Consider the following 114,714-nt stretch of genomic DNA (forward strand, 5'->3'; position numbering starts at 1 on the left):
ACCCGGATTCCAGGTCAGGCGCGGATCAGCAACTCCCCGTGCAGCACGCAGAACCAGCCGTCCTCCGCCTCGCCCCACTCCCGCCAGGCCGCCGCGATCCGCTCCAGGTCCCCGGTGGTCGCGTGCCCGCCGTCGACAGCGATCTTCGCGTACGAGGAGGCCGTCGTGCGGTCCGCCCACAGGCCGCTCCACCAGGCGCGCTCATCGGGCGTGGAGTACGTCCAAGTGGCGGAGCTCGCGGTGAGGTCCGTGCAACCGGCCTGCAGCGCCCAGGACTTGAGGCGGCGGCCGGCGTCGGGCTCTCCGCCGTTCGCCCGTGCCACCCGTCGGTACAGGGTCAGCCAGTCGTCCAGGACGGGCGAGGTCGGATACCAGGTCATGGCCGCGTAGTCCGAATCGCGGACCGCGACGATCCCGCCGGGCCGGGTCACGCGGCGCATCTCGCGCAGCGCCTGTACCGGGTCGCCCACATGCTGGAGCACCTGATGGGCGTGCACGACATCGAAGCTGTCGTCGGCGTACCGCAGCCGGTGCACGTCGGCGGTCTCGAACTCCGTGTTGGTCAGTCCGCGTTCGGCGGCCACCGCCCGCGCCTGGTCGAGGACGCCGGCCGCCAGCTCGACTCCCGTCACGCGGCCCTGCGGGACCTGCGCCGCCAGATCGGCGGTGATGGTGCCAGGACCGCACCCCACGTCCAGGATCCGCTGGTCGGGCTTGATCTCGGGGAGCAGGTACGCGGCCGAGTTGGCGGCGGTCCGCCAGGTGTGCGAGCGCAGCACGGACTCGTGGTGTCCGTGTGTGTAGACGGCGGTCTCTTCGGCCATGACCGGTACCCCTTCCGGCAAAGCCCCGGGCGCCTTCGCCCGGGGCGTTGTGGAAGACCGTATGCGCTCGTGCCGGATAATGAGATCCCCATCTTGCTATGCGAGATGCCCATTGGGGACTCCGTGCGACAGCACGAGGGTTCTCAGAAGGGCTCCGGCCGGTAGACCGTCAGCGCTTCCGGGAGCTTGTCGAGCTGCAACTCGCCTCCGGCGGAGACCACTTCGCCGTCGTACGCGAGCGGAGTGCCGGGCGCGAGCCTCATGACACGCAGCCTGCGCACCCGTACCGCCGCATGCGCGGGGGAGCGGCTGAGCGGGCCGGCGAACGCGGCCGCGAGCAGCCGGAGGCCGGGCCTGCGGCCGCCGTGTGCCACCCGCACATCGAGCAGGCCGTCGGCCAGGTCATGGCGGCGCGCGGGGGCCAGGCCCATGCGGTGATACGTCCCGTTGCCGGCGAACAGGAGCCACAACGCCCGCCGCTTGCCGCCCATCTCGACCTCGAGGGGCCGCTCGGACCCCAGCACGTCACCGGCCGCGAGCACCCCGGCCGGCCAGCCGCCGATCCGTCGTGACCAGCGGTCCCGGTGGCGTACCAGCTCCGGGTACACACCGATGCTGAACGTGTTGAGGAACAGGCCCGTGGTGTCCCCGACCCGGAAGCGGCCCACATCCACCGCCACCGCCTCGCCGCGGGTCAGGGCGCGGGCGAGGTCGCGTTCGCCCTCCACGCCGAGGTCGTACGCGAAGTGGTTGAGCGTGCCGCCCGGCAGGACCGCGAGCGGCAGTCCGTGGCGCAGGGCCACCTGGGCGGCCGCGTTCACCGAGCCGTCGCCGCCGCACACGCCGAGCACCCGCGCCCGCTTCGCCGCCTTCTCCAACTCGTCGACGAAATGCTCCGGTTCGCATTCCACGAGCTTGGTGCCGGGCAGCGCGGTCAGCAGCATCCTTGCCCGGTCGGCCGTCCTGGCACCGGAGTTGACCACCATCACCAGCCCCTCGCCGTCCGGCAGCACCGGCGCCTCGGCATGCGGCCGGCCGGGGGAGCGGCGCTGGTCGCGGGTGGGTACGAGGCCCCGTACGGCGAAAGCGGCGCCCATGCCGAGCGCCGCACCCGCCAGCACATCGGCCGGATAGTGCACGCCGGTGTAGACCCGCGACAGCGCGACGGCCCCGGCGACCGGGGCCACGACCGCGCCCCAGCGCCGTGACTCCAGGGCCACGCCCGTCGCGAAGGCGGCCGCGGAGGCGGAGTGGCCGGAGGGGAACGAGGTCGTGATCGGCTGGTGCTTGAGCTGGCGGATCAGCGGCACGTCGTCCCGCAGCGGTCGCGCCCGGCGGACCGCGCGCTTGCCGAAGGTGTTCACGGTGCCCGAGGCCAGCGCGAGCGAGGCGAGCCCGCGGGCGGCGGCCCGGCGGGCCCGCGGCGAGCGGGTCAGGGCCAGGGCGGCGGCCGAGGCGAACCAGAGCACGCCGTGGTTGGCGCTGCGGCTCAGCCAGGGCAGCAGCGGATCGGCGCCCGGCCAGTGCCGCCTGGCCACGCCGTCGAAGATCTTGAGATCGAGCGCGACAAGCCGCGACCGTCCGGCGGACACGACCGCCACGGGCCCTTTCACGTGCGGATCCGCGAACACGTCGACCCGCTGCTGAGGAAACTCATCACGATTACCCATCGTCCCCGGGTACCCGCAACCCGCAAGGTCACATCCGCCCGGGGCTGGGGCGAAGCCCTCAGTTTCGGGGCGGGCGGCGGGGGCAACGCGGTCCGCCACGGGAAGTACGGGCCCCGGGCCGGCCGCCGCGGGCTGGGGAAACCGGTTTGCCCCGGGCCGGGGCCGACCCGCAGAATCCGCCCCATGGGACATCTGGAAGCAGCGCACCTCGAGTACTACCTGCCCGACGGACGGGCGCTGCTCGGCGATGTGTCGTTCAGGGTCGGCGAAGGCGCCGTCGTCGCCCTCGTGGGGCCGAACGGGGCCGGCAAGACCACCCTGCTGCGGCTGCTCTCCGGTGAGCTGCAGCCGCACGGCGGCACCGTCACGATCAGCGGCGGGCTCGGCGTGATGCCGCAGTTCATCGGCTCCGTACGCGATGACACCACGGTCCGTGACCTGCTCGTCTCCGTCGCCACCCCCCGTATCCGGGAAGCGGCGAAGGCCGTGGACGTCGCCGAACACCTGATCATGACGGTGGACGACGAGGCCGCCCAGCTGCAGTACGCCCAGGCACTCTCCGACTGGGCCGAGGCGCGCGGCTACGAGGCCGAGACGCTCTGGGACATGTGCACCATGGCGGCGCTCGGCGTGCCGTACGAGCGGGCCCAGTTCCGCGAGGTCTCCACCCTCAGCGGCGGCGAGCAGAAGCGCCTCGTCCTGGAGTCGCTGCTGCGCGGCACCGACGAGGTCCTGCTCCTCGACGAGCCGGACAACTACCTCGACGTACCCGGCAAGCGCTGGCTCGAGGAGCGCCTGAACGAGACCCGTAAGACCGTCCTGTTCGTCTCGCACGACCGTGAGCTCCTGGCCCGTGCCGCCCAGAAGATCATCAGCGTCGAGCCGGGTCCTGCCGGTGCGGACGCCTGGGTGCACGGCGGCGGCTTCGGCACCTTCCACGAGGCCCGCAAGGAACGCTTCGCGCGCTTCGAGGAGCTGCGCCGCCGCTGGGACGAGAAGCACGCCCAGCTCAAGAAGCTGGTGCTCAATCTGCGCCAGGCCGCCGCGGTCAGCCACGAGATGGCATCGCGTTACGCCGCCGCACAGACCAGGCTCCGCAAGTTCGAGGAGGCCGGACCTCCGCCCGAGCCGCCGCGCGACCAGGACATCACCATGCGCCTGCACGGCGGACGCACCGGCGTACGTGCGGTGACCTGCAAGAACCTCGAGCTCACCGGCCTGATGAAACCCTTCGACCTGGAGATCTTCTTCGGCGAACGGGTCGCCGTCCTCGGCTCCAACGGCTCCGGTAAATCGCACTTCCTGCGGCTGCTCGCCGGCGACGAGGTGCAGCACACCGGCGACTGGAAGCTCGGTGCGCGCGTCGTGCCCGGGCACTTCGCGCAGACCCACGCACACCCGGAGCTGTTCGGCCGCACCCTGCTCGACATCCTGTGGCGCGAGCACGCCAAGGACCGCGGCGCGGCCAGTTCGATGCTCCGCCGTTACGAGCTGACCGCCCAGGCCGAGCAGGCCTTCGACCGTCTCTCCGGCGGCCAGCAGGCCCGCTTCCAGATCCTGCTGCTCGAACTCCAGGGCTGTACGGCCCTGCTGCTCGACGAGCCGACGGACAACCTGGACCTGGAGAGCGCCGAGGCCCTCCAGGAGGGCCTCGAGTCCTTCGAGGGCACGGTGCTCGCGGTGACCCACGACCGCTGGTTCGCGAAGTCCTTCGACCGCTATCTGGTGTTCGGATCGGACGGCAAGGTCCGCGAGTCGACCGAGCCGGTCTGGGACGAGCGTCGGGTGGAGCGGGCCCGCTGAGGCCTCCTGTACCTGGCACTCCTGCATTCCGGCCCCTGTAGCGGGACACTGGACCCATGGCTGTCGCAAGCGTGCTCACCCACCACCGCGATGCCCTGGCCGAGTTCGCCGACCGGGTGCACCGCATCACCGACGACCAGTGGACCGCCGCCACGCCCTGTACGGAGTGGAACGTCCGGGACCTGATCAACCATCTGGTCGCCGAGCAGCTCTGGGCCGTCCCGCTGGTACGGGACGGGGCGAGGATCGCCGAGGTCGGGGGCGCCTACGACGGGGATGTGCTCGGAGACGACCCCGTCGGCGTCTGGGACCGCACCTCACGCGCCGCCCACGAGGCCTTCGCCGCGCCCGGGGCCCTGGAGCGCACGGTGCACCTCTCGTACGGGGACACCCCGGCCGCCGCGTACTGCGCGCAGATGACCACCGATCTCGTGGTGCACACCTGGGATCTTTCGCGCGCGATCGGCGCCGACGAGCGGCTGCCGCAGACTCTGATCGACGCGGCGGTACGGGAAGTCGCGCCGTACGCGGCCGACTTGGACAAGAGCGGTGTGTTCGGGCCCGCGGTCGAACCGCCGCCGGGCGCCGACGCCCAGACGAAACTGCTGTGTCTGCTGGGGCGCAATCCCTGAGCTGCTGTCTCCGCTGGGGCGCAATCCCTGAGCTGCTGTCTCCGCCGGGCCGCAATCCCTGACGTCCGCGGGGAGCCAACCGGTGACGTCAGCCCGGCCAGCTGTCCGGTTCCGTGCCGCTGATCTGCGCCAGCGTCGACGTCGGGTCGAGTGCGACGGCCAGATCGCCCAGGCTGACCATCCCCACGGGGTGGCCGTCCTCGATGACCGGCAGCCGGCGCACCGCGTACTGGCGCATGAGCGCGACAGCCGCCGTCACCGAGTCGTCCGGCGAGACCGCGACCGGATGCGGTGTGCACACGGCCTGGGCGCTCACGGTCAGCGGATCCGCCCCGTCGGCCACGGCGCGCAGCGTGATGTCGCGGTCGGTCAGCACCCCGAGCACCGTGCCCTCGGCGGCCACGAGCACCCCGCCGATGTCCTGGGCACGCATCAACTGCGCGGCCTCGACCAGCGAGGCATCAGGGCGCACCGCCACGACACCCGGAGTCATCACGTCCCTCACGATGTCGGCCATGACGGGCCCTTTCCTGCGATTCCCCCGCTACAGGGGAGACGGGTGACCCCGGTCGCAGTACCCGCATCGAGCCCGGGCATTCCTGCGGCGGTGTCACAGCGTGGGCAACTCCCGGCCGATCGCGCCCTCTTCGGTCTCGTCGGCGGACGGCAGCAGGAGTTCCTCGTAACGGCCGAGCGCGAGAACCACACCCAGCATGACCAGGGGTGTCAACACAGCGAACAGTGCCATGATCGGGCCCTTCCCCGACGGGATGTCGCAGACCGGGTCTCCCTGTCAAGGCCGGGCAAACACCGCATGAAGGGGCGGATCCGCTGTACGCCGAGCAAACCGTGGCCCGAAGTCGGCCCCTGGGCCAACCGGCCCGGCATCGAGGGCGTTTGAGCTTCCGAAGCCCGGGCATGCGCAACACGTGCTTCGGATCGGAGGCACATCCGCGGGAGCAGTCGCGCCCGTCCGGATGGGCCTTCGCCTGTATCCGTTCCGGCCGCGTTCTGACTCCCCGGTGTCCGTCGCCAACAGCGAGCACCTCTTTGGGAGTTGCAGCCCCCATGCGTACCTCCGCAGGAGTCAAACGCCATCCGCACGACGACGCCCCCGACACAGCCGCCGCCTTCCGCAGGCTGGCCGCGCTGCCGGACGGGCCTCAGAAGGACGCACTGCGCCAGGAACTGGTCTGCGCCTGGCTGCCCATGGCCGACCGCCTCGCCGGCCGCTTCCGCGGCCGCGGCGAATCCCTCGAGGACCTGCGCCAGGTCGCGGCCCTCGGCCTCGTCAAGGCCGTCGACCGCTACGACCCCGACCGCAGCCACGCCTTCGAGAGCTACGCCGTGCCGACCGTGACCGGCGAGATCAAACGCCATTTCCGCGACCACATGTGGACCCTCCACGTGCCCCGCCGCGTCCAGGACCTGCGCAACCGCGTACGGTTCGCGTCCCAGGACCTCGCGCAGACCATCCCGGGCCGCGCGCCGACGCTCGAGGAGATCGCGGACCGCGCGGGCATGAGCGTGGAGGACGCCAAAACCGGTCTCGAGGCACTCGACAGCTTCACCGCCCTGTCCCTGGACGCCGAACTCCCCGGCAGCGACGACGGCTACGCGCTGCGGGACGCGCTCGGCGCACCCGACCCCGCGATCGACATCGTCGTCGACCGCGAAGCGATCAAGCCACAGCTGCGCGCCCTGCCGGAACGCGAACGCGCCATCCTGTACATGCGCTTCTTCGGCGACATGACGCAGAGCCGGATCGCCGAACAGCTCGGCATCTCGCAGATGCACGTGTCCCGGCTGATCAGCCGCTGCTGCGCGTCGATGCGCGCCGAGGTCATGCACGACGAGAGCGCGGGAGACGAGGAGCTGTCCGAGGCGGCGTGAGTCACCGCGCCTTGCGCAGGGCCAGCGCCACATGCCGTGACATCACATCCACGGCCTGCGCCTCCGCCAGCGAGAACGCGAGCCGCGCCCCGCAGCGGAACAGCGTGACCACCCCCTCGACCGGACCCCCCTCCGGGCCGGCGAGGGGGACGCACAGCAGCGAGGACACATCGGCGCGTACCAGGACCGGGACGTCGCCCGCGTCACGCCCGAACGCGTCCGGATCCTCCGGGCGCACCTGAAGCGCCGTGGTACCGCCGCGTGCCGCCTCCACCACGAGAGGGCACGCGGCGGGATCCTGGCGCGCGACGGCCTCGACCGCGTCGCTTTCCTGCTGGGGTCCGAGCACCTGCGTCCGTACGGGCTGCCGCGCGCCCAGATCGGCGACCACCCAGTCCGCGAAACGGCCGTGCAGCACCGCCGCCGCCCGGCGCAGCAGCGCCGCGCGGTCCCCGGCAGGTGCCGAGAGCAGCTCGGTGGTCATCGTGTCGAGCAGATCGAGCAGCGCCGCGTTGCGGGTCGCCTCCACGAGATCGGGCTCGGGGCCGTACGGCCGCTCATGGCGCTCCGGCCGAGGCAGCCGACGGGACGCGCCGGGCTGCAGGACCACCAGGACCACCGGGTGGGGTTCGGCGCCCGGACGCAACGCGGTCAGTGTCGCCCGTATGTCGTCCGCGGGGCGCTGCTGAAGATGCAGGGTCAGACTGCGGTCGCCCTCACCGCGCGCCACCGCCGCCGTCTGCGAACGCAGCGCCGCACGGTCGGCATGCGCGAACATTCCCGCGAACGGGCGGCCCGTGGCGTACCCGGCGCGTACACCCGTGAGGCCGGATGCGGCGAAGTTCATCCGCCGTACGACGGTGTCGCGGTCCATCAGGACGACGGGAAGCGGCAGTCGTTGGAACACGGCACGCAGCAGCTGCTCCTCCTGGCGGACCGCGAACTGGCCGCTCGCCGCGGCGAGTTGTTCGAAGCGGGGCCACAGCTGCTCGGCCACATGGTCGAGTTCGAACAGGGCCGTGTCGAGGACGGAGCGCAGATCACCGTCCGGAATCGTCCGTGCCGCTCTCAACTCCCCTACGCGGCGCAGGAAATCCGCGAGATCCTCACCGAACTCATCCGCTTGCGCCATGGAGCGAAAGTTAGCGGCTGCGCGCCTGTTCGCGCAGGGTGGCGGGGTGACCCGCGGAAGATTCCGCGGCCCGCCCCGGAGTTTCCGCAGGACGCCCGAGGGCACCCGCACCAAGAGAGGAGGAACCTCCTATGCCGGAACCGGCGTGGTGCAGCCCCTCCACCGTCCCGCCCGGACGTCATCTCTCCGAGCTCGCCGAGCAGGCCGTGCGCTGCACGGCCGGCTGCTGCGGAGCCGACGCCACCGTGACCGAACCGGGTGCGGACGGGGTCCGCGCCGGACGCGCGGGACCCGTCGCGGTCACCCACCCCGATCTCGCCTCCGTCGTCACGGCCCAGCTGCGCTCCGGCGCGGGACCCATCCCGGAAGCGATCGTCACCGGGGAGCCGGTGGGCGCTGACGATCTGCTGCACGAGCAGCGCTGGCCCGAGTTCCGCGCCCACGCCCTGGACTCCGGCGTGCGCGCGGCCGTCACCCTGCCGTTCCCACGGGCCGGCCTGACCGTGGTGCTCAGTCTCTACAGCTTCCGCAGCGGCACCATCACGCCCGCCGCCTGCGGCCCGGCCCGCGCCCTCGGTGAGCTCGCGTCGACCTGCCTCGTCCGCGACGAGCGCTACCGCGCGGCCCTCGCCGAGATCGACCAGCTGGGCGCCGCGCTGCGCACCCGCCCCGTGGTCGACCAGGCCAGCGGCATCGTGATGCACGTCCTCGGCTGCGACGCGGACGACGCCTTCGCGATCCTGCGCCGTATCTCCCAGCACTCCAACGAGAAGCTCGCGGACGTCGCGGCGGAGCTCGTACGCCGCCGGGGCCGCGGCCTGGAGAAGGAGTTGTCGACGCTGGCGACCTGACCGCCGACTCCCGGGCCTCACCCAACCGGCCCCAGCTGTCGCGCGAATGGCCCGTCGGCGGGGCGGGTGACTGGGGGTCAGGTTTCCATGGGTGCGCGGCACGAAGTGCGTGCCGATGCCTGAGGCGTCGAAGGAGCCCGCACCCATGCGTATCGCCCGAGTGTTCGCAGCCGCCGCGCTCGCCACGGCCGCCGTGGCCGGCGCCGCACCCGGCGCGTACGCGGCCGACACCGCCGCCGAAGTCAGCCCGCGCACCGTCGCCCCCGGCGGGATGGTGACGATCTCGGTCTCCTGCCCGTACGCCGACCGCGGCTGGTACCCGGAGTCCATCACGGCGAACTCCCAGGCGTTCTCGGGCGGCTCCGTGCGGCTCCACAAGGTGGAGAACGCCGCGATCCCCGGCGTCGGCCCCGCCTACAACGGCACCGCCCGGGTCGCCGCCGACGCCAACTTCTCCTCCGGCGGCCCCAACGCGGTCGGCAACTCCTCCCAGTGGGGCGTCGACGGCACCTGCCCCGGCGGCGCCCAGTGGTACGCGAGCTTCCACGTCGACCGGGGCGCCCCCCTGCACTACGGCGTACGCGGCGGCATCGGCGGCAGCTTCACCGACTCCACGCAGACGATGCTCACGGGCGCGGTCCTGGTCCTCGGCGCGCTCGGCGCCACGTACTACGTCATCCGCCGCCGCCAGAGCGACACGGAGAGCTGACCGCAGGTGGGATCCGGTGCCCCGGCCGGGGCCTGTTCGCCGGTTCCCGCCCGTATCCCGAGCCCCGCAGCCGGGCAGGGATACGGGCGGCGGCACGTCCACCCGCACCCCAGTCGGCGGCAGAACACGGAGGCAGGCATGGAGCGGACGCTCCCCGAAGGCCACGGCCCGGTCCGCTACGGGCCACTCGCCCCCGACCCCGGACTGCCGGTGCTGCCCGAACTCGCCGCGGTCCTCGCGGCGTCCGCCGGGCGCGCCCACAGCGAGCCCGTCGGCGGGAGCCCCGCGCTCCTGGACGCGGCCGCCGGCTACCTGCGGCGGCGCGGCATGCCCGCCGAACGGACCCAGCTCGCCGCGGCCCCCGGCGCCGCACCGCTGCTGTGCGCGCTGATCGCCGCGACGGGCGGCGACGTCCTGCTGCCCCGGCCGTGCACGGCCTGGTGGGCGCCGCAGGTCCGGCTCCTGGGCCGGCAGGCCTTCCATGTGCCCACGCCGCCCGAGTGCGGGGGAGTGCCCGATCCGTACGCGCTCATGGAGACCGTACGAAGAGTGCGCGCCGAAGGGGGTGACCCGCGGCTCCTCGTGCTCTCCGTCGCCGACGACCCCACCGCGACCGTGCCCCCGCCGGAGGTGCTGCACGAAACCGTCGAGGCAGCGCTGCGCGAAGGGCTGCACATCGTCTCCGACGAGACCTGGCGCGACACCCTGCACCACCCCGAGGAGACGGTCCTCATCGGACCGGCCGAGATGGCTCCGCACCATGTCACCGTCCTCGCCGATCTCGCCGGCGCCTTCCTGCCGCCCGACTGGCCGGCCGCCGTCGCGCGCTTCCCCGCCACCGACGAAGGCACGGCGCTCAGAGCCCGGGCCCTCGACGTACTGACCGTGCTCGGCTCCTCCGTGGCGGCGCCCGTCGCCGCGGCCGCCGCCTACGCACTGGGTGAACCGGCCGAGGTGAGCGACCGCCTGACCGCCGCCGTACGGCTGCACGCCAAGGTCGCCGAGGCCGTGCACCGCACCGTCCTCGCCGCGGGCGCGCTCGGCCGGGCGCCCGTGGCCGGACGGCATCTCTATGTCGACTTCAGCCCGTTGGGTGACGCCCTCGCGGCCCGCTCGGTCACCGACGCGATGGAGCTCGAGGACCATCTCACCGAGCGGTTCGGGATGCCCGTGCCCGGCGGCCACCGCTTCGGCGACGGCCTCGGTGCGCTGCGCGCCCGTATCTCGGTGGCCCCGCTGCTCGGCACGGACACCGAGCAGCGCCTGGCCGCCCTCACCGCACCCGACCCCCTGGAACTCCCGCATGTGGAACGGGCGCTCACGGCTCTGGCCGGCGCTCTCGACGACCTGCGTGCCGATGCCCAGAGAACGGAGCCGCCTCGATGACCCAGGAGACACAGCAGCCCCTCACGCCGACGCCGGACCTCGCCACCCCGAAGACCTCCCTGCGTCAGCTGGCCGAACGCCGCACCTGGCCCCGCTCCTTCGCCGACCGCCTGACCGCGCCCCTGCCCGGAGTGAAGGCGCTGGCCCGGTTCGCCCGCGAAGGCGCCGTACGGCCGGACCGCTCCTGTCTGGAGGAGATCCCCCAACTGCCTTTCGCGCCGGGCCCGCTGCCACGGACGGACGAGGACACCGTGGCCGTCACCTGGGTCGGGCACGCCAGCTGGGTGCTGCGGATCGGCGGTCTGACGGTGCTCACCGACCCCGTGTGGTCCCGAAAGATCCTCGGCACCCCGGCCCGGGTCACCCCCGCCGGTGTCGCCTGGGACGCGCTGCCTCCCGTCGACGCCGTCGTCATCAGTCACAACCACTACGACCACCTCGACGCGCCCACCCTCAAACGGCTGCCGCGGGAGACACCGGTGTTCGTACCGGCCGGTCTCGGACGCTGGTTCCGCCGCCGGCGCTTCGTACGCGTCACCGAACTCGACTGGTGGGAGGCGGCCGAACTGCGGGGCGTGCGTTTCGACTTCGTGCCCGCGCACCACTGGTCCAAGCGCGGCCTCACCGACACCTGCCGCACCCTGTGGGGCGGCTGGGTGCTCACCGACCGGCAGGACCAGAAGGTCTACTTCGCCGGCGACACGGGCTACGGCCACTGGTTCGAGCAGATCGGCGCCCGCCACCGGGGAATCGACCTCGCCCTGCTGCCCATCGGCGCGTACGAGCCCCGCTGGTGGCTGCGCGATGTGCACTGCGACCCCGAAGAGGCCGTCCGTGCGATGGACGACCTGGGCGCACGGCGGATGGCACCCATGCACTGGGCGACCTTCCTGCTGTCGGCCGAACCGGTCCTCGAACCCCTGCACCGCGTCCGTGAGGCCTGGCGCGCGGCGGGCCGGGCCCGCGCGGACCTGTGGGATCTGGCGGTCGGGGCGTCCAAGGTCATCGAACGTACGGCGGACGGGCGTGCCGCGGACGGACTCAGCCCGGGCTGAGCCGCGCCCGCACCCTCCGCCACAGCATCGGCGCCGCGCTGATCAAGAGGGTCAGGCCGATCGCGGCGGCCACGCCCTCCCACGGCTCGGGGAACAGCGATCCGCCCAGGATCCCGATGAGTTGGTACGTCACCGCCCAGGCGAGGCACGCCGGCAGATTGCCCCGGGCGAACCTCCGCAGCGGCCACTTGGCGAGCAGGCACGCGAGCATGACGGGGATACGTCCCGCGGGCACGAGCCGCGACAGGACGAGGACGCTCACGTTGTGCTCGTGCAGCTTGCTCTGCGCCTGCTCCAGACGCTCCTGCGGGGCGCGGTCGCGAATCGCCTTCAGCCAGCGCGAACCGTTCTTCGACCGCATACCGCGCGCACCGAGCCAGTACAGGATCGTGTCCCCGATGAACGCGGCGAGCGCGGCGACCGCGAACACGTACAGCTGCGACTGCGGCGCCGAATGATGAAACGCGAGCGCGGCGGCCGAGCTGACCAGGGCGCCCGTCGGCACCACGGGCACCAGCGCACCGAGCACCACGAGCAGGAACAGCGACGGATATCCGACGGCCTGCGGGGTCGAGTCCGAGGTCACGGACTCGGCGATCGCGAGCAGGCTCACTTGGCGACCTCCGGCCGCACGCCCTCGCCCTGGGCCAGCAGGTGAACGGCCACGTCCGGCGCCTGGAGCGCCGCCTGCCGTACGAACTCCTCGCCGGGGGTGTGGAATTCATGCGGCCGCACGGCGTCCATGCCGATCGGCCAGTACGTGCCGAAGTGCACCGGCACGGCGCTGCGCGGCGCGAGACGGGCCAGCGCCTCGGCGGCCCGGGCGGCGTCAAGGTGCCCGTGCCCGAGGAACGGACCCCAGCCGCCCACCGGAAGCAGGGCCACATCGACGGCACCGACCACGTCGGCCATCTCGTCGAAGAGGCCGGTGTCCCCGGCGAAATAGGTCCGCGCGGCTCCCTCGACCACGAACCCGAGCGCGGGCGACCGGTGCGGCCCGACCGGCAGCCGGCGTCCGTCGTGCCGCGCGGGCACGACCCGCACGCTCACCTCGCCGACCCGCACCTCGTCACCCGGGGCGACCTCGACGAACCGCAGATGCCTCAGCCTGCGCAGCCCGGGCACCGCGGCGCGGGCACCGCGCGGGAGCACGACCTGCGTGCCGTCCGCAAGCCTCGCCAGGGAGGGCACATGCAGATGGTCGGCGTGCAGATGCGAGACGAGCGCGGCGTCCGCCTCGGTGGCCCGCGACGGCGGTAGGTCACCGCGGCGCCGGCGCAGATGCGCCAGTCTGCGGGCGAACAGCGGATCCGTGAGCACCCGGGTCCCCGAGTCCTCGACCGTGCAGGTGGCATGCCCCCACCAGGTGATTTCCACCGGCACCGAGCTGTTCCTTCCACTGGTCTGTTCTGCGTCTGTTCGCCTCATGTACCTCCTATGACCATACGGTGCGCAGTAGGGTCGGCGCGGAAACGCGGGAGACCACTCGCCTCAGGGGGACGGCCGATGGCACAGCTGCGGATCGCGGCCATCGCCAGCCTGGTTCCGCTGGAGGAACTGGACCGCGAACCGTTCCTGGTGGACAGCCGCAGCCAGCACGCGATGTGCGCGAAATGGGCGGCGGACCGCGGCCATGTCGTCACTCGGGAGCTGCTCCTACACGGCCTGCGCCCCGACCACGCGGCCCTGTGGCGCGATGTCGACGCGGACGAGGTGGACGTCTTCCTCGCGCCGAGCGGGCGGGTCCTCGAGCGCGCGGTGCTCTCGGTACGGGAGTTCGCCGCCGAGTGCGCCCGCCGGGGCGTGCCCCTGGAGACGGTGAGCGCTCCCGAGCCCGCGTACGACGCGGAGATGAAGGCCAGGGTGCACCGCCGCCTGTCGATGCCGACCGCGGGCTACAACGGCTGCTGACCCGGCGCAGACCGCGGGCTGCAACGGCTGCTGATCCAGCGCAGACCGCGGGCTGCAACGGCTGCTGACCGGCCGTGGGACGACGGCTCGGGACAACGGACCCGCACCGCCACAAACCACCCCCGCCCGTATGAAACCCTGGGGGCCGGGCCGCAAGGCGCCCGGAAGGACGAGGTGGACGTGGCCGAAGGACGATGGCGGCGAACCGGCGGTGTGCTGTGGCGGATGGTCGCCGTCTGGGCGGCGAGCACGCTCACGATGCTGATCCTCGCCGGCCTCCTGCCCGACTTCCGCCTCCAGGCGGACTCGGGCGACAGCGCCACCCGGATCGGCATCACCGCGGGCATCGGAGCGGCCGTCTTCGGTGTGCTCAGCGCCCTCGTGTGGCCCTTCGTCGTCCGCGCCCTGCTCCTGGTCCCCGCGCTGGTCCTCGGCCTGCTCGTCTTCTTCCTCAACGGCTCGCTCCTGCTGATCGCCCTGAGCCTCATCCCCGACGACAGAGGCGAGGCCGCCCCCGAGACCGCCGTGGTCGTCGCCGCGGTGATGTCCGCCGTCGCCTCCGCGACCGCCGCGGCACTGGCCGTACGCGACGACGACGCGTACCGCCGCAGGCTCTACCGGCTCGCGGACCGCAGACGGCGCAAGCAGGCCGCGGCCCGCGGCCCGCGCGTCCCCGGCACGGTCTTCGTGCAGCTCGACGGCGTCGGCCACGACGTGCTGCAACGGGCCGTCGACGACGGGCGTATGCCCACCGTCGCCGCCTGGCTGAAGGACACCCACCGCCTCACCCCGTGGCGCACCGACTGGTCGAGCCAGACCGGCGCGAGCCAGCTCGGCATCCTGCACGGCGACAACCACGACATCCCCGCCTTCCGCTGGTACGAGAAGGACACCGGCGAAGTCATGGTCTGCAACCGTCCCGCGAGCGCCGTCGAGCTCCAGCGCCGCGCCATCGAGCGCACCGGCGACGGCGGACTGCTCACGGTGGACGGCGCGAGCCGCGGCAACCTGTTCAGCGGGGGCGCCGACCAGGTGGCCCTCGTCCTGTCGATCGCGGCGCGGCGCGGCAAGGAGAACCGTTCGCGCGCCGGGTACTTCGCGTACTTCTCGGACCCCGCCAACGCCGTACGTACCGCGATGTCCTTCGTCGCCGAAGTGGGCCGGGAGATCGGGCAGTCCACGCGCGGGCGGCTCAGGAAGACCCGGCCGCGGGTCAAGCGCGGCGGGCTCTACCCGTTCATCCGCGCCTTCGCGACCGTGGTCGAACGCGATGTCGTGGTCGCCGCGGTGATAGGGGACATGCTGGTCGGCCGTACCGCCGTCTACGCGGATCTGGTCGCGTACGACGAAGTGGCCCATCACTCCGGGCCCGGCAGCAGGGACGCCGCCCTGGTCCTCGAGCGGCTCGACCGCTCGATCGCGCTGATCGCGAAGGTCGCCGAGCACGCGCCGCGCCCGTACCGCATCGTGCTGCTCTCCGACCACGGTCAGAGCCCGGGGGAGACCTTCCGGCACCGCTACGGACTCACGCTCGCCGATCTGGTGCGCGCCGGCTGCGGACTGCCCGTGCCACGCAAGGCGCGCCGTACCCACAGCGGCGCCGAGGCCCGGTCCGCGGTACGGGCCGCGATGCACCGCCCGGTCGAGGAGGGCGAGAACGAGCACCGTCCGCCGGCCGGCAAGGACCCCGTCGTGCTCGCCTCCGGCAACCTCGGCCTGGTCTCGTTCCCTGACGTGCCCGAGCGGATGACCAGGGAGCAGATCGACGCACGGCACCCCGCGCTGCTGCCCACGCTGGCCAACCACCCGGGCGTCGGCTTCCTTCTCGTACGGTCCGAGCGCGGCGGCGGCGTGATCCTCGGCGCGCGCGGGGCCGAGGTGTACCTGGACGAACTGGTGGACGGCGCTCAGGACTTGGGCCCGCTCCAGGATTTCGGCCCGGGCGCCCTGGCCGCCGTACGCCGCACGGACTCCTTCCCGCACACCGCCGACATCATGGTCAACTCGGCCGTCGAGGAGGGCGAAGTGCTCGCCTTCGAGGAGCAGATCGGCTCGCACGGCGGGCTCGGCGGCGAACAGAGCCACGCGTTCCTGCTCTCCCCGCGCGCGCTGTCCGCCCCGGTGGCCGAGGGGTGCGAACTGGTCGGCGCCGAGCGGGTCCACCGCGTGCTGCGGCGCTGGCTGCGCGAGGCGGACGGTCCGCAGGTGCCGGTCCCCGAGCCGGACCCCGCGGAGTTCGAGGCACCGATGCGGCCGCCCGGTGATGTTGCGGCCATCGACCGCGCCGTACCGGACAAAACCGCTTGAAGTGGTGCAGCGTGTCCGCATGGAGCACCCCACCCCCGCACCCCCGCTGACGGACGAGCCCGACGAGCTCAGCAAGCACGCCCGGCGCTTCGGACTGCCCATCGCCACCTGCCTGGTGATGGGCAATATCGTCGGCGGCGGCATCTTCCTGCTGCCCAGTTCGGTGGCCCCCTACGGCACCATCGCCCTGGTCGCCTTCGCCGTGCTCACGCTCGGCGCGCTGGCCCTTGCGCTGGTGTTCGGCCGGCTCGCGCAGCGCGATCCGCGCACCGGCGGCCCGTACGTCTACGCCCGCGAAGCCTTCGGTGACTTCGCGGGATTCCTGGCTGCCTGGTCGTACTGGATCACCGCCTGGGTCTCCAACGCCGCGCTCGCCGTGATCGCGGTCGGCTATCTCGGGGTGCTGTTCCCCGGCATCGTCGAGCACAAGTGGTCCATGTGTCTGGCGGCGCTCGTCGTGCAGTGGCTGCCGGGCTTCGCCAACTTCGCCGGTACGCGTTATGTGGGCGCGGTCCAACTCGTCGCCACCGTACTGAAGTTCGCACCGCTGCTGCTCGTCGCGATCGGCGGGCTCTTCTTCTTCGACTCCGACAACCTCGGGCCGTTCCTCGCCGACGGCGAGAGCCCGCTCGGGGCGATCTCGGCGGCCGCGGCGATCCTGCTCTTCTCGTATCTCGGCGTCGAGTCCGCCGCGATGAGCGCGGGCGAGGTGCGCAATCCACGGCGCAACGTCGGCCTCGCCACGATCCTCGGCGTCCTGTGCGCGGCCGTGGTCTATCTGCTCGGCACGCTCGCGGTGTTCGGGATGCTGCCGCACGAGCAGGTGGTGGGCTCGACGGCGCCGTTCTCGGACGCGGTCGACGTGATGTTCGGTGGAACCTGGGGCGGCACCCTCGTCGCCTGGGCCGCGGTGATCTCCATCCTCGGCGCGCTCAACGGCTGGACCCTGCTCAGCGCCCAGGCTCCCTACGCCGCGGCGAAGGACGGCCTGTTCCCGCAGATCTTCACGCACAAGGAGCGCGGCGTCCCGACGGTCGGCGTCGGCATCACGGTCGTCCTGGCCTCGCTCCTGACGATCTATCAGTACGCAGCGGGGTCGGAGGGAGTCTTCACGCTCCTGGTCACCGTGACCACCTTCATGGCGACCGTGCCCTACCTGCTGGCCGCCGCCGCCCAGATCTTCCACCTGCTCTGCGGCCGCGGCGACCTCGTCAACCGCGGCCGCCTCGTGACCGACTCGGTGGTCGCGGTGGCCGCCTTCGCCTTCGCGATGTGGCTGGTGGCAGGGGCCGGCTACCAACCCGTCTACCAGGGCGTGCTGTTCCTCTTCGCGGGCGTGCTCGTCTACGCGTGGATGTCGGCGCGGAAGGTGCGCGCGGCCACCGGAACGGCACCCGTGGCCTGAGCGCCGAGCGGAAAATGAGCTGCGGCCGGCCGCGCACCCGCCCACACTGTCCGTACCGGACCAGCCCGTGGGTGCGCGGCGGCAGAGCCGCGCCGGGGCGTCCTCACCTCCCTCATTTCCCGCAAGGAGCCCTCGTTTGCAGTCCGCCGTAGCCGTCACTCCCGCCCGCGTCCCCGAGCTGCTGCTCGGCCTCGCCACGGTGCGGCCCGTGTTCCTGTGGGGTGCGCCCGGCATCGGGAAGTCCTCGCTGGTACGGGCGTTCGCGGACTCGCTCGGCCTGGAGTGCGTGAGCCTCCTCGGGACGCAGCTCGCCCCGGAGGACCTGATCGGGGTGCCGCAGATCCGTGACGGCCGCTCGGTGTTCTGCCCGCCCGAGGCCATCGCCCGCGACGAGCCGTACTGCCTCTTCCTCGACGAGCTCAACGCGGCGACCCCCGACGTCCAGAAGGCCTTCTACTCGCTGATCCTCGACCGCCGCATCGGCAGTTACGAACTGCCGGAGGGCTCCATCGTCATCGGCGCCGGCAACCGCTCCACGGACAACGCGCTCGCCCGCCCCATCGCCTCCGCGCTGGTCAACCGCCTCACCCATGTCCACCTCCAGGCCTCGTCCGAGGACTGGCTGATCTGGGCGCACAGCAACGGGATCCACCCCTGGATCCTCGACCACCTCACCGACCGGCCCGACCACCTGTGGTCCAAGCCGCCGAAGACCGAGCAGCCCTTCTCGACGCCCCGCTCGTGGCACATGCTCTCCGACGCCCTGCACTCCTTCGGCCCGGCGCTCGACGAGGAGACCCTCAAGGTCATCGCGCACGGCTGCCTCACGCCCGCCCACGCCGTCTCCTTCTGCGGATACGTCAAGATCGTGCGCCATGCGTACGGGATCGAGGCGATCATCAAGGGCGAGGCGTCCTGGCCCCGGCGGATCGAGGACCGGGACCTCCTGTACTTCCTCGCCGAGGCGTTCCGTGCCCGGCTGCGCAAGGAACTGCCCGCGTCCAAGGAGCATGTCAACGCGCACGGCCGCCAACTCGCGTACCGGGCCAAGGCGTTGCTGGTGCAGCTCGCGGAGATCTCCGTCGAGGTCGCGCAGACCGTCATCGCGGACGATGCCGACGACCAGCCGGTGCTTCCGGCCTGGTTCCTGATCGAGGCGGCCCGGGACATGCCGCGGCTCGTGGAGGCGCGTCGATGAACCGCGTACGCGGGACAGCCGGCCGTACGCGGGCGCAAGTCCCCGCGCGATGAGCCGGGCCCGCAAGCAGGACTCCGAGGTCAGGCCGGACCCGGCCACGAAGGCCTTCGTGGCCGGGCTCCAGCAGGTGTTCGCCAACCCCGCCCTCAACTCCGTGCAGGCGAAGATCTGCCGGGAGCAGGAGTGCCGGAGCGCACCGGAGGGCGGTCTGGCGACCGTCACCTCCAACGGCACCGTGCACGCGCACCGCACGAAGCACGCCGACCCCGCGACCTGGGCCTGGTCGCTCGCGCACTGCATCATCCACCTCGGCTTCGGCCACGTACCCGCCGCCAAGGGGGAGCGGGAACAGCCCGACCGCTACGACCTCGCCGCGCGCTGCGCCGTGGTCAACCGCTTCCTCCTGACGTTCCCCGTCGGCCGCGCCCCCGACGACCTGCCCGCCTCCTACCCGGGCGGCGACGAGGAGCAGATGGCGGCCGGCTGGCGCAGGGACGGCGCCATCCCCGCGGCGTACCGGAACTGCGGTACGGCCGGCGGCCAGGCCGACCAGATCCTGCGGCCCTGGCACGACCCGTGGAACGACCCGCCGGACTGGCAGGAGGCCTTCGCGCGCGCCCTGACCGGCACCATGTCCAAGGCCATGGACATGGCGGGCGGTCTGCGCGACGCCCTCGACGGACGGCCGACCCGGCGTGCGCCGTGGGATCACGCGCTCAACTGGTTCGTCTCCTCGTACCCGCTGCTCGGCGCCATCGCCGCGGGCGTGACGCTCGTCGCCGACGCCGAACTCGCCCGCGCCCACCACATCTCCGTCGCCGCGGTGAACGCCGCCGCGGCCGAGATCTACATCAACCCGCTGGTGCGTCTCGGCGACGAGGAGTGGCGCTTCGTCCTCGCGCACGAGATGCTGCACGCCGCCCTGCGGCACGCCGACCGCTGCGGCGCCCGGGACCCGTATCTCTTCAACGTGGCCGCCGATTACGTCATCAACGCCTGGCTGCGCGAGATGGACGTCGGCGTCATGCCTCAAGGCGCCCTGTTCGACCCGCAGTTGAGCGGTCTGTCCACCGAGGAGGTCTACGACCGGATCGCCGGCGACCTGCGCCGGATCCGCCGCCTCGCCACACTGCGCGGCAAGGGGCTCGGCGATGTGCTGGGCGAGCCGATCACCGGGCCCGCGCACCATGTCGACCTCGACGAGTACTACCGGCGCGGGCTCGCGCAGGGCTTCGATCTGCACCAGGCGCGGGAACGCGGCACGCTCCCCGCGGGCCTGGTCGAGGAGATCAAGGCGCTGTCCCAGCCTCCGCTCGCCTGGGACGCCCAACTGGCCCAGTGGTTCGACGAGTTCGTGCCCCGGCCGGAGCCGGTCCGCAGCTATGCGCGGCCCGCGCGCCGTCAGGCCTCCACACCGGACATCCCGCGTGCCGGCCGGTACTTCCCGCCGGAGGAGATCAGGCGCTGCACCTTCGGGGTCGTCCTCGACACCTCCGCCTCGATGAGCCGCACCCTGCTCGGCAAGGGCCTCGGCGTCATCGCCTCGTTCGCGACGGCGCGCGATGTACCGGCCGCGCGGGTCGTGTTCTGCGACGCGGCAGCGCACGACGCGGGCTATCTGCCGGTCACCGACATCGCCGAGAAGGTACGCGTACGAGGGCGCGGCGGCACCGAACTGCAGCCCGGCATCGACCTGCTGCACCGGGCCGAGGACTTCCCGCCGGACGCACCGGTCCTGGTGATCACCGACGGCGGCTGCGATGTTCTGCGGATCCGGCGGGAGCACGCCTTTCTGCTGCGTGCAGGCGGATCGCTTCCGTTCACTCCGAAAGGTCCCGTTTTCCGGGTGACCTGATCGCGGACGGGGGCACGGATGTGGTCGGATGGGGATGGACGTCACCCCAACCGTCCACCGACGTCCCGCAGAGGAAGGAATTGTCGTGGCCACCACGCGCAGCGCACACACCGTCTGGGAAGGCAGCCTCACGGAGGGCTCCGGAACGGTCACCTTCGACTCGTCCGGCATCGGCGAGCAGGCCGTGTCCTGGCCGTCCCGTGCCGAGCAGGCGAACGGCAAGACCAGCCCGGAGGAGCTGATCGCGGCCGCCCACTCCAGCTGCTTCTCGATGGCGCTCTCGCACGGTCTGACCGGTGCGGGCACCCCGCCCACCAAGCTCAGGACCTCCGCCGACGTCACGTTCCAGCCGGGCACCGGGATCACCGGTATCCACCTCACCGTCGAGGGCGAGGTGCCCGGGCTCGACGACGCGGCCTTCCAGGCCGCCGCGGAGAACGCCAAGGCCAACTGCCCGGTCAGCCAGGCGCTCACCGGCACCACGATCACGCTGGACGCCAAGCTCGCCTGAGCCCGTACGGCCGTGAGCGCACGCCCCGGACCTGCGAGGTCCGGGGCGTCGTGCCGTCTCAGGCCCTGTTGCGGACGCTGCCTCAGGCGTTGCCGAAATCGGGCAGCGTGAGCGACCCGTCCTCGGCCAGCGGGAACCCGGGATTGTGCGCGACCTCCCACAGATGGCCCTCCGGATCGGCGAACGCCCCGGAGTAGAAGCCGACGGGATTCGTCGCGGCCGGCTTGGTCACCTTCCCACCGGCCCGCTCCGCCGCGGCCAGCAGCTCGTCGACCTCCTTGTCGGACCGGACGTTGTGCGCGAGCACGATGCCGCCGAATCCGCCCGCCGTCCCGGCCTCGACGCCGGAGTCCGCCGCGAGCTTCTCCCGGCCCCACAGGACGAGGCCCAGACCGCCCGCCTGGTAGAAGACCGTCTCCTCGACCTCCTGCCCCTGCCAGCCCAGCGCCTCGTAGAAGCGTTTGGCCCGGGCCAGATCGGTAACTCCCAGAGTGATCAGGGTGATGCGCTGCTCCATGCCCCCGACGGTACAACCGCAGGAGCCGGGGGCAACCGGACGCGACGAGTGCCACCGGACCGACCGTCCGGGGCATTGACAAGAGCCCGCTCAAGTTTTGTGCTGGAGATCCGGGAGTGGGGCTGTCGGAAGGGGACTGACATGGCACGCGCGGTCGGCATCGATCTCGGTACGACGAACTCTGTGGTCGCGGTCCTCGAAGGCGGCGAACCCACCGTGGTCGCCAACGCCGAAGGAGCACGCACCACGCCGTCCGTCGTCGCCTTCGCCAAGAACGGCGAAGTCCTCGTCGGCGAGGTCGCCAAACGGCAGGCGGTGACCAACATCGAGCGCACCGCACGCTCCGTCAAGCGCCATATGGGAGACACCGGTTGGCGCTTCCCCGACGAAGGCACCATCGACGGCAGCCGGCTGCGCGCCCAGGAGCTGTCCGCGCGCGTGCTGCAGAAACTCAAGCGGGACACCGAGGCGTATCTGGGCGAGACGGTCACGGACGCCGTGATCACCGTGCCCGCGTACTTCGACGACACCCAGCGTCAGGCCACCAAGGAGGCCGGTGAGATCGCGGGCCTCAAGGTGCTGCGGATCATCAACGAGCCTACGGCCGCCGCTCTCGCGTACGGACTCGACCGCGGCGACGAGCAGACGGTCCTCGTCTTCGACCTGGGCGGCGGCACCTTCGACGTGTCGCTCCTGGAGATCGGTGACGGGGTCATCGAGGTCAAGGCCACCAACGGCGATACGAAGCTGGGCGGCGACGACTGGGACCAGCGGGTCGTCGAGCATCTCGTCAAGCAGTTCAAGAACGGGCACGGGGTCGACCTCGCCAAGGACAAGATGGCCGTGCAGCGGCTGCGTGAAGCCGCCGAGAAGGCGAAGATCGAGCTGTCCTCGGCCAACGAGACCACGGTCAACCTGCCGTACATCACGGCCAGTTCGGCCGGGCCGCTGCATCTGGAGGAGAGGCTCACCCGGGCCCAGTTCCAGGAGCTCACCAAGGATCTGCTCGACCGCTGCAAGGAGCCCTTCCACCAGGCCGTCAAGGACGCCGGCATCAAGCTCTCCGCCGTGGACCACGTGATCCTCGTCGGCGGCTCGACCCGGATGCCCGCCGTCACCGACCTGGTCAAGCAGCTCACCGGCAAGGACCCGCACAAGGGCGTCAACCCGGACGAGGTCGTGGCAGTGGGCGCTGCCCTCCAAGCCGGCGTCATCCGCGGCGATGTGAAGGACGTGCTGCTCCTCGACGTCACCCCGCTCTCCCTCGGCATCGAGACCAAGGGCGGCATCATGACGAAGCTGATCGAGCGCAACACGACCATCCCCACCCGCCGTTCGGAGGTCTTCACGACCGCGACCGACAACCAGCCCTCCGTAGGCATCCAGGTCTTCCAGGGCGAGCGGGAGATCGCCGCGTACAACAAGAAGCTCGGCGTCTTCGACCTCACCGGACTGCCGCCCGCACCTCGCGGCGTTCCGCAGATCGAGGTGACCTTCGACATCGACGCCAACGGGATCATGCACGTATCGGCGAAGGACCTCGCGACGGGCCGCGAGCAGAAGATGACCGTCACCGGGGGATCGGCACTCCCGAAGGACGACATCGACCGGATGATGCGCGAGGCCGAGCAGTACGCGGACGAGGACCGCAAACGCCGCGAGGCCGCCGAGACCCGCAACGGCGCCGAGCAACTCGCCTACCAGACCGAGCGGTTCCTCGCCGACAACGCCGAGCGGATCCCCGCCGACACCAAGACGGAGGTCGAGGACGCCCTGACCGAGCTCAAGCGGGTGATCGGCCAGTCGGGCGCCGACACCGAGGAACTGCGCGGCGCCACCGAGAAGCTGGCCACCGTCAGCCAGCGCATGGGCCAGGCGATGTACGCCCAGGCGGCCCAGGGGCCGAGCGACCAGCCCCAGGACGCCGGGGCCGAGGACGCCCCGCCCGCGGACGACGTGGTCGACGCGGAGATCGTCGACGACGAGCGCGACACTCCGCCCGGCGACCGGGACGCCAAGGGGGGTGCGGCGTAGGGCGGGGCTCCTGGGTGCGCCGCGGGAGGTCAGGTGCTGATTCCCGCAGCCCACTTGCGCCGCTTGAGCACATACGGACTGAACAGGTGCGCGCACCGCTCGTAGAGCGCCGCCACCTCCGCGTCCCCGCGGGGCAGTCCGACCGGCGGTTCCCAGCGCTGGACGGACTGCCCCGCCCAGCGCCGCAGCTTCGGATCCGGGTCGTCCAGGAGGCTTGCGGCGGCCCGGAGTTGAGGAAGGCCGCCCTGCCGGTCGAGCAGCCGGAAAGCGGCGACCCGCACGTGCCGGGGGCGGTCGGAGGCAAGGCGGTCGAGCAGCCACTCGGCGGGAAGCGCAACCGGCGCCGCGGCGAGCGTGGCGGCGACCTCGCGGGTCACACCGGCCGCCGCATCGTCCAGGAGCGGCAGGATGCGGTCCGCGCTCGCGGAGTGCACGGCGTCGAGTGCGCGCAGCCCCGCCACCGCACTCGCCCTGACCCGGGCGACGGGGTGTCCGGTCAGCGCCCAGAGCACGTCGGCGTCCACACGTTCACCGCATTCGGCCAGACCGATCGGCGCGCCGGACGGCACCTCGTCGGTGCCCGTGCACCAGGCGAGGAGGTGCGGACGGGGTTCGACGCCGAGCTGCCTTACGACGTAACGGGCACAGGCGCGCACCGCAGGCGCCCGGTCGGCGAGGAACGGGACGGCACGCTCGGCCTTCCCGGCCCGGCGCAGCGCGGTCACCCCGGCCGCTCGCACGCGCGGGTTGCGGGCTTCGAGCAGCGGATCGAGTGCCGCGTCGTACGTGTCGGCGGGTACGGCCGCGAGGGCCGCGTCCGCGCACGCGATCTGTACGACGACGTCGGTGTCGCGCAAGGCGGCGCGGGCCAGGTCGCCGGGCGAGAGACGCTGCTCGGCGATGGCGAAGCGATACGCGAGGCGCCGTACGTCACGGTCCGGGTGCGCGAGCAGCGGCCCGAGCCAGTCCTGCGGTGCCTCGCGCAGGGTGCGGCGCAGCAACTCCACGCCGTAGTCCGCACGTTCGCGCCCTCCGACTCGCAGCACCACGGGAGCGAGCCTCGCGAGCTCCCCGCCGTCGAGGCGGGGGAGTGCGTCCCGCAGCACGGCCCGCGCCCGCTCGCGTACCGGTGCGGCCCAGTCAGTGGCGCGTACGACGATCAGCGGCAGGAGCTGCGGGCGTGCCGCGGCCTTGTCCAGCGCGGCTTCCCGCAACCGGCCGTCCGGGTGGCATAGCGCCAAGGCGAGTCGGGCGTCGTCGGGCTCCCTGGTGCGCAAGCGCACGGTCGGCAGCGTCGCCTCCGGCTCCCACCTGATGCGCCGCCCTGCGAGCTCCGCCCGGGTGGGCAGCAACTGCCTTTGTGGACACCGGAGTTCGCGCACGCCGACGTCGAGGCAGACCCAGGCGTCGGGACCCGCAGTGTCCAGCGCCTGGTCCAGGGGTACGCCTTCCACGAGGCGTAGCGCCGCCGCGACCCCGTCAGTGCTGTGAGCACGCATGTGCATTCCACCCCTTCCTGCGCCTTGCTGTCTCTGACCTGCGGCAAGAGTAGGGCGACGGGGTCTGCGCGGGCATCCGGATTACGCCCCGCCCCGGGAGGCCCGGCCCTCCGCCCCAGCGACCAGGTCCTCCGCGATCCGCGTACGCGCGTACAACACCACGCGGCCCGCGCGGTGGGCGGAGACCAGGCCGGATCCCCGTAGCGCGGACAGGTGTTGGGAGACGCCACCCGGAGTGAGGCCCGTGCGCTGGGCCAGGTCGGTGGTGGAGGTGGGGGACGTGAGCTCCGTGAGGAGGCGGGCGCGGGACGCTCCGAGGACCTTGGCAAGCGCGGCGGACTCGGGGTCGGGACGCGGCGACCACAGCTCTCCGACGCCGCGCGGCGGATAACGCAGCGTCGGCTGGTCCACCAGGTCCGTCGTCCAGAACACCCGGGGCCAGACGAACGCCGACGGCCCGAGCAGCAGCCCCCGGCCGTCGAGCCGTCGGACCCCGCGCAGGAACCGGTGTCTGACGTGCAGGGTGCCCGAATCCCAGGACAACTGGGGATCCAGGTCGTCGAAGAGGCGCCGTGTGCCGCCCTCGGCGAAGCGCCGCGCCCGGTACTGGATGTCGGCTTCCAGGAGGCCGAGGATGCGGGGCCAGTACGGCGCCATCGCCAGTTCCCAGTACGCGGAGATCAGGTCGGCCAGTCTGCCCAGGCCGCGCTCCGGGTCCGCGCGCAGCGCCCGCACTCCGGGCTGCGCTTGCGAGGGTCCGGCGCGCAGCCGTTGCGGCGGAGTGGCGCGCAGCGTGGCGAGTTCGACGTCGAGGGAGGGGCCGGGGGTGGTCGGCGGCGGGGTCAGGAAGCCGGGGACGGAGCTCGTGCCCGGCGGCATGAGCACCGCGAGCGGTGTGAGGTCCAGGCGCGCGGCCGCGATCCGGGAGCGCACCTGCGCGGTCCAGGTCCGGTGCAGACGCTGTTCGTCGGCGCCGAGCAGGATCCGTACGCCGGCGACCACCTCCCAGAGCGGGGAGATCGAGAAGCGGGTGCGGGCCACGTCCTCGGCCGAGAACTCGATCTCCAGCATGCGCCCGCCCTCCGGGGACCTGTCGCCGGCCCCGCTTGGATTAAGCTCAGACTAAAACATTGGCACAGGCCTGCGACGTCCGGGCACCGTGCTGCTCATGCCCAACCCTTCCCCGTGGCGGATACGCGACTTCCGCACGCTGTTCTCCGCCTCCGCGCTGAGCGTGCTCGGCATGAACGTCACCTACGTCGCCGTCCCCCTGCTCGCCCTGCTGGCACTGGACGCGAGCGCGGGCCAGGTCGGCCTCCTCGCCGCCCTCGGCACGCTGGCGTTCCTGGTGATCGGACTGCCCGCGGGCGCGTGGGTCGACCGGCTCGCGCACCGTAAGGTCCTGGTCGTCGCGGCCCTGTGCAGGGGCACATTGCTGGTGTCCGTACCGCTGGCGTGGTGGCTCGATGTGCTCACGTTCGGGCAGCTGTGCGCGGTTGTCCTGCTCGACGGGGTCTGCACGGTCTTCTTCGACGTGACCGCGCAGAGCACCCTGCCCCGCGTCGTCGGCCCCGACGCCCTCGTGCCGGCCAACGCGGTGCTCGTCAGTCTGCAAGCGGCCGGCAGCATCACGGGACGGGGCGCCGGCGGTGGTCTCGTGCAGTTCCTCAGCGCGCCGGTGGCGCTGGCCTGCGCGGCCGTGGGCTATCTGATCGCGGGCGTCCGGCTGATGCGGCTCAAGCGCACGGACGACGGGCCCGTACGGAAGGCCGGACCCGAGCCCGCCACTCGCCTGCGTGCCCAGATCGCCGAAGGCCTGCGGCATGTCCTGGGTGACGCCGAACTGCGTGCCCTGGCGCTCACCGGCACCCTCAGCAACCTCGGCGGTGTCATGATCAACACCATGCTGCCGGTGCTCTTCGCCCGCGAACTCCACCTGTCAGCAGGTCTGTTGGGCGTGTACTGGGCCATCGGCGGAGTCGGGATCTTCCTCGGCGCCTGGTGCGCCCGCCCGCTCGCCGCCCGTTTCGGCTTCGGCCGCTGTCTCGCGCTGGTGAACCTCTGCGTGGCTCCGGTGGGGCTCCTCGTCCCCCTGATCGACCGTGGCCCGTGGCTGTGGGTGGCATCGGCGGCGTGGCTCCTGTTCACCCTCACGACCGGCCTGGGCAACGTGCTCGGCGTCAGCCTGCGCCAACGCCTGACCCCCGCGCCGCTGCTCGGCCGGATGAACGCCACCTTCCGCTTCATGCTGATGGGTGCGATGGCCGTCGCGGCGGCCCTGTCCGGTCTCATCGGCGAATACGTCTCGCTGCGCGCGGCCCTGCGGACCGGCGCCGTCTGCCTCTGCCTGAGCGGACTGCCCCTGATCCTGTCCCCGGTCAGGCACCGCCGCGAGCTTCCGGGCGAGACCCGGCCGCCCGTACGGGGGCAGTTCAACCAGTCCGCGCGGACGCCCCGTTGACGAAAGGCCACGACTTCGTCCGCTCCCACCCGGGCCGCTCCTTGCGCGACCCCGGCTCGGCCGACGCGCCTCACGCCAACCGCACAGGATGCCGCACGTACTCGCTCTCCGGCGGACCGAAATCGAGGCCGTTCTCGTCGAGGGCGTTGTGTACCGTCACCCGTCCGTGGGCGAAGACGAAGCCGACCGCGACCATGCCGAGGGCGGCGTCCCGGCCCCGCCACTCCAGGAGCTCGATCTCTTCGAGGCGCCGGCCCCGCAGTGCGGTCAGCTCGGGCACGGCATCGTCACGCCACCGCAGGTCGAATTCGGCCCAGACGAACGGACCGCCGACCGTGACCGCGTTCCAGGTGAGCGACAGGTCGTCGAACTTGAGGTGCTGGATCTCCAGTTGCTCGCCCTCGAAGTCGAGGAGTACCGGAGCGTCGGCGAACCACTCGTCGTCCTCGACGTCCCACAGCAGCCAGGCGCGGGTGAGCGTCCGTCCGGTGAGCGCCGCAAGACGGGTGCCATGCGTGGCGCTGATCGAGGACAGGCCGTTCTGCGCTGCGGGCTCGTAGTTCTCGATGCCGTAGTAGTCCGGCATGGCTCCCTCGGGTCCGGGTGAAAGGACGCAGGACCGGAGCCTACGACTTCGTCCGCTCCCACCCCGGGCGCTCCTTGCGCGACCCCAGCTGCGTCTCGTCCCGGCTGCGGTAGACCACGTACGGGCGGAAGAGGTACTGCACGGGCGCGCTGAACATGTGCACCAGGCGCGTGAAGGGGATCAGGGCGAAGAGGAGCAGGCCGATGACGGCGTGGATCTGGTACGTGAGCGGGACGCCCACCATCTTGTCGATGTCGGGCTGCAGCGTGAACAGGGAGCGGGCCCAGGGGGCGATCGTGAGGCGGTAGTCGTAGCCGTGCGAGGGGCTGGAGTTGGTGAGCTTGGCCCACATGCCCATCACGATCGCGGCGAGCAGCACCAGGTACATGAGCTTGTCGTTGGCCGTGGTCGCCTTGAAGACAGGGGTGTTCGTGCGGCGCCGGTAGAGCAGCAGCGCGATACCGAGCACCGCGAGCACACCCGCCGCCGTACCGCCGTACAGCGACAGCTGGTGGTACAGGTGCTCGTCCATGCCGACCTTGTCCGTCCAGGACTCCGGGATGAACAGGCCCATCAGATGGCCGACGAGCACGAAGAGCAGCCCGTAGTGGAACATCGGCGAGGCGATGTTGAGCAGCTTCGACTCGTAGACCTGCGAGGAGCGGGTGGTCCAGCCGAACTTGTCGTATTTGAACCGCCAGAACGTGCCGGCGATCAGGAGCGCGACGGCGACGTACGGCAGGACCCCCCAAAGGAGCGTGTTCATGAGGGCTCTCCCACGAGCGTGAAGGGTTCGAGGCCGACGGTTTCCATCGGCGGACCGCACTTGGCCATCGCCAGCGCGGCCGCCTTGTCCTTGGGGGACGGGCCGGGCAGCGTGCGGCAGACGGCATCCAGCACGCTCGCGTAGGGCGTGCCGTGATCGGTGAGGGCCAGGCGCAACAGCTCCAGGCCCGGGCGGAATTCGAGGAGCAGCCGGGTGTCGACCCGCGCCGAGAATTCGAGCACCGCCGGCAGGAAGTCCGGCAGCTCCTCGTCCGAGAACTCCAGACCGTGTTCGCGGTACACCTGCTTGAAGCCGACAAGGGTCATGCCGCGCCGCCGGGTGTCACCGTCGCGCCACCAGCTCAGATACAGGCTGTGCCGGTTCTTGAAGTCGAAGACCTTGACGTAGTGCGAGGCGAGTTCGGTGGGGTCCGTCCCGTCGGCGAAGTCGAGGAACTCCCGCAGCTGCGGGGCGGCTTCACGCAGCAGGGGCAGGCGTGCGCGGAACTCGTCGTCCGGGTACGCGAGGCAGAAGGAGGCTGCCTGATAGAGCACCGCGTTCTGCACTGCTGACTTCACTGCTGCTCCCTGACATCGGCCGGTTCTTCGTCGGAGGTCTGGCGCTTTCGGGCCGCGTGGAAGTTCTCGATCGAGACCAGCGGCAGCTGCTTCTTGCCGGAGCCCGAGTCCGCGCCGAAAGGCCCGTCGCCGCCCATGCCCGGACCACCCTCGTGGTCCAGCGAGCAGGTGTCGGGTACGGCGGACTCCTCGAGTGCCTTCGCGTCGCCGACGGCCGCGGTCGGAATCACATAACGGTCCTCGTACTTGGCGATCGCGAGCAGCCGGTACATCTCCTCGATCTCCTGGGCACTCATGCCCACCGAATCGGCGATCGAGTGGTCGGGCACGTCACCGAGGTTGATGGCCCGCATATGCGAGCGCATCGCCGCCAGCTTGTTCAGGGACGACCGGACGGGGGCGACATCGCCGGCCGTGAAGATCTCCGCGAGGTATTCGAGCGGGATACGGAGGGTGTCGATCGCGCCGAACAGGTTCCCCGCGTCCTCACCGTCGTGGCCCGTCTCGGTGAGCGCGTCGACGACGGGGGAGAGCGGCGGGATGTACCAGACCATCGGCATGGTGCGGTACTCCGGGTGCAGCGGAAGCGCCACCTTGTACTTGCTGATCAGCGCGCGCACGGGTGAGCGGCGGGCCGCCTCCATCCAGTCGTACGGGATGTCCGCGGCCTCGGCGGCCCGTTGGACCTCGGGGTCGTCCGGGTCGAGGAACACGCCCAACTGGGCCTCGTACAGCGCCTTGTCGTCCTTGGTCGAAGCCGCCTCGGTCACCTTGTCGGCGTCGTACAGGATGACGCCGAGATAGCGCAGCCGGCCGACGCAGGTCTCGGAGCAGACCGTGGGCAGACCGACCTCGACGCGCGGGTAGCACATCGTGCACTTCTCGGCCTTGCCGGTGGAGTGGTTGAAGTAGACCTTCTTGTACGGGCAGCCCGTCACGCACTGCCGCCAGCCGCGGCAGCGGTCCTGGTCGACGAGGACGATGCCGTCCTCGTTGCGCTTGTACATCGCGCCCGAGGGGCAGGAGGCCACGCAGGCCGGGTTGAGGCAGTGCTCGCAGATCCGCGGCAGATAGAACATGAAGGTCTGCTCGAACGAGAACTTGACCTTCTCCGCGGCCTGTTCGCGGACCTTCTCGACCATCGGGTCCTGCGGCCCGTGCTCGACCGCGCCCGCCAGGTTGTCGTCCCAGTTCGAGGACCACTCGATCTTCATCGGCTTGCCGGTGATCAGCGAACGGGGCTCCGCCACCGGGAAGTCGTCGCCGAGCGGGGCGTCGGTGAGGTTCTTGTAGTCGTACGTCCAGGGCTCGTAGTAGTCCTTGATCTCCGGCAGCTTCGGGTTCGAGAAGATGTGGGCGAGCTTCTTGAACCGGCCGCCGTTCTTGAGCTTGAGCGCACCGCGCTTGTTGAGGACCCAGCCGCCCTGCCACTTCTCCTGGTCCTCGTACCGCCGCGGGTAGCCCTGACCGGGCCGGGTCTCGACGTTGTTGAACCAGACGTACTCCATGCCGGTGCGGTTGGTCCACGCCTGCTTGCAGGTGACCGAGCAGGTGTGGCACCCGATGCACTTGTCGAGGTTCATGACCATCGCGACTTGAGCCATGACGCGCATGTCAGTACTCCATGCTTTTAGTAGGACACAGTCTGCGAGCGGCGACGGATGACCGTGACCTCGTCGCGTTGGTTGCCCGTCGGGCCGAGGTAGTTGAAGGCCCAGGAGAGCTGGGCGTAGCCGCCGATGAGATGGCTCGGCTTCATCAGGACCCGGGTGAGCGAGTTGTGGATACCGCCGCGCTTGCCGGTGGTCTCCGTCTTCGGGACGCCCACCGTGCGCTCCTGCGCGTGGTGCATGTAGACCGTGCCCTGCGGCATCCGGTGCGAGACGATCGCGCGGGCCACGACCACACCGTTGCGGTTGACCGCCTCGATCCAGTCGTTGTCCTTCACGCCGATCGCGTCCGCGTCCTGCGGCGCCATCCAGATGTTCTGGCCGCCGCGCGAGAGCGACAGCATGAACAGGTTGTCCTGGTACTCGGAGTGGATGGACCACTTGTTGTGCGGGGTGAGGTAGCGGACGGTGACTTCCTTGGTGCCGTCGGCGCCGAGCCTTGGTTCGCCGAACAGGCGGTGCATGTCAAGCGGCGGCTTGTAGACGATCAGCGCCTCGCCGAGCTCGTGCATCCAGTCGTGGTCGAGGAAGAAGTGCTGGCGTCCGGTGAGCGTGTGCCAGGGCTTCAAGTGCTCGGTGTTGAGCGTGAAGGCGGTGTAGCGACGGCCGCCCGACTCGCTGCCGGACCACTCGGGCGAGGTGATCACCGGTACGGGGGCGGCCTGCGTGTCCGCGTACGTGATGCGTTTGCCCTCGGCCTCGGCGGCGAGGTGCGCCATCTCCTGTCCGGTGCGCTTCTCCAGGGTGTGGAAGCCCTGGGTGGCGAGCCGCCCGTTGGTCGTGCCGGACAGCGCGAGGATCGTGTTGGCCGCCTTGATCGCGGTGTCGAGGAGCGGGCGTCCGTCCGCCGGGCCGCCGCGTACCGTGCCGTTGCGCTGCTTGAGCTCCTCGACCTCCTGGTCGGGGTGGAGCGCGATGCCCTTCGCGGGCAGACCCAGCTTCTCCACGAGCGGTCCGAGCGCCGCGAACTTCTCGCCGATCGCGGTGTAGTCCCGCTCGACGACCGTCAGGTTCGGCATGGTCTTGCCGGGCACCGGCTCGCACTCGCCGCGTTTCCAGTCGAGTACCACGCCGCCGGGCTGGGCGATCTCGCCGGGGGTGTCGTGCTGCAGCGCGGTCGCCACCAGGTCCTTACGGGTGCCGAGGTGGGGGCGGGCCAGCTCGCTGAACTTACGCGCGAGCCCGAGGAAGGTGTCGAAGTCGGTGCGGGCCTGCCACGGCGGGTTCACGGCCGGCGTGAACGAGTGCACGTAGGGGTGCATGTCCGTGGTGGACAGGTCGTGCTTCTCGTACCAGGTGGCTGCGGGCAGGACGACATCGCTCAGGAGTGTCGATGAGGTCTGCCGGAAGTCCAGCGACAGCAGGAGGTCGAGCTTTCCCTCGGGGGCGTCCTCGTGCCACTTCACATCCCGCGGCCGTACGTCCGGACCGGCCTCCTCGGCCCGCAGCGAGGAGTGCGTGCCGAGCAGGTGCTTGGTGAAGTACTCGGCGCCCTTCGCGGACGAACCCAGAAGGTTGGCCCGCCACAGCGTGACGACCCGTGGCCAGTTCTCCTCCGCGTCGGGATCCTCGCAGGCGAACTTCAGCGTTCCGGCCTTCAGTTCCGCGACCGTGTCCGCCACCGGGTCCGCGGACTCGGCGAGGTCGAGGGGGTTGCGGTTGAAGGTCGGATACGAGGGCATCCACCCCGAACGCGCCGACAGGGCAAGGCAGTCCGCGCCCGTCATCCCCTCGAAACGGCCCTCGCCGAGCGGCGAGGCGAGGACGTCGGCCTGGAACTTGTCGTAGCGCCACTGGTCGGTGTTGAGGAACCAGTACGCCGCGCCGATCATCTGCCGCGGCGGCCGTGACCAGTCACCGGCTCCGGCGAGCGTGGCCCAGCCCGTCACCGGACGGCACTTCTCCTGGCCGACATAGTGCGCCCAGCCACCGCCGTTGCGGCCCTGGCAGCCGGTGAGCTGCAGCAGGGCGAGGAAGGAGCGGTAGATCTGCTCCGAGTGGAACCAGTGGTTCGTACCGGCGCCCATCAGGATCATGCAGCGGCCGCGGGACTTCTCGGCCGTCTGTGCGAACTCCCGGGCGATTTTCACGGCCTGCGCGGCGGGTACGGAGGTGTGCGCCTCCTGCCAGGCCGGGGTGCCGGGGGTCTCCGCGTCGTCGTACGAGGCGGGCCACCGGCCGGGCAGGCCCTCGCGTGCGACGCCGTACTGCGCGAGCTGGAGGTCGAAGACCGTGGTGACGAGCGGACCGTCCTGGCCGCCGAGGCGCGTGGCCGGGACACCGCGGCTGAGGATCTCACCGCGGCCCTGGCCGTGTTCACCGCCCTCGTTGTCGAACCGGGGGAGGAGCACCTCCACTCCGGTCGCGAACTCCGTGCCGTGCAGGGAGAGTTGCGGGGTGATGCTGCCGAGCTGAAGGTTCCACTTGCCCATGCCGGACTCGGTCCAGCGGAAGCCCAGCGAGCCGTTGGGGACGGCCGGCTGACCCGTGGTCTCGTCCAGGACGACCGTCTTCCACTCGGCGGCCTCGCTGTCCTGCCCGATGTCGCTGGCGCGCAGGAACTTCGAGGGGACGTACGCGCCGTCCTTCTCGACGAGCGTCACCAGGAACGGCAGGTCGGTGTACTTGCGGACGTAGTCGTCGAAGAACTCGGTCTTCTTGTCGACGAAGAACTCCTTGAGGATCACGTGACCCATGGAGATCGCGAGCGCGGCGTCCGTGCCGGGGTGCGGGTGCAGCCACTCGTCGGCGAACTTCGCGTTGTCCGCGTAGTCCGGCGCGACCACGACCACCTTCTGGCCGCGGTAGCGGGCCTCGGCCATCCAGTGCGCGTCGGGGGTGCGGGTGACGGGGACGTTGGAGCCCCACATCATCAGATACGCGGCGTCCCACCAGTCGCCCGACTCCGGCACGTCCGTCTGGTCGCCGAAGACCTGCGGCGAGGCGACGGGGAGGTCCGCGTACCAGTCGTAGAAGGAGAGCATCGGGGCGCCGATGAGCGACATGAACCGGGCGCCCGCCGCGTGCGAGACCATCGACATCGCGGGGATGGGCGAGAAGCCGGCCACGCGGTCGGGGCCGTACTGCTTGATGGTGTGCACGTGGGCCGCGGCCACGATCTCCAGGGACTCGTCCCACGTGGCGCGCACCAACCCGCCTTTGCCGCGCGCCTGTTGGTACTTCCTGCGCCGCTCCGGATCGCCCTGGATGTCGGCCCACGCCTGCACGGGATCACCGAGCCGGGCCTTCGCCTCGCGGTACATCTCCAGGAGGACACCGCGGATGTACGGGTAGCGCACGCGCGTCGGCGAGTACGTGTACCAGGAGAACGCGGCACCACGGGGGCAGCCGCGCGGCTCGTACTCGGGGCGGTCCGGGCCCACCGACGGATAGTCCGTCTGCTGGGTCTCCCACGTGATGATGCCGTCCTTGACGTATACCTTCCAGCGGCAGGAACCGGTGCAGTTCACGCCGTGCGTGGAGTTCACGACCTTGTCATGGCTCCAGCGGTCCCGGTAGAAGGTGTCGGCCTGCCGACCGCCCTTGAGCTGCACGCTGTGCATATCGGGGGCGGCCTCGCCGCGCCGGAAGAACTTCCCGGCGCGCAACAGCGCGGCGCCCGGCTCGGTCACTTGGTCGGTCACCGCTCGGCTCCCTCGGTCGGCGCGTGCGGACACGTATGAGGCGACGGTAGGTCTGCCGGTCGGGCCCCACATGTTGGCGGGGGCCGTCCGGGGCGGGCGGCTACCAGGAGTGACCGGCCGGCGGTGGTGTAGCCCGCTACACCACGTATCGGCCAGTGGGCACCGTCGTCGCGGCCCCGGGGCGCTTGCCAGGATGGATCACGTCAAGCACCGCCCGCCCACCACCTCGGAGTCCGTCATGAAGCCCCTGCTGTGGCTGCTGCTCGTCGTCGCCCTGATCGTCAACGTCTCCACCAGCTTCATGTGGGACGGCCTGACCCAGGTCGCCGTGTCCATCCCCACCGGCGTGGTCTTCATCGGTTCCGCCGTCGGCCTGTGGCTGATGCGCGACAAGCAGCAGCAGGCTTAGGGTCCGGCCCGGCACATAGCCTGATCACCATGGACGCGGCGATACACAGAGCATGGCTCGCCACCCGGCACCTGCTGATCGGTGCCGCGGTGAGCCTCGCCTGCTATCTGATGCTCGGTCTGCTGCTGCTCGGTCTGGCGGCGACCCTGCTGATCGTCGGCGCCGGCATCCTGCCCGAGACCGTGCAGACCGTACGGCGCTTCGCGTCCTTCGAGCGGCGCCGGGTCGGAGCGCGTACCGGCGAGGGCGTGCCGCAGGCGTATCTGCCGCTGACCGGCCCGGTCGCCGAACGGCTCCGGCACGCGACCACCGACCCGGCCACCTACCGTGACCTGCGCTGGGTGATCGCGCAGCTGGTCTACGGCCTGGTGCTCTGCTACCTCTCCCTGATCCTGTGGGTGCCCGCGATCATCGTCGACGGCATCTGGTGCGGGGTGCTCGGCCGGCGGCCCGTGGTGCTGCCCGTCTTCGACGCCCTCGCCGATCTGTCCTGCTCCTGGTCGCGCGGGCTGCTCCAGCCGCCGCCCGGCGCGGACCTCGCCCAGCGCGTCGAGCAGCTCACCGAGACCCGCGCCGGAGCGGTCGCCGCGCACGGCGCCGAACTGCGCCGGATCGAACGCGATCTGCACGACGGCGCGCAGGCCAGGCTCGTCTCGCTGTCGATGCGGATCGGTCTCGCCAAGCGTGCGTACGACCGTGATCCCGCAGCGGCCCGCAAACTCCTGGACGACGCCCAGGACCAGGCCGAACAGGCCCTCGCGGAACTGCGTCACGTCGTACGGGGCATCCACCCGCCCGTGCTCACGGACCGTGGCCTCGACGGGGCGGTCCGGGCGCTCGCGGCCTCCAGCGGGCTGACCGTGGAGGTGGCGGCCGACGGAGTGGCCGACGGTCCTCGCGCACCGGCGGCCGTCGAGGCCGCCGCGTACTTCGTGGTCGCGGAGGCACTCACGAATGCGGCCAAGCACAGCGGCGCCACCCGCGCCGAGATCGCGCTGGTACGCACCCCGGGGATGCTCCGGGTGCGCGTACGCGACCACGGACGCGGGGGAGCGGACGAGTCGGCCGGCAGCGGACTGATCGGGGTGCGGCGCCGTGTCGCCGCGCTGGATGGCACCGTGTCCCTGACGAGCCCCGTCGGAGGGCCGACCGAGATCGAAGTGGAGCTGCCGTGCGCGTGGTGATCGCCGAGGACAACGCCCTGCTGCGCGAGGGGCTCGTGCTGCTCCTGCAGTCGGCCGGGCACGAGGTGGCGGGCGTCGCGTCGACCGGTCCGGAGATCCTCCCGCTGCTGCTCGAACACCGCCCGGACGCCGCGGTGTTGGACGTACGGATGCCGCCCGGCTTCCGGGACGAGGGGCTGCGCGCGGCGCTCGCGGCCCGTGAGTCGCTGCCGGACCTGCCGGTTCTCGTCCTGTCCCAGTACGTCGAGGAGACGTATGCCGCCGAGCTGCTCGGCGGTGGCGCGCGGGGGGTCGGTTATCTCCTGAAGGACAGGGTCGGGCGGGTCGACGAGTTCCTCGACGCGCTGGAGCGGGTGGCGTCCGGCGGTACGGCGCTCGACCCCGAGGTCGTCACCGAGCTGCTCTCGCGCCGGCGCCAGGGCTCCCCGCTGGAGTCGCTCACCGCGCGGGAGCGCGAGGTGCTGCAGCTCATGGCCGAGGGCCACGACAACGCGACGATCGCCAAGTCCCTGGTGATCACCGAGCGTTCGGTCCACAAGCACATCGGCAACGTCTTCACGAAACTGGAACTCCCGCCGACGGAGGGCGGACACCGTCGGGTGCGGGCGGTTCTGGCTTACCTGAACGGGTAGGTATTTCGGCCCCTGCGGCGATTGAGCAGATCTTTTCAGCCCCTCCGGCGCTCGAGGAGATCCGAACGAAGTTCGGATGCGGGGTCCGGAGCGGAGCCCCGGTTTCGGGAAAGGGCGGGGTGGGGAAACCCCTTGCCTTCGCGTGCACTTCAACAGACAGAGTCCCTCTCAACACCCCGCACTCCGCGGGCACGTTGAGGAGGACCCCCATGCGTTACCGCACCCTTGGCACCAACCCCGCCACCCGCCGCGAGGTCAGCGTCCTCAGCCTCGGCGCCATGCTCTTCGGCACCCGCACCGACGAGGCCACCGCCTTCGCCATCCTCGACCGCTTCGTCGAGGCGGGCGGCACCTTCATCGACACGTCCAACAACTACGCGTTCTGGAACACGGGCAGCCAGGGCGGCGAGAGCGAGACGGTCATCGGCAACTGGCGCCGCAGCCGGGGCATCGGCGACGAGATCGTCATCGCCACCAAGCTCGGCGCCCGCCCCCTCGCCCCCGGCACCAGCTACACCGACAACGCCGAGGGGCTGAGCGCCGAGGTGATCCGCGAGTCCGCGGAGGCCAGCCGCGAGCGCCTCGGCGTGGAGAAGCTCGATCTCCTGTACGCGCACATCGAGGACCCCGGCACCGGCCTCACCGAGACCGTGGAGGGCTTCGCCGCGCTCGTCGAGGAAGGCACCGTCGGCCTCCTCGGCGTCAGCAACCACTGGGCCTGGAAGGTCGAGCGCGCCCGCGCCATCGCGGCCGCGGCGGGGCTGCCCGGCTACGAGGTGCTGCAGTACCACCACACGTATCTGCGCCGCCGCACCGACATCCCCGGCCAGCTGTCGCAGGACGGCGACATCGGGGTGTTCTCGGGGGAGCTGCAGAACTACGTGCGCAACAACCCCGCGCTCACCCTCGTCGCGTACAGCCCGCTGCTCACCGGCGCCTACACCCGTACCGACAAGGCCATCGACTATCCCCTCGAGCACGCCGGCACTCCCGCGCGCCGTGCCGTGCTCGACGAGGTGGTGAAGGAGACAGGGGCGAGTGCCAACCAGGTCGTCCTGTCCTGGCTGATCGACAGCGACATCCCCACCATCCCGCTCGCGGGCGCGTCCTCGCTCGCCCAGCTGGACGAGAACCTGGCCGCGGCCGACCTGGTGCTCAGCGAGGACCAGCGGGCCAGGCTCGACGCGGTCCACTGAGCCTCACCGCGTACGGAGCTCACGGCGTACGGGGGTCACCGCGTACGGAACTCACCGCGTACGGAACTCACCGCGAGGCTCCGCGGGCCGGCAGCAGCGTGCCCACGAAGGCCGTCGTCGTCACTGCTGCGGCGATCAAAGCGGCCTGGGTGAGGGGGAGATACGGCAGCGCCCGGGCCGTGGCGAAGCTGAACGCGAGCAGCGGCACCGCGGCCACCGCCGTCCCCACGGCCAGCCCCGTCATCGCCACGACGGCCGCCTCGGTGCGCAGCATCCCGCGCACCTGGGCCCGCCCGGCACCGACCCGGCGCAGCAGCCGCAGCGCCGGGCGGCGGCCCACGGAGATCAGAGTGAGCGTGCTCAGCACGGCGATCATGGTGAAGCCGCCGATCGCCGCGATGCCGATCCGGCCGAGCCGGTCGTTCAACGCCTGGTCGGGGAGCGTGAGACGGAGGGGGCGGGCAGCGGTCACCTCGGCGTCCGGGACCTTGCCCAGTTCGGCCCGCACCAGCGCTGCGTCGTCCGTCGCGACCAGGACCTCCGCAGTGTCCGGGGAGGTCATATGGCGGCTCAGCTCCTCGCGCGAGAACAGCAACTCGCCGAGCGCCAGACCGCGTTGATGGACGGCCACCACCTTCAACGTGCGCTCCACACCGTCGCCGAAACGCACCCGCAGCTGAGAACCGACGTGCAGGCCCTGCCCGCGGGCGCGGTCACTGCCGACCGAGACCGTGCCCGGGCGCAGCTCGTCCAGCGATCCCTGCACCGGCCCCGGGTCCAGGGTGTGCGCCAGGCCCTCGGGCGTGACACCCAGCACCGGAAGCCGGTCGAGCTTCGGCGCACCGGCCTCCTTGCCGGCCACGACGACGGTGCTGCGGACGAGCCCCGTGGCGGCCGCGACCCCCGGCATACGGCGGATCTCCTCGGGCGATCCGCCGCCGGTGACCCGCAGTTCGGCGTGCAGGGCCGCGGCGGCCTGGCGCTCACCGGAGCGCTGCAACGTCGCGCCCGCGCCGAGCTGCACCACCACGAACGCCGTCACCAGCACGATCGGAGTGATCGCCGCCCCGAAGCGTGCCGTGTTAGCCGCCAACTCCCAGGCTGCCAGCCTGCCTTGAGGTCCGCGCCGCCGCAGGAACCGCCCGAGGACGGACAGCGCGCCACGGGCGATCCACGGTCCGAGCGCCGCACAGCCGATCACCATCGTGAGGGCGGCCGTACTCGCCGCCATCGCGGCCGCGGCCCCGCTCTGGGCCACGGATACGCCCGCCGAGCTGACGCCGAGGCCGAGAAGGACCAGACCGGCGATACGGCGCCCCTGGCCCGGATCTTGGGACGCGCCCCGCGCCTCGCCCAGGGCCTGGGCCGGCCGGACACGTGCGGCACGCGCGCAGCCGAGCAGGGCGGTCAGCCGTGCGGCCCCGATCGTCAGCCCCGCCGTCAGCAGGGGAACCGCGAACAGCCAGACAGGTGTGGGCAGTTCGAGCCCGGCGGGCAGTGCGCCACCGGAGCGCAGGAGGTGGAGCAGCCCGAAGAAGGCCGGTACGGAGGCGAGAGCGCCGAGCAGCGCGGGACGTACCGCCACTCGCAGAACCTCGCGTCCCACGGAAGCACGCAGCTGCCGGGGCGACGCCCCCACCGCACGCAACAGGGCCAGCTCGGCGGCTCGTTGACGCAGCGCCTGCGCAACCAGGGAGGAGATCACGAGGAGGGCGACCAGGACCACGGTGGCCGCGATGGCGCCGAGCAGCTCCAGCGCGCCCGTCCTGGCCGCGGGAGCCTCCAGCCGCTCGGCGAGTCCCCGGCCGTCGCCGGTGAGCACCCGAAGGGGCCGGGCATCGTCCTTCGCCCGGTGCGGCGCGCTCACATCACGGGCGCCCGCCTCGTCGAGAGCGGTACGCGTCCGCTCGTACAACTGGGCCCGGCTGACCCCGGGTTCGGGCAGCAGCCCGATGACATCGACGGACCCGGGGTGACCGGCGAGCGCGCGGGCCTGTGCCTGCGTGAAGTAGACGGAGCCCTCGCCCTGTGCGACGCCCACGATCTCGTACGTCCGCGCAGTGCCCCGTGCGCTCAGGCCGATCCGCTCGCCGGGCGAGCGCCCCTCGTCCGCCGAGACGACGATCTCGCCGCGCTCGGCCGGTGCGCGTCCCTCCAGAAGCTTGTACGGGGCCAGCCGGGCCACGTCCCAAGGGTGCCCGTACAGGAGCCGGCCGCGGGAGGACAGAGGGACGGACACGTCGGGCACGACCGCCCGTACTCCCGCCACGTCCCGCAGCACATCGAGCGCCGCGTCCGGCACGCGTACCCGCTCGGTGAGCGCGGCCGTCGCCGTCTTGGGCTCGGAACCCCACGGCTTCGCCGTATAGCGGGTGGTCTGGTCACCGGCCACCACGACCGGCGCACCGGCGTACCGCTCCACGCGTGCGTGGCCCAAGGCGGTCGACGCGATCGTGAGCGCGAAGGAGCCGAGCAGGGTGGAGGTCAGCAGCAGCGCCGCCGCCACCGCCCACCAGGCCCGGCGGTGGACACGGTGGGCCCGGGCGGCGAGAAGGGCTTGAGGGCTGCTCATGACCGGCTCCGGTCCCACTGACCGCTGCCTGGCCTGCCGCCCAACTCCCGCAGCACATCGCGCACATCATCTGCTCCCGGCCGCTCGACACGACCCGCGAGCCGCCCCTCGTGCAGGAACACCGCCTCGTCCGCCCACTGCGCCGCCGCCGGATCGTGCGTCACCATCACGACCGTGCGTCCACCGTGGTCCACCGCGTTCCGCAGCAGCGCGAGCACCTCCGCCGCGGTGACCGGGTCCAGGGCGCCGGTCGGTTCGTCGGCGAAGACCACCGCGGGCTCGGTGACCAGGGCGCGGGCGATCGCCACCCGCTGCTGCTGCCCGCCCGAGAGCCGGGCGGGGGAGTCCTCGGCACGGCCGGCGAGCCCGACCGCGGTCAGGGCCCGCAGCGCCTCGTCCTCCCAGGCGCCCTCCTGGCCCGCGAGGAGCAGCGGCAGACCGGCGTTCTCCAGGACGGTGAGCGACGGCACCAGATTGAGCGCCTGGAACACGAAGCCCACACTGTCGCGCCGTACGCGTGTCAGCGTGGCCTCGTTCAGCCCGGAGAGGTCCCGGCCGCCGATCCGCACCGTCCCCGACGTCGGGCGGTCAAGGCCCGCAGCGCACTGCAGCAGCGTCGACTTCCCGGACCCGGAACGGCCCATGACCGCGACGAACCGTCCCACGGGGATTCGCAGCGTGACGTCCTCGAGAGCGCGCACACCCTCGCCGAACGCGCGGCTCACCCCGTCCAGTTCCAGGGCCGCGACCGGCTCGGCCACCGCCGTCCCGCCCTCGAGCCCGCCCGTACGCCGCCTGAACATGCCGTCCGCCTTCCTGAGCCGAATCGTTCAGGAAAACCGTCGCAATCCACGGGCCCTCGGCACGAGACAGCAGCCTCCCCGGCTGGGGGTGTAGCCGTCTCCACCATTGCCTCGGACGTCAGCGGGTCTTGCTGGAGCATCACGGTGCAGTCCGGGTGAGTGACCGACTGGATCCAGCTGAGGCGCGCGGCCGACACGGCTCCCCGCGCGGCGTCCAGCGGTTCACTCGGGCCACGTCAGTGCCGGGCACCGGCGATCAGCTGTCCGCGGGGTGGTCGTCGGCAAGGGCCTCGCCGAAGAGGCGTCCGGCGAGTTCCACGCAGCGCATCCGGGCCGGCGAGAAGTCGTAGGGCATCTTGGTGATCGCTGCAGCGGCACTCATCCCTGCGCCCTCCTCACCCTTCAGGCCGGCGTCGTAGATCTCGAAGATCTCCTCCTCGGCCGCATCGAGGCCGGCTGCCTCGATGGCCTGATTCAGGGCCAGTTGGTGAGCGCATCGCTGCACGGCGAGCTCTTCGACGCGCGGGTCGTCGGGTTCGACGCCGTCGTCGAGGGCGGCCTCGGCCGCCTCGAGACGGTCCTCCTCGGCCCGCAGGCCGGGGTGGGTGGCCAGCACGACGAACGCGTCGGCCTGGACGGCGGCACCCAGCGGCCCGAAGATCCGTTCCGTGACCAGCAGGGCGTCCAGATCGGAAGGCCGCAACGCGCCCGGGGGCAGGTGGCCGAGCCGGTCCGTGACCAGCTCGGAGAGCAGCCCCAGCGGGCTGCCCACCGCCTGAAGGCGCTGGACAGCCGCGCGCCGACGTTTGATGACGGCCTCCTGCGCCGCCAAGGCTTCCTCCAGCCTGCCCAGGACCGACTCGATATCCGGGCCTTGGTCCAGCGCTACGTCACCGCCTTCGTCCCGGGCCTCACCGAACGCGGACCGCATGTCGTCCAGGCTGATACCGGCATCGGCCATCTTGCGGATCCACAGCAGACGGATCATGTCGTCATAGCCGTAGCGGCGGCGGCCGTCCCCACCACGCTCGGGCTCCGGCAGCAGACCGATCGCGTGGTAGTGGCGGATGGCGCGTGGGGTGGTCCCGGCGAACGCAGCGGCATCACCGATCTTGACCTGCCGGGGAGGCGTGAGGGAGGGGTACATCGCAGACAGAACCTTTCGCACTGTGACACCCCGACCCCACCACATGCCGCTACGGCATGTGCAACAACCCCATCCAGGTGCACCCCACCCTCGCCGCCTTCGACGAGCAGACCCGCCGCCAGACGCGCACGCTCGACTCGCTGTCGTTCCGATGCAACCGCAGCTCGAGAGCGGCACGGTGAAGGAATTCTTCGGCCGAGTGACCTCAGCATTACCTCCCACGTAATCGACCACCCCACCCCCCGCCCGGCATGGTGATGTCACCGGCCACCGGGGCGGCGCACTCCGATCCCGGCGGCCGGCCCACCCACCCATCCGTTTCGCGTCGGAGGTATCCCATGTCTGCATCGTCGATGACCCCCATCGCCGGCCCCCTGCGCACCCGCGAACCCCGCGCCGCGCTCCGGCTCTTCCTCGGGCTCGATGCCGTCGTCACCGGGGCCAACGGCCTCGCCTACGCCGTCGCCTCCGGGCCGCTCGGGCGGTTCCTCGGCATCGACTCCGGGCTGCTGCTCGCGCTCGGGCTCGGGCTCATCGCGTACGCGGCCGGGGTCGCTCTGATCGCCGCACGTCGGGAACCGCCCGTGCTGCCCGTGCGCGCCGTCGTCGAGATCAACCTGGTCTGGGCGGTGATGAGTCTCGTCGCCCTCGTGCTCTGGTTCAGCCCCAGTACCGCCGGCACGGTGTGGATCCCGATGCAGGCCCTGACCGTGGCAGGTTTCGCGGCGCTCCAGTACACCGCCCTGCGGGCGATGACGAAGCGCTGAACGGCAGGCTCAAGGAAGCATCGACTGAAGGTACTTGACCGTCGCAGGGTCGGCCGGGAGCAATGTCTCGATGGCCAGCTCGGCGACGGTCACGTCCATGGGCGTGTTGAACGTCGAGATCGACGACACGAAGGACAGCGTCCGCCCGTCGTGCTCCACCCGCAGCGGCAACGCCACATAGGGGACAGGGGAGTTGTCGACCGCGCTCTCGCCCGGATCGTCCACCGGGTACGCCGCGACCTCCTCGTACAGCGCACGCAGCCCGTCCGAACGGTGCAGGGCGATCTGCCGCTCCATCTGGTGCAGCAGATGCCCGCGCCACTCGGCGAGGTTGCGGATCTTCGGCGCGAGACCACGCGGATGCAGCGTCAGGCGCATCGCGTTGAGGGGTGTCGTGAGCACCTCCTCGGACATGCCGTCCATCAGCATCGCGATCCCGCGGTTCGCGGCGATCACGTTGTACGTGGCGTCCACGATCAGCGCCGGATAAGGCTCGTACCCCTGAAGGAGCTGTTCGAGGCCCTCGCGCAGCGTGCCCAGCTCGTCCAGCGGGGTCTCCGGGTAGTGCGGGGCGTAACCGGCCGCGAGCAACAGGGCGTTGCGCTCCCGCACCGGGACGTCCAGATGCTCGGCGATCCGCAGCAGGAAATCCTCGCTGGGGCGCGAACGCCCGGTCTCCACAAAGCTGATGTGCCGCGCGGAGGAGTCGGCGCGCAGAGCCAGCTCCAGCTGACTGATCCGACGCTGCTCCCGCCAGGCACGCAGCAGCGGTCCCGCACCCTTGGTCATATGTACGATCGTAGAGCATCCGTCGTCGCAGGTCTGTGGCAGGCTGAAAGTGGCCGGACGCGTGATCGGCGCGTCTCTCCAGTGCGTATCTGAGGAGTACGTCATGCCTGTGGAACCGCTGTCGCAGAAGGACATCGAGGAACGCCTGCGCGAGCTGCCCGGGTGGTCCGTGGCGGACGGCCGTCTGGAGCGTTCGTACCGTCTCGGTTCGCATTTCGCCGCCACCGCGATGGTGGTGCACATCGCCCAGGTCCAGGAGGAGTTGGACCATCACTCGGATCTCGCGCTCGGCTACAACACGGTGGGCCTGTCCGTGAACACGCACAGCGCGGGCGGCGCCGTCACCGAGCTGGACTTCGCGCTCGCCGAGCGCGTGGAGGCGCTGGCCGCCGGACATGGAGCGAGCTGAGTGCTGGACTACACCGCCGAGGCGGCCGTCTATGACCGTACGCGCGGCGGGGTGCCGCGGGCGGAAGCCGCTGCCGCGGCGGTAAGGGAGCTGCTGCCGCCGGACGCCGGGCGGCTGCTCGACGTGGCCTGCGGTACGGGGATCGTGACGGAGCGCCTCGGGGCGCCCGGGCTGCGCGTCGTGGGTGTGGACGCGGCGTTCGGGATGGCGGCACGGGCCGTGGAGCGGCTGCCGGGGGCCGTCGTCCTCGGCGACGGGTGCCGGCTGCCGTTCGCGTCCGGCAGTTTCGACGCGGTCAGCCTGATCTGGCTGCTGCATCTGGTGCCGGATGCGGAGCCGGTGATCGCCGAGTGCGCGCGGGTGCTGCGGCCCGGCGGGGTGCTCCTGGCGACGGTGGACAAGGACGCGGGGCACGAGGTGGGCTCGGACATCGACGCGGTGCTGGCGCCGCATCGGCGCCCGCAGGCGTCGGACGAGGCCGGTCTCATCTTCTCGCTGGCCGGTGAGCATGGGCTGCGCCTCCTGGCACAGACATGGTTCACCGGTCATGGCCAGGGGCGCTCGCCGCGGAGGGTCGCCGAGGTGCTGCGTGCGGGGTGGTACGCGTCGAGGGTGTCGGCGCGGGGTGCGGACCTGGAGGCGCTGGCCACCGCCGTGGAGGCGCTGCCGGATCCGGATGAGCCTCGGGGCGAGCCGCGGTTCCGGTTGGTCGCGCTGCAACGCGAGTCGACCTGCGCCTGAGGTCAGCTGTTTGCCGGAACCGCAACATAACTTGCCACGCCCACCCCATGCGTCGACGCTGGAGACGACCACAAGACGCATGAGGCCGGGAGACGGACATGGCACACGACGGGCACGGCAACGGCACCCACGACGGGCACGAGGGCCACGGGCACGGAAGCGGCCACGGCAGCCACGGGCACGGAAACAGCCACGGGCACGGAAACAGCCACGCCCACGCCCACGCGAGCAAGGACCTTGACTGGGGCGCGATGGCCGAGTACCTCGAACAGCGCGCCACCGTGTTCGCCCCCCAGTACACCGGCATCATCGCGGACCTCAAGGCCGACCTGCGCGACCGGGGCCACACCCCCGCCCGCATCATCGACGCGGGCGCGGGCCCCGGGATCCTCACCTGCCGTCTCGCCGAGGCCTTCCCCGAGGCCGAGGCATACGCGGTGGATGCGGCCCGTCCGCTGCTCGAACGTGCGCAGGAGCGGGCGAAGAGCAAGGGTCTCGACGGCCGCGTACGCACGCACGAGGCCGAGCTTCCCGAAGGCCTCGACGGCATCGGTCCCGCCGACGTCATCTGGCTCGGTCAGTCCCTGCACCACATGGGCGACCAGCAGGCCGCGCTCACCCGCCTCGCCGATGCCCTGGCTCCCGGCGGTGTGCTGGTCCTGCTCGAGGGCGGTCTGTCCACGCGTTTCCTGCCCAGGGACTTCGGGTTCGGGCGGCCGGGCCTCGAGAACCGTATCGAGGCCGTCCGCGACAACTGGTTCAACGAGATGCGGGAATCCCTCGACGGCGCCAAGCGCGAGACCGAGCACTGGCCGGCGATGCTGGCCGCGGCGGGCCTGCGCCCCGCGGCCACCCGCAGCTACCTCGTCGACCGGCCCGCCCCGCCCGCGCCCGAGGCCCGCGCGCACATCCTGGACACCTTCACGCGCAGCCGCGAGATGATGGGCGAGCACCTGGACGCGGAGGACCGCGCCGCCCTGGACCGCCTCCTCGACCCCGCGGACGAGCTGAGCCTGCACCGCCGTGACGACGTCTTCGTCCTCGGTGCGCAGACGGTCCACTTCGCGGTGAAGTAGTCGCCCGCCCTCCTGAAGCAGTCGCGCCGACCTCGCGCGGCGGTCGCTCTGCCCTCGGCGAATCTGCCGAGGGCAAAGATCCCTTACGCCGGTGCTCCCGGGCGCCGATGGTGGAGTCACAGCAAGCCGGCACCCACCACGCAAGGAGGAGCGATGATCCCGTACGCAAACGACGGCGACACCGCGCCCAGCCGTTACGACGACCACCTCGCCGCCCAACTCCTCAGCCAGCGCATCGTGTTCCTCGGCACCCAGGTCGACGAGGTGTCCGCGAACCGGGTCTGCGCCCAGCTACTGCTGCTGAGCGCGGAGGACGCCCGCACCGACATCAGCCTGTACATCAACAGCCCCGGCGGCTCCGTGCACGCCGGGCTCGCGATCTACGACACGATGCGCCTGATCCCCAACGATGTCTCGACCCTCGCGATGGGATTCGCCGCGAGCATGGGGCAGTTCCTGCTCAGCGTCGGCGCCGCGGGCAAGCGCTATGCGCTTCCCAATGCGCGGATCATGATGCACCAGCCGTCGGCCGGTATCGGCGGGCAGACCGCGGACATCGCGATCCAGGCGGAGAACCTGGAGTTCATGAAGCAGTCCATCGAGCGGATCACGGCCGAGCACACGGGGCAGACCCCGGAGGTCATCGCCCGCGACGGCGACCGCGACCGCTGGTTCACGGCCGAACAGGCCAAGGAGTACGGGATGGTCGACCATGTGCTGGCCTCCCTCGACGACGTACGGCCGAAGAGCACGAAGCCGCGTATCGGACTGGGGGTCTGACGATGGGTCAGTACACGATTCCGAGTGTCATCGAGCGCACCTCGCGGGGTGAGCGGGTCTCCGACATCTACAGCAGGCTGCTCTCGGAGCGGATCATCTTCCTCGGTACCGAGATCGACGACGGCGTGGCCAACGTCGTCATCGCGCAGTTGCTCCACCTGGAGTCCTCGGCGCCCGAGCAGGAGGTCATGATCTACCTCAACTCTCCGGGGGGCTCGTTCACTTCGCTGATGGCGATCTACGACACGATGTCGTACATCAACGCCCCGATCGCCACGTTCTGCGTGGGACAGGCGGCCTCCACCGCGGCCGTGCTCCTTGCCGGCGGCGATCCGGGGCGGCGCTTCATCCTCGAGCACGCGCGGGTGCTCCTCGGGCAGCCCGCGGCGGGCGGCTCGCAGGGCACCGTGTCCGATCTCGCCCTGCAGGCCAAGGAGATGGTGCGGATCCGCTCCCAGGTGGAGGAGGTCCTCGCGCGGCATACGCACCACGACGCCAAGACGCTGCGCGCCGACATGGACCGCGACAAGGTGTTCACCGCCGAGGAGGCGGTGGCGTACGGCCTGGCGGACGAGGTCCTGAGCCGCCGGCTTGTGCGGGCGGCCTGAACCGCCCGCACCCCCGGGCAGGGCGAGGTCAGGCCGCGAGCCGGACCTCGCCCCGCCTCAGCGAGGAGGAGCCGGCCGAGGCCCGCGCGGGCGCGAACGAGGAGACGCTCGTCGAGGCCTGCGCCGGTGCTGCCGAGGTGAGGGCGGCGACCTTGATGATCTCGCCCTGTACGCGACCGAGCAGCTCGGCGAGGGTGAGTCCGAGGGCGCGGGCCGCGGCGGCGAGCACCTCGGACGAGGCCTCCTTGCGACCGCGTTCGACCTCGGAGAGGTACGGCATCGAGATCCGTGCCTCGTCCGCGACGTCCTTCAACGTCCGCTCCTGCGCGAGCCGTTCGCTGCGCAGGACATCGCCGACCAGGTCGCGCCAGAGCGGCTCCCTGGCCGGTGCGGCCTGCGGCGCGGGGCGCCGGCCGGGCCTCAGCTGGATGACACGGGCGTCGTCGGTCGCGTTCTCGTGGCTGCTCACCACTCCAGCGTAGGAGGGAAGCGCGGCGCAGGTGTGCCGGAACGTTCTGCTGTCGGCAGAGCGGCCCCCCAGAAGGGGGCGTATCGCCCTATCGGTTCGCCTGCTCCGGATGCTGGGTGCGCTCCTCGTCGTGCTGGGCCAGGATGGCCAGGAGCGTGGCCACCGTCACCCCGGCCTCGGCCGGGTGCCGCAGCGAGATGTCGGACTCGATCCGGTACGTGTTGGTGCGCCCCTGGCGGGTGTGGGAGAGGTATCCCCCCGCTTCGAGGTCGGCGATGATCCGCTGGACGGCGCGCTCCGTGAGCCTGCAGTGTGCGGCGATGTCACGGATGCGGGCGGAGGGATCGCCTGCGATCACGGCAAGCACCCGGGCGTGGTTGGTGAGGAAGGTCCAGCCCGTGTGCGGTTCAGGTACAGCTCCCATCTTCACAGCATAGGACGTTGCTTTCGCGTATTCCAACAGGCGTAACCAGATTGGCGAATTGAGATAGGCGAAATCTGTTTCGTGCATCGCTTGACGGGTGAAGCTGTGACGGCGAGGCTTGGACCGGAGTGGAAAGCACCTGTGCGCAGGAAGAGCACCAGGGAGTCAACGTCATGCCAGAGCAGGCGACTTCGTTACCCGGCAGCACCCGGCCGCTGGAGCTCGGGGTGCACGCCGTCGGCGACCGCTGGCTGGTCGTGGTCGGCGGGGACATCGATGTGCACGCCGCCCCCCTGCTGCACGGAACGCTGCGCGAGGCCCTCGGCCGTACGCGCGACGGCATCGAACTCGACCTGAGCAAGGTGGAGTTCTGCGACTGTTCGGGGCTCAACGCCTTGCTGCGGATGCGTCAGCAGGCGTTGGACAGCGGCAAGACCATCTCCGTACGAGCCGTGAGCACGGCCGTGGGGCGGCTGCTGGACGTCACGCACACCCGGCCGCTGTTCATGTCCACCGACGGGGAGCTGCCGGCGGGCGAGGAGACGAGTGCCGGGCAGGACGGACCGCCAGGGGGCCTGCCGGTGGACGCGGCGCAGGACCTGTTCCTCGAAGTGGTCCAGCTCCGGCGGGCGATGGAGACACGGCCGGCCATCGACATGGCCCGCGGCGTCCTGATGGCGTCCTTCGCGCTGACCCCGGAGGACGCGTGGAGCGTGCTCGTCGAGGTCTCGCAGCGCAGCAACACCAAACTGCACCGCCTGGCCCAGGACTTGGTGGACTCCGTCACGGGCGGCGCGCTGCCCCCGGACGTACGGCAGCTGCTGGCCGCGGCGGTCGCGGGTCACACCGCCGGGCACTCGGCCTGAGCCGCCGCCCGTACTCGACGGGCGACGGCTCGGGCCGGGCGGGCAGGGGCGGGCTCAGGCCACGTCGAAGACTGCCGGGTCCGGGCCCAGGCGCTTGCCCTCGTCGAGGGCCGCGAGCGCGGTGAGGTCCTCGGCGTCGAGCTCGAAGTCGAAGACATCGATGTTCTCGGCGATACGCGAGGGGGTGACCGACTTCGGGATCACCACGTTGCCGACCTGAAGGTGCCAGCGCAGGACGATCTGCGCCGGGGTGCGGCCGTGCTTCTGGGCGATCGCGACGATCGTCGGGACTTCGAGCAGCCCCTTGCCCGAGCCGAGCGGCGACCAGGCCTCGGTGGCGATGGCGTGCTCGGCGTGCAGGGCGCGCAGCTCGGCCTGCTGCAGCTGCGGGTGCAGCTCGATCTGGTTGATCACCGGCACGACGGAGGTCTCGCCGAGCAGGCGCTCCATGGTCTCGACGGTGAAGTTCGAGACGCCGATGGCCTTGGCGCGGCCGGACTCGTAGATCTTCTCGAAGGCCTTGTACGTGTCCACGTACAGGTCCTTCGAGGGCAGCGGCCAGTGGATGAGGTACAGGTCGACGTAGTCGAGGCCCAGCTTGGCCAGCGAGGTGTCGAACGCGCGCAGCGTGGAGTCGTAGCCCTGCTCGGAGTTCCAGAGCTTGGTGGTGACGAAGAGCTCCTCGCGGGCGATCCCGGAGGCGGTGAGGGCCTTGCCGGTGCCCTCCTCGTTGCCGTAGATGGCGGCGGTGTCGATGCTGCGGTACCCGGCCTCCAGGGCGGTGGCGACGGCCTGGGTGGCCTCGTCGTCCGGCACCTGCCAGACGCCGAAACCGAGCTGCGGCATCGCGACGCCGTTGTTGAGGGTGATGGTGGGGACCTTGCTCACGAGCTCTCGATCCTTACGTGGTGGGGTGGTACGTCCCGCTTCAACGGGGGCGGGGCGTGATCCATTCCGTCGGCGGTCGAATTTGTTCACCTTCGACCCTAACGGTCGGAGCGGTTGACCGCGTCCGGTCAGGGAGGGGTGCGGGCGGGTTGTCGGGTGTGGGCTGGTGCGGTCCGGTTGTCGGGTGTGGGCGGGTGGGGGCCGGGTGGGGGTGCGGGCCGTTGCGCCTGCGGCGGGCCCTTCTCCCCACCCCGCCCCTTCCCGAAACCGGGGGCTTCGCCCCCGGGCCCCCGCATCCGAACTTCGTTCGGATCTGCTCAATCGCCGCAGGGGCTGAAGTTCACCTCAAGCGCCGGAGGGGCTGTAGCCCAGATACGCCTCTCGTACCTTCGGGTCCGCGCGGACCTCCGCCGCCGGGCCCTCCGCCAGGACCGAGCCCAGGTCGAGGACGACCACGCGGGCGCAGAGTTCCATGACGAAGGCCACGTTGTGTTCGACCAGGAGGACCGCGCAGCCCTCCTCGGTCGCCAAGTGGCGGATCACGGCCGACAGTTGGGCGCGTTCCTCGGCCGTCATGCCCGAGGCCGGCTCGTCCAGGAGCAGGACGCTCGGCGGGTCGGCCAGCGCGCGGGCCAGTTCGACCATGCGCGCGCGGCCGACGGGCAGGGCGCCCGCGTAGTCCTCGGCGAGATGCTCCAGGCCGCAGGAGCGCAGGACCTCCGCGGCCCGCGCCCGGCGTGCTCTCTCGTGGGTGCGGCGGGTCGGCGCGGACAGCAGGTCGGCGGCGAGGCCGCCTCCGCCGCCGCGCCACTCCTGGGCCACCACCAGGTTGTCCGCCACCGTGAGCTGGCCGAAGAGCTGCTGGCGTTGGAACGTGCGGCGCATCCCGTGCCGCGCCCGCCAGACCGGGGAGCGGCGCGTGATGTCCGTACCGTCCAGGAGCACCCGGCCCCTGTCGGGCCTGCGGATGCCGGAGACCACGTCGAACAACGTGGTCTTGCCCGCGCCGTTCGGACCGATCAGACCGCAGACCTCGCCCGGCGCGACACCGAGCGAGACGTCGGTGAGGGCCTTGATGCCGCCGAAACGGACTCCGACGCCCGAGGCCTCGAGCAGATACCTGCTCATGGCTGTGCCACCTCCTCGTCGGATGCCGGTCCGGATGCCGGTCCGGATGCTGGCTCGGACGGCGAGTTCTCGCCTTCGGATGCCGGTTCGGACGGCGTGCTCTCGCCCGACGCCTGCGCCGGCACCTTGCCGTTCTTCGTCCCCGCGATCCCCAGATACGCCTCCGTGAGCCGGTCGGTCTGGACCTCCGAGCGCGGGCCGCACCAGGTCACCTTGCCCTGGGACAGATACGCCACCGTGTCCGCGACGCCCAGGATCTCCGCCGCTTTCTCCTCCACGAGCAGCAACGCCGTTCCCGCGTCCCGCAGTTCGGTCAGCAGCCGGAACACCTCGTCCACGATCCGCGGTGCGAGACCGAGTGACGGTTCGTCGGCGATCAGCACCTTGGGCGGGTCCTGGAGCAGCGGTGCGAGCGCCAGCATCTGCTGTTCCCCGCCGGACAGCGAGCCCGCTGTCACCTTGCGCCGCTCCGCCAGCGAGGGGAACCGTGCGTAGACCTCGTCCCGTGCCTCACGGGACGGCAGATGCAGCGCCAGGTTCTCCTCGATGGTGAGGGAGGGGAAGATGCCCCGGCCCTCGGGCGCCAGGACCACCCCGGCCCGCGCCCGCCGCACGGCGCCGTGCCGCGTGGCGTCGTGCCCGGACACGTACACCGTGCCGCCCTGCGCGGACAGCAGTCCGGCCGCGACCTTGCATGTGGTCGACTTCCCGGCGCCGTTGGGGCCGAGCAGCGCGAGGATCTCGCCGGAGCGGACCGTGAGGTCGACCCCGGTGAGGACGGGGGCGCCGTCGTAGCCCGCGCGTACCCCGCGCAGTTCGAGGGCCGCGCCCTCGGGCGGCGGCCCGGCCTCCGCCGTGGCCACGGCATCGGGCGTGTGCGCCACCGCCGCCTTGCGCCGGTGCCGCCGTACGGACGCCGCCGCCGCGTATCCGTCCGGATCGTTGGCGAGCGCGAGGCCGGCCAGACCGAACAGGATCACCGGCAGATGCGTGGACTCGGTGACGTAGTCGGAGATGAGCGGCGGCATGATCGCGAAGACCAGACCGGCCACGACGGCGAACTGCGGCCTGCGCACCCCGGCCGCGACCACCACCGCGAGCCAGATCAGACCGGTCATCGCGGTGAAGTCGGTGGCGGTGATCCGGGTCTGGTACGACGCGTACATCACGCCGCCGAACCCCGCGAGCCCTGCCGAGAGCGTGAACAGCATCAGTTTCGTACGGATCACGGAGACGCCCGAGGCCATCGCCGCCGCCGGAGCCGAGCGGACCGCGAGCATCGCGCGCCCGGACGGTGAGTTCCGCAGGGCGCTGACCGCCGCGACCGCGGCCACCACGAGGACCACCATGGCGACACCCATCGCGCGGTCGTCGGTGAGGTCGACGGGTCCGAAGATCGGGCGGGGGATCGCCCAGCCCGTGTCACCGTTCCTCAACCAGCCCATCTGGAACAGGACTTGATCCGCCAGGAACGCGAGCGCCAGCGTCGCGAGCGCGAGGGACCGGCCGCCGAGCCGCAGCGCCGGAAGCGCGACCAGCGCTCCGAGGACCGCCGCCACACAGGTGCCCACCACCGCGGCGCCGATGAAGGGCCAGCCGTGGCTCATCAGCAGACCCGCCACCATCGCGGCCCCGGTGACGAAGGTCGCCTGGGCCAGGGACACCATCGCGCCGAGCCCGGTCACCACGGTGAACGAGATGAACACCAGGGAGATCGCCAGGCCTTGGGCGAGGATGCCGCTCCAGAACGGAGTGGTCACGGTGTAGAACGCCAGCGCGAGGAGCAGTGCCCCCGCCGTCCACGGCCCCCACTTCCGTATCCACGACTTGCCCGCAAGATAGTCGATCGGCGGGGCGTCCACGGCGGCCGTGCCCGCGGTGCGCTGCCGCCTGGTCATGATCAGCAGTCCGGCGAACAGGATCAGGAACGGCACCGCGGTACGGAAGCCGGTGATGTCGTCCGCGAACGAGGCGTAGCCGGCGACCAGGTTCTGCAGGACGCCGAGCGCGAGGCCGCCCGCGAAGGCCAGCGGCACGGACATGAAGCGCCCGAGCACCGCGGCCGTCGCGGAGACGAAGAGGAAGAGCGTGAAGTCGTGCGAGGACAGGCCGAGCAGGGGAGTGGCGAGCACTCCCGCGAGCCCGGCGAGCCCCGACGACAGCATCCACGCGAGCGAGGAGAGCCGGTCCGCGCTGATGCCGCGCAGCTCGACCAGGGAGCGGTTGTCCACGGACGCGCGGAGCTTGAGCCCGAGCGGTGTGTGCCGCATCAGGATCCACAGGCCCACCGCGACAACTGCCGTCGCCACCCACGTGATCAGCTGGTCGGAGTCGATGCCGACGCCGTCCATCAGCTGCCATGACTTCGCGGGCGATGGGCCGACGCCCGGAAGGCCGAACTGGTTCTCCGCGGGCTTCACCGAAGCGCCCGCGTCCTCGAGGAGTTCCACCACCCACAGGCCGAGCGCGGGCAGCGCGACGAGCAGACCGATCGTGGCCACGATCTGCGCCGTCTCGCCGACCCGCGCCAGCTTGCGGAACATCAGCCGGTCGAGCGCCCAGCCGAGGGCCGGCGCGATCACGAACACCATCAGGACGGCGGTCGGCACCGCCGGCCAGCCGAAGCCCGAGTGCAGTTCGTAGAAGCCGAGCGCACACAGGTAAGCGGTCGCGCCATGGGCGAAGTTGAAGAGTCCGGAGGCCGAATAGGACAGGACGAGTCCGGTCGCGAGCAGGGCGTACAGGGCGCCCGAGACCAGACCGCTCAGCACGAAGCCAAGAAGGTCAGCCATGGCCGTGGCCCCCTACTTGAACGGGATGGGTTCGTAGCACTTGAAGGGCGACGACACCTCGTACTTGCCGTTCGTCAGCTGCACGAGCGCCCCGCAGCCGAACGCTTCCTTCTGTCCCTTGGGTCCCGAGCGGTCGCCGACCATGGTGCCGGTGTCGGAGTAGGCCGCCGCGGCTTTCGTGAAGGAGTCCACGGTCAGGTCCTTGCCGGCCTTCTCGGCGATGGACAGGAAGTAGTCGGCGGACATGTACCCGGTCATCATGTGCATGTTGAGCGGCACGTCCTTGCCCGCGGCCTTCTTGATGTCCTCCTTGAACTGCGCCATCTGCGCGCTGTCCGACTCGAAGGGCTCGAAGGAGAGCAGCACATGGACCCCGTCGAGAGCCTGCGCGGTGGTCTTCTTGGCGAGCAGCCCCGGGTCGTAGTCGGTCGGGTCGGTGAGCAGCCCCTTGAAGCCGGAGCGCTTGAGCGCGGTGAACAGGCCGATGTTGTACGGGGTCTGCATCACGGAGACCACGACGTCGGGAGCCTTGCCCCCGTCGGAGCGCAGGATCTCCTTGGTGTACGCGGACCAGTCGCTCGGCGCCGAGGTGGCGGGCACGGTGGCCTTGGCGTAGGCGACATCGAACCCGGCCGCCGCGAAGCCCTGCTGGTAGGTGCGGATGCCGAACTTGCCCGCGTCGTTGTCATTGGCGATCACCGCCACCGACTTGCCCTTCGCACCGCCGAGCACATGCGCGAGTCCCTCGGGCCAGGACTGGGTGATGACCCCGCCCGGCATCGGCACGAGGCAGCCGTTGAAGCCGTAGATGTACTGCTTGCCGCAGAACTGCGGGATCGTTCCCCAGCCGAAGGTGGGCACTTTCTGCTGCTCGAGGAAGTCGCCGCCCGAGAAGGTCACCGAGCTCATCGGCGAGACGGCGAACACCTTCTCCTGCTGGACGAGTTTGCGGGCCGCGGCCATGTTCTTGCCCGGGTCCTGGCCGTCGTCCTCGGCCCCGATGTAGTCGATCTTGCGGCCGTTGATCCCGCCCTCCGCGTTGGCGCGGTCGTAGCGGGCCTTGGCGCCCAGGTCGGTGTCCTTCTTGCTGTAGCCGCTCGCGGTGGTCATGGAGACGATGCCGCCGACCTTGATCGAGTCGTCGGTCACTCCCCGTACCGAACCGCCCTTGCCCGGATTGTCCGAGCCGTCGGCTGAGTTGGAAGCTGAGTTGCATGCAGTGGCGAGCAGCAGCGCTGCCGACGCTGCTGCGATGGCGCGGAACGATCGCAACACGGCCCTGTCCCTCCGTCGAAGTCTCCGCATTCTGTGGGGGACCTGATGAACCGTCAATAAGTGACGCATCGCCAATTGATGACCCGTCAGAAAACTGACTCGGGCGTATCCGCGGGCCGCTCAAGTGCGGTCCCGGAGTACTTCAGCTGCTGTAGAGAGCCTCGACCTCGGCGGAGTAGGCCTGCTCGATGGCTTTGCGCTTGAGCTTCAGGGACGGGGTGAGCAGCCCGTGCTCCTCGGAGAACTGGTGCGCCAGTATGCGGAACGTACGAATGGATTCGGCCTGCGAGACCAGGGTGTTGGCCGCGACCACGGCGCGCCGTACCTCCATCTCGAGATCCGGGTCCCGTACGAGATCGGCCGGTTCGAGGGAGGTCTTGCCGCGCATGTTCAGCCAGTGCTCGACGGCGTCGGAGTCCAGCGTGACAAGGGCGGCGATGTACGGCCGGTCGTTGCCGACCACGATGCACTGCGCGACCAGCGGGTGGTCCCGTACGCGCTCCTCGAGCTGCGAGGGAGAGACGGACTTCCCGCCGGAGGTCACCAGGATCTCCTTCTTGCGGCCCGTGATCGTGAGATATCCGTCCTCGTCCAGGGCGCCGATGTCCCCGGTGGCGAGCCAGCCGTCGTGCAGGACCGCGTCGGTCGCCTTGGGGTCGCCGAGATACCCCTGGAAGACATGGCTGCCGTGCAGCCAGATCTCACCGTCGTCCGCGATGTGCACGGTCGTACCGGGCAGCGGCAGACCGACGGTGCCGAAGCGGGTGCGCTCGGGCGGGTTGGCGGTCGCGGCGGCGGTGGTCTCGGTGAGGCCGTACCCCTCGTAGATGTGGACGCCCGCGCCCGCGTAGAAGAGGCCGAGCTTGCGGTCCATGCCCGAACCGCCCGACATGGCGTGCCGCACCCGTCCGCCCATGGCCTCGCGGACCTTGGAGTAGACGAGCTTCTCGAAGAGGCTGTGCTGCATCCGCAGCGCGGCCGAAGGGCCGGGCCCGGTGCCGAAGGCCTTGTGCTCCTGGGCCTCGGCGTACTTCACCGCACAGTCCACGGCCTTCTCGAACGGGCCGAGCTTTCCGCCCAGTTCGGCCTTGCGGCGCGCCGCATGGAAGATCTTCTCGAAGATGTACGGAACCGCCAGGAAGAACGTCGGCCGGAACTGGGCCAGATCGGGAAGCAGCGCCGCCGCGCTCAGCTCGGGCTGATGCCCGAACCTGACCTTCGCCCGCACGGCGGCGATCTGCACCATCCGCCCGAAGACATGCGCGAGCGGAAGGAACAGGAGCGTCGAGGGCTCGTCGCCCGGCTTGGTGTGGAAGACGGGCTCCCAGCGGGCCGCGATGGTGTCGCACTCCCACATGAAGTTGGCGTGGGTGATGACGCAGCCCTTGGGGCGGCCTGTGGTGCCCGAGGTGTAGATGATGGTGGCGACCGAGTCGGGCATCACCGCGCGGCGGTGGCGGTGCACGATCTCGTCCTCGATGTGCTCGCCGGCCGTGGTGAGTTCGTCGACCGCCTGCGCGTCGAGCTGCCACAGGCGCTCGAGGGTGGGCAGCCGGTCGATCACCGACCCGATGGTCATGGCGTGGTCCTCGTGCTCCACGACGCAGGACGAGACCTGTGCGTCGTGCAGCATCCAGAAGACCTGCTCGGCCGAGGAGGTGGGATAGATCGGGACGACCTGGGCGCCGACGGTCCACAGCGCGAAGTCGAAGAGCGTCCACTCATAGCGCGTACGGGACATGATGGCGACGCGGTCGCCGAACCGTACGCCCTGCGCGAGCAGCCCCTTGGCCAGGGCCAGCACCTCGGCGCAGAACTCGGCCGAGGTGACATCCGTCCAGTGCCCGTCGGCCTTGCGGCCGAGGGCGATGTGCAGCGGGTCCTCCTGGGCATGGTCGAACACCGCGTCCGCCAGGCCGCCCACCGCAGGCGCCGAGGTCGCCAGGGGAGGTGAGGTGAACTCGCGCAAGTGGTTCTCCTTGTGGCGCTCCTTGAATCGCGGTGAACGTACCCCACGCGAAGCCCGGGCGGGAGGGGGCCTTCCGGTCCGGGCCACGTGCCGATACGTCCAGGTCAGCCGCTTAAATGGGGCCACAAGGTAGGAGGGTGGGACAGATTACTGACCGCCGGGTAAGTTTCGGTGGCGTAATCTCCACCGAATTTGTACGACGCGGTCACCGCCTCCCCGTCGTCTCGCGCGTGAACTCCATGATCCAGTTGGTGGTCCAGGTGCGGCCGTCGTCGGCGGAGAAGGCCTGCTCCCAGCGGGCGTTGGTCGCGGAGATCCCTGACCAACGGAAGCGCACCTTCACGGGCTTGCCCTCGTGGCTGTCGTTCCCGAAGAACTCCCCGGTTCCATCGTCCCCGAACCGTCCGGTGACCGGCGGATAGAGCTTTCCGCTCCTGCTGTCCGCCCAGTACAGGGACCATTCCTTGGTCTCCTGGTCGAAAAGCCGCAGCGTGAGCCCCGCATACTCCGGCATCGTGATCTCGTCGAAATGAGCGGCGCCGCCGAAGTGCGTACTGCCCTCGGTGACGGAGTCGAACTCCCGCCAGCCGGCCGCCTGCGGGTTGAGGAAGTCGAGGGCCTTGCGGTGGCGGACGTGCCACCGGCCGGTGAGGAAGTCGAAGTCGTACGAAGTGGACATGCGGGTCCTCCGGGTGGTGATACGGGCGGGGTGAAGGGAGTGGTCATGCGGGCTGTGCGGAAGGAAGGGGCATGTGGGCTGCGCGAAAGGGGTGGTCATACGGGCTGCGCGAAGTGGTCATACGGGCTGGGCGAAAGGCCCGGTGGTGCCGTGCGGCAGGGAATCGGCCAAGTAGGCGTCGAAATCGGGGGAGTCGGGCGCGAGCATGTGGCGCACCCAGGCATTGCGCTCATGCGTGATCGGCGGAATCTCCCAGACGCACCCGATCCAGGGCGATGCGGGCCGGATGAAGTGCGTGGGGTCGCGGTCCGGGCAGCCGAGCGCCGGCTGTCCCGCGGCGGCGCCCCCGAAATGCAGCACGTTGTCCCAGACCCAGCTGTACGCATTGAGGTACGCACCGTCGTCCCCGCCCCGGTGCAGCACCACGAAGGTCGCGGGCGGAGTCCCGTCGGACTCGGGCAGCAGCTCGGGCAGGATCGCGTACGCCGCCTTCTCGACGTCGGGTGCGATCCCCGCCGGGTCCGCGCTGACGTGGTAGCGCTTGATGTGCCGTCCGCCCGCTTCGAGGGGCGGCGGGGTCCACAGGTACTTCTCCCTGAAAGCCATGTCTGGACCGTAGGAGCACTTCACTGACATCTTGTGTCAGTGAAGTGCACATGAAGTCCAGCCGGCTCGTCTCGATCCTGCTGCTCCTGCAGAGCCGTGGCCGGCTCACGGCCGCCCAGCTCGCCGAGGAGCTGGAGGTGTCGGTGCGCACGGTGTACCGGGATGTCGAGGCGCTGCATGCCGCGGGCGTTCCGTTGTACGGGGACGCCGGGCATGCCGGGGGCTATCAGCTGCTCGACGGCTGGCGCACCCGGCTCACCGGTCTGACGACGGGGGAGGCGGAGGCGCTGTTCCTCTCCGCCGTACCGGGCGCCGCCGCCGACCTCGGTCTGGGCTCCCTGCTCACCGCCGCCCAGCACAAGGTCGAGGCGGCGCTCCCGCCCGAACTGCGCGTGCACAGCGCCCGGATCAAGTCGCGCTTCCATCTGGACGCGCACGGCTGGTACGCGGACGCCGACGAGGTCCCGTATCTCACGGAGGTCGCCCACGCCGTCTGGAACCGTCGCGTGCTGCGGGTCCGTTACCGCCGCTGGAAGGAGCCCACGGAGGTGGAGCGCCGGCTCGAACCGTACGGCCTCGTCCTCAAGGCGGGCCGCTGGTACGTGGTGAGCGGGCCGCGTCCGGTCACGTACCGGGTCGACCAGATCATCGAACTCGCCGCTTCGGACGAGGAGTTCGAGGCGCCGGACGACTTCGACCTCGTCGCGTACTGGCGGCGCCATCAGGAGGACTTCCAGGACCGCCTCTACTCGGGGACGGCGCTGGTACGCCTGACGGACGCGGGCGCGGCCCGCCTCACGGGGAGGCAGGCCGCGGCCCTCGCCGAGAACGGGCGCCCGGACGGCGAGGGGTGGACCCTGGCCGAGCTGCCGGTGGAGTCGGCCGATTTCGCGGTGGGGGAGTTCCTGCGCTTCGGGAGCGATGTCGAGGTCCTGGGCCCCGCACCGTTGCGCGACCGACTGGCCGATGTCGTACGCGCGTTGGCCGACCGCTACGGGCCGGTGACCCGTCCGGACGGCTGCGGGCCGGCCACGCCTCCAGGCCCCTCCCTGCCGCTCACCCGTCCAACTCCTTGAGCCGGGCGGCCAGGACGTCCGTGATCTCGTCGAGCGGGCGGGACTGGGTCAGCTGCGGATGCAGGCAGTCGATATCGAGATTGCCGAGGTCACCGCTCACATAGGGGCGCCAGGACTCGCGGGTCAGCCAGTCCTCGGCCCGCGGGGCGGCGGCCGTGAAGAACAGGACGTCGCCGTCGAAGACGCGGTGCCGGTGGGCGCGCATCAGACGCGCGTTGTTGATCACGATGTCGACGATCGCGGTGAGCGTGTGGTCGGTGAGTCCGGCCAGTGCGCTGCCCTCGCGCCGCAGCGTGGCGAGTACGTCCTCGCGGGTCAGCTCGTCACCACGGTCGTATCCCGCCATCCGAAGCAGTGCGGTGAGCGCGTCGGCCTCGGCGGGAACGGCCTGGTCCTGCCACTGGTCGGAGGGGTAGGCGTCCAGGAGCGCGAGCAGGTCGACCTCCTCGCCGGCCTCCTGCAGCCGTACGGCCACGGTGTGCGCGAGGACCCCGCCGACGGACCAGCCGATCAGGCGGTACGGGCCCTGCGGCTGTACCGAGCGGATCAGGTCGGCGTAGTCCGCGGCCATCTCCTCCATGGTGGTGGGGAGTTGCTCGTCGGGGTCGACGAGACCGCGGGCCTGCAGCCCGTACACCGGCTGGTCGGGGCCGAGCCGGGAGAGCAGCCCGGAGTAGCACCAGCTCATGCCGCCCGCCGGGTGCAGGGCGAACAGCGGGGTGCGGTCCCCGGTGGCCCGCAGCGGCAGGAGCACGCCGAGCGCTTCGCCCGGGGCCGTGCCGGCGCCGAGCCGGCCGGCGAGTGCGGCCGGGGTCTGCGCCTGGAAGAGGCTGCCGATCGCGAGCTCGCCGCCGAGGGTGTCCCGCACCCGCGCCACGAGCCGGGCGGCGAGCAGCGACGTACCGCCGAGGTCGAAGAACGCGTCGTCGACGCCCACTTGGTCGAGCCCGAGCACCTCGGCGAACAGCCGGGCGAGGGTCTCCTCCTGAAGGGTGCGCGGGGCCCGGCCGCCGCCCGCGGAGAGCGCGGGGGCGGGCAGGGCCTTGCGGTCGAGCTTGCCGTTCGGGCTGAGCGGAAAGTCGTCGAGGACGAGCACCGTGCCCGGCACCATGTAGTCGGGCAGGGACTTGGCGAGGCGGCCGCGCAGGTCCTCGGTGTCCAGGTCCGCCTGTCCGGTGACGTACCCGACGAGCCGCTGATCGCCCGGCCGGTCCTCACGGACCAGGACGCAGGCCCCGGTCACCTCGGCGCATTCGGCCAACGCGGCCTCGATCTCGCCGAGTTCGATGCGCAGACCGCGCAGCTTGACCTGGTGGTCGGTGCGGCCGAGGTACTCGACCTCGCCCTTGTCGGTCCAGCGCGCCAGGTCGCCGGTGCGGTACATACGGGCCCCGGGCGCCGCGAAGGGATCCGGTACGAAGCGGTCCGCGGTGAGGTCGGGACGGCCCAGGTACTCGGTGGCCAGCTGCACCCCGGCGAGGAACAGCTCGCCCACGACGCCGGGCGGGCAGGGCTGGTGGGCCGCGTCGAGCACGTACAGGCGGGTGTTCCAGACGGGCCTGCCGATCGGGACCGGCCCGTCGTTCGCGGCCGAGGTGTCGCAGGGGTGGTAGGTGACGTCGACGGCCGCTTCGGTGGGTCCGTACAGGTTGTGCAGCTCCACGCCCGGCAGTCGGCGGCCGAACTCCTGGACGGTGTCGCGGGGCAGTGCCTCGCCGCTGCAGAAGACGCGGCGCAGACCTGTCGCGCACACGGCGGCAGCGGGTTCGGCGAGGAACACCTGGAGCATGGGCGGCACGAAGTGGCAGGTGGTGACGGCCTGTTCGCGGATCGTACGGGCGAGGTAGGCCGGATCCTTGTGGCCGCCGGGTTCGGCGACCACGAGGGTCGCGCCGACGCGCAGCGCCCAGAAGAACTCCCATACGGAGACGTCGAAGCCCGAGGGCGTCTTCTGCAGCACACGGTCGCCCGGACCGATCGGGTACGCGTGCTGCATCCAGCGCAGCCGGTTGTCGATCGCGGCGTGCGGGACGACCACACCCTTGGGGCGGCCCGTGGAGCCCGAGGTGTAGATGACGTACGCGGGGTGCTGCGGGGTCAGGGCGCGGCAGGGGTCGGTCCCCAAGTAGCCCTCCAGGTCGGCCTCGTCGAGGACGACGGCGGGCACCTCGGGACCGGACGGGAGACGCTCACGGGAGTCGACGACGACGCAGGCCGGCCGTGCGTCGTCCAGCATGTACGCGAGGCGCTCGGCCGGGTAGTCCGGGTCGAGCGGCAGATAGGCGCCGCCCGCCTTCAGCACCGCGAGCAAGGTGACCACCAGGTCGAGGGAGCGCGGCAAGGCGACGGCGGCCAGGGCTCCGGGACGCACGCCCAGCGACTGGAGGTGGCGGGCCAGACGGTTGGCCCGGGTACTGAGTTCGGCATACGTCAGGGACTCCTCGCCGAACACGAGGGCGGTGGCGTCCGGGGTGCGGACGGCCTGGGCCTCGACGGGGCCGATGAGGGTCGTGGGCGGGACATCGTGTGCGGTGTTGTTGAACTCGTCGAGAACCAGGGCGCGTTCGGCCGCTGTCGCGATGCCGTGCGCGGTGAGAGGGGCTTGCGGATCGGCGGCGGCGATCCGGCCGAGGAGGTCGAGGAAGCGGCGCTGGTGGACGGCGAGTTCGGATTCCTGGTAAAGGTCCGGGTTGCCGTCGTAGTCGATACGCAGACCGGTGCCGTCGGCGCGGTCGTAGATGTTGACGGTGAGGTCCTCGACCGGGCCCGCGGACAGATTGTGCGCGTCCGTACGGGCTCCGGCGAAGGTCAGGCCGTAGTCGAAGGGCATGACGTTGACCAGCGGGCCGACCAGGGCGCGGCCCTCGCCGAGCAGACCGAGATCGCGCCGGAGGTCCTCGTAGCGGTAGCGCTGGTGGCGGCGGGCGGCGCGGATACCGAGGACGACCTGGCGGGTGAGCTCGGCGAAGGTGGCGCCCGGGGTGACGGCCAGGCGCAGTGGCAGCACGTTCATGACCATGCCGGGGATCCGCAGCGCGGCGGAGCCCATGCGGCCCATCATCGGCAGTCCGAGTACGACCTCTTCGGCGCCAGTCGCCCGCGACACGTACAGCGCCTGGGCCGCGATGAGCACCTCGGGCCAGCTGGCACGGACGGCGGACGCCAACTCCTTGATCCGGTCGGTGACTTCGGGGCCGATGTGCTCGGTGCGGCGGTGGAAGGTGCGTGAGGGCAGCGCGGTACGGCCGGCGAGGCTCCGCACCTCGGGGCGGTCGGCGAAGGCCTCGTTCCAGTGGGCGCGGTCCTTGGTGTACGCGTCCGACGCGCGGTAGGCGGTGTCCTCGGCGACGAGGTCGGTCAGGCGCCCGAAGCGGCTCGGTGCGGGCTCATCGCCCGCCGCCAGGGCGGTGTAGACCTCGGCGGTGCGGCGGGCGAGCAGCGAGTAGCCGAACCCGTCCATGACGAGGTGGTGGACCCGCTGGTACCAGAGCCACCGCTCGTCCCCGACGCGGAAGAGGGCCTGGGCGAAGAGGGGGCCGGTGGCGAGGTCGAACGGCACGGCGAGGTCGGCGCGCATCCACGCACGGGCGGCCGCGTCGGGGTCGCCGGTGGCCCGCAGGTCCTCGACCGTCAGGGGGAGCGGTGCCGGTTCCGGCAGCGGCGACTGCCGCGGCCCGTCCGGGGTTTCGACGACCCGTACGCGAAGCGCGTCCGCCTCGCCCACCACCTGGCGCAGCGACGAGGCGAATACGGCCGCGTCGACCGGGCCGTGGATCTCGATGTACTCCGCGGTGTTCTGGGCGGGGCTCGCCGGGTCGAGGGCCTGTGCGAACCACATGCCGGACTGGGCGGCGGTGAGCGGGAGCCCCGAGGGCATGAGCGCGGTCGGCTGCGCGGGTTCGAGTACGGCCGTCATGACGTCACCCCCAGGAGCGGGGCCCAGGCCTCGATGGCGGGCTGCTCGGCGAGGTCGACGAAGGTGGCCTCGACGCCGTGGTCGCGCCGCCAGCGCTCGATGAGGCTCATGATGCGCACCGAGTCCAGGCCGTAGTCGACCAGGTTCTCGTCCACGGGGATGTCGGCGGGCTCCTCGCCGAGGGCGTCGGCCACGTCGGCCCGTATGAGATCGACGGTCAGTGCCATGGCGGCTCAGGCCTCCTTCGGGTCGGCGTCGGCGAGGGTCCGGGTGAGGACCGACTCGGTCGTGGTGACGACCGCGCACTTGCCGGCCGCCCAGCGCAGGGCCATGTCGTGGTCCTCGCGCGAGAAGTCGGCGACCGCGTCGGCGACGAGGAATGCCTGGACGTCGCGCATCCACGCATCGCACGCGGTCATCAGGACGCCGATATGGGCATAGACGCCGACGATCACCAATTGGTCGCGGCCCTGCATCTTCATCCGCTCGGCGAGTTCGGTGCGGACGTAGGCGCTGTACTTCCATTTGGTGAGCACGATGTCGCCCGGCTCGGGTGCGACCGGGCCGGCGATCGCCTTGGCCTGTTCGTCGTCCGGCAGACCCGGGCCCCAGAAGTCCTGCTGCAGACCGCGCTCCTGCGGACTCTGGCCGCCGGGCTGGGCGGAGTAGACGACGGGGATGCCGAGCGCCCGCGCCTCCTTGGTCAACCGGCCCACGTTGGCGAGGAGTTCGGTCACCGGCGACTGGTCCGCGGTGAACGCGCCCAGGAAGTAGTTCTGCAGATCGTGCACGAGCAGGACGGCACGGTCCGGGTCCACGGTCCAGTCGACACGGTTCGCCGGCAGCGTGTCCGCGGTGGGCATGGGGTACGGGGCGATGGCGGGGAGTGCCATGAGGTGAAGGGCCTTTCGGTGTTACAGGTCTGAGGCGGCGGTACGGAGGTCCTTCTTGGAGACCTTGCCGATGCCCGTCTGGGGGAAGGCGGCGACCAGCTCCACCCGGTCGGGGACCTTGTAGGCGGCGAGACCGCGCTCGCGGACGAACTTCTTGACGGCGACGGGCTTCAAGGGCTCGGCGCCCTCGCGGAGGATGACGTAGGCGCAGGTCCGCTCGCCCAGGTAGGCGTCGGGCACGGCGACGACGGAGACGTCGTGGACCGAGGGGTGGGCGAGGATGACGTTCTCGACCTCCTCGGGCGCGATCTTCTCCCCGCCGCGGTTGATCTGGTCCTTGGCCCGGCCCTCGACGACGAGATGCCCGGTGGCCGTCATCCGGACGACATCACCGGTGCGGTAGAAGCCGTCCTCGGTGAAGGCGCGGGCGTTGTGCTCGGGGGCGCGCCAGTAGCCGCGGATCGTGTACGGGCCGCGGGTGAGCAGATGGCCGGTCTCACCGGGCGCCACCTCCTGGTCCTCGTCGTCGACGATGCGGATCTCGTCGAGGGGAGAGATGGGCCGGCCCTGCGTGGTGACGATCGTCTCCACCGGGTCGTCCAGGCGTGTGTAGTTGACCAGGCCCTCCGCCATGCCGAAGACCTGCTGCAGGGTGCAGCCGAGCGCCGGGGCGACCCGCCGGGCGGCCTCCTCGCTGAACTTGGCGCCGCCGACGAGGAGGACATCGAGGCTGGACAGGTCGTGCCGGGTGTCCTGGCCGGCCTCGGTCCAGACGAGGGCCAGCGGCGGCACCAGGCCGGTGATCGTGACCCGTTCCCGCGCGATGAGCGGGAACGCCGTCTCCGGATCCGGGCTCGGGCACAGCACCACCCTGCCGCCCGCGTACAGCGCGCCGAGTGAACCCGGGGAACTGAGCGGGAAGTTGTGGGCGGCGGGCAGCACGACCAGATAGACGGAGTCCTCGTCGACCGCGCAGATCTCGTTGGAGCCCCACAGCGAGTACAGATAGTCGTCGTGGGTCCGCGGGATGAGCTTGGGCACACCCGTCGACCCTCCGGAGAGCTGGAGGAACGCCAGGTCGGAGGGCTCCGGCTCGGAGTAGGCGACCGCGTCGGCGTCGACGGGTACGTCCGCGAGGGGCGTGTGCCCGCCGGGTTCGCCGACCACGAACACATGCTCGAGCGTGGGCACTTCGGACCGTACGCGGGTGGCGAGCTCACGGTGGTCGAAGCCGGCCGCGACATCGGGGATCACATACGCGACGGCCTCGGTGAACGCGCAGAAGTAGCGGATCTCGCTCTCGCGGTGCGCGGGCAGCGCGAACACCGGCAGGGCGCCGATCCGGAAGAGCGCGAAGATCACCTCGAAGAACTCGGCCACATTGGGGAGTTGGACGACGACACGGTCGCCCTTTCCGATGCCCCGCGACGCGAACCCGGCGGCCAGTCGCCGGGCGCGCTCGTCGAGTTCGCCGTACGTCCAGCGCCGGCCGCCCGCGGGGTCGACGACGGCGACCCGGCCGGGGTGTGCGGTGGCCCGCTCCTGGAGCATCCGGCCGAAGGTCTCGCCGCGCCAGTAGCCGGCGCCGCGGTAGCGCTCGGCGAAGTCCTCGGGCCACAGGGGTGTGTCAGTGCTGTGTGTCTCGGGGTTGCTCACTGGTGGTCGACCCCCACAGCGTGCAGGAAGGTGCCGAACTTGGCGCCCGTCTCCGCGGTCTCGGCGTGCGGCGACGAATCGGCGACGACGCCCGCGCCCGCGTACAGGCGCAGGCTCCGCTCCTCGGCCTCGGCGCAGCGGATGGTGACCACCCACTCGCCGTCACCGTTCGCGTCACCCCAGCCGACCATGCCCGTGTACAGGCCGCGGTCGAAGGGTTCGAGCTCGGCGATGACCTCGCGCGCGGCGGGGGTGGGCGTGCCGCAAACGGCCGGGGTCGGATGCAGCGCGCAGGCCAACTCCAAGGCGGATGTGCCGGGTTGGGCGAGAGTTCCGGTGACCGTGGTGGACAGATGCCACATGGTGGCGGTGTGCACGAGGGTGGGCTGCTCGGGCACCACGAGCTCCGTGCAGTACGGGGCGAGCGCCTCGCGTACCGCGTCCACCACGACCGCGTGCTCGTGCAGATCCTTGGCGGACTCCAGAAGCGCGGCGGCGCGGCGTACGTCCTCGGCCAGGTCCTCGCTGCGAGGTGTGGACCCGGCGAGCGGATTGGCGACGAGCCGGCCGCCCGAACGGGAGACCAGCAGCTCGGGGCTCGCGCCGAGCAGGGTGCGGCCCGGGCCGGAGGGCACGGCGAAGGTGTAGCCGCCGGGGTCGCGGCGGGCCAGACGCTGCAGCATGGCCGGGATGTCGAGCGGGCGGGGCGAGCCGAGTTCGAGGGTGCGCGCGAGGACGACCTTGCTGAACTCCCGCGCCCGCATTCGCCGGACGGCCTCGGCCACCGCCGCGGCGTAGGTGTCCGGGCAGGGCACCTGGCGTACGTCCCAGTCGGCCTTCGCGGGCGGCGCGGCCGGGATGCCGACCAGCGGGTCCGTGCGCAGCGCGGGCGCCCAGCGGACGGCCTCCGGCACGGCGAGTACGGCGGGCGCGGCGTGGTCGAACGGCACCGCCCCGATCACGACGGGGGCGCGGTTGCCGGCCCGCAGCTGGGCGTCGAGTGTCGCGGCGACCCGCTGCGGCAACGGCCTTTCGTCGTACGGCACTTCGGCGCGCACACCGTGGGCGAGCAAGGTCCGGGTGGGCGAGGCGAAGAACCGGGTGGCGCCCGGGCGGTAGGCGTCCAGGAGCGCGGTGGCGGCGCCGACGGATCCGGCGCCGGGGGCGGGCCGCGCTTCCGCGGCGGTGAACTGCCGTGAAGGCAGGGGCTGTTCGGACTCTTCGGCGGCCGTCGCGGTCGCGGTCGCGTCGTGGCGAGCGGCCGCGTCGGATATGGCCGGCGCTTCGTGAGCCGTGGTCACCGGGGACTCCAATCGTGGGGGGCTTTGGTGCGGAGGTGCGGAGGTGCGGAGGTGCGGAGGTGCGGAGGTGCGGAGGTGCGGAGGTGCGGAGGTGCGGAGGTGCGGAGGTGGGGAGGTGCGGAGGTGCGGAGGTGCGGGGTGCGGAGGTGCGCCGAGTGGGTGTGGAGGTGCGGAGGTGTCGGGGGTTCGGGAGGGCGTGGGCGGGCTGCCGCTCGGAAGGTGGGAGGGCGTGGGCGGGGTGCCGCCCGGACGGTGGTGAGGGCGCGATCGGGCTTACGTCCGGGGAGGACGGGATGGGCGTTGTCAGTGGTCGCCGATAGCCTGAACAGGGCTCGGCCCCCGGGAGGGAGGGGACTGTCCGGCGTACGGGGAGCGGGGAGCGGGGCATGGCCCGCCTCCACCCGCCCGACGAACACGTCAGACCCGCAACGTGGCACCGCCGTCCACGTACAGGTCGTGCATCGTGATGTGCCGGGCCCGGTCGGAGACCAGGAAGGCGACGGCCTCCGCGATGTCGGCGGGGTCGGCGATCCGGCCGAGCGGGATGCCCACGCGGTAGGTGCCGGGGTCGCCGTCGATGACGCGCCGGGCTGCCGCCTCGTCGGGCTCCGTCCACAGCTGCCGTTGCATCGCGGTGTTCGTGGAGCCGGGCGAGACGACGTTGCAGCGCACCTGGGCGCGGGCCAGTTCGAGGCCCAGACACTTGGTGAACATGGTGGCCGCCGCCTTGGAAGCGGCATACGCCGCCATCGAAGTACGGGGCACTCCGGCGGCGTTGGAGCCGACGGTCACGATGCTGCCCGAGCGGCGCCCGGCCATGCGGCGGGCGGCGGCGCGCGAGGTGTGGAAGACGCCGGTGGTGTTCACGGCGAAGGTCTCGGCCCAGTCGGTGTCGGTGAGTTCGACGACCGGCGCGGGGCGCAGGACTCCGGCGACGTTGACGAGGATGGCGAGCGGGCCGAGCGTGCGCTCCACTTCGTCGACCAGGGCGTCGACGGCGGCGGCGTCGGTGACGTCCACCGCGCGGGCGACCACCTCGCCGCCCGCGTGCGAGGCGCCCGTGTGCGAGGCGTCGGCGTAGGGGGCGCCCGTGTGCGAGACGCGTCCGTACGAGGATCCCGCGTACGAGGCCTCGACCTCCTTGACCGCGACGGGGTTGCGGTCCACTGCCACGACGCGCGCGCCGCGCTCCGCGAGGGCGCGGGTCACGGCTTCGCCGATACCCTGCCCGGCCCCGGTCACCAGGGCGAGGCGCCCCTCGAGTTCCCTCTCGGTCACAGCACAACCCTCTCCCGTTGACTTAGGTAAGGCTAACCTAACACGTCTTGATCGGGAGGTGCAGCCCACCCCGGCTCAGCGGAACTGCCGTATGGGTAGCGGCAGTTGGTGTGACCCCAACCGCGCGCGGCCGCCCGGGACGTGAAGTCCGGGGCGGCCGTACGAAGGATGTGGCGGGTCAGCCGACCAGCGCCTCGGTCACGTCGGCGAGCACCGTGCGGGCCGCGAGGAAGCCGCCCGCGCTGTTCCACGCGGACCCCTCGATGACCACGACGTGGCCCGCCTTCTCGGCCTTCAGCTCGGTGAAGTTGGGGACCTTCCTGGCCTCGGCGTACGCCTTCTCGCTCGCGGTCTTGTCGCCGAGCGCGCCGAAGAACAGCCAGTCGCCGTCGATGGTGTCGAGCTTCTCCAGGCTCACCGGCTCGCTGTGGCCGATGCTCTCGCCCTGCTGGTCCTTCGGCCGCGTGAGACCGAGCGCGGACAGTGTCGAACCCACGTGTCCCTTGCCCTTGCCGACGACGGACGGGGCGCCGTCCTGCCAGCGGATGACGCTGCTGACCGCAGCTGCGTTCTCGCCGAGCTCACCCTTGGCCTTGGCCACATCGGCGTCGAACCCGGAAAGGAGCTTGTCGGCGTCGGACTTCTTGTTCAGGGCGTCGGCGGTGGCGCTGAACGCCTTCTTCCAGTCCTCGTTGAGCTTGGCCGTGACCACGGTCGGTGCGATCTCGCCCAGCTTGTCCAGGAAGCGCTTGGAGCCGGTGGTCTCGTCGAGGAGGATCAGATCGGGCTGGAGCGTGGCGAGCTTCTCCAGGTCGGGCTCGGCGATGGAGGCCACCACCTCGGCCTTGGCCGCCTTGTCGGCGAGGTAGGTGGACACGCCCTTCTGGCCGCGGCCCGCCGTGGCGCCGATCGGCTCTATGCCGAGGGCGAGGGCGGCGTCGAGGGTGGGCTCGCTGAGCGTGACGACCTTCTTGGGGTCGGCCGGCACCGTGACGCTCTTGCCGTTCGCGTCGGTGATCTTCCGGGTGTCCGAAGAGCCGTTCTTCGCCTGCTCCTTGCCGCCGTTCTTGTCGTCGCTGCCGCAGCCCGTCAGCACAAGGGCGCCCGCGAGCGCGGCGGCGGTGAGGGTGGCGGCGGTGCGGGGGCGGTGGGAAAACATGGGTGGGGACTCCTGTGGGTGTTGCTTCGTAAGGGATGGAATGAGTGGTCGTACGGGGAACCTGCGGATCAGCCGGCCGGTCCGAGCGTTGCCGCAAGCCCGTCGGCCAGGCAGCCGCGCCAGCAGGCGTAGTCGTGGCCGCCGTTGTATTCGGTACGGGTCACCGGGTAGCCGAGCGAGTCGAGTGCGGCGTGCAGGGTGCGGGCGTCGCCGACCATGCGGCCCTCGTGCAGGCCCACGGCGAGCCGGACCGATACGGGGCGCCGCTCGGCCCCCGTGAACAGGGAGACCAGCCAAGGCGTCTCGGTCGAGACGGTCTTGGGTACGCCCTGCGGCAGGCCGGGCCGCCACCACAGGGAGGCGGACTGGGCCAGCGCGTGGCCGAAGCGGTCCGCTCGGGTGTGGACGGCGTACAGGGCGGTGACGCCCCCCAGGCTCTGGCCCGCGATCACGGTCCTGGCCGGGTCGGTGGTCAGCGGCCAGCGGGCCGCCGCCCATGGCAGTACCAGGTCGGCGAGGAAGGAGACGTAGGTGTCGCGGCCGCCCAGGTCGCCCCAGCGGGTGGGGTTGTCCACGGCGTCCGGGGCGAGCACGGCCAGCGGGGGCACGGCACCGTCGGCGATCAGTGCGTCCAGCGTGTCCTGGAAGCCGAGTTCACCGAACCACATGTCGCCGTCGCACAGCACCAGGACGGGCAGCTCGGCCACCGGATCCGGGTCCGCTGCGGGGTTCGCGTCCGCAGTGGTGATCGCGTCTGGTGCGGAGACGGCCTCGGGGGTGGCCGCGTCTGGCGCGGAGTCGGCGTCGGGGGTGGTCGCGTTCGGTGTGGCGTCCTGGTCCGTCGTGGTGAGCCGGTCCGCTGTCGCCGCCGGGTCGACCCCGGGCGGCAGATAGACCCACACGTCCCGCTCCCCGTCGAGCGCCCCGCCCGGCCTGCGGTGCCGTGACACCGTGCCGCGCGCGATGCCCGCGCGCCGTTCGGCCCAGGGCTGGGCCGGAGCGTCGGACAGGGCGAAGACGGAGGCACCGGCGGGTGACCAACGAGTGGGCAGGGAGCGCGGGTTGAGCGGGTCGGGCGCCGCGTACCGGGACAGGCCGCGCAGCCGCTCCTGCAGCAGTCGCGGATCGGCGGGCGGCTCGCCGGGGGAGACATCGGCGGCCAGCTGATAGCTGCCGCGGTGGTCGGCGCGCAGTTTCAGGCCCAGGTGCCAGATGTCCGTGTCCGGAATCCGCCGCAGCAGGGAGGCGGCGAGGTGTTCGCGGTCGGCCAGCCGGTTGCCGAGCAGCAGCACCTGCCGTGTGGCACGGTGGCCGCGCCACAGGAACGTGACCGCGCGGTGCCCGGGTTCGCCGTCGAGCTCCTCGACCAGCGGAGTGCCGCGGCGCTCGGCCGCCGCCCAGAACTCGGCGACGATCCTGTCGCGTTCGGCCGCCGACGGGGCCCCGGCGAGCCGGCGGATGAGCCGTTCGACGGCGGGTCCGGTCAGCGGGTGCGGCCGTACGTCCGCGTCGGTCAGCTGCGGGCCCACCAGGGGTATGGCGACGCTCATCGCAACTCCCCCTGGGTGCGCGCCAGTTCGACCAGGCGTTGCACGGTCTCGGCGGGGCTGGGCATACCCGCCATCTCACGTGCGGTCTCTCGGGCCGCCTCCCGCAGACCGTCGTCGGTCAGGAGCCGTTCGACCAGCTTCGGGCTGAGGTCGCCGGGCCCTTCGGGTACGAGCCCGCAGCCGCGGGTGCGTACCGCCGCGGCGTTGGCCGGACGGTCGGCGCCCTCGCCGAGGACGATCTGCGGCAGGCCGGAGTCGAGTGCGGTCAAGGTCGTGCCCGCCCCGCCGTGGTGGATGACCGCGTCACAGGCGGAGAGCAGCGCGCCGAGCGGGATCCAGTCCACCGCGCGTACGTTGTCCGGCAGTTCACCGAGGTCGCCGAGGTCCGCGCCCCCGAGGGCGAGCACGAACTCGGCGTCGATCTCGCGGGCGGCGTCGATCACCCACTGCACGGGCGAGACCCCGTCGACCACCGGGCGCACCGTGCCCAGGGTCACGGCGACCCGGGGACGGCTGCGTGGCGCGAAGAGCCACGAGGGCAGTGCGGCACCCCCGTTGTACGGGACGTACCGCAGGAACCAGCGGCGCGCCTCGTCGGTGACGCTCATGCTCGGCGGGGTGACGTCCAGCCATGCGGATACGGGGCCGGGGCCGGACAGTCCGTGCCGGGCGTAGGCGCCGGCGAGGGCGTTGTTCATCATGCCGACGTGTGCCGAGGTGTGCCCGAAGCCGACCGCGTGCAGCACCGAGGGGACACCGAGGCGGGCGGCGACGAGCTGGCCCACGACCCCGTTCGGTGTGTGGACCACCAGGTCGGGGCGCCAGTGCTCGGCGACCTCCACCATCCGGTCGGCCATCTCGTCGCTGAAGAACGAGAAGCCCTTGCCCTTGGGCGGTGCGGTCCGCTCGCCAGGTGAAGGCGGCTTGCGCCCCTGACGGTCCTTCTCCATCTTCGCGTACAGGGCATCGGGGTCGATACCGGGCGCGCAGTCGACGGCGAGCAGCCCGGCTCGCTCGGTGTGCCCGACGGCGGCACCGCATGTACCCCACAGGACGTCGTGACCTGCGGCGCGCAGTGCGTGTGCCAGCGGAACCATGGGGTAGAGCAGTCCGAAGAAGGGCGGACCGGCGAAGAGGACGCGCATCGCTCCCGCCTTCCTGGCTTGACGAGGCGTCAAGTCCTGTTGTGTGGGGGGTTGTTGACGGAGTTTCTGTCGGGAAAAGGGCACATGTCCGTCATCTGGGGGACGGTCGGGGTGAGGGGTCCACCCCGTGACAAGGCGAGGTTAGCTTAGCCTAAGCTAACCTCATGTCTACCGGATCCCCCCACGGCACCGGAGGGCTGCGCCGGCCCTTGGCCGCCTGCCGCAGCCACCCGGGTCTGCTGACCGCAGTCCTGCTCAGTTCCCTGTTCGGAACGGGCCTCGAGGCGTTCGGCCCCCTGCTCACGGGCCTCGCCGTGAACGACGCGATCGCGGGCCGCACGGACCGCGTCGTCCTGCTCGTCGTCGTGCTGTGCGCCCTGGCCGTGGTCCAGTTCGGGGCCGAGTTCACCCGCCGCTTCTACGCGGGCAAGCTGGCCCTAGCCGTCCAACACGACCTGCGCACCCAGGTGTTCGCCTCCGTGCAGCGCTACGACGGCGTCAAGCAGGACTCGTTGCGCACCGGGCAGGTGGTCTCGCGGGCCAACAGCGATCTGCAGCAGATCCAGGTGCTGCTCGGCATGCTGCCGATACCGGTGGGCGTCACCGCCCAGTTCGCCGTCGCCGCGGCGGCGATGCTGTGGCTGTCGGCCCCTCTCGCGCTGGTCGCCCTGACCGTCGTACCGGCCCTCGCCCTGCTCGCGCGGCGCAGCCGCCGCCGGGTCGGCCCGGCCACCCGGCAGGCGCAGGCGCAGGCGGCCACGATCGCCGAGCACGTGGAGGAGACCGTCACCGGCGTACGCGTCGTCAAAGCCTTCGGCCAGGAGCGGCGCGAGACCGACCGGCTCGCGCGGGCCGCCCGTGCTCTGTTCGGCCGACGCGTCCGACTCGCCCGTATCCAGGCCGACTCCGCGGCGTCCATGGCGGTCCTGCCACCGGCCGGTCAGGTCGCGCTGCTCGCGCTCGGCGGCTGGCTCGCGCTGCGCGGCAGCATCGACATCGGTACGTTCCTCACCTTCGCCGGATACCTCACGCTGCTCGCGGGGCCGGCCCGGCTCTTCGCCAACTTCACCGTGACCGCGCAGCAGGCGCGCGCCGCGGCGGAACGTGTCTACGAACTCATCGACGCCGCACCGGACATCGTGGACGATCCGCGCGCCCCCGACGTGCCGGACGGACCGCTCGGGGTCGAACTGCGCGACGTCACCTTCGGCTACGCCCCCAGCGATCCGGTGCTGAAGGATTTCTCGCTGACAGTACGGGCGGGCGAGACCCTCGCCCTGGTCGGGCCGCCCGCGTCCGGCAAGTCCACCGTCTCGCTGCTGCTCAGCCGGTTCTACGACCCGCAGTCGGGAAGCGTGCTGGTGCGGAGTGCGGCGGACAGCGCGTTCGGGGCGAAGGATGCCGAGGCGGGGGCGGTCGGGGCCGGGACGGACACGGCCGGGGCGGGGACGGTCGAGGCCGGGGCGGGTGATGCCGAGGCGGGGAAGGATCTGCGGGAGCTGCGCCTGGCCTCGCTCCGGCGCGCGGTCGGCACGGTCTTCGAGGACCCCTTCCTCTTCTCCTGTTCGGTCCGCGACAACATCGCGCACGGCCGGCCCGAGGCCACCGACGCCGAGGTGCGGGCGGCCGCCGAGGCCGCCGGCGCGCACGGCTTCATCAGCGAACTGTCCGCTGGATACGGCACGTTGCTCGGCGAGCGCGGACTCAGCCTCTCCGGTGGTCAACGCCAGCGCATCGCCCTCGCCCGGGCCCTGCTCAGCCAGCCCCAGGTGCTGGTCCTCGACGATGCCACCTCGGCCGTGGACCCCGCCACCGAGGCGGCCATCCAGGACGCGCTGCGGACCGTGGCGGCGGACCGTACGACCGTGCTCATCGCCCACCGCCGCTCCACCCTGGCGCTCGCCGACCGGATCGCCGTGCTCGACGCGGGACGACTGGTCGACATCGGTACCGAGGCCGAACTGACCGGCCGCTGCCCGCTGTTCGCCGAACTTCTGGCCGGGGCCAGCGGCTCCCTCGACGAACGGACCCGCCCTGCGGGCGCATCGGCCGACGGGACGACCGCCGAGCTGTGGCCGAAGGGCCCGACAGCGGAGAAGTCGGTGCAGTCGGTGCAGTCGGTGCAGTCGGACCAGTCGGATCGGTCGAATCAGTCGGACCAGTCGGAGGACCCCGCCCTCGACGAGAAGGACCTGCGCACCCCCGACCCCCGGCTCTCCCTGGGCGGGCTCCTGCGCCCGGTGCGGGCCGCACTGCTCGTGGGCCTCGCGCTGCTCGCCGTGGACTCCCTTGCCGCCATCGCCCTGCCGATCCTCGTACGGCACGGGCTCGACGACGGCGTCAGCCGGGACAGCGCGGCCGCCCTCACCCTGTGCGTACTGCTCGCGGCCGGCGCCGTCACGCTGGGCTTCTTCGCGTACCGCGCCCAGGCGCGCGTGACGCGTCGGGCCGGTGAACGCGTGCTGTACGGCTTGCGCGTGCGGGTCTTCGCCCATCTGCAGCGCCTGGGGCTCGACTTCTACGAGCGCGAGCGCGGCGGCCAGGTGATGACCCGGGTCGTCAACGACATCGACGCCCTGTCCCAGTTCCTGCAGACCGGCCTGCTCACCTCCGTCGCCTCCCTGGCCACGCTGACCGGCGCGGCCCTGGCCATGGTGGTGGTCCACCCGCCGCTCGCCCTCGCCGCACTCGGACTGCTGCCGCTGGTGCTCGCCGCCACGGGGGTGTTCTGGCGGCTGTCATCGGCCGCGTACGACGAGGCCCGCCAGCGCATCGGCGCGGTCAACTCCAGCCTCCAGGAGAACGTCAGCGGACTGCGCACCTCCCAGTCGCACTCCCGGGAGCAGGGCGCTTCGCGCGAGTTCGGGGAGCTCTCCGACGCCTATCGGACCGCGCGCCTGCGGGCCCAGCGCTATGCCTCCGTCTACTTCCCGTCCATCAACTTCGCCGCCGAACTGTCCCGGGCGCTCGTCCTGTTCGTGGGTGCGCACCGGATCGCCGACGGCGACCTCAGCCCCGGTGTGCTCGCGGCCTTCCTGCTCTACCTCGGCATGTTCTTCTCGCCGCTGCAGCAGCTCTCCCTCGCGTTCGACGGCTACCAGCAGGCCTCCGTCGGTCTGCGCCGCACCATGGAACTGCTGCGCATCACCCCCTCCCTTCCCGAGCAGGGCACCGACACGCCGCTGCCCGAACGCCTCACCGGAGCAGTGGAGTTGGACGCCGTCACCTTCACCTACCCGGGCGCCGGACAGCCGTCCCTGCACGACACCGCCCTGCGCATCGCACCCGGCGAGACGGTGGCACTCGTCGGCACCACCGGCGCGGGCAAGTCCACCGTGGTCAAACTGCTCGCCCGTTTCTACGACCCGGACCGGGGCAGCGTCCGTGTCGACGGCCGGGATCTGCGCGACTGGGCCCCGTCGGGCTACCGGCGTCTCATCGGCTACGTCCCGCAGGAGACCCACCTGTTCACCGGGACCGTCGCCGACAACATCCGCTACGGCAGGCCGGCCGCCTCCGACGCCGAGGTGGAGGCGGCCGCCCGCGCGGTCGGCGCCCTCGAGGCCGTCGCCGCACAGCCCTACGGTTTCCACCAACCGGTGCGCGAAGGCGGCACATCACTGTCCGCGGGACAGCGACAGCTCATCGCCCTGGCCCGGGCGGAGCTCGTCGACCCGGGTCTTCTGCTGCTCGACGAGGCGACCGCGTCCCTCGATCCGGCGGCCGAGCAGAGCGTGCTCGATGCCACGCGACGCCTGGCCCGCAAGCGGACCACGGTCGTCGTGGCGCATCGCATGAGCACCGCCGCACGGGCCGACCGGATCGTCGTCGTCGACCGGGGACGCATCGCCGAGCAGGGCGGCCACGCCGAACTCCTCGCGGCGGGCGGCCACTACGCCCGCATGTGGCAGCACACCACGGGCACGGCACCCCGGCCGGACGAGCCCGGCCTCACCGACGTACCGCAGCCAACAGACGTACCGAATCCGACCGACGTATCGAAGCCAACAGACGTTCCCAATCCGACCGACGTATCGAAGCCAACAGACGTACCCAATCCGACCGACGTACCGAATCCAACAGACGTACCGCAGCCGAGGGACGCCATGACTCCAGCATCGGAGAGTGCCCGATGACCGCGGCTCCCGCCGCCGCCCCCGCCGTCACCACCAAGCCGACGGACGGCGAAGAACCCCCGAGAGGCACCCGCCTCTCGGTGCGCCTGGCGGGCCTGCTGCTCGGACTTGTGCTGCTCGCGGCCGCCTTCGCGCTGAGTCTCGCGATCGGTACCAAACAGGTCCCGTTCGGTGAGGTGTGGTCCGCCCTCGCCGACCCGGTGGGCAGCAAGAACGACGCCATCGTGCGCGAACTGCGGCTGCCCCGCACCCTGATCGGCCTGACGGCGGGCGCCGCCCTCGGGGTCGCGGGCGCCGTCATGCAGGTGCTCACCCGCAACCCGCTGGCCGACCCCGGACTGCTCGGCGTGAACGCGGGCGCCTCCGCGGCCGTGGTCACCGCGATCAGCGTGTTCGGGATCGGCTCCTTCACCGGCTACTTGTGGTTCGCCCTCGCGGGCGCGGCCGTGGCCGCCGTCATCGTCAACGCGCTCGGCGGCAGCCGCGCCGCCACCCCCGTACGTCTCGCCCTGGCGGGCACGGCGGTCAACGCCGCCCTGTTCGGCTATGTCAACGGGCTGCAACTCGTCGACCTGGACGCCCTGGAGACCATGCGGCACTGGGCGGTCGGCACACTCGCCGGACGCTCCATGGAGCTGCTCACGACAGCCCTGCCCGTGATCGGGGCCGGCATCGTGCTCGCCTTCCTGCTGGCCCGCCCGCTGGGTGCGCTGGCCCTCGGCGACGACTCCGCGCGGGCGCTCGGCGCCCATCTGGGCCGTACGCGCGTGCTGTCCATCGTCGCGATCACCCTGCTGTGCGGCGGGGCGACGGCGCTGTGCGGGCCCATCGGCTTCATCGGGCTGATGATCCCGCACGCGACGCGGGCGTTCTGCGGCTCGGAACCACGCTGGCTGCTGCCCTATTGCGCGGTGTACGCACCGGCCCTGCTGCTCGTCTGCGACGTACTGGGCCGGGTCGTGGTGCCGCCCTCCGAGATCGAGGTGGGCGTGGTCACCGCGTTCATCGGCGGCCTGATCTTCATCCACCTGGTGCGTCGGCGGAAGGCGGCCCAACTGTGACCTCCACCAAGATCTCCCCGGCTCCCCGGCCCGCCGAAGCCCCGGCCCCCCTCGTACGCGGCTACGTACGCAGGGGCGCGTGGTCGCTGAGGTTCGACCGCAGGGCCCTGCTCACCTGCACGCTCCTGGCCGCTCTCGCCGCGGTGGTCATGCTGTTCGCCATCGGCACGGGACGCTTCGCCCTCACCCCGTGGGAAGTGGTGCGCACGCTGACCGGTGACGGACCGCCCGGCGCCGAGTTCATCGTCATGGACCTGCGGCTGCCCCGGGCCCTCGACGGGATACTCGTCGGCTTCGGGATGGGCATGGCCGGCGCCGTCTTCCAGTCGCTGTCCCGCAATCCGCTGGGCAGTCCGGACATCATCGGCTTCGGCAACGGCGCCTCCGCGGGCGCACTCGTCGCGATCATCCTCTTCGAGGCGGGCATGGCCCAGACCGCGCTCGGCGCGGTGGCCGGCGGCTTCGCCACGGCGATCGCCGTCTACATCCTCGCGTTCAAGCGCGGCGTGCACGGCTACCGGCTCGTCCTGATCGGCATCGGCGCCTCCGCGGTGCTCGGCTCGGCCACCAGCTTCCTGTACGTACGGGCGGAGATCGGCAAGGCGGCGCAGGCGGCCAGTTGGATGGTCGGTTCCCTCAACGCCCGCGGCTGGAACGACGTGTGGATCGCCGGGCTCTCGCTGGCCGTGCTCGTGCCGGTCACCCTCCTGTACGCGCGCAGGCTGACCATGCTCGAGATGGGCGACGACACGGCGGCCGCGCTCGGGGTGCCGCCCGAGCGCACCCGCCTGGTGCTGCTCGCGGCCGGCACAGGCCTGACCGCGATGGCGGTGGCGGCGGCCGGACCGATCCCGTTCGTCGCGCTCGCGGCGCCGCAACTGGCCCGACGCGTCACGCGCTCGCCCGGCCCGAACGTGCTGCCCGCCGCATGGATGGGCGCCGTACTGGTCTGCGGCGCGGACCTGGTGACCCAGCGGATCACCAGCTCGGCCCTGATGCCGGTCGGCGTGGTCACCGGGGTCGGCGGCGGCATCTACCTGAGCTGGCTGCTGCTGCGCGAGCGCAGGTCGGGGCGCCTGTAGCGGTGCACTCAGCAGCTGTGTTGGGCCCTCAGCCCCGGCTGCGCAACCGGTCCCCGCTCGCCAGGATCGCCGTGGCCAGCGCCTGCGCCGCCTCCTGCGTACCGGCCCTGCGATGACGCCCCTGCAGCAGGACGAAGTCCACCGCGCCCAGCTCCGGCAGCCCCCCGCCCCGCAACCGCACGAGCCCCGGCGGGATCAGGCCCCGCGCGTGCGCCATCACGCCGAGGCCCGCGCGGGCCGCCGCCACCAGACCGTTGAGGCTGCCGCTCGTACAAGCGATGCGCCAGGCGCGGCCCTGTTGTTCCAGGACGTCAAGGGCGCGGGCGCGCGTGATGCCCGGTGGAGGAAAGAGGATCAGCGGGACCGGGCGGTCCGGGTCGAGGCGCAGGCCCGGTGCGCCGATCCAGGCGAGTTCGTCGCGCCACACCATCTCGCCGTGCCGGTCGTTCGGGCGGCGCTTGGCGAGGACCAGGTCGAGAGCGCCGTCCGCGAGCTGTTCGTGCAGCGTTCCGGAGAGTTCGACGGTGAGCTCGAGGTCGACCTCGGGGTGCTCGTGCCGGAAGGTTTCGAGCGTCTCCGGCAGGCGCGTGAGGACGAAGTCCTCCGAGGCGCCGAAGCGCAGCCGCCCGCGCAGCCGGGTGCCCGTGAAGAACGCGCTCGCGCGTTCATGCGCCTCCAGGATCGAGCGCGCGAACCCCAGCATCGCCTCGCCGTCCTCCGTCAGTTCGACGCTGTGCGTGTCCCGCGTGAACAGCGCCCGGCCGGTCGCCGCCTCCAGGCGCCGCACGTGCTGGCTGACTGTCGACTGGCGCAGCGAAAGGCGGCGCGCCGCCTGGGTGAAGCTCAGGGTTTGCGCCACGGCGAGGAAGGTACGCAGGTGCACCGGGTCGTACATACGCCCAGCGTAGACCGTTATCGCGTTTCGCGATGACAGTAAGTGCTGTATGCAGGATTCCCGATTTCGGTGATCAGGAGGACGATGGAGAGGGCACGTACCGCGCCTCATCAGCGAGCCGGAAACGCGCCTCACCAGCGAGCGGGAACCTCGCCGCCCCACCAGCAAGCCCCCCACCTTGGAGCACCACGCAAGTGAAACGCCCCGCCTGGCCGAAGCGGCTGCCGATCGACCCGTACATCCTGGCGCTCCTCGCCACCGTGGGCGTCGCCGCGCTGTTCCCGGCCCGCGGGACCGGCGCCGACATCGCGTCGGGCGGTGCGACCGCGGCCGTGGCGCTGCTGTTCTTCCTGTACGGAGCCAGGCTCTCGACCCGCGAGGCCGTCGACGGGCTGCGGAACTGGCGGCTGCATCTGACGGTCGTGGCGTGCACGTTCGCGCTCTTCCCGCTGCTCGGCCTGGCCGCCAAGGGTCTTGTGCCGTACGTCCTGACCCCGGCGCTCTACAGCGGCTTCCTGTTTCTGACCCTGGTGCCGTCGACCGTGCAGTCCTCGATCGCGTTCACCTCGATCGCGCGGGGCAACGTACCGGCCGCGATCTGCGCGGGGTCGTTCTCGTCGCTGATCGGCATCTTCCTCACGCCCCTGCTCGCCGCGGTGCTGATCGGCGGGCAGGCCGGATTCTCCGCCGATTCACTGGTGAAGATCGTGCTGCAGCTGCTCGTGCCCTTCGTGGCCGGGCAGCTCCTGAGGCGTTGGGTCGGGCCGTTCATCGCCCGGCACAAGAAGGTGCTCGGATACGTGGACCGCGGCTCGATCCTCCTTGTCGTCTACAGCGCGTTCAGCCTCGGCATGGTCGAGGGCATCTGGAGCCAGGTCACCCCGCTGCGGCTGCTCGCGCTGCTCGGCGTCGAGGCCGTGCTTCTGTCGGTGATGCTGACCGTCAGCTGGTTCGGGGCGAAGCGGCTCGGGTTCAGCCGCGAGGACCGGATCGCGATCCAGTTCGCGGGCTCCAAGAAGTCCCTGGCCGGCGGACTGCCCATGGCGAGCGTCCTGTTCGGGGCCCATGCCTCGCTCGCCGTACTGCCGCTGATGCTCTTCCACCAGATGCAGCTGATGGTCTGCGCGGTGATCGCCAAGCGGCGCTCGCGCGACCCCGAGGCCCTCGCCCAGGACGGTCTCGCGGGACCCGAGGTCACCGGGTCCGCTACTGCGCAGGCTCGAGCCGCAGCCGTACGAACCGCGGCCGGTACAGGGACACGTTCCGGCTGATGTGCGACTCCGCCACCCGCGGCGCCGCGTCCAGCCAGTTCACGTCATAGCTCAGGGCCAGGCCCTTCCCGCCCAGGTCCGGGTGGATCTGCGGGTTGTACGCGGCGGTGTCCTGCTCCGGCGCCGCGTCCTCGGGGAGAGGCGGCTCGAAGTCCCGGGTCGGCCCGTGCCATGGGCCGTGCGGCGCACAGGCCCAGTACGAGCTGATGCTGCGCAGCCCCTTCGTCCCGGCGGCCATCGTGAACAGCACCCAGGTCCCTTCCTGCCGTACGACCGTGAAAGCGCTGCCCACCCCCTTGCGCTTGCCGTCCCCGAGCACGGGCCGCGCCTTCTTGCTGTTCGCGCTCCACCCCTCGCCGTCCCAGTAGCGCCAGGCGCTGGGCTCGGCCAGGCGCCCGCCCGGGACCCGGGCCAGGTAGGCGTGGGACGCGGGGCGCAGGGCGGCCTTGCCGTCGTTGCCGCCGTAGACGTAGGTGTAGCCGTCCTCGGATACGGCGGTCGTGCCGTAGAGGACGCGTTCGGAGGGGTCCGGTACGGAGTTCTGGTCCAGGATCCGTACGACCCCTTCCAGACGCAGATCCGGAAGCGAGAGCGTGGCCACCTCGGTCGCCGTCGGCACTCCGAAGATCCAGGGTGCGGGCGCCGAGGCCCGGGTCCACAGAAGCACCCGGACGACCTGTTCGGGTGAGCCCGGCGAGCGCTCCTCGACCTGGGCGGCCACCGGCCACCGCCACTGCTGAGGGGCCGGATCGGGGAACAGCGGGGCGGGCAGGGTCTGTTCGAGCCGGCCCGACGGGGACATCAGCACCGCACTGTTGCGTACGAAGGGGGCGCTGCCGTCGCGCCAGGGGTACGGCTGCCCCGACAGATTGGGCGGCTGGTGCACCTGGCCGAGATAGCTGTCCGAGAACAGCCACAGGATCCGCCCGTCGGGAAGCCGTACCGAATGCGTGCCGTCGCCGCCGGTCCAGTCGTCGGTGCGGGCCGGGTCGTTTCCGTACCGGACGAACTCGGCGGTGGTCGCCTCGTCGGCGGACCACGAGGCGACCACCGAGCCGTCACAGACCTCATCGCCCTGCCGGTCGTTGTCCGGCAGGGCGATGAGCAGCACGGCCGCGCAGGCCAGCGCGAGCAGGACGACCAGGACATAGCGCGTGCTCGGCTTCCCCGCTGCGGACATGGAAGGCGACGCTAGTTGCTGTGGCTGATCCGGTCCATGGGCAGCCACAGGATGGCGTCCCGTGCGGACACCGAAGCCAGCTCCTCGTCACTCAACAGGCCCTCGTGGACCCGTACTTCATCGATGGCCCCGGTGAAGTGCGCCCGCGAGTCCAGGCGCTGGCCGAGGTGCACACCGAAACCCGACGTGCGGCTGACCGTTCCGGGCACGTCCGCCACCGCCGTCTTCACGCCGTCCACGGTCAGCGAGAACTCGCCACCGCCGCGGCGCAGGACCGCCTGATGCCACTGCCCGTCGTTGTACGCGGACGAGGTGCGCGCCACCGCCGACTTCACGGGGGTCATGCCCTCGCGTGTGGTGATCAGCGCGCTCACCCGGTTCTGCTCGGGCTCGCCGCGCAGCCACACCTGCGGCTGGCCGGTGCCGATGCCGCCCATCCAGAGCATCGGCTGCTCACCGGTCGTGGCGTCGTAGCGGAACCACACGCTCGCGGTGAAGTCCTTCGTGCCGAGCGGGAGTTGGCGGCGGAAAGGCAGGCGTACGGCGTCATCGGTGCCGTCGAAGGCGATCGCCTTGCCGAAGCGGCCGTCCGTCTCCCGTGCCCCGCCGAGCACCGACGCGTCCGCGGCGCCGCGCGCCCGGTCCGCGGTCCTCGGGTCGGGGCCGAGGCGCGGCTTCAGCCAGTCCTCGGTGAAGCGCGCGAACCGGATCTCGTCGCGCGCGTCCACCGCGCCGCCCTCGTACATCAGACCCACGGTGTCCTCGTCCGCGAGCACCATGTCCGAGTAGCCCGACCAGTCGGCCGTGACCTGCGTACCGCGGTCGACGCTGTCCCAGGTGCGGCCGCCGTCGTACGAGGAGCGCACCATCATCGTGCGCCGCCGGTCGGGATCGGCCGGGCAGGCGAACAGCATCCGGCCCTTGAACTGCAGGGTGGAGCCCTGCACTTGGGGCGTGTAGAGGTCGGGGACGGTCGTGAAGGGCGTCACGAACGAGTCCCCTCCGTCCCGGCTCACCGTGTGCGTGCGGTGCCCGAGGTCCGTGCCGTCCTGCTCACGGCCGTTGACGTAGACCGAGCCGTCCGGTCGCTCGGTGATCGCCATCTCGCTCGGCTTCTGCCGGAAGGTGCCGTCCTTCGCGGAGATCGGATACGAGTCGGTCGCGCCGATCTTCCAGTTGTCGCCGCCGTCGTCGCTGGTGATCAGGGCGGCGTGGTTGGCGGTGACGCGGGAGCCGTCCCAGGTCTCGGTGTTCACGCCGAAGACGAGGCGGCCCTTGTGCTTGCCGCGGCTGAGCTGGATGCCGTGGTGCGGCCCCGTGGCGTACCAGGAGTTCCAGTGGTCGGGAAGCAGTTGGTCGCTCAGATCGCGCGGCGTCGACCAGGTGCGGCCGTCGTCGTCGCTGTGCTGCATATACGGGGTGCGCTCACAGGGGACCGCGCAGTTCTTCCCGTCGGTGCGGCCCTTGTTGTACGTCTCCGCGAGGACGATCCGGCCGGTCTCGCGGTCGACGATCGGGGCCGGGTTGCCGTGGGTGTCGCCGTTGCCCTCGTTGATGACCTGGAGCGGGCCCCAGGTGCGGCCGCCGTCGGTGGAGCGCTTGAGGACGAGGTCGATGTCGCCGGCGTCCGAGCAGTCGTCGACCCGGCCCTCGGCGAAGGCGAGCAGGGTGCCCTTGGTCGTCTTCACGATCGCGGGGATGCGGTAGCAGGCGTAGCCCGGGTCCTGGGAGGCCTTGAAGAGGACCTGCTGCTCGAAGGCCGGGGGCGTGGCGTTCTCCGCCTCCGGGGCCGCGGCCGAGATCAGGCCGGGTATCAGGAGTGCGGCGAGGGCGGTGACGACGGCGGGTCTGAAGCGTGCGCGATGTGGTGCCGGCATGCGGGTCTGCCCTTCCTGGGGGTGCGAATGGGGAGGTGCCGGGTGCGTAGCTGCACAAACGGACATCAGACGTAGGACGTCCAATGTCCAAGCCCCAGACGGTACTTGGGGGTGCTCACGCCTCACAAGGCGCGTGCACGCCTTTGTCCCGCCGGACCGCAGCCCGTACGCGCGCTCGTCCCGCCGGACCGCACGGCGCCGAACGCCACCGCCTGCCGCATCGGCCACGCGGCCCCTCGGATTGGGCCGCAGGGCAGGTCGGGGGGAGGATGGGGGCGACAGCACGTCCGTCGAGTCGGGGAAGGCCGCGTTGAACTTCTGGTCCCTCTACAGCCAAGGCTTCGCACGTATCGCCGCGTGCACGGGCCATACGTACATCGCCGACCCGCACGCCAACGCGGCCGCCGTCCTGCGGCAGGCGCGGGAGTGCGCCGAGGAGGGGGTGGCCGTCGCGGTCTTCCCCGAGCTGACCCTCACCGGGTACTCGATCGAGGATCTGCTGCTGCAGGATGTCGTCCTCGACCAGGTGGAGGCGGCCCTGCAGGAGGTCGTCGCCGGGTCCGCCGAGCTCCTCCCGGTCCTGGTGATCGGCGCGCCGCTGCGCCACCGCCACCGCATCTACAACTGCGCGGTCCTGGTGCACCGCGGCCGGATCCTCGGCGTCGTGCCGAAGTCGTACACGCCGAACTACCGCGAGTTCTACGAGCGCCGGCAGATCGCGGACGGCGACGACGAGCGAGGCGGGACGATCCGGATCGCCGGCCAGGAGCTGCCGTTCGGCACGGATCTGCTCTTCGACGCCGAGGACATCCCCGGGCTCGTGGTGCACGCCGAGGTCTGCGAGGACATGTGGGTGCCGGTGCCGCCCAGCGCCGAGGCCGCGCTCGCCGGCGCGACGGTGCTCGTCAACCTCTCCGGCAGCCCGATCACCGTCGGGCGCGCCGAGGAGCGCAAGCTCCTGTGCCGCGCCGCCTCACAGCGCTGTCTCGCCGCGTACGTGTACTCCGCGGCCGGGCCGGGGGAGTCCACCACGGATCTCGCCTGGGACGGCCAGACGATGATCTACGAGAACGGGTCGCTGCTCGCCGAGACCGAACGCTTCCCCGACGGCGACCGGCGCTCGGTCGCCGATGTGGACCTCGATCTGCTGCGCCAGGAGCGCATGCGGATGGGGACCTTCGACGACAACCGCCGCGTCCACGGCGAGCGCACCGGAGACTTCCGGCGGATCGCCTTCCGGCTCGACGCGCCGACCGGGAACTTCGGCCTCAAGCGCCGCCTGGAGCGCTACCCCTTCGTGCCCGCCGACGCCGAGCGGCTCGCGCAGGACTGCTACGAGGCGTACAACATCCAAGTCGCCGGTCTCCAGCAGCGGTTGGCCTCGATCGGCAACCCGAAGATCGTGATCGGTGTCTCGGGCGGCCTCGACTCCACGCACGCGCTGATCGTGGCGGCCCGTGCCATGGACCGGGCGGGCCGGCCCCGCACCGACATCCTCGGCTTCACCATGCCCGGCTTCGCCACCGGCGACCACACCAAGGGCAACGCCCACCGGCTGATGAACGCGCTCGGTGTGACAGCCGCGGAGCTGGACATCACCGGCACCGCCCGGCTGATGCTGGACGAGATGGACCACCCGTTCTCCGAGGGCGAGCCCGTCTACGACGTGACCTTCGAGAACGTCCAGGCCGGACTGCGCACCGACTACCTCTTCCGGCTCGCCAACCAGCGCGGCGGCATCGTGCTCGGCACGGGTGACCTCTCGGAGCTCGCGCTCGGCTGGTGCACGTACGGCGTCGGCGACCAGATGAGCCACTACAACGTGAACTCGGGCGTGCCGAAGACCCTGATCCAGCATCTGATCCGCTGGGTGGTCAGCAGCGAGCAGTTCGACGCGGAGACGGCCGCGACACTCACCGCCGTACTGGACACCGAGATCAGCCCCGAGCTGGTGCCGGGCGAGGAACTGCAGTCCACGGAGTCGAAGATCGGCCCGTACGCGCTGCACGACTTCACGCTGTTCTACGTGCTTCGCTACGGATTCCGGCCGTCGAAGATCGCCTTCCTCGCGTGGCACGCGTGGCACGACGTGAAGGCGGGCGCGTGGCCGCCGGGCTTCCCGGACGACAAGCGCGGCGCGTACGACCTGCCGGAGATCCGCAGCTGGCTCGAGGTCTTCTGCAAGCGCTACTTCGCCTTCGCCCAGTTCAAGCGCTCCGCGATGCCGAACGGCCCGAAGGTGTCCCACGGCGGTTCGCTCTCGCCCCGTGGCGACTGGCGGGCGCCTTCGGACAGCACGGCGGAGGCTTGGCTCCGGGACCTGAAGCGGATCGACGAGGCGCTGTAGAGGGCTGAGCCGGCCATTGGGGCCAGGGGGAGCCCTCGCCGAGAGGGGCGCCGGGGCGGGAATGAGGTTTTGTCCGCAGCTCGACCGGCCGCTGGCGGTCAGTGGGCGGAGCCGTCGAGGGGTGGGGCGGCTCAGCCGGCCCTCGGGCGGGGGGCCTTCCGCCGCCATCCCGGTCCGGCGCTGGTGCTGGCCGGGCAGGGTTCGGGCTGGATACCCGGTGTGCTCGACATGTTGGGCTACTGCCACGGGCGGCCGGTCGCGGCGGCGACGAGGGCGTCTACGGCCGTGTCCAGGACCGGCGCAGGTCTTGCCGCTTCGATGGGCACGAGCCCCTCGGAGGTCTGGTGAGTCAACTGCTTCGTCGCCGCAGGCGTCATGCGCCCGCATGAGCTGCCGCTCCGTGACCGCATCGACCTCTACATGATCCTGTGCGGCAGCGACTATCCGCACGACGAGGCACGCACCCGTACTCCCGCGAGGGCCTGCGGATCGCGTACGTGGGCCTCTAGCGCGAGGAGGTCGCGGCGATGGTCGGCGGCAATGAGGCGTGTGTGTACGGCGTCGACCGCGACCTCCTCGGTCCCATCGCGGCGAAGGCGGGCCCGGCGGCGCAGGAGATCGGCGAACAACTGGGGGAACCTCCGACGGACGCGACGTGTCCGGTGTTGGCGCGGGAAGCGTCGGTACGGGTCTGGTGAATAGCCCGCAGGGGCAGGGGACGTCACGGCGACGGAGCCGGACGGGACCGTCCGTTCCGTCCGCTGGCCGTTGTGCGCCTTCACCGTCCGCCGCTCGTGGTAGGCGAACCCGGGAATCGCTCAGTCTCCCTGTGCCATCCTGACCTGCGCAGGTGACGGACGCGGGGAGGCGGCGACATGGGGGAGAGCAGGCAGGCGCTGATCGTGGCGGTGCCCCGTTACGAACTCTCCGATCGCTTCGAGGACTTGACGGACACCGTAGGCCGGGACGTCGAGCTGATGACCGAGGCGCTGCGCTCCTCCGGCTACAGCGTGGAACTCGTCGGCACACCCCCGCACGAGCCCGCCCTGCGCTCACGGATCCGCAGCACCATCAGCCGGGTGTGCGCCACCGCGCCGGAGGACAGCACCGTCCTCATCCACTTCACCGGGCACGGTCTCTCCGTCGGCGGCGCGGACTATCTCGTCCCCGCGGATGCCCAGTTGACCTGGGCGACCTCGCCGCCGCAAGTCGCGCTCGACAGCCTCATCGGACTCGACCTCGCGGAACTGCTCCAGGGCTGCCGGGCGGACACGGTGCTGCTCACTGTGGACGCCTGCCGCGACACGGCTGGCGCGGACGGCCCGTCCTATGGCGGCCCCGCGACCAACTTCCCGGCCTGGCGGAACAGGGTCGCCGTCCTCTTCGGCTGCGGCCCGGGCCAGACCTGCGGCTCCGACGCGGAACTGGGCAGTCACTTCTCACGGGCCCTCGCGGAGGCCCTGCACGCCGACACCGCGCCGCGCACGGTGGCGGACGTCATCACCCACACCGTCCGCAGGACCACCGAGTTCGCCCGGGCCGCCCGCGAGGAACAGACCCCGACCCCCCACTACGCCCCGAGCGGCCCCGACGCCGTCAAGGAGGTCGAACTCTGCGCCGGCCGCACCCTCCAGGAGGAGTGGACGCTGGGGGTGCGTGACCCGGAACTGTGGGCGTCGGTCCAGTGCGGGGACGAACGCCGCGCCGCACTCCAGCAGGTACTGGTCCGGCTGACGCAGGAGTGCGCGAAGTGGCGTGGCGGCGCGCTGGCCCGGGTCCCCGACCCCTGGGCGGACGACAACTATCCCGTGCGGGTCCTGTCGCGAGGACTCAGACCGCTGCTGGCGCCGTCGCAGACCCAGGGCGGACCGCTGCTCGACGCGGGCGAGTTCGCCCTGCTTGCCGCGGCGCCGTTCGTACGGGAGGCGGTCCACGCGATGGGGATCATGAATGTTGCCGCCATCGACCCGCTCCAGCTCGATCCGGCCATGGGCGACGCGGGACGCGATCCCGAACGCGTCGACCTGGAGCACACGTTCGCCGCGCATGCCCTGCTGCGGCGCAAGGGCCGGGAGCTGGCCGGACGCGGATGCGCGGAGGACGCCGAAGCCGTCGCAGCCTGGCTCGTCCACCGGCACGTCAGTGGCAAGGAGGAGCTGTGGGACACGTATGCCCCCCAACTCCTCACCCCGCTCGCCAAGGTGATGATCGGCGCCGACGCGGCACCCGCCAGAATCGGGGAACTCACCGACGAGCTGGTACGAGTCTGCCGCCAGACCGGGGTCGCCCCCGCGCAGCCCCACCAGGGCGAGCGCGTCGGCGCCGACACCCATTGGCGGCTGGACGAACTCGTGTGCCGGGACTCGACCGTGGAGCGCTGGCGGCCTCGCGAACTGTCCTGGCTGATCGGTGTGGCGGGTCTGTTCGGCGGCGATCTGCGCCAGTTGCCCGGGGTCCTGGTGGACAACATCGGCATCACCGACGGCCTGCGCCCCGCCCAGGCCGTCCAGAGCGTGCGGGAGCTGAGGTGGTCCCGGGACCGTCACAGCAAGGCACTCGACCTCGACCTCCCCTGCCCCCATCCCGCGGTCCACGCGGCACTGGAGACGTTGACCGACTGGACCGACGACGCCGTGCGGCGGATCCGGGCCCACACCGCGCCGACGGGGCCGACCGAACTGCTCACCCACCTGCCCGAGCGGGTCACCTGCCGCAGGCTGCGCCCGCAGTACGACATCGCGACCAGGAGCGACGCCTACGGAATGCCGCTGATGCGGTTCGCCCTCGCCGAGGACGAGATGCGTGAACTCCTTATGGGCACCCAGCTGTACGGCGACCCCGCTCTCGCGCTGCGGGAGCTCTACCAGAACGCGCTCGACGCCTGCCGCTACCGGGAGGCCCGGGTGCGCTACGGGGAAGTCGCCCGGAAGATCGCCCCGAACTGGGAAGGGGAGATCGTCTTCCGACAGGGCGTCGACGACGAGGGCCGTCCCTACGTGGAGTGCGAGGACAACGGCGTCGGCATGGGGCACGAGACGCTGCGCGGCACCTTCTCGCGGGCCGGCCGGCGCTTCGAGCAGTCGCGCGAGTACCGGCGGGAGCAGGCCAACTGGCGGCGGGCCGACCCAGACCTGAGGATCTATCCCAACAGCCGTTTCGGCGTGGGGGTCTTCAGCTATTTCATGCTGGCCGACGAGATCAGCATCTGGACCCGCGCCACCGACGAGTACGGGCGTGAGGACCCGTCCGGCGGGCTGCGCGTCGACATCGCCTCCAGCGGGAGCCTGTTCCGCATCCGCAGGAACGACGAGGCACAGGCCAGAGGCGGCACGAGGGTGCGGCTCTATCTGCAGGCCGACGGCGTCGACGTGGCCGGACAACTCGCCAAGCACATCTGGCGGTCGGACTTCGCGATGCGCGTGGAGGTCGAGGGCGAGATCGTTCGGGCGTGGGAGAAGAAGGCTCTCTACTACTTCGGCGACCACACCCGACCTGTACCCGCGGGCAAGGACATGTGGTGGGTGGAGGGCAAGGGATGCCTTCTGGCGGATGGAGTGCAAGTCGACACGGAAGCCGTGTTCGGCGAGGGCGACCGCACGGCCCAGACCTGGCTCCGTGAGGACGGTCGCGAGCCGTCCTTCGACGACATGAACGGTCGCAGGACAGAAAGGCTTCCGTTCGGCTGCGTGGTGGACCTGCGGGAGACACACGCCCCGGACATCAGCACCAGCAGGACGACCCTCCTCTCGTACGACCGGGACTGGGTGACCGATCGCATCCTGGAGGCCTGCCGGGACTTCCAGGCACCTGAGTGGATGACCATGGAGTGGCTCTGGGCCTTCGCCACCTGGCACCCGGAAGGGGCGGTACGCATCACGGAGCGGCTGCTCGCAGCCGACGCACGCGTCACCAGCAGACTCGGCTGGGACCGGTCGACCGTCTTCGAGTTCCGGAAGGTGGGGTGCTTCCCGCTCGATTCGCGTCTGGTGGCGCTCCGTACGGAGTACGGAGTGTCCAGTGCCCCCCTCAGCTCCGTCAGCCAGGGGGAAGAGACTCTGCCGGCGTGGCGCGCCGGCGTACTGCACTCTGTGGGCATCGAACTCGGCGTGCGGCTGCGGGAGTTGGCGGTGCCTGAGACGGTGGCCGGCTATCCGACGCCGCAGGCCTGGGAGGCGCGCGTCGGCAGGAGACTTCCCCTGAGGACGTTCGACGGTGTGCGGCGGGCCGCGCTGGCGCACGGCACGGACGAGGTGCTGACTCTCGGCGACGTGTGGCGGAGGCTGCGACGCTATGCGGTCGTGGGCTTGGAGCTTCCGCCGGCGACAGACTTCGACGCCGCGCACGCGATGGAGCTGGACGCCACGGACTGCGAGCTGCTGATGGGAGGCCGCGCCTACTTCGGGTCCCTTCTCGATCCGGACCTCAACCATGACGAAGTGGATGTGCTGTCCATGCTCAGCCGATTCAGCGCGCAGAAGGGGCTTTCACTGCGCGAGGCATGGGGCAGGGCCCGGCGCTTCGCGGCCGCGGGATTTCCGCTGTCGATTCCCGAGACGGTCGCCGAACCTCCCGAAACCGAGGTGGCCACCCGAGCGGAACTCGGGCTGCTGTCCTGGCACTTCCAGTTCGTGCATACGGGCGAGCCCTCCCAAGGCCCGCTCCCGGACGCCGAGGAGTACGAGAAGGTCCTGCACCGGTACGCGTGGCTCGGCGTGACTCCTGTCGCGCTCCCCGAACAGGCCGAGGTGGTGGAGGATCCCGAAGCCGATACGTGGGGTCAGGGTTCGGCGCGCCTCCGCGTGCCGGATGAACAGGGTGATGAGTTCGAACGGAGCCTTGGGGTGTCGCCCTGGTTCGGGGAGGTGGGCATCCTGTCCCGCCGTCAACTGGCGCGCGGCTCCGGGATGCTGTCGCTGCCCATCGACCAGGTCCTCGCGCGGTATGACGCCATCCTCAGGCCCAATGCGGTGCGGATTCCCGAATACGGAGATCTGGCCGGCCGGGTCTTCAGCCGACTCGACAGTGACCTCCTTGGTGCCGCGCTGAACGACTGGATCGGTCGTTCGCTGTCCGGCGAAGGAGCCATCTGTCCCGCTCCGTTGCTCGAGACTGCGGCAGCCGTACGCAACGTGCAGGAGACCACGGAGCAGGTCGCGGAGAGCCTTCGCCAACTGGCGGCTGACGGTCTCGTGGCCACAGAGGCACCGGCTCTGGCCGAGAGCTGGCGGGGCATCTCGCAGAACGACTGGGAACTGCTCCCGGTGCCCATCAGCCGAGGCATTGAGCTGTACCGCTATCCCCAGGCGAGAGCGTCCATGGTGGTGAACGGTGAGATCCACGGCCTCTACGCGGTCCTGGCCGCGGCGTACGCCAGGATGCCCCTCGGCTCCGTGATCGAGCGGCTGCTGGCCGTGGGCCCTCTCGTCGGGCTCGCGGCGTCAGGACCGGCGCTGCCGGCCTCCCTCGCCGAGATGCGCCCCACCCCGGCGGACATCGAAGCATGCTGCGTGCAGGAGGACGGCCGAGTGGAGTGGCGCACGAACTCCGCCCCCGTCAGGCTGGTCAATCACGCCCTCTCCATGGACGGCACCCTCGGCGAGAGCATGGCCGTCCTGAGCCGCTATACCCCGCTGGGCGGGCCGTGGCGGGAATCCGGGGACGAGGGCCAAGACCACAGGGGGCACCCGGACGGCTTCGCCGACTGGCGGCAGTACCGGCCCAGCCAGCATGACAGGGCGCTCTTCGGCTCCGATCTGGTGGGTGCCCGCCCAGCGGGGCCAATCGAACTGCTGCGCGTCGCGGCCCGTTTCGGATGGCGGATCGATCACGCATGGGACCGACTGGCGATCTACCGTCCGTTCGGGCTCGAACTGCTCGTGGAGCGCCCGGAGTTCGACGTGGTGCCGACCTGGGAGGATCTGATCCTCCTCACCGAGCACTGCACGGGGTCGGCCCCTGCGCTTTGCGGGCAGGTCACGGGCGAGCGCATCGCCGTCACCGCGCGGGAGCTGGAGCGGCCGACCCGCTGGGTCCACGACCGGCTGGCCCTCTACGCCCCGCTGTTCGGCCTCGCGCTGCCGGCCGAATGCCCCGCCGGACCGGCCCCGACGCCGGTACCCCGTGCCTACCGGGACCACACCGAGTGAGGATTCGATGCCCGATCACGTACCGACCGATTTCCGTGAGTACGAGCCGGCCGTTCCGCCCACCGACACGTTCCATGTCGTACGTTCCGAGGACGGCCGCTGGTACACGGTGACCGGCCCGTGCCCGACGTGCAGGGCGACGGTGGTCTTCCGCGTCGCGTACGGGGTACTGGGGCCGGCCAAGAGGCTCCTGGGTCGCGGTCGGCGTACGCCCGAGCCGCTCACGGGCAGCATTCCCGTCTACTGCCAGTGCGGCTATCCCCATGCGGAGAGGCCGCCCGAGTCGCCCGACTCGGGGTGCGGCGCCTTCTGGGAGGTCCCCGTGCCGGCGCCCGCCCCGGGGACGACCACGTGACGGACCTGGCCAAGAAGCGGTTCGCGCAGCTGGGTCAGCAGTTGCAGCTCGATCAGCTCACCGCTGTACGCCGGCAGGCCGAGGGGTGGCGCAACGGCCTGACCGGGCTCACCGGTCTGGTCGGAGTGGTCTTCGTGCTCAAGGGGCGGGAGAGCGTGGCCGGGATGCCCGCCGTGTGGCGCTGGACCACGGCGGCGCTGCTCGTGTTCGCCTTCGTCCTGCTGCTGATCGGGGCTCTCGGTGCCGTCCGGGCCGCGCACGGGCAACTGGGGCAGCGGACCTGGCTGACCGGGGACCGGCTCTTCGCTGCCGTCCTTGACGAGGTCGAGCGGACCCAGGACGCCCTGACCGCCGCGCGCCGGGCCTCCGTTGTGGGACTGTGCGCGATCGTCGCCGCCATCGCCGTGTCCTGGGTCGTCCCGGCGGACGCCGGCAAGGAACCCGCCACCGCGGTGCCGCACGTGCTGGTGGTGACCGTCGATGGCCCTCGCTGCGGTGAGCTCATGGCGGGCGACACCCGGACGCTGACCCTCAAGGTCGCCGGGTCGAAGGGCAAGTCCGGCGGGCGGACACCGGCGGCGGGCGTGTGGCGCAGCATCCCCTTCGACCAGGTGCGTTCCATCACCCCTGTCCGCGGATGCTGATCGGCACGCGTCGCTGCCGCCCGCCGCCGGGGATGAGCGATCAGGAACTGCGGACGGAGCGAAGCAGGACGAGGCCCACGACGAGGCTCCCGGCGGGGCGCGCTTCCTGCACAACGCGAGAGCAACACAAGGCAAGGGCCCGGCCCGGCGCAGGGGGCGCTCCCCGCCGGTGCCGGGCCCCGCCCGTCGTGTAGCGGGCCGCGGTCGCTCAGCTCGTCGAAGCCGTCGCCTCGAGGGCCAGGCGATGCTCGCCCGCGTACACGTTCATGGAGTCGCCGCGCAGGAATCCGACCAGCGTGAGGCCGGTCTCCGCGGCCAGGTCGACCGCGAGCGAGGACGGTGCCGAGACCGCGGCGAGCACCGGGATGCCCGCCATCACGGCCTTCTGCGCCAGCTCGAACGACGCGCGCCCCGAGACGAGGAGCACCGAGCGGGACAGCGGAAGCCGCCCTTCCCGCAGCGCGCGCCCGACGAGCTTGTCGACCGCGTTGTGCCGGCCCACGTCCTCGCGTATGTCGACAAGGTCGCCGTCCTCGGTGAAGAGCGCGGCGGCGTGCAGGCCCCCGGTCCGGTCGAAGACCCGTTGTGCTTCCCGCAGCCGGTCGGGGAGGCGGGCGAGCAGTCCGAGATCGAGACGGACCGGGGGAGCGCTGTCCCCTTGCGTGTCGTCGATCGGCCACCGCGCGGTGGTGCGCACGGCGTCGAGCGACGCCTTTCCGCACAGGCCGCACGAGGACGTCGTGTAGACGTTGCGCTCCAGGGTGATGTCGGGGATCACGACATCCGGAGCCGTCTTCACATCGACGACGTTGTACGTGTTCGTACCGTCGGCGGTCGCGCCCGCGCAGTACACGATCGACTGCAGTTCCTCCGCGGCGCCGAGCACCCCCTCGCTCACGAGGAAGCCCGCCGCGAGCGCGAAGTCGTCGCCCGGGGTGCGCATCGTGATGGCGAGCGGTTTGCCGTTGAGCCGGATCTCCAGAGGTTCCTCGGCGACCAAGGTGTCCGGGCGCGCGGAGATCTGTCCGCCCCGCACCCGGATGACCCGGCGCCGTTCCGTGACGCGTCCCATGAGTGATCAGTCCCGGTTCTGTACGTGCTGGTAGCCGAAGCGGCCCTTGATGCAGAGATTGCCGTGGGTCACCGGGTTGTCGTGCGGCGAGGTGACCTTGACGATCTCATTGTCCTGCACGTGCAGCGTGAGATTGCAGCCCACTCCGCAGTACGCGCAGACCGTGGTGGTCTCGGTCTGCTGGGACTCGTCCCAGGTGCCCGCCTCGCGCATGTCGTACTCGGACTTGAAGGACAGGGCGCCCGTCGGACACACCTCGATGCAGTTGCCGCAGTACACGCACGCCGACTCGGTGAGCGGTCCGTCGTGCTCGACGGCGATCCGCGCGTCGAAGCCCCGGCCCACGACCGAGATGGCGAAGGTGTTCTGCCACTGGTCGCCGCAGGCGTCCACGCACTTGTAGCAGAGGATGCACTTGTCGAGGTCGCGGACGTAAAGGTCGTTGTCGATCTTCGGGTCCTCGTCGAGCCGGGCCGCGTCGGGACCGAAGCGGTCGGGCTTCGCGTCGTACTCCTTGATCCACTCCTCGACGCGGGGCGTGGTGGAGAGGTCCACGGACGAGGCGAGCAGCTCGATCACGATCTTCCGGCTGTGCCGGGCCCGCTCGGTGTCCGTCCTGACCGTCATGCCCGCTTCGGCCTTACGGGAGCACGCGGGCGCCAGCGTACGGGCGCCCTCGACCTCGACGACGCATACGCGGCAGGCGTTCTTGGGCCGCAGCGTGTCGCCCTCGCAGAGCGTCGGGATCTCCTTGCCCTCGGCCCGGCAGGCGTCCAGGATCGTGGACCCCTCCGGGACGCGGACCTCCTGGCCGTCCAGGGTGAACTCGATGAGCCTGCGCGGCAGTCCGAGCGGTACGGCGGACGTGTTGCGTGGCATGGCCGGTGCTGTCATTCGTACGCTCCCAGACGGTCGATGGCCGATTCCACGGCGTTCCACGCGGTCTGCCCGAGACCGCAGATCGAGGCGTCCTTCATGGCCGCCCCCACTTCACGAAGGAGTGCGATGTCGTTCGCCGCGGCCGCTCCGGTGCGGTCCGCGATCCGGTGCAGCGCCTCCTCCTGCCGTACGGTGCCGACGCGGCAGGGCACGCACTGGCCGCAGGACTCGTCACGGAAGAACTCGGCGATCCGGAGCAGCATCCGCGGCAGCGGCACGCTGTCGTCGAGCGCGAGCACCACGCCCGAACCGAGCGTCGTGCCCGCCGCGCGGGTGCCCTCGAACGTCAGCGGGATGTCCAGCTCGTCGGCCCGTACGAAACCGCCCGCCGCACCGCCGAGCAGCACCGCCTTCAACCGCTCGGGCGGGCCCGCGAGTTCGAGCAGATCGCCGAGGGTCGCGCCGAACGGCAGCTCGTAGATCCCCGGCCTCTCCACATTCCCGGACACGCAGAACAGCTTCGGTCCGGTCGACTTCTCGGTGCCGATCGCGGCGAACGCCTGCGCGCCCATCGTCAGGATCGGCAGCACGTTGACCAGCGTCTCGACGTTGTTCTCCACGGTCGGCTTGCCGAACAGGCCCTTCTCCACCGGGAACGGGGGCTTGGAGCGCGGCTCGCCGCGGTAGCCCTCGATGGAGTTGAAGAGCGCCGTCTCCTCCCCGCAGATGTACGCGCCCGCGCCCCGGCGTATCTCGATGTCGAAGTCGTAGCCCTGGCCCATGATGTTCTCGCCGAGCAGACCGCGCGCACGGGCCGTCTCGATGGCGTTCGTCAGACGCTCCAGGGCGCGCGGGTACTCGCCGCGCAGATAGAGGTAGCCCTGCCTGGCGCCGATCGCGTAGCCCGCGATCGTCATCGACTCGATGAGCGCGTACGGATCGCCTTCCATGATGACCCGGTCCTTGAAGGTGCCGGGCTCGGATTCGTCGGCGTTGCAGACCAGATAGTGCGGGTGGTCCGGCTGGGACGCGGTGGCCCCCCACTTGACCCCGGTGGGGAAGGCCGCGCCGCCCCGGCCGACCAGGCCCGAGTCCTTGACCTCGCGGATCACTCCCGCGGGTCCGATCGCGAAGGCCGTCCGCAGCGCCGTATAGCCGCCGTTGGAACGGTAGTCGTCGAGGTCGTACGGGTCGATGACGCCGATGTTCTTGAGCAGCACCAGTCCGTCCTGGCCGGCCTGCGGGACCGACAGTGCGGCCGCCGTCTCCTCGGGCGCCGTCTCCGGGGCGGTCGCCGCGACGATCGCCTCCTCGACGGTCGCCGGGGCGATCACGGCGGTGGCCCGCGTGACGTCGGGCGCCACCGGGTCCTCGCCGCTGAGCGCACCCAACAGCCGCATTCCGGGGCCCACTTGAGCGGAGGTGGGAGCCCCCGCCCGTATCACCAGAGCCGCCGGAGCTCGCTCGCACAGGCCCAGGCAGGGGCTCTTCTCCCAGAGGAACCCCGCCCCCGACGGTGTGCCCGCAGGACCCAGGCGCGCTTCGAGACCCGCGCACAAGGAGGCGGAGTCCCGGGAGGCGCACGCCAGGTCCGTGCACACATGAAGCACCGTCGCGGGGCGGGGCTTCATGGAGAACATGGAGTAGAACGTCGCGACCCCGTACGCCTCCGCCGGCGGGACCGTGAGCCGCCTGCAGAGATAGTCGAGCGCGCCCTCGCTGATCCATCCCACCCGGTCGTTGACCGCATGCAGCCCCGGCAACAACAGATCGCGCCGCTCCCGTGCGGCCCGTCCTCCACGTGCCCAGCGAAGGTCGGTGTCCGTACGGTCCGACGCCCCCTCCCAGGCCGACTCCGGCGGACCGAGCAGCGCGTCGATCGCTGCCCGCTCCTCATCGGTCGGCTTGCTGTCACCGAAGTGCAGATCCATGTCCTGCCTCAGCTCCTCACGGCCGCGACGGGCTCTGGCTGTTCGCTCTTGAGCTTCTCGATACGGATCGCCGAGGCCTTGAACTCGGCGGTCCCCGCGATCGGGCAATTGGCCTCGATCGTCAGCTGGTTGGTGTCCACCTCGTCGGGGAAGTGCATGGTCATGAAGGCGAGACCCGGACGAAGGGCGGGGTCGACCCAGACGGGTGCGGTGACCGTGCCGCGCCGGGACGCGACCTGCACCTCCTCGCCGACCTGGACACCGAGACGCTCGGCGTCCTCCGGGCAGAGCTCGATGTACTCGCCGCGCCTGAGCGGTGAGGCGAAACTGCCGCTCTGCACACCGGTGTTGTACGAGTCCAGGCGCCGGCCCGTCGTCAGACGGATCGGGAAGGACTCATCGGTGAGATCGACCGGCGGATCGTGGTCGACGAGACCGAACGCGGCGGGTTTTCCGCGCAGCTCCGGGTCGGTCTCCCAGAGCCTGCCGTGCAGGAAGCTCGACGGGAGCTTTTCCGTGTCCGGGCAGGGCCACTGCAGTCCGTGGTGCTCCTCGAGCCGGTCGTAGGTCATGCCGAAATGGTCGGGGGACAGGGAGCGCAGTTCGTCCCAGACGGCCTGCGAGTCGGCCCACTTCCACTCATGGCCGAGGAGACCGGCGATATCGCAGATGATCTCGATGTCCTCGCGCGCCTCGCCGGGAGGCGTGAGTGCGGCCCGTACGCGCTGAACCCGGCGCTCGCTGTTGGTCGTTGTGCCGTCCGTCTCGGCCCAGGCGGCCGTTGCGGGAAGGACCACGTCCGCCAGTTCGGCGGTCTTGGTCAGGAAGATGTCCTGGACGACGAGGTGGTCGAGGTTCTTCAGACGGCGCAGGGCCTGCTCGCTGTCGGCCTCGGACTGGGCCGGGTTCTCGCCGATGCAGTAGACGGCCTTGAGCGTGCCGTGATCCATCGCCTCGAACATGTCGGTGAGCGTCATGCCGTACTTCGGCTGGATCACCACGTCCCAGGCGGACTCGAACTTGGTGCGGTGGCCGTCGTCGAGGATGTCCTGGAAGCCGGGCAGGCGGTTGGGGATGGCGCCCATGTCGCCGCCGCCCTGCACGTTGTTCTGTCCGCGCAGCGGCTGCACGCCCGCGCCCCAGCGGCCGACGTGGCCGGTGAGCAGGGAGAGGTTGATCAACGCCCGTACGTTGTCGGTGCCGTTGTGGTGCTCGGTGATCCCGAGGGTCCAGCACAACTGGGCGCGCTCCGCGCTCGCGTAGGCGTGGGCGAGGTCCTTGATGGCGGCCGCGGGGACACCCGTCACCTTCTCGGCGAGCGAGAGCGTCCAGGGCTCGACCAGCTTCTTGTAGTCCTCGAAACCGGTGGTGGCCCGGTCGATGAACGACTGGTTGTGCAGCCCGGCCGCGATGATCTCGCGGCCCACCGCATGGGCGAGCGGGATGTCGGTGCCCACGTTGAGCCCGAGCCAGCTCTCCGCCCATTCGGCGGTCGAGGTGCGCCGGGGGTCGACGGCGTACATCCGCGCGCCGTTGCGTATCCCCTTCAGTACATGCTGGAAGAAGATCGGGTGCGCGAAGCGGGCGTTGGAGCCCCACATCAGGATGAAGTCGGTGTGCTCCACCTCCTCGTAGCTGGAGGTGCCGCCGCCCGATCCGAAGACGGCGGAGAGGCCGGCCACGCTCGGGGCGTGGCAGGTGCGGTTGCAGGAATCGACGTTGTTCGTGCCCATCACGACGCGGGTGAACTTCTGCGCCACGTAGTTCATCTCGTTGGTGGCGCGGGCGCAGGAGAGCATGGCGAAGGCATCGGGTCCGTGCTCGATCCGGCTCTGCCGGAATCCCTCCGCCGCCTTCGCCAGCGCCTCGTCCCAAGTCGCCCTGCGCAGTGGCCCGTTCTTCTCGTCACGGACCATGGGATGGGTGAGCCGGCTGTACGTCTTGGGAGTTCGGTCTCGCTTCTTCACGCTGAGCTCCTCATACACGCCCAGGGGTGTGCCCCGGGGCAAAGGCCTGTGGCTGGTGACCAGCGGGTGCGCCCTATTGCATACAGTATTCTGTCGCCCGTGTTCCAACGGAAGCCTCTTGCAAGGGGTTTGTCGATCCGTTGATCTCCGGGTGCGGATGAAGCAGGACGGGCATACGGGTGCGATACGCCGCATGCCCGTCCCGGTCGTACAGGGTCAGGCCGCGACGGCCGTGCCCTGGGCGAGGAGGTCCGAGATGGCCGCGACCGTCCGCAGCGTCGGTACCTTGACGTCGGTGAACTCGGCCAGCTCCACCACGGCCGAGAGCAGGACGTCGAGTTCCAGCGGTTTGCCCTTCTCCAAGTCCTGGAGCGTGGAGGTGCGATGGTCGCCCACGCGCTCCGCGCCCGCGATCCGGCGTTCGATGGAGATCTCCGGATGGCAGCCGAGCGCCGAGGCGACGGAGAGGGTCTCCGCCATCATCAGCTCGATCACCCCGCGGGTGGAGTCGTGCACGCACATCTCACGCATCGTCGCGCGGGTCAGGGCGCTGATCGGGTTGAACGAGATGTTCCCGAGCAGCTTGATCCAGATGTCGTTGCGCAGATCCGGTTCGACCGGGCACTTGAGGCCGCCGGCCTGCATCGCCTCGCTGAATTCGAGGCAGCGCTTGGAGACCGAGCGGTCCGGTTCGCCGATCGAGAAGCGGGTGCCTTCGATGTGGCGGACGACGCCCGGGCCCTCCAACTCGGTCGCCGCGTACACCACGCAGCCGATGGCCCGCTCCTGCGGCAGTACGGCGGTCACCGAACCGCCCGGATCCACGCTCTCGATCCGCTTGCCGTCGTGCGGCCCGCCGTGGCGGTGGAAGTACCACCACGGAATGCCGTTCTGGGCCGCGATCACGGAGGTGTGTTCCTGGAGCAGAGGCTCGACCAGCGGCCCGCACGCCGCATAGGAGTTGGCCTTCAGCCCCAGGAAGACATGGTCGACCGGGCCGATGTCCTCGGCCCGGTCCGTCGCGTGCACCTGCGCGGTCCAGTCGCCCCGCGGGCTGTGCACCTTCACGCCGTGCTGCCGCATGGCCGCCAAGTGCGGTCCACGGGCCAGGAGATGAACGTCGGCGCCGGCGCGTTGCAGCGCCGCTCCGACGTACGCGCCGATCGCACCGGCGCCGACAACTGCGACTTTCACTGTGGAGCTCTCCGTTCGGTCGAGGGAAGCCGATCTAGGGGAGCGGGGCTCGTGGCCCGGGTGGCTCCTGACCCGCACTGGGTCGGACCCGAAACTGGTTAGTGTCGACGAAATATTGTCTACAGTATGGGAACCCTCTCGACAACCCACCGCGGAGAAGCGGAAGTTGTAGGCGTTTACTTTTCAACCACTGATCGGATGTCTAGGGTGCGCACCTATGACCCCTCCGATCGCCCCACCCGGTTGGAGCCGCTGGCTCGTCCCGCCCGCCGCGCTCTCGGTGCATCTGTCCATCGGCCAGGCCTACGCATGGAGCGTCTTCAAGCCCCCACTCGAATCGGCGCTCGACCTCAGTGGCACGCAGAGTGCCCTGCCCTTCCAGCTCGGCATCGTGATGCTGGGCCTGTCCGCCGCGTTCGGCGGCACGCTCGTCGAACGCAACGGCCCGCGCTGGGCGATGACCGTCGCCCTCGTCTGCTTCTCGTCCGGCTTCCTGCTCGCCTCGCTCGGCGCCGCCACCGAGCAGTACTGGCTGATCGTCTTCGGCTACGGCTTCGTCGGAGGTGTCGGCCTGGGCATCGGCTACATCTCCCCGGTCTCCACGCTGATCAAGTGGTTCCCCGACCGGCCGGGCATGGCCACCGGCATCGCCATCATGGGCTTCGGCGGCGGCGCGCTGATCGCCTCGCCGTGGTCGGCGCAGATGATCGAGTCCTTCGGCGCGGACAGCGGCGGCATCGCGCTCGCCTTCCTGGTGCACGGCCTCACGTACGCCGTCTTCATGGCGCTCGGTGTGCTGCTCGTACGCGTCCCGAGGCCCGAGGCGACCCCGGACGGCAAGCCGCTCGCGCTCACCGGGGTCCAGGTCTCGGCGCAACAGGCCATCCGCACCCCGCAGTTCTGGTGCCTGTGGGTGGTGCTCTGCATGAACGTCACGGCGGGGATCGGGATCCTGGAGAAGGCCGCCCCGATGATCACGGATTTCTTCGCGGACACCAGCACCCCGGTCTCCGTATCGGCCGCGGCCGGTTTCGTCGCGCTGCTCTCGGCGGCGAACATGGCCGGCCGCATCGGCTGGTCCTCGACCTCGGACCTGATCGGCCGCAAGAACATCTACCGGCTCTACCTGGGCGCCGGCGCGGTGATGTACCTGCTCATCGTCGCTTTCGGCGACTCCTCCAAGCCGCTGTTCATCCTCTGCGCCCTGGTGATCCTCTCCTTCTACGGGGGCGGCTTCGCGACCATCCCCGCGTATCTGAAGGACCTGTTCGGCACCTACCAGGTCGGCGCGATCCATGGGCGTCTGCTGACCGCCTGGTCGACCGCCGGAGTCCTCGGACCACTGATCGTCAACTGGGTCGCGGACTCCGAGGAATCGGCCGGCAAGAGCGGGCCGGGCCTGTACGGCCTTTCCCTGACCATCATGATCGGGCTGCTCATCGTCGGATTCGTCGCCAATGAGCTGGTGCGTCCCGTCGACCCGCGCCACCACCACATCCCGGCACAGCGAAAGGCCTCCGATGACTCCTCCGTCGAGCAGCAGTCCGCCTGACCGGCGCGCCCTGATCGCCTTCGCCTGGCTCTGGGTCCTGATCCCGCTGGGCTACGGGATCTACGAGCTCGTACGGAAGGCCACCCAGCTCTTCACGGGCTGACGCCGGCCCACGGAAGCAGGGGTCGAGGTGCGCGAACGCGCGCCTCGACCCCTGCTTTGTGAACGGATGCGTATCCCTCTGTGACAAGGGCAACTTTTACCCACGCTGGAAATTGTGCTCGGTAGACTGTAGACGATAGCCAATGCCCATCCGTGAGGGGCGAGTTGACCGTGTGGCGGTGACGCCGCCCAGGAGGGGGTTCGTGATGTTGTCCGCTGGACTGCCGCAAGGAGCAGTACCCAAACTCGAGCGGCCGGGTCCGCTGCGTGAGCGTGTCTACGTCGCGCTGCTCGAGCTCATCACGACCAGATCGCTGCGACCGGGTCAGCACCTGGTCGAGAGCGAGCTCGCCGGGCACCTGGGTGTCTCGCGTCAGCCGGTGCGCGAGGCTTTGCAGCGCCTCAACACCGAGGGCTGGGTCGATCTGCGCCCCGCGCAGGGCGCGTTCGTGCACGAGCCCACCGAGGAGGAGGCCGACCAGCTCCTGACCGTGCGTACGCTCCTGGAAGCGGAGGCCGCACGGCTCGCGGCGGCGAACGCGGGCTCCGCCGGGATCGCCGCCCTCGAGGCGCTGTGCGAGAAGGGCGAGCAGGCCGTCGCCGACGGTGATGTGGACCTGGTCGTGGCGACCAACGCCGAGTTCCACGCCAAGGTCATGCAGCTGGCCGGCAACCTCGTGCTCTCCGAGCTGGCCGCCCGCGTCGACCAGCGGGTGCGCTGGTACTACACACCGGTCGCCCGCCAGCGCGGCAAGCAGTCATGGATCGAGCACCGCGAGCTGATCGCCGCGATCTCGGACCGCGACGAACAGCGCGCCACCCAGGTCATGCGCGCCCACACCGAGCACACCCGCCGTACGTACCACCAGCGCGAGAACGGCTGAACCCGGCTGCGTACGATGAGCGCGTGACCGCAGCCCTGTCCACGAGGAGCCGCCCCGCCGGGCGGCTCCTCGTGCTGCTGGTCCTCGCCGTACTGACCGGTGTGCTCGGCATGCACGCGCTGCCTCCCGGGGGTGCGCCGATGGCGCATCCGAAGGCGATGGCGCACGGCGGCGAGCCGGCGACCGTCGCAGGCCACGCGACCGTCGCGGGTCATGCGGCCGGCGCGGGCCGGACGACCGTCCACTGCGCGCACGGCGGCCATGGCTCGCAGCATCTGGAGCACGCGGACGGCACCTGCGCGGCGGCCGGTATCGGCTCGCCCTACGCGCCGCCCGCGCTGACCACGGCCCCGGTCGACGCGACCGCCGGATCCGAGGAGCCGACCGGTGTCTTCGCCGGGGCCGCACGCGGCCGGGCTCCGCCCGATCTGGCTGAACTGCAACTTCTGCGCATATAGGCCGTCCCGCGCGGCACCGCACTCCCTCCTGCCCGGCCCGCCCGTCTTCCGCGTGCCCGCCCGGCCTGCCCCGGAGTGCTCCGCCGCGTTCGCGTACACCCTGTATTCGCGCATCCGCACGGCCCCTCAGCGGCCGTGCGCGAAGGAGTTGCACCCCAGATGAAGAGCACACGTACCCTCATCCGCCGCACCCTGGCGGTCACCGTCGCCGGTGCCGCCGCGTTCGTCCTGGCCGCCTGTGGCGGCGAGGGCTCCACCGGTCACGGCGGCGGCCACACCTCGACGTCGCCGTCGGCCACCAAGGGCGAGCAGAACGCCGCCGACGTCGCGTTCGCGCAGGGGATGATCCCGCACCACCGCCAGGCGGTCGAGATGGCGGAGCTGGCCCCCGAGCGGGCGCAGTCGGCGGAGCTGAAGCGGCTCGCCGAAGAGATCAGGAAGGCGCAGGCCCCGGAGATCAAGACCCTGTCCGGGTGGCTCACCTCGTGGGGTGAGGACGTGCCCGCGGAGGGCGCATCCGGCCACGCGGGGCACGGCGGCACGGCGGGCATGATGACCGAACAGGAGATGACCGGGCTCGAGAACGCTTCGGGCAAGGCCTTCGACACCGCCTTCATGGAGCTGATGATCAAGCATCACGAGGGCGCCGTGGCCATGGCGAAGACCGAACAGGCCGAGGGCGCCCACGCCCCCGCCAAGAAGATGGCCGACGCGATCGTCACCTCGCAGTCCGAGGAGATCGAGCGGATGAACAAGATGCTCGGCAAGGACTGACCCCGGGCAGGTGAGGGGCGGGCGCCCAAGGGCGTCCGCCCCGCCTCCTCAAGGCCCCCGCCTCCTCAAGGCCCCCGCCTCCTCAGGCGAACGCGTCCGCGTGCTCCGACGCCCAGGTGCGGAAGGTCCGCGGTGGCCTGCCCGTGAGCTGCTCCACCGTGGGCAGCACGTGCGACTCGTCGAGCGTGCCGTCCACGTAGAAGCGGAAGAAGGCGTCCACGTACGCGGCGGGCATCTGCCCGCTCATCTCGGCACGTGCCTCGTCGTCCGGCTGCCCGACGAAGGTCAGCTTGCGGCCGAGCACGTCGCCGAGGATCTCCACCCGCTCCTCGGGCAGCAGCGACTCGGGACCGCTCAAGGCGTACGCCTTGCCTTCGTGGCCGGGAGAGGTGAGGGCGAGGGCGGCGACCGCGCCGATGTCGTACGGGTCCAGGGTCGCCTGCCGTACGTGGGCGAACGGTGCGCGGATCACGTCGCCGGCCGCCAACTGGTCCTTCCACTGAAGGGCGTTGGCGGCGAACGCGCACGGCCGGATGAACGTCCACGGCAGACCGCTCGCCTCGACCGCCTCCTCGGACTCCATCATGTAGCGGGTCACCGCGTTGGTCCGCTCCCCGCCCGGGACTGAGCTGCTGGACAGCAGCACCACCCGCTCCACTCCCGCGTCCGCGCACCTGGCGAGGGTCTCGGGGAGCCGCCGGTAGCCCGGCAGCAGGAAGATCCCCCGTACGCCGTCGAGGGCCGAGGCCACCGAGTCGGGATCGTCGAGATCGCCGGGGACGGGCAGGGCGCCGTCCGTGCGGGGCAGGCCCTTGCGGCTGAACGCCCTTACGGGCACGTCGAGTCGGCGCAGATGACGGACGACTTCCGAGCCGACATTGCCGGTGGCGCCGGTGACCAGGAACATGCGGGACCTCTCCCTGTTGCGTCGGATGACTCCACCCCAACAAGGACGCGCCGGGCTGTCCACCCCGTACCGGACCGTGGACCGGACGGCCGCCGATACGGCCGTCCCAGAGGGCCCGATCGCATCTTTGTCCTGTGCGTGGAGAAAGTTGTACTGGATTCCTGCGCAACTTCTTCCCCCTCAGGTCAACCGCTGCTACTTTCCCCTCGAAAGCCAGCGGATGCCGGAGTACGGCGGGAGGGGCGGCGTGAGACGAATGACGGCTCGACCCGCGAACGCGCACCAGGCGCGACTGCTCCGTCTGCTGCGTGACGGCGGGCCGAACTCACGGGCACAACTGGGCGACCAGGTCGACCTGTCCAGGTCGAAGCTGGCCGTCGAGGTGGACCGCCTCCTGGAGACCGGTCTGGTCGTCGCCGACGGCCTGGCCGCCTCGCGCGGCGGACGCCGCTCCCACAACATCCGGCTCGCGCCGGAACTGCGCTTCCTCGGCGTGGACATCGGCGCGACCTCCGTCGACGTGGCCGTCACCAACGCGGAACTCGAGGTGCTCGGACACGTCAATCAGCCGATGGACGTCCGTGAGGGCCCCGTCGCCGTCTTCGAGCAAGTCCTCGCCATGGCCGCCAAGTTGAAGGCCTCGGGGCTCGCGGAAGGCTTCGACGGGGCGGGCATCGGTGTCCCGGGACCGGTGCGCTTCCCCGAGGGCGTTCCGGTCGCGCCGCCGATCATGCCCGGCTGGGACGGCTTCCCCGTACGGGAGGCACTCAGCCAGGACCTCGGCTGTCCGGTCATGGTCGACAACGACGTGAACCTGATGGCCATGGGGGAGCAGCACGCGGGCGTCGCCCGCAGTGTGCACGACTTCCTCTGTATCAAGATCGGCACCGGTATCGGCTGCGGCATCGTCGTCGGCGGAGAGGTCTACCGCGGTACGACGGGCTCGGCCGGCGACATCGGTCATATCCAGGTCGAACCGGACGGCAGGCCCTGCGCCTGCGGCAACCGGGGCTGCCTGGAAGCCCACTTCAGCGGTGCCGCGCTCGCGCGGGACGCCGAGGAGGCGGCCAACTCGGGACGTTCACCCGAACTCGCGGCGCTGGTAGAGGCCGAGGGATTCGACGGCCGGCTCACCGCCGCCGACGTGGCCGCCGCGGCGGCCGCGGGTGACGCCGCCGCCCTGGAGCTGATCCGCGAGGGCGGCAACAGGACCGGGCAGGTCATCGCCGGTCTCGTCAGCTTCTTCAACCCGGGTCTCGTGGTGATCGGCGGTGGTGTGACCGGCCTCGGCCACACCCTGCTCGCCGCCATCCGCACCCAGGTCTACCGTCAGTCGCTGCCGCTCGCGACCGGCAATCTGCCCATCGTCCTGGGCGAGTTGGGGCCCACCGCCGGAGTGATCGGCGCGGCCCGGCTCATCAGCGACCACCTGTTCTCGCCGGCCTGATCCACGAGGCCGGCGCGCACCACCCGGCACGGCTGCACCACCGGTACGTACGACACCCGGTACGTCTCGTACGGCCACCGCACCGCCTGTACCCCGAGCAACACCCGCACCCGTAGAGCCGCCCCTACCCGTCGAGCGAACCACCCAGCCCCACCCCATCCGGACCCGCGCCCGGTACGACGCGCGGCTTTGCCCTGCCCGCTCACCCGGCATGGACCGCCCTTTGAGGGGATATGTCATGGCACCAGAGCAAGACCGAGCACCACAGCCGCCCTTGCTGCTCATGGACGGCATCACCAAGTCCTTTCCCGGCGTCCGCGCCCTCGACGGCGTCGCCCTCGAAGTGCTGCCCGGTGAGGTGCACTGTCTGCTCGGGCAGAACGGCGCCGGCAAGTCCACCCTGATCAAGGTGCTCGCCGGGGTCCACCAGCCCGACGGCGGTGAGATCCGCTGGCAGGGCGAACAGGTCGCCCTGCGGTCGCCGATCGCGGCGATGCGCCTGGGAATCGCCACCATCTACCAGGAGCTCGACCTCGTCACGCATGTGTCCGTGGCCGAGAACGTGTTCCTCGGGCACGAGCCGACAAGCGCCGGTTTCGTCGTACGGGCCGGAGAGGCGAAGGAGGCGACGCGCAAGCTGCTCAGGCGACTTGGACACCCCGAGATCGACCCGGGCACGCTCGTCGGCAACCTCTCCGCCGCCCATCAGCAGATCGTCTCGATGGCGCGTGCGCTCTCCCACGACGTACGCCTGATCGTCATGGACGAGCCGTCCGCGGCGCTCGACCCGGACGAGGTCGAGAACCTCTTCCGTATCGTCGCCGACCTCACCGCCGACGGCGTCGCCGTCGTCTACATCTCGCACCGCCTCGAGGAGATCCGCAGGATCGGCGACCGGGTCACCGTGCTCAAGGACGGCCGGGCGGTCGCCGTCGGACTGCCGGCCAAGACCACCCCGACCAGCGAGGTCGTCTCCCTGATGACCGGGCGCAACGTCGAGTACATCTTCCCCGAGCGGCCCACCGGGGCCGCGAACGGCAAGGTGCTCCTGAAGGCCGAAGGCCTTTCGCGTGACGGCGAGTTCGCGCCGCTCGACCTGGAGATCAGGCCCGGAGAGATCGTCGGCCTCGCGGGCCTGGTCGGCTCGGGACGTTCGGAGATCCTGGAGACCATCTTCGGTGCCAGGAAGGCCAGTTCGGGCCGCGTGCTCGTGGACGGCGAGGAAGTGCGGCCCGGCAGCGTGCGCGCCGCCGTACGCGCGGGGCTCGGGCTCGCTCCCGAGGAGCGCAAGCACCAGGCGCTGCTGATGCTGGAGTCCGTCACGCGCAACGTCTCGGTCTCCTCCATGTCCCGTTATTCACGCGGCGGTTGGCTCAACCGCGGCGCCGAGTTCGTCGCCGCGCAGAAGGCGGTACGCGAACTGTCGCTGCGGCCCGACAACCCCGACGTGCCGGTGCGCACCCTCTCCGGCGGCAATCAGCAGAAGGCGGTACTCGCCCGCTGGCTGCTTCGCGGCTGCAAGGTGCTGCTGCTCGACGAACCCACCCGCGGTGTCGACGTCGGAGCGCGCGCCGAACTCTATGCCGTCATCCGGCGGCTCGCCGACGAGGGCCTCGGAGTGCTGCTCGTCTCCAGTGAAGTCCCCGAAGTGCTCGGTCTCGCCGACCGGGTGCTCGTCCTGCGCGAGGGGCGCGTGGTGCATACGGCGCCCGCGCAGGAGCTCGACGAACACCGCGTACTCGATCTCGTGATGGAAGGGAGCCCGGCGACATGACAAGCCCTGTTTCGAAGGCGGAGCAGAACGGCCCCGGGGCCGGGCCTGTGCTCGCCGAACCCCAGGCGCCCAAGGCGCCAAGCCCTCGGCGTATCGCCTTCGCCCGTGCCGATCTGCGCACCTTGTCCCTGGTCGGCGTGCTGATCGCGCTGATCATCGTCGGCGGTGTCACCAAGCCCGACAACTTCCTGGAGATCGACAACCTCCAACTGGTCCTCACCCAGGCCTCGGTCATCGGTGTGGTCACGGTCGGTATGACCTTCGTGATCATCAGCGGCGGTATCGACCTGTCGGTCGGCGCGATCGTCGCCCTCGCCTCGGTATGGGCGACGACAGTGGCCACCCAGGAGTTCGGCTTCTGGGGCATCCTGTTCACCGCGGTGCTCGTCGGCGTCGGCTGCGGACTCGTCAACGGGGTCCTGATCTCGTTCGGCGGGATGGTGCCGTTCATCGCGACCCTGGCGATGCTCGCGGCCGGTCGCGGCCTCGCGCTGCAGATCACCGGCGGCAACACGCAGACCGTCACCATCGACTCCGTCCTGGAGCTCGGCTACCGGGACTCCTACATCCTGGGCATCCCGCCGCTCGTACTGATCTTCGCGGGCGTGGCGATCATCGGCTGGCTGGTACTCAACCGCACCACGTTCGGCCGTCGCACGGTCGCCGTCGGCGGCAACGACGAGGCGGCACGCCTGGCCGGCATCGATGTCCGCAGGCAGCGGCTCTACGTGTATCTGCTTTCCGGACTGTGCTGCGGTATCGCCGCGTTCATGCTGATCGTGCTCTCCGGCTCGGGCCAGAACACCAACGGCAACCTCTACGAACTCGACGCCATCGCCGCCTGCATCATCGGCGGCACCCTGCTCAGCGGCGGCCGGGGCACGATCGTCGGCGCCGTACTCGGTGTGCTGATCTTCCAGACGATCACCAACATCTTCATCCTCAACAACCTGGAGAGCGCGACCCAGCAGATCGCCAAGGGCGCGATCATCGTCGTCGCCGTCCTGGTGCAGCACCGCACGTCGCGCAACCAGACCACTTAGCGCGCCAGCGGACACCCCGTCTCCCCGGCGCACCGCCACCCCGTTCTTCCCGTGCACTCCCACCCACCCCGTCGTACCCACACTTCAGCGAAGGGTTCGTCATGCCAGAGATCACGAGCCGCAGAGGGCTGCTCTTCGGGGCCGCCGCCATCTCGACCGGTGCGGTCCTCACCGCGTGCACCAGCAATGAGCCGAGCGACAAGGAGAACGACAAGCCGTCGGAGGCGCCGGTCGCCGACGACAAGCCCGGCAAGGAAGTCACCATCGGCTTCGCGGGACCGCAGGCCGACCACGGCTGGCTCAACGCGATCAACGACAACGCCCGCAGCCGCGCCAAGAAGTACTCGGACGTCACGCTCGACATCACCGAGGGCTCCAACGACGCGGCCGCCCAGATCGGCCAGATCGACTCGCTGATCAACAAGAAGGTCGACGTCCTGGTGATCCTGCCGGCCGACGGCAAGGCCATGACCCAGGCGGGCCTCAAGGCCATGCGGGCAGGCATCCCGGTGATCAACCTGGACCGGATCTTCTCCTCGCCGCAGGCGTACCGCTGCTGGATCGGCGGCGACAACTACGGCATGGGCCTCAACGCCGGGCACTACATCGGCGAGAAGCTCAAGGACAAGCCGGACGCCAAGGTCATCGAGCTCGCGGGCATCGACAACCTGGAACTCACCCAGCAGCGCACCAAGGGCTTCGACGACGCCCTGAAGAACTACCCGAACATCAAGAAGGTGGCCCGTCAGGCCGCCGAGTTCACCGTCGAGTCCGGCCAGGCCAAGATGGCCTCGCTGCTGCAGGCGCAGAAGAACTTCGACGCCCTGTGGAACCACGACGACGACCAGGGCGTCGGCGCCCTGCAGGCGATCGAGCAGGCCGGCCGCGACGGCTTCCTGATGGTCGGCGGCGCGGGCGCGGCCAGCGCCTTCGACCACATCGAGAAGGACGACGGCGTGCTCAAGGCCACCGTCCTGTACCCGCCGACGATGGCCGCGTCGGCGATCGACCTGGCGCGTGCGCTCGGGCAGGCCAAGGGCATCGGCGGTATGGCCGAATTCGAGATCCCGTCCTCGGTCACCTTGTACTCGGCCGTCGTCGACAAGACCAACGTCGCCCAGTACAAGCCCACCGGCTTCAAGTGATGCGGACTCGGGCCCCGGGCCTCGTGGGCCCGGGGACCCGCGCATCCGCACCTGGTGCCGCAGTCATCCCCCCACGGCCGACGACTGCGGCCCCGCAAGCCGACTAGGAGGAATCCCGTATGGAGGACGTGCAAGGCAAGCAGGAGTCCGCCGCCGAGAGGCGCGGCGGACTCGGCGTGGGCATGGTCGGCTACGCCTTTATGGGCGCCGCCCACTCCCAGGGGTGGCGCACCGCGGGACGGGTCTTCGACCTGCCGCTGCAGCCCAGGCTCGCGGCGATCTGCGGACGGGACGCGACGGCCGTGCAGGCGGCCGCGGACCGGCACGGCTGGGCGGCCGCCGAGACCGACTGGCGGGCGCTGATCAACCGTGACGATGTGCAGCTCGTCGACATCTGCACACCGGGCGACAGCCACGCGGAGATCGCGATCGCCGCGCTCGAGGCCGGTAAGCATGTGCTGTGCGAGAAGCCGCTGGCCAACACGGTGGAGGAGGCCGAGGCGATGCTGGAGGCGGCCGAACGGGCCGCCGCCCGGGGGCAGTTGGCGATGGTCGGCTTCAACTACCGCCGGGTGCCCGCCATGGCCCTCGCCCGGCAGATGGTCGCCGACGGCAGGCTGGGGGCCATTCACCACGTACGCGTGACGTATCTGCAGGACTGGCTGGTCGACCCGGAGTTCCCGCTGACCTGGCGCCTGGAGCGCGAGCACGCGGGGTCGGGGGCGCTCGGCGACCTCGGGGCGCACATCGTGGACCTCGCGCAGTACGTCACCGGATCGCAGATCACCGGCGTCTCCGCGCTCACCGAAACGTTCATCCGGGAGCGTCCGCTGCTCGCCGGTTCCTCGGCCGGCCTTTCGGGGACCGCGTCGGGGGAGCGCGGGCCGGTGACGGTGGACGACGCCGCGCTGTTCACGGGACGGTTCGCCAACGGGGCGCTCGCCTCCTTCGAGGCGACCCGGTTCGCGACCGGACGCAAGAACGCGCTCCGGCTCGAACTCAACGGTGAGAAGGGCTCGTTGGCCTTCGATCTGGAGCGGCTCAACGAGCTCGAGTTCCACGACCAGACCCTGCCCGCCGGCTCGGCCGGATTCCGGCGCATCCTCGTCACCGAACCCGAGCACCCGTATCTGGAGGCCTGGTGGCCGCCGGGCCACGGTCTCGGCTACGAGCACACCTTCGTCCACCAGGCCCGCGATCTCGTGCACGCCATCGCGTCGGGCACCGCGCCCGCGCCGTCCTTCGCGGACGGGCTCCAGGTGCAGCGGGTGCTCGCGGCGGTCGAGGAGAGCGCGGCCAAGAACTCCGCGTTCACTGCCATACCGGTCCAGGAGGCCCGGACATGAACCGTGTACGGGTCGAGGCGGCCTGGACATGAAACACATTCGGGTCGAGGAGGCCCGGACATGAACCGCATACCGGTCGAGGAGGCCCGGATATGACCCGACCCTTCACGCTCTTCACCGGCCAGTGGGCCGATCTCCCGCTCGAGGAGGTCTGCGCGCACGCCCGCGACTTCGGCTACGACGGCCTCGAACTCGCCTGCTGGGGCGACCACTTCGAGGTCGACAAGGCCCTCGCCGACCCCGCGTACATCAAGGGGCGCCACCAGCTCCTGGAGAAGTACGGACTGAAGTGTTTCGCCATCTCCAGCCACCTCGTCGGCCAGGCCGTCTGCGACTCGATCATCGACGAGCGGCACCAGGCCATCCTTCCCTCGCGCATCTGGGGCGACGGTGAGGGCGAAGGCGTGCGGCAGCGGGCGGCCGCAGAGATCAAGGACACCGCACGGGCCGCCGCGGCCTTCGGGGTCGACACCGTGATCGGCTTCACCGGCTCCTCGATCTGGCATCTCGTCGCCATGTTCCCGCCGGCGCCCGAGTCGATGATCGAGCGCGGTTACGAGGACTTCGCCGAGCGCTGGAACCCGATCCTCGACGTCTTCGACGCGGAGGGTGTGCGCTTCGCCCATGAGGTGCACCCCAGCGAGATCGCGTACGACTACTGGACGACCGTACGCGCCCTCGAGGCGGTGGACCGGCGGCCGGCCTTCGGTCTGAACTTCGACCCGTCGCATTTCGTCTGGCAGGACCTCGACCCGGTCGGCTTCCTGTACGACTTCCGTGACCGGATCTATCACGTGGACTGCAAGGAGGCCCGGCGCCGCCTCGACGGCCGCAACGGGCGGCTCGGCTCGCATCTGCCCTGGGGCGACCCGCGGCGCGGCTGGGACTTCGTCTCCGCGGGACACGGCGACGTGCCCTGGGAGGACGTCTTCCGGATGCTCAACTCCATCGGCTACGAGGGTCCGATCTCGGTCGAGTGGGAGGACGCCGGGATGGACCGCCTGCGGGGCGCCCCGGAGGCACTGGCCAAGCTGAAGGCGTACGACTACGAGCTGCCGACGGCGTCGTTCGACGCCGCGTTCGGGAGCGACTGAGCGCGGGCCCGCAGGGGCCCGGTGGTCGTACGCGACACCGGGCCCCCGCTCCGGCCTGCCCGGAAACAGGCCGCTGACCTCGGCGAACAAGGCTTTGTCCTTAGCCGGGAAAAAGTTCAACTTCCTTGCTGCACAACGTCTTTCGGAAGTGGACGAACCCGGCTACGGTCCCTGAGGTGTACAGGACATGAGTCGCTCGGGGTGACGGCGCACCCCGGCCCTTTCACCGCACGTCACCGCACCCGTTCCGTACGGCCCACCCGTTCCCGGAGGGACTTCGTGCACAGAAGCAGAGTTCTCACTCCAAGAGCCGTCAGAGCCAAGAAGCGTCCGAGATTGCGCACCACCCTCGCCCTGTTCACCGGCCTGCTGCTCGCCGTTGGCACCCCGGCGAGCATCGCAGGAGCCCACCCCGGCCACCCCGAGCACGACGAGCAGCCGGCCGCCGCCGAAGGGCAGTTCCAGCAGGTGCCGCTCGCCAAGGGCGAGCCCGAGACCGGCGAGCCGATGTCGCTCGCCGTACTGCCGGACCGCAGCGTCCTGCACACCTCGCGCGACGGCACACTGCGCCTGACCGACCAGGGCGGCGTCACCAAGGTCGCCGGCAAGATCCCCGTCTACAACCACGACGAGGAAGGCCTGCAGGGCGTAGCCGTCGACCCGGACTTCAAGAACAACCGGGCGATCTTCCTCTACTACGCCCCGCCGCTGGACACTCCGGCCGGCGACGCCCCGGAGACCGGCACCGCCGAGGACTTCAAGAAGTTCGACGGCGTGAACCGTCTGGCGCGCTTCACCCTCAACGCCAACGGCACCCTCGACATGGCCAGCGAGAAGAAGGTCATCGACGTCGCCGCCTCGCGCGGCCTGTGCTGCCACGTCGGCGGTGACATCGACTTCGACGCGCAGGGCAACCTGTACCTGTCGACCGGCGACGACACCAACCCCTTCGCCTCCGACGGCTACACCCCGATCGACGACCGCGAGGGCCGCAACCCCGCCTTCGACGCACGGCGCAGCTCCGGCAACACCAACGACCTGCGCGGCAAGATCCTCCGGATCAAGGTGGCC

Annotated in this window: 94 protein-coding genes and 1 pseudogene (1 of these 95 only partly in view); 49 read left to right on the forward strand and 46 right to left on the reverse strand. The window is 71.0% G+C overall.

Annotation, left to right across the window (positions count from 1 at the left end; genetic code table 11):
- Positions 1-14: 14 nt before the first annotated feature.
- Together ABT367_RS00005 and ABT367_RS00010 are read right to left on the reverse strand one after the other, a co-directional pair.
- Positions 15-824 (reverse strand): class I SAM-dependent methyltransferase, encoded by an 810-nt coding sequence (locus tag ABT367_RS00005; protein ID WP_352247823.1) that lies wholly within the window; start codon positions 822-824, stop codon positions 15-17.
- A 143-nt stretch (positions 825-967) separates the two neighbouring features.
- Positions 968-2,494, reverse strand: coding sequence for a bifunctional phosphatase PAP2/diacylglycerol kinase family protein (locus tag ABT367_RS00010; RefSeq protein WP_352247825.1), 1,527 nt, complete (start codon positions 2,492-2,494; stop codon positions 968-970).
- A gap of 183 nt (positions 2,495-2,677) precedes the next feature.
- On the opposite strand from ABT367_RS00010, the gene ABT367_RS00015 reads away from it, so the two are divergent.
- Together ABT367_RS00015 and ABT367_RS00020 are read left to right on the forward strand one after the other, a co-directional pair.
- Entirely contained in the window at positions 2,678-4,297 is a 1,620-nt protein-coding gene (locus ABT367_RS00015; protein WP_352247826.1) for an ABC-F family ATP-binding cassette domain-containing protein, read from the forward strand.
- Between the two features lie 56 nt (positions 4,298-4,353).
- The gene (locus ABT367_RS00020) at positions 4,354-4,929 is read left to right on the forward strand and encodes a TIGR03086 family metal-binding protein (protein WP_352247828.1); all 576 of its coding nucleotides are present in this window, start codon (positions 4,354-4,356) and stop codon (positions 4,927-4,929) included.
- An 88-nt stretch (positions 4,930-5,017) separates the two neighbouring features.
- On the opposite strand, the gene ABT367_RS00025 is transcribed toward ABT367_RS00020, so the two are convergent.
- Both ABT367_RS00025 and ABT367_RS00030 read right to left on the reverse strand, forming a co-directional pair.
- Positions 5,018-5,446 carry a CBS domain-containing protein gene (locus tag ABT367_RS00025; RefSeq protein WP_352247830.1) on the reverse strand — a complete coding sequence of 143 codons (429 nt, stop codon included), beginning with the start codon at positions 5,444-5,446 and terminating at the stop codon, positions 5,018-5,020.
- Between the two features lie 93 nt (positions 5,447-5,539).
- Positions 5,540-5,677, reverse strand: a complete 138-nt coding sequence (locus ABT367_RS00030; protein ID WP_352247832.1) for a hypothetical protein — start codon at positions 5,675-5,677, stop codon at positions 5,540-5,542.
- A gap of 320 nt (positions 5,678-5,997) precedes the next feature.
- Here ABT367_RS00030 and ABT367_RS00035 point away from each other — a divergent pair, with 320 nt between their 5' ends.
- Positions 5,998-6,822 carry a SigB/SigF/SigG family RNA polymerase sigma factor gene (locus ABT367_RS00035; protein ID WP_352247834.1) on the forward strand — a complete coding sequence of 275 codons (825 nt, stop codon included), beginning with the start codon at positions 5,998-6,000 and terminating at the stop codon, positions 6,820-6,822.
- Position 6,823: 1 nt separating this feature from the next.
- Here ABT367_RS00035 and ABT367_RS00040 read toward each other — a convergent pair whose 3' ends face one another.
- Complete coding sequence (locus ABT367_RS00040; protein ID WP_352247836.1) at positions 6,824-7,954, reverse strand: PAS domain-containing protein; 1,131 nt, start codon at positions 7,952-7,954, stop codon at positions 6,824-6,826.
- 131 nt (positions 7,955-8,085) lie between these two features.
- Here ABT367_RS00040 and ABT367_RS00045 point away from each other — a divergent pair, with 131 nt between their 5' ends.
- The 4 genes from ABT367_RS00045 to ABT367_RS00060 all read left to right on the forward strand — a co-directional run bounded on the left by ABT367_RS00045 (position 8,086) and on the right by ABT367_RS00060 (position 11,955).
- Positions 8,086-8,805 (forward strand): ANTAR domain-containing response regulator, encoded by a 720-nt coding sequence (locus tag ABT367_RS00045; protein WP_352247838.1) that lies wholly within the window; start codon positions 8,086-8,088, stop codon positions 8,803-8,805.
- Between the two features lie 145 nt (positions 8,806-8,950).
- The gene (locus ABT367_RS00050; protein WP_352247840.1) at positions 8,951-9,514 is read left to right on the forward strand and encodes a hypothetical protein; all 564 of its coding nucleotides are present in this window, start codon (positions 8,951-8,953) and stop codon (positions 9,512-9,514) included.
- A 138-nt stretch (positions 9,515-9,652) separates the two neighbouring features.
- Entirely contained in the window at positions 9,653-10,900 is a 1,248-nt protein-coding gene (locus ABT367_RS00055) for an aminotransferase class I/II-fold pyridoxal phosphate-dependent enzyme (RefSeq protein WP_352247842.1), read from the forward strand.
- Positions 10,897-11,955 carry an MBL fold metallo-hydrolase gene (locus tag ABT367_RS00060; protein WP_352247844.1) on the forward strand — a complete coding sequence of 353 codons (1,059 nt, stop codon included), beginning with the start codon at positions 10,897-10,899 and terminating at the stop codon, positions 11,953-11,955. The genes ABT367_RS00055 and ABT367_RS00060 overlap by 4 nt, the downstream gene beginning before the upstream one ends.
- Here the strand turns inward: ABT367_RS00060 and ABT367_RS00065 are convergent.
- Both ABT367_RS00065 and ABT367_RS00070 read right to left on the reverse strand, forming a co-directional pair.
- Positions 11,942-12,568, reverse strand: coding sequence for a DedA family protein (locus ABT367_RS00065; RefSeq protein ID WP_352247845.1), 627 nt, complete (start codon positions 12,566-12,568; stop codon positions 11,942-11,944). The two genes, ABT367_RS00060 and ABT367_RS00065, sit on opposite strands and share 14 nt — an antisense overlap.
- On the reverse strand, positions 12,565-13,338 hold the full coding sequence (locus tag ABT367_RS00070) for an MBL fold metallo-hydrolase (protein WP_352247847.1): 774 nt from the start codon (positions 13,336-13,338) through the stop codon (positions 12,565-12,567). Before ABT367_RS00070 ends, ABT367_RS00065 begins: the two co-directional genes overlap by 4 nt.
- Positions 13,339-13,461: 123 nt before the next feature.
- Here ABT367_RS00070 and ABT367_RS00075 point away from each other — a divergent pair, with 123 nt between their 5' ends.
- The 6 genes from ABT367_RS00075 to ABT367_RS00100 all read left to right on the forward strand — a co-directional run bounded on the left by ABT367_RS00075 (position 13,462) and on the right by ABT367_RS00100 (position 21,142).
- Entirely contained in the window at positions 13,462-13,866 is a 405-nt protein-coding gene (locus ABT367_RS00075) for a hypothetical protein (RefSeq protein WP_352247849.1), read from the forward strand.
- Positions 13,867-14,091: 225 nt separating this feature from the next.
- Positions 14,092-16,173: a phage holin family protein gene (locus ABT367_RS00080; protein WP_352248117.1), complete on the forward strand. Its 2,082-nt coding sequence runs from the start codon at positions 14,092-14,094 to the stop codon at positions 16,171-16,173.
- A gap of 19 nt (positions 16,174-16,192) precedes the next feature.
- The gene (locus ABT367_RS00085; RefSeq protein WP_352247851.1) at positions 16,193-17,578 is read left to right on the forward strand and encodes an amino acid permease; all 1,386 of its coding nucleotides are present in this window, start codon (positions 16,193-16,195) and stop codon (positions 17,576-17,578) included.
- A gap of 136 nt (positions 17,579-17,714) precedes the next feature.
- A complete protein-coding gene (locus tag ABT367_RS00090; RefSeq protein WP_352247853.1) occupies positions 17,715-18,776 on the forward strand; it encodes an ATP-binding protein in 1,062 nt (353 codons plus the stop codon).
- Positions 18,777-18,825: 49 nt separating this feature from the next.
- Positions 18,826-20,631, forward strand: a complete 1,806-nt coding sequence (locus tag ABT367_RS00095; RefSeq protein ID WP_352247855.1) for a vWA domain-containing protein — start codon at positions 18,826-18,828, stop codon at positions 20,629-20,631.
- Between the two features lie 85 nt (positions 20,632-20,716).
- On the forward strand, positions 20,717-21,142 hold the full coding sequence (locus ABT367_RS00100) for an OsmC family peroxiredoxin (RefSeq protein ID WP_352247857.1): 426 nt from the start codon (positions 20,717-20,719) through the stop codon (positions 21,140-21,142).
- An 82-nt stretch (positions 21,143-21,224) separates the two neighbouring features.
- On the opposite strand, the gene ABT367_RS00105 is transcribed toward ABT367_RS00100, so the two are convergent.
- On the reverse strand, positions 21,225-21,659 hold the full coding sequence (locus ABT367_RS00105; RefSeq protein WP_352247859.1) for a VOC family protein: 435 nt from the start codon (positions 21,657-21,659) through the stop codon (positions 21,225-21,227).
- A gap of 141 nt (positions 21,660-21,800) precedes the next feature.
- Between ABT367_RS00105 and dnaK the strand changes: the two genes are divergently transcribed.
- The gene (gene dnaK, locus ABT367_RS00110) at positions 21,801-23,693 is read left to right on the forward strand and encodes a molecular chaperone DnaK (RefSeq protein ID WP_352247861.1); all 1,893 of its coding nucleotides are present in this window, start codon (positions 21,801-21,803) and stop codon (positions 23,691-23,693) included.
- A gap of 29 nt (positions 23,694-23,722) precedes the next feature.
- Here dnaK and ABT367_RS00115 read toward each other — a convergent pair whose 3' ends face one another.
- Positions 23,723-25,192 (reverse strand): hypothetical protein, encoded by a 1,470-nt coding sequence (locus tag ABT367_RS00115; RefSeq protein WP_352247863.1) that lies wholly within the window; start codon positions 25,190-25,192, stop codon positions 23,723-23,725.
- Positions 25,193-25,273: 81 nt separating this feature from the next.
- On the reverse strand, positions 25,274-26,263 hold the full coding sequence (locus tag ABT367_RS00120) for an ArsR/SmtB family transcription factor (RefSeq protein WP_352247865.1): 990 nt from the start codon (positions 26,261-26,263) through the stop codon (positions 25,274-25,276).
- A gap of 97 nt (positions 26,264-26,360) precedes the next feature.
- On the opposite strand from ABT367_RS00120, the gene ABT367_RS00125 reads away from it, so the two are divergent.
- Positions 26,361-27,653 (forward strand): MFS transporter, encoded by a 1,293-nt coding sequence (locus ABT367_RS00125; RefSeq protein ID WP_352247867.1) that lies wholly within the window; start codon positions 26,361-26,363, stop codon positions 27,651-27,653.
- A gap of 70 nt (positions 27,654-27,723) precedes the next feature.
- Here the strand turns inward: ABT367_RS00125 and ABT367_RS00130 are convergent, their stop codons facing one another.
- Genes ABT367_RS00130 through ABT367_RS00150 form a run of 5 tightly spaced genes read right to left on the reverse strand, consistent with a single transcriptional unit; the run spans position 27,724 to position 34,897 of the window.
- Positions 27,724-28,239, reverse strand: a complete 516-nt coding sequence (locus ABT367_RS00130; protein WP_352247869.1) for a hypothetical protein — start codon at positions 28,237-28,239, stop codon at positions 27,724-27,726.
- Positions 28,240-28,279: 40 nt separating this feature from the next.
- On the reverse strand, positions 28,280-29,005 hold the full coding sequence (gene narI, locus ABT367_RS00135) for a respiratory nitrate reductase subunit gamma (RefSeq protein ID WP_352247871.1): 726 nt from the start codon (positions 29,003-29,005) through the stop codon (positions 28,280-28,282).
- On the reverse strand, positions 29,002-29,571 hold the full coding sequence (gene narJ, locus ABT367_RS00140; protein WP_352248118.1) for a nitrate reductase molybdenum cofactor assembly chaperone: 570 nt from the start codon (positions 29,569-29,571) through the stop codon (positions 29,002-29,004). Before narJ ends, narI begins: the two co-directional genes overlap by 4 nt.
- An 8-nt stretch (positions 29,572-29,579) precedes the next feature.
- Positions 29,580-31,196, reverse strand: coding sequence for a nitrate reductase subunit beta (gene narH / locus ABT367_RS00145; RefSeq protein WP_352247873.1), 1,617 nt, complete (start codon positions 31,194-31,196; stop codon positions 29,580-29,582).
- 17 nt (positions 31,197-31,213) lie between these two features.
- The gene (locus tag ABT367_RS00150) at positions 31,214-34,897 is read right to left on the reverse strand and encodes a nitrate reductase subunit alpha (protein WP_352247875.1); all 3,684 of its coding nucleotides are present in this window, start codon (positions 34,895-34,897) and stop codon (positions 31,214-31,216) included.
- A gap of 238 nt (positions 34,898-35,135) precedes the next feature.
- On the opposite strand from ABT367_RS00150, the gene ABT367_RS00155 reads away from it, so the two are divergent.
- The 4 genes from ABT367_RS00155 to ABT367_RS00170 all read left to right on the forward strand — a co-directional run bounded on the left by ABT367_RS00155 (position 35,136) and on the right by ABT367_RS00170 (position 38,318).
- Entirely contained in the window at positions 35,136-35,306 is a 171-nt protein-coding gene (locus tag ABT367_RS00155) for a hypothetical protein (RefSeq protein WP_352247877.1), read from the forward strand.
- A gap of 29 nt (positions 35,307-35,335) precedes the next feature.
- Positions 35,336-36,490, forward strand: a complete 1,155-nt coding sequence (locus ABT367_RS00160; RefSeq protein WP_352247879.1) for a sensor histidine kinase — start codon at positions 35,336-35,338, stop codon at positions 36,488-36,490.
- Entirely contained in the window at positions 36,478-37,122 is a 645-nt protein-coding gene (locus ABT367_RS00165) for a response regulator transcription factor (protein ID WP_352247881.1), read from the forward strand. Before ABT367_RS00160 ends, ABT367_RS00165 begins: the two co-directional genes overlap by 13 nt.
- Before the next feature lie 209 nt (positions 37,123-37,331).
- A complete protein-coding gene (locus ABT367_RS00170) occupies positions 37,332-38,318 on the forward strand; it encodes an aldo/keto reductase (RefSeq protein WP_352247883.1) in 987 nt (328 codons plus the stop codon).
- Between the two features lie 67 nt (positions 38,319-38,385).
- On the opposite strand, the gene ABT367_RS00175 is transcribed toward ABT367_RS00170, so the two are convergent.
- From ABT367_RS00175 to ABT367_RS00185, 3 genes are all read right to left on the reverse strand, one after another.
- Positions 38,386-40,890: an FtsX-like permease family protein gene (locus tag ABT367_RS00175; RefSeq protein ID WP_352247885.1), complete on the reverse strand. Its 2,505-nt coding sequence runs from the start codon at positions 40,888-40,890 to the stop codon at positions 38,386-38,388.
- The gene (locus tag ABT367_RS00180) at positions 40,887-41,693 is read right to left on the reverse strand and encodes an ABC transporter ATP-binding protein (RefSeq protein ID WP_352247887.1); all 807 of its coding nucleotides are present in this window, start codon (positions 41,691-41,693) and stop codon (positions 40,887-40,889) included. The genes ABT367_RS00175 and ABT367_RS00180 overlap by 4 nt, the downstream gene beginning before the upstream one ends.
- A 256-nt stretch (positions 41,694-41,949) precedes the next feature.
- Complete coding sequence (locus ABT367_RS00185; RefSeq protein ID WP_352247889.1) at positions 41,950-42,840, reverse strand: MerR family transcriptional regulator; 891 nt, start codon at positions 42,838-42,840, stop codon at positions 41,950-41,952.
- Positions 42,841-42,896: 56 nt separating this feature from the next.
- Between ABT367_RS00185 and ABT367_RS00190 the strand changes: the two genes are divergently transcribed.
- Both ABT367_RS00190 and ABT367_RS00195 read left to right on the forward strand, forming a co-directional pair.
- A complete protein-coding gene (locus tag ABT367_RS00190) occupies positions 42,897-43,022 on the forward strand; it encodes a hypothetical protein (protein ID WP_352247891.1) in 126 nt (41 codons plus the stop codon).
- Between the two features lie 156 nt (positions 43,023-43,178).
- A complete protein-coding gene (locus ABT367_RS00195; RefSeq protein ID WP_352247893.1) occupies positions 43,179-43,607 on the forward strand; it encodes a hypothetical protein in 429 nt (142 codons plus the stop codon).
- Between the two features lie 9 nt (positions 43,608-43,616).
- Here ABT367_RS00195 and ABT367_RS00200 read toward each other — a convergent pair whose 3' ends face one another.
- On the reverse strand, positions 43,617-44,396 hold the full coding sequence (locus ABT367_RS00200) for a helix-turn-helix domain-containing protein (protein WP_352247895.1): 780 nt from the start codon (positions 44,394-44,396) through the stop codon (positions 43,617-43,619).
- A gap of 103 nt (positions 44,397-44,499) precedes the next feature.
- Between ABT367_RS00200 and ABT367_RS00205 the strand changes: the two genes are divergently transcribed.
- The 5 genes from ABT367_RS00205 to ABT367_RS00225 all read left to right on the forward strand — a co-directional run bounded on the left by ABT367_RS00205 (position 44,500) and on the right by ABT367_RS00225 (position 48,010).
- Complete coding sequence (locus ABT367_RS00205) at positions 44,500-44,805, forward strand: 4a-hydroxytetrahydrobiopterin dehydratase (protein ID WP_352247897.1); 306 nt, start codon at positions 44,500-44,502, stop codon at positions 44,803-44,805.
- Positions 44,806-45,546 (forward strand): class I SAM-dependent methyltransferase, encoded by a 741-nt coding sequence (locus ABT367_RS00210; protein ID WP_352247899.1) that lies wholly within the window; start codon positions 44,806-44,808, stop codon positions 45,544-45,546.
- Between the two features lie 98 nt (positions 45,547-45,644).
- Positions 45,645-46,622, forward strand: a complete 978-nt coding sequence (locus tag ABT367_RS00215) for a class I SAM-dependent methyltransferase (RefSeq protein ID WP_352247901.1) — start codon at positions 45,645-45,647, stop codon at positions 46,620-46,622.
- Between the two features lie 153 nt (positions 46,623-46,775).
- Positions 46,776-47,402, forward strand: a complete 627-nt coding sequence (locus ABT367_RS00220) for an ATP-dependent Clp protease proteolytic subunit (protein ID WP_199546124.1) — start codon at positions 46,776-46,778, stop codon at positions 47,400-47,402.
- A 2-nt stretch (positions 47,403-47,404) separates the two neighbouring features.
- The gene (locus tag ABT367_RS00225; RefSeq protein WP_352247903.1) at positions 47,405-48,010 is read left to right on the forward strand and encodes a ClpP family protease; all 606 of its coding nucleotides are present in this window, start codon (positions 47,405-47,407) and stop codon (positions 48,008-48,010) included.
- 28 nt (positions 48,011-48,038) lie between these two features.
- On the opposite strand, the gene ABT367_RS00230 is transcribed toward ABT367_RS00225, so the two are convergent.
- Positions 48,039-48,479, reverse strand: a complete 441-nt coding sequence (locus ABT367_RS00230) for a helix-turn-helix domain-containing protein (RefSeq protein WP_352247905.1) — start codon at positions 48,477-48,479, stop codon at positions 48,039-48,041.
- Positions 48,480-48,567: 88 nt separating this feature from the next.
- A complete protein-coding gene (locus ABT367_RS00235) occupies positions 48,568-48,903 on the reverse strand; it encodes a helix-turn-helix transcriptional regulator (RefSeq protein WP_352247907.1) in 336 nt (111 codons plus the stop codon).
- 173 nt (positions 48,904-49,076) lie between these two features.
- Here ABT367_RS00235 and ABT367_RS00240 point away from each other — a divergent pair, with 173 nt between their 5' ends.
- Positions 49,077-49,769 (forward strand): ANTAR domain-containing protein, encoded by a 693-nt coding sequence (locus ABT367_RS00240; protein ID WP_352247909.1) that lies wholly within the window; start codon positions 49,077-49,079, stop codon positions 49,767-49,769.
- A 54-nt stretch (positions 49,770-49,823) separates the two neighbouring features.
- Here the strand turns inward: ABT367_RS00240 and ABT367_RS00245 are convergent, their stop codons facing one another.
- From ABT367_RS00245 to ABT367_RS00275, 7 genes are all read right to left on the reverse strand, one after another.
- Positions 49,824-50,657 carry an aldo/keto reductase gene (locus ABT367_RS00245; protein ID WP_352247911.1) on the reverse strand — a complete coding sequence of 278 codons (834 nt, stop codon included), beginning with the start codon at positions 50,655-50,657 and terminating at the stop codon, positions 49,824-49,826.
- Positions 50,658-51,002: 345 nt separating this feature from the next.
- A complete protein-coding gene (locus tag ABT367_RS00250; RefSeq protein ID WP_352247912.1) occupies positions 51,003-51,785 on the reverse strand; it encodes an ABC transporter ATP-binding protein in 783 nt (260 codons plus the stop codon).
- Positions 51,782-54,577, reverse strand: coding sequence for an ABC transporter permease subunit (locus tag ABT367_RS00255; protein ID WP_352247914.1), 2,796 nt, complete (start codon positions 54,575-54,577; stop codon positions 51,782-51,784). The genes ABT367_RS00250 and ABT367_RS00255 overlap by 4 nt, the downstream gene beginning before the upstream one ends.
- 12 nt (positions 54,578-54,589) lie before the next feature.
- Positions 54,590-55,882: an ABC transporter substrate-binding protein gene (locus ABT367_RS00260; protein WP_434975366.1), complete on the reverse strand. Its 1,293-nt coding sequence runs from the start codon at positions 55,880-55,882 to the stop codon at positions 54,590-54,592.
- 112 nt (positions 55,883-55,994) lie between these two features.
- Positions 55,995-57,821, reverse strand: coding sequence for an AMP-dependent synthetase/ligase (locus ABT367_RS00265; RefSeq protein ID WP_352247917.1), 1,827 nt, complete (start codon positions 57,819-57,821; stop codon positions 55,995-55,997).
- A 205-nt stretch (positions 57,822-58,026) separates the two neighbouring features.
- On the reverse strand, positions 58,027-58,500 hold the full coding sequence (locus tag ABT367_RS00270) for a hypothetical protein (RefSeq protein WP_352247919.1): 474 nt from the start codon (positions 58,498-58,500) through the stop codon (positions 58,027-58,029).
- Positions 58,501-58,617: 117 nt separating this feature from the next.
- Positions 58,618-59,106: a hypothetical protein gene (locus ABT367_RS00275; protein WP_352247921.1), complete on the reverse strand. Its 489-nt coding sequence runs from the start codon at positions 59,104-59,106 to the stop codon at positions 58,618-58,620.
- Between the two features lie 50 nt (positions 59,107-59,156).
- On the opposite strand from ABT367_RS00275, the gene ABT367_RS00280 reads away from it, so the two are divergent.
- Positions 59,157-60,182: a helix-turn-helix transcriptional regulator gene (locus ABT367_RS00280; RefSeq protein ID WP_352247923.1), complete on the forward strand. Its 1,026-nt coding sequence runs from the start codon at positions 59,157-59,159 to the stop codon at positions 60,180-60,182.
- Here ABT367_RS00280 and ABT367_RS00285 read toward each other — a convergent pair.
- The 9 genes from ABT367_RS00285 to ABT367_RS00325 all read right to left on the reverse strand — a co-directional run bounded on the left by ABT367_RS00285 (position 60,163) and on the right by ABT367_RS00325 (position 73,080).
- Entirely contained in the window at positions 60,163-64,098 is a 3,936-nt protein-coding gene (locus tag ABT367_RS00285) for an amino acid adenylation domain-containing protein (protein ID WP_352247925.1), read from the reverse strand. The two genes, ABT367_RS00280 and ABT367_RS00285, sit on opposite strands and share 20 nt — an antisense overlap.
- Positions 64,095-64,325 carry a phosphopantetheine-binding protein gene (locus ABT367_RS00290; protein ID WP_352247927.1) on the reverse strand — a complete coding sequence of 77 codons (231 nt, stop codon included), beginning with the start codon at positions 64,323-64,325 and terminating at the stop codon, positions 64,095-64,097. Before ABT367_RS00290 ends, ABT367_RS00285 begins: the two co-directional genes overlap by 4 nt.
- 6 nt (positions 64,326-64,331) lie before the next feature.
- Positions 64,332-64,991 carry an isochorismatase family protein gene (locus tag ABT367_RS00295; protein ID WP_352247929.1) on the reverse strand — a complete coding sequence of 220 codons (660 nt, stop codon included), beginning with the start codon at positions 64,989-64,991 and terminating at the stop codon, positions 64,332-64,334.
- A 21-nt stretch (positions 64,992-65,012) separates the two neighbouring features.
- Entirely contained in the window at positions 65,013-66,647 is a 1,635-nt protein-coding gene (locus tag ABT367_RS00300; RefSeq protein ID WP_352247931.1) for a (2,3-dihydroxybenzoyl)adenylate synthase, read from the reverse strand.
- Positions 66,644-67,852, reverse strand: a complete 1,209-nt coding sequence (dhbC, locus tag ABT367_RS00305; protein ID WP_352248120.1) for an isochorismate synthase DhbC — start codon at positions 67,850-67,852, stop codon at positions 66,644-66,646. The genes ABT367_RS00300 and dhbC overlap by 4 nt, the downstream gene beginning before the upstream one ends.
- Before the next feature lie 513 nt (positions 67,853-68,365).
- Entirely contained in the window at positions 68,366-69,226 is an 861-nt protein-coding gene (locus ABT367_RS00310) for a 2,3-dihydro-2,3-dihydroxybenzoate dehydrogenase (protein ID WP_352247933.1), read from the reverse strand.
- A 178-nt stretch (positions 69,227-69,404) separates the two neighbouring features.
- Complete coding sequence (locus ABT367_RS00315; protein ID WP_352247935.1) at positions 69,405-70,385, reverse strand: ABC transporter substrate-binding protein; 981 nt, start codon at positions 70,383-70,385, stop codon at positions 69,405-69,407.
- 68 nt (positions 70,386-70,453) lie between these two features.
- On the reverse strand, positions 70,454-71,935 hold the full coding sequence (locus ABT367_RS00320; RefSeq protein ID WP_352247937.1) for an enterochelin esterase domain-containing protein: 1,482 nt from the start codon (positions 71,933-71,935) through the stop codon (positions 70,454-70,456).
- The gene (locus ABT367_RS00325) at positions 71,932-73,080 is read right to left on the reverse strand and encodes a nucleotide disphospho-sugar-binding domain-containing protein (protein ID WP_352247939.1); all 1,149 of its coding nucleotides are present in this window, start codon (positions 73,078-73,080) and stop codon (positions 71,932-71,934) included. The genes ABT367_RS00320 and ABT367_RS00325 overlap by 4 nt, the downstream gene beginning before the upstream one ends.
- 164 nt (positions 73,081-73,244) lie before the next feature.
- Between ABT367_RS00325 and ABT367_RS00330 the strand changes: the two genes are divergently transcribed.
- From ABT367_RS00330 to ABT367_RS00340, 3 genes are read left to right on the forward strand one after another with little or no spacing between them, the layout of a single operon-like run.
- Entirely contained in the window at positions 73,245-77,216 is a 3,972-nt protein-coding gene (locus ABT367_RS00330) for an ABC transporter ATP-binding protein (RefSeq protein ID WP_352247941.1), read from the forward strand.
- Positions 77,213-78,277, forward strand: a complete 1,065-nt coding sequence (locus ABT367_RS00335) for a FecCD family ABC transporter permease (protein ID WP_352247943.1) — start codon at positions 77,213-77,215, stop codon at positions 78,275-78,277. Before ABT367_RS00330 ends, ABT367_RS00335 begins: the two co-directional genes overlap by 4 nt.
- Positions 78,274-79,359, forward strand: coding sequence for a FecCD family ABC transporter permease (locus ABT367_RS00340; protein ID WP_352247945.1), 1,086 nt, complete (start codon positions 78,274-78,276; stop codon positions 79,357-79,359). The genes ABT367_RS00335 and ABT367_RS00340 overlap by 4 nt, the downstream gene beginning before the upstream one ends.
- 28 nt (positions 79,360-79,387) lie before the next feature.
- On the opposite strand, the gene ABT367_RS00345 is transcribed toward ABT367_RS00340, so the two are convergent.
- Entirely contained in the window at positions 79,388-80,254 is an 867-nt protein-coding gene (locus ABT367_RS00345) for a LysR substrate-binding domain-containing protein (RefSeq protein WP_352247947.1), read from the reverse strand.
- Between the two features lie 194 nt (positions 80,255-80,448).
- Here ABT367_RS00345 and ABT367_RS00350 point away from each other — a divergent pair, with 194 nt between their 5' ends.
- Complete coding sequence (locus ABT367_RS00350) at positions 80,449-81,525, forward strand: bile acid:sodium symporter family protein (RefSeq protein ID WP_352247949.1); 1,077 nt, start codon at positions 80,449-80,451, stop codon at positions 81,523-81,525.
- Here ABT367_RS00350 and ABT367_RS00355 read toward each other — a convergent pair.
- On the reverse strand, positions 81,461-82,705 hold the full coding sequence (locus ABT367_RS00355; protein WP_352247951.1) for a DUF4185 domain-containing protein: 1,245 nt from the start codon (positions 82,703-82,705) through the stop codon (positions 81,461-81,463). The two genes, ABT367_RS00350 and ABT367_RS00355, sit on opposite strands and share 65 nt — an antisense overlap.
- Positions 82,706-82,716: 11 nt before the next feature.
- The gene (locus ABT367_RS00360; RefSeq protein WP_352247953.1) at positions 82,717-84,582 is read right to left on the reverse strand and encodes a sialidase family protein; all 1,866 of its coding nucleotides are present in this window, start codon (positions 84,580-84,582) and stop codon (positions 82,717-82,719) included.
- Positions 84,583-84,892: 310 nt separating this feature from the next.
- Between ABT367_RS00360 and ABT367_RS00365 the strand changes: the two genes are divergently transcribed.
- The 5 genes and pseudogenes from ABT367_RS00365 to ABT367_RS00385 all read left to right on the forward strand — a co-directional run bounded on the left by ABT367_RS00365 (position 84,893) and on the right by ABT367_RS00385 (position 94,074).
- On the forward strand, positions 84,893-86,929 hold the full coding sequence (locus tag ABT367_RS00365; RefSeq protein WP_352247955.1) for an NAD(+) synthase: 2,037 nt from the start codon (positions 84,893-84,895) through the stop codon (positions 86,927-86,929).
- Positions 86,930-87,079: 150 nt separating this feature from the next.
- Positions 87,080-87,627: pseudogene (locus ABT367_RS00370) on the forward strand (amidohydrolase family protein); the annotation flags it as partial.
- A gap of 177 nt (positions 87,628-87,804) precedes the next feature.
- A complete protein-coding gene (locus tag ABT367_RS00375; RefSeq protein ID WP_352247956.1) occupies positions 87,805-93,075 on the forward strand; it encodes an HD domain-containing protein in 5,271 nt (1,756 codons plus the stop codon).
- Between the two features lie 7 nt (positions 93,076-93,082).
- The gene (locus tag ABT367_RS00380; RefSeq protein ID WP_352247958.1) at positions 93,083-93,430 is read left to right on the forward strand and encodes a hypothetical protein; all 348 of its coding nucleotides are present in this window, start codon (positions 93,083-93,085) and stop codon (positions 93,428-93,430) included.
- Positions 93,427-94,074: a hypothetical protein gene (locus ABT367_RS00385; RefSeq protein WP_352247960.1), complete on the forward strand. Its 648-nt coding sequence runs from the start codon at positions 93,427-93,429 to the stop codon at positions 94,072-94,074. The genes ABT367_RS00380 and ABT367_RS00385 overlap by 4 nt, the downstream gene beginning before the upstream one ends.
- Before the next feature lie 208 nt (positions 94,075-94,282).
- Here the strand turns inward: ABT367_RS00385 and fdhD are convergent, their stop codons facing one another.
- From fdhD to ABT367_RS00410, 5 genes are all read right to left on the reverse strand, one after another.
- The gene (gene fdhD, locus ABT367_RS00390; RefSeq protein ID WP_352247962.1) at positions 94,283-95,146 is read right to left on the reverse strand and encodes a formate dehydrogenase accessory sulfurtransferase FdhD; all 864 of its coding nucleotides are present in this window, start codon (positions 95,144-95,146) and stop codon (positions 94,283-94,285) included.
- Between the two features lie 6 nt (positions 95,147-95,152).
- Positions 95,153-96,025, reverse strand: coding sequence for a 2Fe-2S iron-sulfur cluster-binding protein (locus ABT367_RS00395; RefSeq protein WP_352247964.1), 873 nt, complete (start codon positions 96,023-96,025; stop codon positions 95,153-95,155).
- A gap of 11 nt (positions 96,026-96,036) precedes the next feature.
- Positions 96,037-97,956: an NAD(P)H-dependent oxidoreductase subunit E gene (locus ABT367_RS00400; protein ID WP_352247966.1), complete on the reverse strand. Its 1,920-nt coding sequence runs from the start codon at positions 97,954-97,956 to the stop codon at positions 96,037-96,039.
- A gap of 8 nt (positions 97,957-97,964) precedes the next feature.
- Positions 97,965-99,923 carry a molybdopterin oxidoreductase family protein gene (locus ABT367_RS00405; protein WP_352247968.1) on the reverse strand — a complete coding sequence of 653 codons (1,959 nt, stop codon included), beginning with the start codon at positions 99,921-99,923 and terminating at the stop codon, positions 97,965-97,967.
- Positions 99,924-100,139: 216 nt separating this feature from the next.
- A complete protein-coding gene (locus tag ABT367_RS00410; protein WP_165331912.1) occupies positions 100,140-101,117 on the reverse strand; it encodes a 2-dehydropantoate 2-reductase in 978 nt (325 codons plus the stop codon).
- Positions 101,118-101,334: 217 nt separating this feature from the next.
- Here ABT367_RS00410 and ABT367_RS00415 point away from each other — a divergent pair, with 217 nt between their 5' ends.
- The 5 genes from ABT367_RS00415 (at position 101,335) to ABT367_RS00435 (ending at position 104,887) form a co-directional block, all read left to right on the forward strand.
- Positions 101,335-102,669: an OFA family MFS transporter gene (locus ABT367_RS00415; protein ID WP_352247970.1), complete on the forward strand. Its 1,335-nt coding sequence runs from the start codon at positions 101,335-101,337 to the stop codon at positions 102,667-102,669.
- Positions 102,638-102,772, forward strand: coding sequence for an MFS transporter small subunit (locus ABT367_RS00420; protein ID WP_352247972.1), 135 nt, complete (start codon positions 102,638-102,640; stop codon positions 102,770-102,772). Before ABT367_RS00415 ends, ABT367_RS00420 begins: the two co-directional genes overlap by 32 nt.
- 205 nt (positions 102,773-102,977) lie before the next feature.
- Positions 102,978-103,655: a GntR family transcriptional regulator gene (locus ABT367_RS00425; protein ID WP_165331930.1), complete on the forward strand. Its 678-nt coding sequence runs from the start codon at positions 102,978-102,980 to the stop codon at positions 103,653-103,655.
- A 23-nt stretch (positions 103,656-103,678) separates the two neighbouring features.
- A complete protein-coding gene (locus ABT367_RS00430) occupies positions 103,679-104,113 on the forward strand; it encodes a DUF6153 family protein (RefSeq protein WP_352247974.1) in 435 nt (144 codons plus the stop codon).
- 159 nt (positions 104,114-104,272) lie between these two features.
- A complete protein-coding gene (locus ABT367_RS00435) occupies positions 104,273-104,887 on the forward strand; it encodes a DUF305 domain-containing protein (RefSeq protein WP_352247976.1) in 615 nt (204 codons plus the stop codon).
- Between the two features lie 82 nt (positions 104,888-104,969).
- On the opposite strand, the gene ABT367_RS00440 is transcribed toward ABT367_RS00435, so the two are convergent.
- Positions 104,970-105,794, reverse strand: coding sequence for an NAD(P)H-binding protein (locus ABT367_RS00440; RefSeq protein WP_352247978.1), 825 nt, complete (start codon positions 105,792-105,794; stop codon positions 104,970-104,972).
- A gap of 256 nt (positions 105,795-106,050) precedes the next feature.
- Between ABT367_RS00440 and ABT367_RS00445 the strand changes: the two genes are divergently transcribed.
- The 7 genes from ABT367_RS00445 to ABT367_RS00475 form a co-directional block, all read left to right on the forward strand.
- On the forward strand, positions 106,051-107,241 hold the full coding sequence (locus tag ABT367_RS00445; RefSeq protein ID WP_352247980.1) for an ROK family transcriptional regulator: 1,191 nt from the start codon (positions 106,051-106,053) through the stop codon (positions 107,239-107,241).
- Positions 107,242-107,524: 283 nt separating this feature from the next.
- Positions 107,525-109,015, forward strand: coding sequence for a sugar ABC transporter ATP-binding protein (locus ABT367_RS00450; protein ID WP_352248122.1), 1,491 nt, complete (start codon positions 107,525-107,527; stop codon positions 109,013-109,015).
- On the forward strand, positions 109,012-110,058 hold the full coding sequence (locus ABT367_RS00455) for an ABC transporter permease (RefSeq protein WP_352247982.1): 1,047 nt from the start codon (positions 109,012-109,014) through the stop codon (positions 110,056-110,058). Before ABT367_RS00450 ends, ABT367_RS00455 begins: the two co-directional genes overlap by 4 nt.
- 101 nt (positions 110,059-110,159) lie before the next feature.
- A complete protein-coding gene (locus ABT367_RS00460) occupies positions 110,160-111,203 on the forward strand; it encodes a substrate-binding domain-containing protein (protein WP_352247984.1) in 1,044 nt (347 codons plus the stop codon).
- Between the two features lie 119 nt (positions 111,204-111,322).
- Complete coding sequence (locus ABT367_RS00465) at positions 111,323-112,549, forward strand: Gfo/Idh/MocA family protein (RefSeq protein WP_352247986.1); 1,227 nt, start codon at positions 111,323-111,325, stop codon at positions 112,547-112,549.
- Between the two features lie 92 nt (positions 112,550-112,641).
- Positions 112,642-113,643, forward strand: coding sequence for a sugar phosphate isomerase/epimerase family protein (locus ABT367_RS00470; RefSeq protein WP_352247988.1), 1,002 nt, complete (start codon positions 112,642-112,644; stop codon positions 113,641-113,643).
- A gap of 279 nt (positions 113,644-113,922) precedes the next feature.
- Positions 113,923-114,714 carry the beginning of a ThuA domain-containing protein gene (locus ABT367_RS00475; protein ID WP_352247991.1) on the forward strand. 2,943 nt of this gene lie beyond the right edge of the window, so only the first 792 of its 3,735 coding nucleotides appear in the window; its start codon is at positions 113,923-113,925; its stop codon lies off the right edge, out of view.

The sequence above is a fragment of the Streptomyces mesophilus genome, from assembly GCF_040300965.1.
GTDB lineage: Bacteria > Actinomycetota > Actinomycetes > Streptomycetales > Streptomycetaceae > Streptomyces > Streptomyces mesophilus_A.

What these genes read in the sequence shown, in the direction of transcription:
- ABT367_RS00395 (WP_352247964.1), bottom strand. Translation starts at nt 96,025, where the DNA reads ATGCCACGCAACACGTCCGCCGTACCGCTCGGACTGCCGCGCAGGCTC.
- ABT367_RS00060 (WP_352247844.1), top strand. Translation starts at nt 10,897, where the DNA reads ATGACCCAGGAGACACAGCAGCCCCTCACGCCGACGCCGGACCTCGCC.
- ABT367_RS00420 (WP_352247972.1), top strand. Translation starts at nt 102,638, where the DNA reads ATGACTCCTCCGTCGAGCAGCAGTCCGCCTGACCGGCGCGCCCTGATC.
- ABT367_RS00445 (WP_352247980.1), top strand. Translation starts at nt 106,051, where the DNA reads ATGACGGCTCGACCCGCGAACGCGCACCAGGCGCGACTGCTCCGTCTG.
- ABT367_RS00235 (WP_352247907.1), bottom strand. Translation starts at nt 48,903, where the DNA reads ATGGGAGCTGTACCTGAACCGCACACGGGCTGGACCTTCCTCACCAAC.
- ABT367_RS00050 (WP_352247840.1), top strand. Translation starts at nt 8,951, where the DNA reads ATGCGTATCGCCCGAGTGTTCGCAGCCGCCGCGCTCGCCACGGCCGCC.
- ABT367_RS00035 (WP_352247834.1), top strand. Translation starts at nt 5,998, where the DNA reads ATGCGTACCTCCGCAGGAGTCAAACGCCATCCGCACGACGACGCCCCC.
- ABT367_RS00380 (WP_352247958.1), top strand. Translation starts at nt 93,083, where the DNA reads ATGCCCGATCACGTACCGACCGATTTCCGTGAGTACGAGCCGGCCGTT.
- ABT367_RS00290 (WP_352247927.1), bottom strand. Translation starts at nt 64,325, where the DNA reads ATGGCACTGACCGTCGATCTCATACGGGCCGACGTGGCCGACGCCCTC.
- ABT367_RS00225 (WP_352247903.1), top strand. Translation starts at nt 47,405, where the DNA reads ATGGGTCAGTACACGATTCCGAGTGTCATCGAGCGCACCTCGCGGGGT.
- ABT367_RS00460 (WP_352247984.1), top strand. Translation starts at nt 110,160, where the DNA reads ATGCCAGAGATCACGAGCCGCAGAGGGCTGCTCTTCGGGGCCGCCGCC.
- ABT367_RS00080 (WP_352248117.1), top strand. Translation starts at nt 14,092, where the DNA reads ATGGTCGCCGTCTGGGCGGCGAGCACGCTCACGATGCTGATCCTCGCC.
- ABT367_RS00155 (WP_352247877.1), top strand. Translation starts at nt 35,136, where the DNA reads ATGAAGCCCCTGCTGTGGCTGCTGCTCGTCGTCGCCCTGATCGTCAAC.
- ABT367_RS00440 (WP_352247978.1), bottom strand. Translation starts at nt 105,794, where the DNA reads ATGTTCCTGGTCACCGGCGCCACCGGCAATGTCGGCTCGGAAGTCGTC.
- ABT367_RS00170 (WP_352247883.1), top strand. Translation starts at nt 37,332, where the DNA reads ATGCGTTACCGCACCCTTGGCACCAACCCCGCCACCCGCCGCGAGGTC.
- ABT367_RS00040 (WP_352247836.1), bottom strand. Translation starts at nt 7,954, where the DNA reads ATGGCGCAAGCGGATGAGTTCGGTGAGGATCTCGCGGATTTCCTGCGC.
- narH (WP_352247873.1), bottom strand. Translation starts at nt 31,196, where the DNA reads ATGCGCGTCATGGCTCAAGTCGCGATGGTCATGAACCTCGACAAGTGC.
- narI (WP_352247871.1), bottom strand. Translation starts at nt 29,005, where the DNA reads ATGAACACGCTCCTTTGGGGGGTCCTGCCGTACGTCGCCGTCGCGCTC.
- ABT367_RS00325 (WP_352247939.1), bottom strand. Translation starts at nt 73,080, where the DNA reads ATGCGCGTCCTCTTCGCCGGTCCGCCCTTCTTCGGACTGCTCTACCCC.
- ABT367_RS00175 (WP_352247885.1), bottom strand. Translation starts at nt 40,890, where the DNA reads ATGAGCAGCCCTCAAGCCCTTCTCGCCGCCCGGGCCCACCGTGTCCAC.
- ABT367_RS00045 (WP_352247838.1), top strand. Translation starts at nt 8,086, where the DNA reads ATGCCGGAACCGGCGTGGTGCAGCCCCTCCACCGTCCCGCCCGGACGT.
- ABT367_RS00215 (WP_352247901.1), top strand. Translation starts at nt 45,645, where the DNA reads ATGGCACACGACGGGCACGGCAACGGCACCCACGACGGGCACGAGGGC.
- ABT367_RS00345 (WP_352247947.1), bottom strand. Translation starts at nt 80,254, where the DNA reads ATGTACGACCCGGTGCACCTGCGTACCTTCCTCGCCGTGGCGCAAACC.
- ABT367_RS00205 (WP_352247897.1), top strand. Translation starts at nt 44,500, where the DNA reads ATGCCTGTGGAACCGCTGTCGCAGAAGGACATCGAGGAACGCCTGCGC.
- ABT367_RS00315 (WP_352247935.1), bottom strand. Translation starts at nt 70,385, where the DNA reads ATGTTTTCCCACCGCCCCCGCACCGCCGCCACCCTCACCGCCGCCGCG.
- ABT367_RS00415 (WP_352247970.1), top strand. Translation starts at nt 101,335, where the DNA reads ATGACCCCTCCGATCGCCCCACCCGGTTGGAGCCGCTGGCTCGTCCCG.
- ABT367_RS00295 (WP_352247929.1), bottom strand. Translation starts at nt 64,991, where the DNA reads ATGGCACTCCCCGCCATCGCCCCGTACCCCATGCCCACCGCGGACACG.
- ABT367_RS00455 (WP_352247982.1), top strand. Translation starts at nt 109,012, where the DNA reads ATGACAAGCCCTGTTTCGAAGGCGGAGCAGAACGGCCCCGGGGCCGGG.
- ABT367_RS00055 (WP_352247842.1), top strand. Translation starts at nt 9,653, where the DNA reads ATGGAGCGGACGCTCCCCGAAGGCCACGGCCCGGTCCGCTACGGGCCA.
- ABT367_RS00275 (WP_352247921.1), bottom strand. Translation starts at nt 59,106, where the DNA reads ATGGCTTTCAGGGAGAAGTACCTGTGGACCCCGCCGCCCCTCGAAGCG.
- ABT367_RS00270 (WP_352247919.1), bottom strand. Translation starts at nt 58,500, where the DNA reads ATGTCCACTTCGTACGACTTCGACTTCCTCACCGGCCGGTGGCACGTC.
- ABT367_RS00355 (WP_352247951.1), bottom strand. Translation starts at nt 82,705, where the DNA reads ATGTCCGCAGCGGGGAAGCCGAGCACGCGCTATGTCCTGGTCGTCCTG.
- ABT367_RS00025 (WP_352247830.1), bottom strand. Translation starts at nt 5,446, where the DNA reads ATGGCCGACATCGTGAGGGACGTGATGACTCCGGGTGTCGTGGCGGTG.
- ABT367_RS00195 (WP_352247893.1), top strand. Translation starts at nt 43,179, where the DNA reads ATGTCTGCATCGTCGATGACCCCCATCGCCGGCCCCCTGCGCACCCGC.
- ABT367_RS00010 (WP_352247825.1), bottom strand. Translation starts at nt 2,494, where the DNA reads ATGGGTAATCGTGATGAGTTTCCTCAGCAGCGGGTCGACGTGTTCGCG.
- ABT367_RS00185 (WP_352247889.1), bottom strand. Translation starts at nt 42,840, where the DNA reads ATGTACCCCTCCCTCACGCCTCCCCGGCAGGTCAAGATCGGTGATGCC.
- ABT367_RS00470 (WP_352247988.1), top strand. Translation starts at nt 112,642, where the DNA reads ATGACCCGACCCTTCACGCTCTTCACCGGCCAGTGGGCCGATCTCCCG.
- ABT367_RS00320 (WP_352247937.1), bottom strand. Translation starts at nt 71,935, where the DNA reads ATGAGCGTCGCCATACCCCTGGTGGGCCCGCAGCTGACCGACGCGGAC.
- ABT367_RS00180 (WP_352247887.1), bottom strand. Translation starts at nt 41,693, where the DNA reads ATGTTCAGGCGGCGTACGGGCGGGCTCGAGGGCGGGACGGCGGTGGCC.
- ABT367_RS00115 (WP_352247863.1), bottom strand. Translation starts at nt 25,192, where the DNA reads ATGCGTGCTCACAGCACTGACGGGGTCGCGGCGGCGCTACGCCTCGTG.
- ABT367_RS00200 (WP_352247895.1), bottom strand. Translation starts at nt 44,396, where the DNA reads ATGACCAAGGGTGCGGGACCGCTGCTGCGTGCCTGGCGGGAGCAGCGT.
- ABT367_RS00005 (WP_352247823.1), bottom strand. Translation starts at nt 824, where the DNA reads ATGGCCGAAGAGACCGCCGTCTACACACACGGACACCACGAGTCCGTG.
- ABT367_RS00015 (WP_352247826.1), top strand. Translation starts at nt 2,678, where the DNA reads ATGGGACATCTGGAAGCAGCGCACCTCGAGTACTACCTGCCCGACGGA.
- ABT367_RS00285 (WP_352247925.1), bottom strand. Translation starts at nt 64,098, where the DNA reads ATGACGGCCGTACTCGAACCCGCGCAGCCGACCGCGCTCATGCCCTCG.
- ABT367_RS00250 (WP_352247912.1), bottom strand. Translation starts at nt 51,785, where the DNA reads ATGAGCAGGTATCTGCTCGAGGCCTCGGGCGTCGGAGTCCGTTTCGGC.
- ABT367_RS00375 (WP_352247956.1), top strand. Translation starts at nt 87,805, where the DNA reads ATGGGGGAGAGCAGGCAGGCGCTGATCGTGGCGGTGCCCCGTTACGAA.
- ABT367_RS00160 (WP_352247879.1), top strand. Translation starts at nt 35,336, where the DNA reads ATGGACGCGGCGATACACAGAGCATGGCTCGCCACCCGGCACCTGCTG.
- ABT367_RS00120 (WP_352247865.1), bottom strand. Translation starts at nt 26,263, where the DNA reads ATGCTGGAGATCGAGTTCTCGGCCGAGGACGTGGCCCGCACCCGCTTC.
- ABT367_RS00085 (WP_352247851.1), top strand. Translation starts at nt 16,193, where the DNA reads ATGGAGCACCCCACCCCCGCACCCCCGCTGACGGACGAGCCCGACGAG.
- ABT367_RS00335 (WP_352247943.1), top strand. Translation starts at nt 77,213, where the DNA reads ATGACCGCGGCTCCCGCCGCCGCCCCCGCCGTCACCACCAAGCCGACG.
- ABT367_RS00030 (WP_352247832.1), bottom strand. Translation starts at nt 5,677, where the DNA reads ATGGCACTGTTCGCTGTGTTGACACCCCTGGTCATGCTGGGTGTGGTT.
- ABT367_RS00095 (WP_352247855.1), top strand. Translation starts at nt 18,826, where the DNA reads ATGAGCCGGGCCCGCAAGCAGGACTCCGAGGTCAGGCCGGACCCGGCC.
- ABT367_RS00240 (WP_352247909.1), top strand. Translation starts at nt 49,077, where the DNA reads ATGCCAGAGCAGGCGACTTCGTTACCCGGCAGCACCCGGCCGCTGGAG.
- fdhD (WP_352247962.1), bottom strand. Translation starts at nt 95,146, where the DNA reads ATGGGACGCGTCACGGAACGGCGCCGGGTCATCCGGGTGCGGGGCGGA.
- ABT367_RS00020 (WP_352247828.1), top strand. Translation starts at nt 4,354, where the DNA reads ATGGCTGTCGCAAGCGTGCTCACCCACCACCGCGATGCCCTGGCCGAG.
- ABT367_RS00190 (WP_352247891.1), top strand. Translation starts at nt 42,897, where the DNA reads ATGTGCAACAACCCCATCCAGGTGCACCCCACCCTCGCCGCCTTCGAC.
- ABT367_RS00330 (WP_352247941.1), top strand. Translation starts at nt 73,245, where the DNA reads ATGTCTACCGGATCCCCCCACGGCACCGGAGGGCTGCGCCGGCCCTTG.
- ABT367_RS00105 (WP_352247859.1), bottom strand. Translation starts at nt 21,659, where the DNA reads ATGGAGCAGCGCATCACCCTGATCACTCTGGGAGTTACCGATCTGGCC.
- ABT367_RS00465 (WP_352247986.1), top strand. Translation starts at nt 111,323, where the DNA reads ATGGAGGACGTGCAAGGCAAGCAGGAGTCCGCCGCCGAGAGGCGCGGC.
- ABT367_RS00255 (WP_352247914.1), bottom strand. Translation starts at nt 54,577, where the DNA reads ATGGCTGACCTTCTTGGCTTCGTGCTGAGCGGTCTGGTCTCGGGCGCC.
- ABT367_RS00260 (WP_434975366.1), bottom strand. Translation starts at nt 55,882, where the DNA reads ATGCGGAGACTTCGACGGAGGGACAGGGCCGTGTTGCGATCGTTCCGC.
- ABT367_RS00130 (WP_352247869.1), bottom strand. Translation starts at nt 28,239, where the DNA reads ATGCCGGACTACTACGGCATCGAGAACTACGAGCCCGCAGCGCAGAAC.
- ABT367_RS00075 (WP_352247849.1), top strand. Translation starts at nt 13,462, where the DNA reads ATGGCACAGCTGCGGATCGCGGCCATCGCCAGCCTGGTTCCGCTGGAG.
- ABT367_RS00425 (WP_165331930.1), top strand. Translation starts at nt 102,978, where the DNA reads ATGTTGTCCGCTGGACTGCCGCAAGGAGCAGTACCCAAACTCGAGCGG.
- ABT367_RS00450 (WP_352248122.1), top strand. Translation starts at nt 107,525, where the DNA reads ATGGACGGCATCACCAAGTCCTTTCCCGGCGTCCGCGCCCTCGACGGC.
- ABT367_RS00400 (WP_352247966.1), bottom strand. Translation starts at nt 97,956, where the DNA reads ATGGATCTGCACTTCGGTGACAGCAAGCCGACCGATGAGGAGCGGGCA.
- ABT367_RS00435 (WP_352247976.1), top strand. Translation starts at nt 104,273, where the DNA reads ATGAAGAGCACACGTACCCTCATCCGCCGCACCCTGGCGGTCACCGTC.
- ABT367_RS00360 (WP_352247953.1), bottom strand. Translation starts at nt 84,582, where the DNA reads ATGCCGGCACCACATCGCGCACGCTTCAGACCCGCCGTCGTCACCGCC.
- ABT367_RS00125 (WP_352247867.1), top strand. Translation starts at nt 26,361, where the DNA reads ATGCCCAACCCTTCCCCGTGGCGGATACGCGACTTCCGCACGCTGTTC.
- ABT367_RS00220 (WP_199546124.1), top strand. Translation starts at nt 46,776, where the DNA reads ATGATCCCGTACGCAAACGACGGCGACACCGCGCCCAGCCGTTACGAC.
- dnaK (WP_352247861.1), top strand. Translation starts at nt 21,801, where the DNA reads ATGGCACGCGCGGTCGGCATCGATCTCGGTACGACGAACTCTGTGGTC.
- ABT367_RS00280 (WP_352247923.1), top strand. Translation starts at nt 59,157, where the DNA reads ATGAAGTCCAGCCGGCTCGTCTCGATCCTGCTGCTCCTGCAGAGCCGT.